This is a genomic window from Pseudomonas sp. NPDC089996 (assembly GCF_044748405.1).
Lineage (GTDB): Bacteria > Pseudomonadota > Gammaproteobacteria > Pseudomonadales > Pseudomonadaceae > Aquipseudomonas.
The window spans coordinates 227,353-340,145 of the sequence record NZ_JBIVGA010000006.1 but is presented as its reverse complement, the minus strand read 5'-3'; the positions used below and the strand labels follow the sequence as shown (position 1 = coordinate 340,145).

106 protein-coding genes and 4 pseudogenes (2 of these 110 only partly in view) are annotated in these 112,793 nt (G+C 59.9%); 48 read left to right on the top strand and 62 right to left on the bottom strand.

The features are described 5' to 3' along the window. The 3 genes from ACIPW4_RS13465 to ACIPW4_RS13455 all read right to left on the bottom strand — a co-directional run. A protein-coding gene (locus ACIPW4_RS13465; RefSeq protein WP_400658528.1) for an NEL-type E3 ubiquitin ligase domain-containing protein crosses the window boundary here: on the bottom strand, positions 1-4,417 show its 5' portion. 128 nt of this gene lie to the left of the window's left edge; only the first 4,417 of its 4,545 coding nucleotides appear in the window; it begins with the start codon at positions 4,415-4,417; its stop codon lies beyond the left edge, outside the window. Between the two features lie 78 nt (positions 4,418-4,495). Further along, positions 4,496-6,853 carry a DNA polymerase II gene (locus ACIPW4_RS13460; RefSeq protein WP_400658526.1) on the bottom strand — a complete coding sequence of 786 codons (2,358 nt, stop codon included), beginning with the start codon at positions 6,851-6,853 and terminating at the stop codon, positions 4,496-4,498. Then, positions 6,846-7,766, bottom strand: coding sequence for a LysR substrate-binding domain-containing protein (locus ACIPW4_RS13455; RefSeq protein WP_400658524.1), 921 nt, complete (start codon positions 7,764-7,766; stop codon positions 6,846-6,848). The genes ACIPW4_RS13460 and ACIPW4_RS13455 overlap by 8 nt, the downstream gene beginning before the upstream one ends. A 161-nt stretch (positions 7,767-7,927) precedes the next feature. Between ACIPW4_RS13455 and ACIPW4_RS13450 the strand changes: the two genes are divergently transcribed. The 8 genes from ACIPW4_RS13450 (at position 7,928) to ACIPW4_RS13415 (ending at position 13,561) form a co-directional block, all read left to right on the top strand. Next, positions 7,928-8,710, top strand: a complete 783-nt coding sequence (locus ACIPW4_RS13450) for a YqcI/YcgG family protein (RefSeq protein ID WP_400658522.1) — start codon at positions 7,928-7,930, stop codon at positions 8,708-8,710. 2 nt (positions 8,711-8,712) lie between these two features. Further along, the gene (locus ACIPW4_RS13445) at positions 8,713-9,342 is read left to right on the top strand and encodes a LysE family translocator (protein WP_400658520.1); all 630 of its coding nucleotides are present in this window, start codon (positions 8,713-8,715) and stop codon (positions 9,340-9,342) included. Positions 9,343-9,383: 41 nt separating this feature from the next. Next, complete coding sequence (locus tag ACIPW4_RS13440) at positions 9,384-10,478, top strand: hypothetical protein (RefSeq protein WP_400658518.1); 1,095 nt, start codon at positions 9,384-9,386, stop codon at positions 10,476-10,478. A gap of 156 nt (positions 10,479-10,634) precedes the next feature. After that, positions 10,635-11,327 (top strand): sel1 repeat family protein, encoded by a 693-nt coding sequence (locus ACIPW4_RS13435; RefSeq protein ID WP_400658516.1) that lies wholly within the window; start codon positions 10,635-10,637, stop codon positions 11,325-11,327. A gap of 89 nt (positions 11,328-11,416) precedes the next feature. Further along, a complete protein-coding gene (locus ACIPW4_RS13430; RefSeq protein WP_400658514.1) occupies positions 11,417-12,118 on the top strand; it encodes an AzlC family ABC transporter permease in 702 nt (233 codons plus the stop codon). Further along, on the top strand, positions 12,115-12,429 hold the full coding sequence (locus tag ACIPW4_RS13425; RefSeq protein ID WP_400658512.1) for an AzlD domain-containing protein: 315 nt from the start codon (positions 12,115-12,117) through the stop codon (positions 12,427-12,429). The genes ACIPW4_RS13430 and ACIPW4_RS13425 overlap by 4 nt, the downstream gene beginning before the upstream one ends. Continuing rightward, on the top strand, positions 12,426-13,259 hold the full coding sequence (locus ACIPW4_RS13420; RefSeq protein WP_400658510.1) for an AraC family ligand binding domain-containing protein: 834 nt from the start codon (positions 12,426-12,428) through the stop codon (positions 13,257-13,259). Before ACIPW4_RS13425 ends, ACIPW4_RS13420 begins: the two co-directional genes overlap by 4 nt. 74 nt (positions 13,260-13,333) lie before the next feature. Beyond that, a complete protein-coding gene (locus tag ACIPW4_RS13415; RefSeq protein ID WP_012313790.1) occupies positions 13,334-13,561 on the top strand; it encodes a hypothetical protein in 228 nt (75 codons plus the stop codon). Between the two features lie 49 nt (positions 13,562-13,610). On the opposite strand, the gene ACIPW4_RS13410 is transcribed toward ACIPW4_RS13415, so the two are convergent. The 5 genes from ACIPW4_RS13410 to ACIPW4_RS13390 form a co-directional block, all read right to left on the bottom strand. After that, entirely contained in the window at positions 13,611-14,093 is a 483-nt protein-coding gene (locus tag ACIPW4_RS13410) for a copper chaperone PCu(A)C (RefSeq protein ID WP_400658508.1), read from the bottom strand. Continuing rightward, complete coding sequence (locus ACIPW4_RS13405; protein ID WP_400658506.1) at positions 14,094-14,702, bottom strand: SCO family protein; 609 nt, start codon at positions 14,700-14,702, stop codon at positions 14,094-14,096. Positions 14,703-15,076: 374 nt separating this feature from the next. After that, a complete protein-coding gene (gene nfuA, locus ACIPW4_RS13400) occupies positions 15,077-15,661 on the bottom strand; it encodes a Fe-S biogenesis protein NfuA (RefSeq protein ID WP_027919855.1) in 585 nt (194 codons plus the stop codon). A gap of 58 nt (positions 15,662-15,719) precedes the next feature. Then, the gene (locus tag ACIPW4_RS13395) at positions 15,720-16,754 is read right to left on the bottom strand and encodes an acyltransferase family protein (RefSeq protein ID WP_400658504.1); all 1,035 of its coding nucleotides are present in this window, start codon (positions 16,752-16,754) and stop codon (positions 15,720-15,722) included. 107 nt (positions 16,755-16,861) lie between these two features. Next, entirely contained in the window at positions 16,862-19,162 is a 2,301-nt protein-coding gene (locus ACIPW4_RS13390; RefSeq protein ID WP_400658636.1) for a fatty acid cis/trans isomerase, read from the bottom strand. A gap of 180 nt (positions 19,163-19,342) precedes the next feature. Here ACIPW4_RS13390 and metH point away from each other — a divergent pair, with 180 nt between their 5' ends. After that, entirely contained in the window at positions 19,343-23,050 is a 3,708-nt protein-coding gene (gene metH, locus ACIPW4_RS13385; protein WP_400658502.1) for a methionine synthase, read from the top strand. A gap of 160 nt (positions 23,051-23,210) precedes the next feature. Beyond that, positions 23,211-23,429, top strand: coding sequence for a DUF2970 domain-containing protein (locus ACIPW4_RS13380; RefSeq protein ID WP_400658500.1), 219 nt, complete (start codon positions 23,211-23,213; stop codon positions 23,427-23,429). 267 nt (positions 23,430-23,696) lie between these two features. On the opposite strand, the gene ACIPW4_RS13375 is transcribed toward ACIPW4_RS13380, so the two are convergent. Beyond that, positions 23,697-24,773: an ABC transporter substrate-binding protein gene (locus tag ACIPW4_RS13375; protein WP_400658498.1), complete on the bottom strand. Its 1,077-nt coding sequence runs from the start codon at positions 24,771-24,773 to the stop codon at positions 23,697-23,699. 214 nt (positions 24,774-24,987) lie between these two features. Between ACIPW4_RS13375 and ACIPW4_RS13370 the strand changes: the two genes are divergently transcribed. Further along, entirely contained in the window at positions 24,988-26,640 is a 1,653-nt protein-coding gene (locus tag ACIPW4_RS13370) for a nitrite/sulfite reductase (protein ID WP_400658496.1), read from the top strand. Next, entirely contained in the window at positions 26,624-27,118 is a 495-nt protein-coding gene (locus ACIPW4_RS13365; protein ID WP_400658494.1) for a DUF934 domain-containing protein, read from the top strand. The genes ACIPW4_RS13370 and ACIPW4_RS13365 overlap by 17 nt, the downstream gene beginning before the upstream one ends. 59 nt (positions 27,119-27,177) lie before the next feature. Here ACIPW4_RS13365 and ACIPW4_RS13360 read toward each other — a convergent pair whose 3' ends face one another. Further along, complete coding sequence (locus tag ACIPW4_RS13360) at positions 27,178-31,491, bottom strand: NEL-type E3 ubiquitin ligase domain-containing protein (RefSeq protein ID WP_400658492.1); 4,314 nt, start codon at positions 31,489-31,491, stop codon at positions 27,178-27,180. 315 nt (positions 31,492-31,806) lie between these two features. Between ACIPW4_RS13360 and dkgB the strand changes: the two genes are divergently transcribed. Continuing rightward, positions 31,807-32,610, top strand: coding sequence for a 2,5-didehydrogluconate reductase DkgB (dkgB, locus tag ACIPW4_RS13355; protein WP_400658490.1), 804 nt, complete (start codon positions 31,807-31,809; stop codon positions 32,608-32,610). 41 nt (positions 32,611-32,651) lie between these two features. On the opposite strand, the gene ACIPW4_RS13350 is transcribed toward dkgB, so the two are convergent. Further along, positions 32,652-33,125: a sn-glycerol-3-phosphate transporter gene (locus ACIPW4_RS13350; RefSeq protein ID WP_400658488.1), complete on the bottom strand. Its 474-nt coding sequence runs from the start codon at positions 33,123-33,125 to the stop codon at positions 32,652-32,654. An 80-nt stretch (positions 33,126-33,205) separates the two neighbouring features. Between ACIPW4_RS13350 and ACIPW4_RS13345 the strand changes: the two genes are divergently transcribed. The 3 genes from ACIPW4_RS13345 to ACIPW4_RS13335 all read left to right on the top strand — a co-directional run bounded on the left by ACIPW4_RS13345 (position 33,206) and on the right by ACIPW4_RS13335 (position 34,122). Then, positions 33,206-33,355, top strand: coding sequence for a hypothetical protein (locus tag ACIPW4_RS13345; RefSeq protein WP_400658486.1), 150 nt, complete (start codon positions 33,206-33,208; stop codon positions 33,353-33,355). 26 nt (positions 33,356-33,381) lie between these two features. Then, positions 33,382-33,549, top strand: a complete 168-nt coding sequence (locus ACIPW4_RS13340) for a hypothetical protein (protein ID WP_400658484.1) — start codon at positions 33,382-33,384, stop codon at positions 33,547-33,549. Between the two features lie 108 nt (positions 33,550-33,657). After that, entirely contained in the window at positions 33,658-34,122 is a 465-nt protein-coding gene (locus ACIPW4_RS13335; protein WP_400658482.1) for a DUF1348 family protein, read from the top strand. On the opposite strand, the gene ACIPW4_RS13330 is transcribed toward ACIPW4_RS13335, so the two are convergent. Both ACIPW4_RS13330 and ACIPW4_RS13325 read right to left on the bottom strand, forming a co-directional pair. Then, positions 34,123-35,478, bottom strand: a complete 1,356-nt coding sequence (locus tag ACIPW4_RS13330; RefSeq protein ID WP_400658480.1) for an ATP-binding protein — start codon at positions 35,476-35,478, stop codon at positions 34,123-34,125. Beyond that, positions 35,475-36,185, bottom strand: coding sequence for a response regulator (locus ACIPW4_RS13325; protein ID WP_400658478.1), 711 nt, complete (start codon positions 36,183-36,185; stop codon positions 35,475-35,477). Before ACIPW4_RS13325 ends, ACIPW4_RS13330 begins: the two co-directional genes overlap by 4 nt. 169 nt (positions 36,186-36,354) lie before the next feature. Between ACIPW4_RS13325 and ACIPW4_RS13320 the strand changes: the two genes are divergently transcribed. From ACIPW4_RS13320 to ACIPW4_RS13300, 5 genes are all read left to right on the top strand, one after another. Beyond that, positions 36,355-37,134, top strand: a complete 780-nt coding sequence (locus ACIPW4_RS13320) for a VacJ family lipoprotein (protein ID WP_400658476.1) — start codon at positions 36,355-36,357, stop codon at positions 37,132-37,134. Further along, positions 37,127-37,363, top strand: a complete 237-nt coding sequence (locus ACIPW4_RS13315) for a hypothetical protein (protein WP_400658474.1) — start codon at positions 37,127-37,129, stop codon at positions 37,361-37,363. The genes ACIPW4_RS13320 and ACIPW4_RS13315 overlap by 8 nt, the downstream gene beginning before the upstream one ends. A gap of 265 nt (positions 37,364-37,628) precedes the next feature. After that, positions 37,629-38,864 (top strand): MFS transporter, encoded by a 1,236-nt coding sequence (locus ACIPW4_RS13310; protein ID WP_400658472.1) that lies wholly within the window; start codon positions 37,629-37,631, stop codon positions 38,862-38,864. Positions 38,865-38,898: 34 nt separating this feature from the next. After that, positions 38,899-39,672 carry an AraC family transcriptional regulator gene (locus tag ACIPW4_RS13305; RefSeq protein WP_400658470.1) on the top strand — a complete coding sequence of 258 codons (774 nt, stop codon included), beginning with the start codon at positions 38,899-38,901 and terminating at the stop codon, positions 39,670-39,672. 306 nt (positions 39,673-39,978) lie between these two features. After that, complete coding sequence (locus ACIPW4_RS13300) at positions 39,979-40,164, top strand: hypothetical protein (protein ID WP_400658468.1); 186 nt, start codon at positions 39,979-39,981, stop codon at positions 40,162-40,164. A gap of 42 nt (positions 40,165-40,206) precedes the next feature. Here the strand turns inward: ACIPW4_RS13300 and ACIPW4_RS13295 are convergent, their stop codons facing one another. Next, positions 40,207-40,596, bottom strand: coding sequence for an NUDIX domain-containing protein (locus tag ACIPW4_RS13295; RefSeq protein WP_400658466.1), 390 nt, complete (start codon positions 40,594-40,596; stop codon positions 40,207-40,209). Positions 40,597-40,702: 106 nt separating this feature from the next. Then, positions 40,703-41,857 (bottom strand): MFS transporter, encoded by a 1,155-nt coding sequence (locus ACIPW4_RS13290; protein ID WP_400658464.1) that lies wholly within the window; start codon positions 41,855-41,857, stop codon positions 40,703-40,705. A gap of 285 nt (positions 41,858-42,142) precedes the next feature. Between ACIPW4_RS13290 and ACIPW4_RS13285 the strand changes: the two genes are divergently transcribed. Together ACIPW4_RS13285 and ACIPW4_RS13280 are read left to right on the top strand one after the other, a co-directional pair. Continuing rightward, a complete protein-coding gene (locus ACIPW4_RS13285; RefSeq protein ID WP_400658462.1) occupies positions 42,143-43,360 on the top strand; it encodes an amidohydrolase family protein in 1,218 nt (405 codons plus the stop codon). Positions 43,361-43,564: 204 nt separating this feature from the next. Continuing rightward, positions 43,565-44,020: an REP-associated tyrosine transposase gene (locus ACIPW4_RS13280; protein WP_400658460.1), complete on the top strand. Its 456-nt coding sequence runs from the start codon at positions 43,565-43,567 to the stop codon at positions 44,018-44,020. Between the two features lie 87 nt (positions 44,021-44,107). Here the strand turns inward: ACIPW4_RS13280 and ACIPW4_RS13275 are convergent, their stop codons facing one another. From ACIPW4_RS13275 to ACIPW4_RS13245, 7 genes are all read right to left on the bottom strand, one after another. Continuing rightward, positions 44,108-44,986, bottom strand: a complete 879-nt coding sequence (locus tag ACIPW4_RS13275) for a LysR substrate-binding domain-containing protein (protein WP_400658458.1) — start codon at positions 44,984-44,986, stop codon at positions 44,108-44,110. Between the two features lie 66 nt (positions 44,987-45,052). After that, positions 45,053-45,481, bottom strand: a complete 429-nt coding sequence (locus ACIPW4_RS13270) for a hypothetical protein (protein ID WP_400658456.1) — start codon at positions 45,479-45,481, stop codon at positions 45,053-45,055. Positions 45,482-45,644: 163 nt separating this feature from the next. After that, entirely contained in the window at positions 45,645-47,162 is a 1,518-nt protein-coding gene (locus tag ACIPW4_RS13265) for a PucR family transcriptional regulator (RefSeq protein ID WP_400658454.1), read from the bottom strand. 105 nt (positions 47,163-47,267) lie between these two features. Further along, a complete protein-coding gene (locus ACIPW4_RS13260; RefSeq protein WP_400658452.1) occupies positions 47,268-48,629 on the bottom strand; it encodes an MFS transporter in 1,362 nt (453 codons plus the stop codon). A 44-nt stretch (positions 48,630-48,673) separates the two neighbouring features. Beyond that, a complete protein-coding gene (locus ACIPW4_RS13255; protein ID WP_400658450.1) occupies positions 48,674-49,021 on the bottom strand; it encodes a cupin domain-containing protein in 348 nt (115 codons plus the stop codon). Between the two features lie 19 nt (positions 49,022-49,040). Beyond that, positions 49,041-50,447: an NAD(P)/FAD-dependent oxidoreductase gene (locus ACIPW4_RS13250; protein WP_400658448.1), complete on the bottom strand. Its 1,407-nt coding sequence runs from the start codon at positions 50,445-50,447 to the stop codon at positions 49,041-49,043. A gap of 124 nt (positions 50,448-50,571) precedes the next feature. After that, positions 50,572-51,081, bottom strand: coding sequence for a hypothetical protein (locus ACIPW4_RS13245; RefSeq protein WP_400658446.1), 510 nt, complete (start codon positions 51,079-51,081; stop codon positions 50,572-50,574). 379 nt (positions 51,082-51,460) lie between these two features. On the opposite strand from ACIPW4_RS13245, the gene ACIPW4_RS13240 reads away from it, so the two are divergent. Then, a complete protein-coding gene (locus ACIPW4_RS13240) occupies positions 51,461-51,703 on the top strand; it encodes a hypothetical protein (RefSeq protein WP_400658444.1) in 243 nt (80 codons plus the stop codon). A gap of 126 nt (positions 51,704-51,829) precedes the next feature. Beyond that, positions 51,830-52,093, top strand: coding sequence for a DUF3077 domain-containing protein (locus ACIPW4_RS13235; protein ID WP_400658442.1), 264 nt, complete (start codon positions 51,830-51,832; stop codon positions 52,091-52,093). 92 nt (positions 52,094-52,185) lie between these two features. Here ACIPW4_RS13235 and ACIPW4_RS13230 read toward each other — a convergent pair whose 3' ends face one another. Then, a complete protein-coding gene (locus ACIPW4_RS13230) occupies positions 52,186-52,470 on the bottom strand; it encodes a type II toxin-antitoxin system RelE/ParE family toxin (RefSeq protein WP_400658440.1) in 285 nt (94 codons plus the stop codon). Positions 52,471-52,478: 8 nt separating this feature from the next. Beyond that, a complete protein-coding gene (locus ACIPW4_RS13225; RefSeq protein WP_400658634.1) occupies positions 52,479-52,712 on the bottom strand; it encodes a type II toxin-antitoxin system Phd/YefM family antitoxin in 234 nt (77 codons plus the stop codon). A 330-nt stretch (positions 52,713-53,042) separates the two neighbouring features. Here ACIPW4_RS13225 and arfB point away from each other — a divergent pair, with 330 nt between their 5' ends. Beyond that, complete coding sequence (gene arfB, locus ACIPW4_RS13220; protein WP_400658438.1) at positions 53,043-53,456, top strand: alternative ribosome rescue aminoacyl-tRNA hydrolase ArfB; 414 nt, start codon at positions 53,043-53,045, stop codon at positions 53,454-53,456. Between the two features lie 109 nt (positions 53,457-53,565). On the opposite strand, the gene ACIPW4_RS13215 is transcribed toward arfB, so the two are convergent. From ACIPW4_RS13215 to ACIPW4_RS13185, 7 genes are all read right to left on the bottom strand, one after another. Next, on the bottom strand, positions 53,566-54,264 hold the full coding sequence (locus ACIPW4_RS13215; RefSeq protein WP_400658436.1) for an anti-sigma factor domain-containing protein: 699 nt from the start codon (positions 54,262-54,264) through the stop codon (positions 53,566-53,568). Beyond that, the gene (locus ACIPW4_RS13210; RefSeq protein WP_400658434.1) at positions 54,261-54,809 is read right to left on the bottom strand and encodes a sigma-70 family RNA polymerase sigma factor; all 549 of its coding nucleotides are present in this window, start codon (positions 54,807-54,809) and stop codon (positions 54,261-54,263) included. The genes ACIPW4_RS13215 and ACIPW4_RS13210 overlap by 4 nt, the downstream gene beginning before the upstream one ends. A 103-nt stretch (positions 54,810-54,912) precedes the next feature. Further along, entirely contained in the window at positions 54,913-55,440 is a 528-nt protein-coding gene (locus tag ACIPW4_RS13205) for a DUF3455 domain-containing protein (protein ID WP_400658432.1), read from the bottom strand. A gap of 109 nt (positions 55,441-55,549) precedes the next feature. Beyond that, complete coding sequence (locus ACIPW4_RS13200; protein WP_400658430.1) at positions 55,550-56,800, bottom strand: OprD family porin; 1,251 nt, start codon at positions 56,798-56,800, stop codon at positions 55,550-55,552. Positions 56,801-56,849: 49 nt separating this feature from the next. Then, complete coding sequence (locus ACIPW4_RS13195) at positions 56,850-58,052, bottom strand: 3-oxoadipyl-CoA thiolase (protein ID WP_400658428.1); 1,203 nt, start codon at positions 58,050-58,052, stop codon at positions 56,850-56,852. Between the two features lie 68 nt (positions 58,053-58,120). Next, entirely contained in the window at positions 58,121-59,308 is a 1,188-nt protein-coding gene (locus ACIPW4_RS13190; RefSeq protein ID WP_400658426.1) for a CaiB/BaiF CoA transferase family protein, read from the bottom strand. A 17-nt stretch (positions 59,309-59,325) separates the two neighbouring features. Continuing rightward, the gene (locus ACIPW4_RS13185) at positions 59,326-61,050 is read right to left on the bottom strand and encodes an acyl-CoA dehydrogenase family protein (protein WP_400658424.1); all 1,725 of its coding nucleotides are present in this window, start codon (positions 61,048-61,050) and stop codon (positions 59,326-59,328) included. A gap of 112 nt (positions 61,051-61,162) precedes the next feature. Between ACIPW4_RS13185 and ACIPW4_RS13180 the strand changes: the two genes are divergently transcribed. The 3 genes from ACIPW4_RS13180 (at position 61,163) to ACIPW4_RS13170 (ending at position 65,810) form a co-directional block, all read left to right on the top strand. Next, complete coding sequence (locus ACIPW4_RS13180) at positions 61,163-62,050, top strand: LysR family transcriptional regulator (protein ID WP_400658422.1); 888 nt, start codon at positions 61,163-61,165, stop codon at positions 62,048-62,050. Between the two features lie 172 nt (positions 62,051-62,222). Next, on the top strand, positions 62,223-63,632 hold the full coding sequence (locus ACIPW4_RS13175; RefSeq protein WP_400658420.1) for an MFS transporter: 1,410 nt from the start codon (positions 62,223-62,225) through the stop codon (positions 63,630-63,632). A gap of 30 nt (positions 63,633-63,662) precedes the next feature. Then, positions 63,663-65,810 (top strand): 3-hydroxyacyl-CoA dehydrogenase NAD-binding domain-containing protein, encoded by a 2,148-nt coding sequence (locus tag ACIPW4_RS13170; RefSeq protein ID WP_400658418.1) that lies wholly within the window; start codon positions 63,663-63,665, stop codon positions 65,808-65,810. 140 nt (positions 65,811-65,950) lie between these two features. Here the strand turns inward: ACIPW4_RS13170 and ACIPW4_RS13165 are convergent. Further along, positions 65,951-66,559: pseudogene (locus ACIPW4_RS13165) on the bottom strand (OprD family outer membrane porin); the annotation flags it as partial. Between the two features lie 56 nt (positions 66,560-66,615). Next, complete coding sequence (locus ACIPW4_RS13160) at positions 66,616-67,665, bottom strand: GlxA family transcriptional regulator (protein WP_400658416.1); 1,050 nt, start codon at positions 67,663-67,665, stop codon at positions 66,616-66,618. Positions 67,666-68,017: 352 nt separating this feature from the next. On the opposite strand from ACIPW4_RS13160, the gene ACIPW4_RS13155 reads away from it, so the two are divergent. The 4 genes from ACIPW4_RS13155 (at position 68,018) to ACIPW4_RS13140 (ending at position 72,049) form a co-directional block, all read left to right on the top strand. Beyond that, positions 68,018-69,352, top strand: coding sequence for an MFS transporter (locus tag ACIPW4_RS13155; RefSeq protein ID WP_400658414.1), 1,335 nt, complete (start codon positions 68,018-68,020; stop codon positions 69,350-69,352). 75 nt (positions 69,353-69,427) lie between these two features. Then, the gene (locus ACIPW4_RS13150; protein WP_400658412.1) at positions 69,428-70,357 is read left to right on the top strand and encodes a sugar phosphate isomerase/epimerase family protein; all 930 of its coding nucleotides are present in this window, start codon (positions 69,428-69,430) and stop codon (positions 70,355-70,357) included. A 304-nt stretch (positions 70,358-70,661) separates the two neighbouring features. Next, positions 70,662-70,967, top strand: a complete 306-nt coding sequence (locus tag ACIPW4_RS13145; protein ID WP_400658411.1) for a DUF1330 domain-containing protein — start codon at positions 70,662-70,664, stop codon at positions 70,965-70,967. A gap of 50 nt (positions 70,968-71,017) precedes the next feature. Continuing rightward, positions 71,018-72,049: an ABC transporter substrate-binding protein gene (locus ACIPW4_RS13140; RefSeq protein WP_400658410.1), complete on the top strand. Its 1,032-nt coding sequence runs from the start codon at positions 71,018-71,020 to the stop codon at positions 72,047-72,049. Positions 72,050-72,183: 134 nt separating this feature from the next. Here the strand turns inward: ACIPW4_RS13140 and cynS are convergent, their stop codons facing one another. Together cynS and ACIPW4_RS13130 are read right to left on the bottom strand one after the other, a co-directional pair. After that, positions 72,184-72,654 carry a cyanase gene (gene cynS / locus ACIPW4_RS13135; protein ID WP_019471981.1) on the bottom strand — a complete coding sequence of 157 codons (471 nt, stop codon included), beginning with the start codon at positions 72,652-72,654 and terminating at the stop codon, positions 72,184-72,186. 39 nt (positions 72,655-72,693) lie between these two features. Then, positions 72,694-73,353 carry a carbonic anhydrase gene (locus ACIPW4_RS13130; RefSeq protein ID WP_400658408.1) on the bottom strand — a complete coding sequence of 220 codons (660 nt, stop codon included), beginning with the start codon at positions 73,351-73,353 and terminating at the stop codon, positions 72,694-72,696. Positions 73,354-73,463: 110 nt separating this feature from the next. Here ACIPW4_RS13130 and cynR point away from each other — a divergent pair, with 110 nt between their 5' ends. Then, on the top strand, positions 73,464-74,381 hold the full coding sequence (gene cynR / locus ACIPW4_RS13125; RefSeq protein ID WP_400658406.1) for a transcriptional regulator CynR: 918 nt from the start codon (positions 73,464-73,466) through the stop codon (positions 74,379-74,381). Between the two features lie 34 nt (positions 74,382-74,415). On the opposite strand, the gene ACIPW4_RS13120 is transcribed toward cynR, so the two are convergent. From ACIPW4_RS13120 to ACIPW4_RS13110, 3 genes and pseudogenes are all read right to left on the bottom strand, one after another. Beyond that, complete coding sequence (locus ACIPW4_RS13120; protein WP_132841731.1) at positions 74,416-74,892, bottom strand: nuclear transport factor 2 family protein; 477 nt, start codon at positions 74,890-74,892, stop codon at positions 74,416-74,418. A 102-nt stretch (positions 74,893-74,994) separates the two neighbouring features. Then, a pseudogene (locus ACIPW4_RS13115) lies at positions 74,995-75,123 on the bottom strand (DUF1348 family protein); the annotation flags it as partial. Between the two features lie 70 nt (positions 75,124-75,193). Further along, the gene (locus ACIPW4_RS13110) at positions 75,194-75,760 is read right to left on the bottom strand and encodes a TetR/AcrR family transcriptional regulator (protein ID WP_400658404.1); all 567 of its coding nucleotides are present in this window, start codon (positions 75,758-75,760) and stop codon (positions 75,194-75,196) included. A gap of 252 nt (positions 75,761-76,012) precedes the next feature. On the opposite strand from ACIPW4_RS13110, the gene ACIPW4_RS13105 reads away from it, so the two are divergent. Further along, a complete protein-coding gene (locus ACIPW4_RS13105; RefSeq protein ID WP_400658639.1) occupies positions 76,013-76,435 on the top strand; it encodes a hypothetical protein in 423 nt (140 codons plus the stop codon). Positions 76,436-76,495: 60 nt separating this feature from the next. Here the strand turns inward: ACIPW4_RS13105 and ACIPW4_RS13100 are convergent. Then, positions 76,496-76,621 (bottom strand): annotated as a pseudogene (locus ACIPW4_RS13100) (DUF6538 domain-containing protein); the annotation flags it as partial. A 937-nt stretch (positions 76,622-77,558) separates the two neighbouring features. Between ACIPW4_RS13100 and ACIPW4_RS13095 the strand changes: the two are divergent. Together ACIPW4_RS13095 and ACIPW4_RS13090 are read left to right on the top strand one after the other, a co-directional pair. Further along, positions 77,559-77,735: pseudogene (locus ACIPW4_RS13095) on the top strand (IS5/IS1182 family transposase); the annotation flags it as partial. 222 nt (positions 77,736-77,957) lie between these two features. Continuing rightward, positions 77,958-78,665, top strand: a complete 708-nt coding sequence (locus ACIPW4_RS13090) for a TetR/AcrR family transcriptional regulator (RefSeq protein WP_400658402.1) — start codon at positions 77,958-77,960, stop codon at positions 78,663-78,665. A gap of 288 nt (positions 78,666-78,953) precedes the next feature. Here the strand turns inward: ACIPW4_RS13090 and ACIPW4_RS13085 are convergent, their stop codons facing one another. The 8 genes from ACIPW4_RS13085 to ACIPW4_RS13050 all read right to left on the bottom strand — a co-directional run bounded on the left by ACIPW4_RS13085 (position 78,954) and on the right by ACIPW4_RS13050 (position 85,244). After that, a complete protein-coding gene (locus tag ACIPW4_RS13085; RefSeq protein WP_400658400.1) occupies positions 78,954-79,244 on the bottom strand; it encodes a hypothetical protein in 291 nt (96 codons plus the stop codon). Positions 79,245-79,386: 142 nt separating this feature from the next. Beyond that, positions 79,387-79,788, bottom strand: a complete 402-nt coding sequence (locus tag ACIPW4_RS13080) for a hypothetical protein (RefSeq protein ID WP_400658398.1) — start codon at positions 79,786-79,788, stop codon at positions 79,387-79,389. Between the two features lie 338 nt (positions 79,789-80,126). Beyond that, on the bottom strand, positions 80,127-80,555 hold the full coding sequence (locus tag ACIPW4_RS13075) for a DNA methylase (RefSeq protein WP_400658397.1): 429 nt from the start codon (positions 80,553-80,555) through the stop codon (positions 80,127-80,129). Beyond that, positions 80,552-80,776 carry a DUF2188 domain-containing protein gene (locus tag ACIPW4_RS13070; RefSeq protein WP_400658395.1) on the bottom strand — a complete coding sequence of 75 codons (225 nt, stop codon included), beginning with the start codon at positions 80,774-80,776 and terminating at the stop codon, positions 80,552-80,554. Before ACIPW4_RS13070 ends, ACIPW4_RS13075 begins: the two co-directional genes overlap by 4 nt. Positions 80,777-80,793: 17 nt before the next feature. Next, positions 80,794-80,952, bottom strand: a complete 159-nt coding sequence (locus tag ACIPW4_RS13065) for a hypothetical protein (protein ID WP_400658393.1) — start codon at positions 80,950-80,952, stop codon at positions 80,794-80,796. A gap of 49 nt (positions 80,953-81,001) precedes the next feature. Beyond that, on the bottom strand, positions 81,002-81,313 hold the full coding sequence (locus ACIPW4_RS13060; protein ID WP_400658392.1) for a winged helix-turn-helix domain-containing protein: 312 nt from the start codon (positions 81,311-81,313) through the stop codon (positions 81,002-81,004). Between the two features lie 148 nt (positions 81,314-81,461). Next, positions 81,462-83,870: a membrane-bound PQQ-dependent dehydrogenase, glucose/quinate/shikimate family gene (locus ACIPW4_RS13055; RefSeq protein WP_400658390.1), complete on the bottom strand. Its 2,409-nt coding sequence runs from the start codon at positions 83,868-83,870 to the stop codon at positions 81,462-81,464. Between the two features lie 366 nt (positions 83,871-84,236). Next, entirely contained in the window at positions 84,237-85,244 is a 1,008-nt protein-coding gene (locus tag ACIPW4_RS13050) for a LacI family DNA-binding transcriptional regulator (RefSeq protein ID WP_400658388.1), read from the bottom strand. A 236-nt stretch (positions 85,245-85,480) separates the two neighbouring features. On the opposite strand from ACIPW4_RS13050, the gene ACIPW4_RS13045 reads away from it, so the two are divergent. Further along, entirely contained in the window at positions 85,481-86,350 is an 870-nt protein-coding gene (locus ACIPW4_RS13045) for a sugar phosphate isomerase/epimerase family protein (protein WP_400658386.1), read from the top strand. Positions 86,351-86,445: 95 nt separating this feature from the next. On the opposite strand, the gene mmsB is transcribed toward ACIPW4_RS13045, so the two are convergent. The 6 genes from mmsB to ACIPW4_RS13015 all read right to left on the bottom strand — a co-directional run bounded on the left by mmsB (position 86,446) and on the right by ACIPW4_RS13015 (position 93,430). Then, positions 86,446-87,636, bottom strand: a complete 1,191-nt coding sequence (gene mmsB / locus ACIPW4_RS13040; RefSeq protein ID WP_400658384.1) for a multiple monosaccharide ABC transporter permease — start codon at positions 87,634-87,636, stop codon at positions 86,446-86,448. After that, complete coding sequence (gene mmsA, locus ACIPW4_RS13035; protein WP_400658382.1) at positions 87,633-89,168, bottom strand: multiple monosaccharide ABC transporter ATP-binding protein; 1,536 nt, start codon at positions 89,166-89,168, stop codon at positions 87,633-87,635. Before mmsA ends, mmsB begins: the two co-directional genes overlap by 4 nt. Positions 89,169-89,223: 55 nt before the next feature. Beyond that, complete coding sequence (gene chvE / locus ACIPW4_RS13030) at positions 89,224-90,291, bottom strand: multiple monosaccharide ABC transporter substrate-binding protein (RefSeq protein WP_400658380.1); 1,068 nt, start codon at positions 90,289-90,291, stop codon at positions 89,224-89,226. Positions 90,292-90,384: 93 nt separating this feature from the next. Beyond that, positions 90,385-91,470, bottom strand: a complete 1,086-nt coding sequence (locus ACIPW4_RS13025) for a Gfo/Idh/MocA family protein (protein WP_400658378.1) — start codon at positions 91,468-91,470, stop codon at positions 90,385-90,387. Positions 91,471-91,521: 51 nt separating this feature from the next. Next, complete coding sequence (gene iolG, locus ACIPW4_RS13020) at positions 91,522-92,517, bottom strand: inositol 2-dehydrogenase (RefSeq protein WP_004576112.1); 996 nt, start codon at positions 92,515-92,517, stop codon at positions 91,522-91,524. A 46-nt stretch (positions 92,518-92,563) separates the two neighbouring features. After that, positions 92,564-93,430: a sugar phosphate isomerase/epimerase gene (locus tag ACIPW4_RS13015; RefSeq protein ID WP_086975070.1), complete on the bottom strand. Its 867-nt coding sequence runs from the start codon at positions 93,428-93,430 to the stop codon at positions 92,564-92,566. A 318-nt stretch (positions 93,431-93,748) separates the two neighbouring features. Between ACIPW4_RS13015 and ACIPW4_RS13010 the strand changes: the two genes are divergently transcribed. The 3 genes from ACIPW4_RS13010 to ACIPW4_RS13000 all read left to right on the top strand — a co-directional run bounded on the left by ACIPW4_RS13010 (position 93,749) and on the right by ACIPW4_RS13000 (position 96,293). After that, positions 93,749-94,663, top strand: a complete 915-nt coding sequence (locus tag ACIPW4_RS13010; protein ID WP_400658376.1) for a LysR family transcriptional regulator — start codon at positions 93,749-93,751, stop codon at positions 94,661-94,663. 105 nt (positions 94,664-94,768) lie between these two features. Then, entirely contained in the window at positions 94,769-95,152 is a 384-nt protein-coding gene (locus ACIPW4_RS13005; protein WP_400658374.1) for a nuclear transport factor 2 family protein, read from the top strand. 76 nt (positions 95,153-95,228) lie between these two features. Beyond that, positions 95,229-96,293: a maleylacetate reductase gene (locus ACIPW4_RS13000; RefSeq protein ID WP_400658632.1), complete on the top strand. Its 1,065-nt coding sequence runs from the start codon at positions 95,229-95,231 to the stop codon at positions 96,291-96,293. 58 nt (positions 96,294-96,351) lie between these two features. On the opposite strand, the gene ACIPW4_RS12995 is transcribed toward ACIPW4_RS13000, so the two are convergent. After that, entirely contained in the window at positions 96,352-97,266 is a 915-nt protein-coding gene (locus ACIPW4_RS12995) for a LysR family transcriptional regulator (protein WP_004576106.1), read from the bottom strand. 157 nt (positions 97,267-97,423) lie between these two features. Between ACIPW4_RS12995 and ACIPW4_RS12990 the strand changes: the two genes are divergently transcribed. Then, a complete protein-coding gene (locus tag ACIPW4_RS12990; protein ID WP_400658372.1) occupies positions 97,424-98,296 on the top strand; it encodes an intradiol ring-cleavage dioxygenase in 873 nt (290 codons plus the stop codon). Between the two features lie 60 nt (positions 98,297-98,356). Further along, a complete protein-coding gene (locus ACIPW4_RS12985; protein WP_400658370.1) occupies positions 98,357-98,662 on the top strand; it encodes a Dabb family protein in 306 nt (101 codons plus the stop codon). A gap of 424 nt (positions 98,663-99,086) precedes the next feature. Here ACIPW4_RS12985 and ACIPW4_RS12980 read toward each other — a convergent pair whose 3' ends face one another. From ACIPW4_RS12980 to ACIPW4_RS12960, 5 genes are all read right to left on the bottom strand, one after another. After that, complete coding sequence (locus tag ACIPW4_RS12980) at positions 99,087-100,445, bottom strand: carbohydrate porin (RefSeq protein ID WP_400658368.1); 1,359 nt, start codon at positions 100,443-100,445, stop codon at positions 99,087-99,089. Positions 100,446-100,670: 225 nt separating this feature from the next. Next, on the bottom strand, positions 100,671-102,134 hold the full coding sequence (locus tag ACIPW4_RS12975; RefSeq protein WP_400658367.1) for a sugar porter family MFS transporter: 1,464 nt from the start codon (positions 102,132-102,134) through the stop codon (positions 100,671-100,673). 244 nt (positions 102,135-102,378) lie between these two features. Continuing rightward, entirely contained in the window at positions 102,379-102,783 is a 405-nt protein-coding gene (locus ACIPW4_RS12970) for an NUDIX hydrolase (RefSeq protein WP_400658365.1), read from the bottom strand. Between the two features lie 182 nt (positions 102,784-102,965). Next, on the bottom strand, positions 102,966-104,414 hold the full coding sequence (locus tag ACIPW4_RS12965; RefSeq protein ID WP_400658363.1) for an aldehyde dehydrogenase family protein: 1,449 nt from the start codon (positions 104,412-104,414) through the stop codon (positions 102,966-102,968). Between the two features lie 25 nt (positions 104,415-104,439). Then, positions 104,440-105,264, bottom strand: a complete 825-nt coding sequence (locus ACIPW4_RS12960; RefSeq protein WP_400658361.1) for an SDR family NAD(P)-dependent oxidoreductase — start codon at positions 105,262-105,264, stop codon at positions 104,440-104,442. Here ACIPW4_RS12960 and ACIPW4_RS12955 point away from each other — a divergent pair. The 3 genes from ACIPW4_RS12955 to ACIPW4_RS12945 all read left to right on the top strand — a co-directional run bounded on the left by ACIPW4_RS12955 (position 105,241) and on the right by ACIPW4_RS12945 (position 108,079). Beyond that, positions 105,241-105,534: a hypothetical protein gene (locus ACIPW4_RS12955; RefSeq protein ID WP_400658359.1), complete on the top strand. Its 294-nt coding sequence runs from the start codon at positions 105,241-105,243 to the stop codon at positions 105,532-105,534. The two genes, ACIPW4_RS12960 and ACIPW4_RS12955, sit on opposite strands and share 24 nt — an antisense overlap. A 145-nt stretch (positions 105,535-105,679) precedes the next feature. Continuing rightward, positions 105,680-106,519, top strand: a complete 840-nt coding sequence (locus tag ACIPW4_RS12950) for a hypothetical protein (protein ID WP_400658357.1) — start codon at positions 105,680-105,682, stop codon at positions 106,517-106,519. Between the two features lie 108 nt (positions 106,520-106,627). Further along, on the top strand, positions 106,628-108,079 hold the full coding sequence (locus ACIPW4_RS12945) for an NAD-dependent succinate-semialdehyde dehydrogenase (RefSeq protein WP_400658630.1): 1,452 nt from the start codon (positions 106,628-106,630) through the stop codon (positions 108,077-108,079). 143 nt (positions 108,080-108,222) lie between these two features. Here the strand turns inward: ACIPW4_RS12945 and ACIPW4_RS12940 are convergent, their stop codons facing one another. After that, positions 108,223-109,401 carry an MFS transporter gene (locus ACIPW4_RS12940; protein ID WP_400658355.1) on the bottom strand — a complete coding sequence of 393 codons (1,179 nt, stop codon included), beginning with the start codon at positions 109,399-109,401 and terminating at the stop codon, positions 108,223-108,225. Positions 109,402-109,489: 88 nt separating this feature from the next. Further along, the gene (locus ACIPW4_RS12935; RefSeq protein ID WP_400658353.1) at positions 109,490-110,518 is read right to left on the bottom strand and encodes an alpha/beta hydrolase; all 1,029 of its coding nucleotides are present in this window, start codon (positions 110,516-110,518) and stop codon (positions 109,490-109,492) included. A gap of 221 nt (positions 110,519-110,739) precedes the next feature. Between ACIPW4_RS12935 and ACIPW4_RS12930 the strand changes: the two genes are divergently transcribed. Next, positions 110,740-111,678, top strand: a complete 939-nt coding sequence (locus ACIPW4_RS12930) for an AraC family transcriptional regulator N-terminal domain-containing protein (protein WP_400658351.1) — start codon at positions 110,740-110,742, stop codon at positions 111,676-111,678. A 41-nt stretch (positions 111,679-111,719) separates the two neighbouring features. Beyond that, entirely contained in the window at positions 111,720-112,277 is a 558-nt protein-coding gene (locus ACIPW4_RS12925; protein WP_400658349.1) for a cyclophilin-like fold protein, read from the top strand. On the opposite strand, the gene ACIPW4_RS12920 is transcribed toward ACIPW4_RS12925, so the two are convergent. Next, on the bottom strand, positions 112,233-112,793 hold the 3' portion of the coding sequence (locus ACIPW4_RS12920) for a LysR family transcriptional regulator (protein ID WP_400658347.1). Its footprint extends 351 nt past the window's final position; 561 of the gene's 912 nt are visible here — the last part of the coding sequence; the start codon falls outside the window, past its right edge — the gene reads right to left on this strand; its stop codon occupies positions 112,233-112,235. The genes ACIPW4_RS12925 and ACIPW4_RS12920 overlap by 45 nt on opposite strands.

Sequence of the window (112,793 nt, the reverse complement as noted above, 5' to 3'; positions counted from 1 at the left end):
GCCCTTCGGGCATGCCCTCGACGGCATTCATCAACGCCTCGACCCGGGAATGGAAGGCGCTATCAAGCGACTCGAAGCGAGCCGCATTGGCCTGCAGCAGGTGCTCGCACCAGAAGTCACGGCCGACCAGGGCCTGGCTGAGGCGCTCAGGCGTCTCGTGAGCCAGCACGTCGTCTCGTGCCTCGTCGATACGCGCCTGATCCAGCCCGGCAACCTCGGCAAACAACATGTCGCTGGGTTGGGCAGGCAAGGCCAGCGGTACCCGCAGGCCAACCCGGTACGCCAGCACCACCTCGATCTGGTCCGGGTCGGCCCCTTCAGCTCGTCGGGCTTCATAGTCGCGTTGGGCGATCCGGTCGACTTCATCCAGACGCCACAACTGACGAGCAAGACGCATGAATGCCGCCTGCTCTCCCCCGATTGCGGCGTCGACCCGCGCACGCCAAACCAGCATGCGCAACTCCAGGCCGCTGAATGCCAGCGAGGCGCTGTCCTGGCAAGTCACCGGCAGGCTGGCCTGAGCGAACAGCTCCTGGCGCAGGGTATCGTGCTCGCACATTGCCCTGAGCATGGTGAAAACCCGGGTGGCCAAGGCCTGACCACGCTGCTGATATTCAGCGGTTTGCAAGAGGCGGCCGAGCAGACTGATGAAATCCTGGCAGCCTTCGTGGATCTCGATCTCGTCCCACATCGACGACTGATCGGTACGTTCGAGGCTGTCCGCAGCGTCCAGCCAACGCTGACGGACGCCGCTCGAGTCGCTGGGCTGCTCTTCGTCGACAATCCAGCCATGCTCCTGCATGAACGCGCGCAACCTTGCCGTATTGGCGTCATCCAGCGGGTTGCCGTCCAGGCGTATGTTACGGCTGACCCAGGCCGGAGCCCGATAGAAGTCACCCGGTAGGCTGGCGATGCGGTTATCCCGAAGATCGGCCAGCACCAACTGGAAGTTGGCCAGCACCCCCCTGGGCAGCGATTCCAGACCGGTGGCACGCAGGTGCAGACGCCGCAGCCGTGACAGGCCTTGCACCGACAAAGCGCGCCCCAGTGGATTGAAAGACAGATTCAAGTATTGAAGGTGCGTACACCGTGCCAATTGGCGGGCTTGCGCATCATCGAGCACGATCTGGTTGCCGAACAGGTCCATTTCCCGCAGCAGGCTGAGGTGCCCAAGGCCAGACGGCAACCGGGCCAGGCGATTACCGGCAAGTTCCAGGATGCGTACGGCCGGGAAGGCATGCAAGAACCCGTTCGGCACATCGCTGATGCCCACGGCCACCATCGAAAGCTCGCGCACATGGGCGAAACTCACGCTCTCGGGAAGGTCCGGCAAGCTGGACAAGGCAAGATCGCGGATGGTCAGCCGATAGGCAATCGGCAGCCCACCGCGGACCCTGGGCGAAATGCGCTGCCAGCAATCAAGCAAGCCCTCGGCTAAGCTGCGCCTGTCAACCCGTTCCTGGCGCGACCCGGCCAATGCACACCAGTTGTTCAGGTTGCTGTGCAACGCTGCCAGCTGCGCCTGAAGGCGCGATACCTCGTCCTCGACCTGCCGCCCTATCTGGCGAACCTGTGCCAGCCAGGCTTCGATCTGCGCCTCATCGAAGCTTGGGTAAACCGAGCGAACCATGGCGTAAAGTGCCTGAGCCCGTCCATGCCCGCGGCCACTGAGCGGATAGCCCAGACGCCCGCCATCGAGGCGCTGTGGCAGCCGGAACCAACCCTGTGCAGGGGCTTGGCCCAGCAGATGACCCAGCTGCGACCTGCGCGCCCCTGCCAGGGTGGCCAACCGCACTCGCAGGTTGGCCGCGAAAGGCTGGCCCACATCCATGATGCCCCGCTGCGCCTCGTCATAGGCGAAGGCCATGACCTCGAACAGTTCGCCAGGCCCCGCCAACAAGTGCCCCTGCGCGTCAAACAACTGGAACTGCCCATCAGCATGCACGAGGTCGACGACCTTGCCGGCCTCTTGCGTCCCGGCCTGCGCAAGCAGCGGCCCTTGCCTCGAGCCCTCGAACAGGCGCCAGCTCGCCCCTTGCGACGCACCCGGCAAGCCTTCGCTCAAGCCCAGAGCAAGCCGCGCCAGGTCGGCAGTCTGCGGGGCGTCCAGGTATAGACCTTCGAGCGCCCTGACCAGGCGAATCTGGCCAACCCTGGCACGGGCGGCCAAGGCCAGGCGCAGCGGTACGCGCTGTTGTGCGTCCAGGGCGGTGCGTTCGGCAAGCGTGGCATCATGCAACAGCGCGCGTGCCGCCAACTCGTGCAAACCCGGAAACTGCCGACGCAGCAACAACGAGGCCGGGGTCGGTTCCGGCTGTGCGGCTTCGTACAGCCCTTGGAACAGCGCCCGCCGGCGCAGCGTCGCCAGTTCGGCGAGCCCGGCGTCATCCAGGGTCGAACCTGCCGCCATGTCCAGCAGCTTCATCAGCGCTTCGCGATCGCCGGTGTTGCGCCCCTCGCGCAGCCCTTCGCTCAGCACCTGCAGGCGACGGTCGATGGCAAAGCGCGTCACACTGTCGAGCAACTGGGCATCGGGGGCTTGCCCATAAACATGCAACGCACGCAACTGGCTGGCGTCCAGGTCGTGGGTGAGCATCGCCGAGTCAATCTGCTGGTCGTCGAGTTGGCCGAAAACACCCCCCAGGCGCCGGAACAGCCGTGGCGTGCTCGCCCACTGCGCCGGCTGCTCGCTCCACAGCCGCCAGGCACCCGCGCCGTTATGGCAGAGCCTGGGACCGTAACCGGAGCGCGCGCGCAGGTACCAATGGCCATCGTCCGTGTGTTGTTCGACCGAGTAATGATGCCCCTCCATCTCGACCCAGGCATGGTCCCCATGACGATAAATGCCCGCCTCGTCACGCACCGCCTGCACCCCAGGCGCGGCGCTACGATACGGCGCGGGGTCGTCGTGCCACAGGCATTGCCTGCCATCGCCGAGCCGTGCCGGCACCAAACTGTCGACCCACTTCGAACGCGCCCAGAGCGTGCGTACGCCTTGAACGCCCGCCGCAGTGGCGGCTACCAAGGCGACATCGGTGGCGACATTGACCAGTTGCTCGAGCGCCTCGGCACTGTCCCCCTCGTGCCAAGCCTCGATACCGTGGAACACTTCGCCCAGGATCTGCCAGGCGGTCAGCGCCAGCATTCCCAGGCCCAGCGCCGGCACGAACAGCCCAGCCAGGGTCAGTAACGTCCAGCCTTCGGCGGTCAGCCGCTGCGCGTGGGCCTGGCGTACCTCATGATCGACGGCCGCGGTGGCCATCGCGATCATGCCGGCATCGTCCTTGATTTGCCTGACCCTGGCCTGCGCCAGTGCATCGAACAGCGGCGTCGGGCAGGTGTGCAGGCGTTCTTCGAGGTCAGCGTTGGCCAGGTCCGAAAGCCCGTCGTAGCATGCCGCGACGGCGCTGAAGAACGCCTGGCTGTCGCGACGGCGAACGAACCGCGCGAAAAAGCGCTGGTAGGCTGGCGTGCGTAACCGCTTGCCCAAGGCGTTGGCGAAACGGCGCAGGTCGGCGAACGCCTGCCACGGTGCGTACGGGTCGCCCGGGATGTGCACCAGCACCCGGCTGCTGGAGGTGTACACGGGGCTGTAGGTTTCGTCGCGAACATCGAGCACGAGTATCTGCTGCATCTGGCAGCCCAACAGGTTCAAGTACTTGGCCTGCACCGGTCGCCCCTCCAGGGTGAGCGGCTGATGCAACCCGCAAAGGTTTACCAGCAACTGGTGCTCCACTTCGTTCAATGCCCCTTTGATCAAGCCGACATGGGCATCGGCGAGCATGCTGTAACGGTGAGCGCGAGCGAACAGCGAGAGCACCTGCAAACGCTGTTCACCGGTGCCGTTCTCGGTAGGCCCAGGCGGCTGCAAGCAGGCATCCAGATGCCTTTGGTACTGACCGCCAATGTCCAGTTCCCGGCAGATCGCGGCAAAGCGCGCGGCACTGGGCAGCTTGCGTGTAGGGTCATCCGGATCGATCAGGCGGTTGCCTGCCAGTTCCCCGTCACTGCTGGCCTCGAGTTGGGTGAAGTTGCCAAGCGCCGCCTCCAGCAAAGGAATCTGCCGGTAGACCGCCTCGGTGACTGGATAGCCGATTGGCTGGGACGTCACCACCGGTTCACGGTGCCCCCAGCGCAGTTGCAGGCGCGTGACGTCATGACCGGCACCGCAGGCCTGATCCATCGCCAGTTGTAATCTTGGCTGGGCGAATGCCTCCAGGCTGCTGATAGTGGCAAGCACCGCCTTGGCCCGCTGGGTGAAATACAGGCTCAGGCTCATGGCGTCGCCAAGCCAGCGCAGTTGCTGCAGACTGGCGCCATGCAGCCAGCTGGGCAAACGGTCGGCCAGCAGCCGGTCCTGCAAGGCCTGGTCCGCGGTTTCAGTGTGGCCGTCAGGGTTATCGTTAAAGCTGTGCATTGCCGCCTCTCCCGCCTATGAAAAACGGCAGGCTAGCGTCAGCGCTTCGGGCGGCTGTGGTGACCGCTTAACACCCGGTCAGAACAGTGGCAGTTGTTGGTCGATCAAGCTGGCAAAATCATCACCGACCATCGGCAGGATGCCGTCGGCCACGGGCTGCAACTGGCGGCTGAGGTAGTGCTCGTAGTCGATCGGCGCCTGCAGGTTCTCAAGGGGCTCCGGGCCGCAGGTGGTGATCAGGTAGCTGATCCAGCCGCCCCGCTGATACTGCCGTGGGCGGCCGATACGGCTGTTATAGTCGTCGGCGAGGCGCGCGGCACGCACGTGTGGCGGCACGTTGCGCTGGTAGTCGGCCAGCGGCCGGCGCAGGCGCTTGCGGTAGACCAGCAGCTCATCGAGCTCGCCCGCCAGGGTCTGGCGCACGTACTCGCGCAGGTAATCGCGATAGGGCTGGCCACGGAAGATCCGCCCGTACAGCTCCTGCTGAAAACGCCGGGCCAATGGCGACCAGTCGGTGCGCACCGACTCCAGGCCCTTGTAGACCACCTCCTCGCTGCCATCGGCGCGCTGCACCAGGCCGGCATAACGCTTCTTGCTGCCCTCGTCGGTCCCGCGGATGGTCGGCATCAGGAAACGCCGATAATGGACTTCGTACTGCAGCTCCATCGCGCATTTCAGGTTCAGAGTGATGCGCAGGTGCTCGCGCCACCAGTGGTTGACCTGCGCCACCAGCTCATGGCCAATCCGGGCAGCGTCCTCTTCGCCATGGGCGCCCTTGAGCCAGACGAAGGTCGAGTCGGTGTCGCCATAGATCACCTCGTAGCCCTGCGCCTCGATCAGTGCGCGGGTCTGGCGCATGATCTGATGGCCGCGCAGGGTGATCGACGAGGCCAGGCGCGGGTCGAAAAAACGGCAGCCACTGGAGCCAAGCACGCCGTAGAAGGCATTCATGATGATCTTCAGCGCTTGCGACAGCGGTGCGTTGCCCTCACGCTTGGCCGCCTCCCGGCCCTGCCATACGCGCTCGACGATGGCCGGCAGGCAATGCTCGGTGCGCGAAAAACGCCCGCCGCGAAAGCCTTCCACCGAATGCGCGTCATCGGGCAGCCGCAGGCCTTCGACCAGGCCCACCGGGTCGATCAGGAAGGTGCGGATGATCGACGGGTACAGGCTCTTGTAGTCCAGCACCAGTACCGAGTCGTACAGCCCCGGGCGTGAATCCATGACAAAGCCACCGGGGCTGGCCTCGTCGGGGCGGCTGCCGAGGCTGGGCGCGACAAAACCCAAGCGGTGCATGTGCGGGATATAGAGGTGGCAGAATGCAGCCACCGAGCCGCCACTGCGGTCCACCGCCAGGCCGGTGACCGACGAGCGCTCCAACAGGAAGTCGAGCAGCCGGGTGTGGGCAAAGATACGGGTGACCAGCTCGCAATCCTTGAGGTTGTAGCGGGCGAGCGCGGGTTTGTCTTCGGCGAAGCGACGGTTGATCTCGTCCATGCGCTGATAGGGCGTATCGATGGCCTTGCCTTCGCCGAGCAGGGTCTGGGCGACGTTCTCCAGACTGAACGATGGGAAGCTCCAGGTCGCCGAGCGCAGCGCCTCGATGCCATCGATCAGCAGCCGCCCCGGGGCATCGGCGAAAACATGGCCACCGCCGGCATGGCTGCGCAAGGTCATCGGTGCACCGTTGCGCCCCAGTGCCAGCGGCACTTGCAGCGCCTTGGCGTGTTCGTGCAGCAGGCGCAGGTCGAACTGGATCAGGTTCCAGCCGATGATCGCATCCGGGTCATGCTCGGCCATCCACTGGTTGAGGCAGGTCAGCAGCTCGGCGCGATCAGCGCAGTAGCGCAGGTCGAAATCCACACCAGCGCCATCGCCATTGGCCGGTCCGAGCATGTACACCTGACGCTGGCCGCAGCCTTCCAGGGCGATGCTGTACAGCTCACCGCGCTCGCTGGTCTCGATGTCCAGCGATGCCAGGCGCAACGTCGGGCGGTAGCCCGGCAACGGCTTTAGCTGGGCCTCGCAGTACACGCCCTGCTCGTCCAGCTGGCCACTGAATTGCACCGGCGCGGTGATGAAGCGCTCCATCAGGTAGCGCTCCGGCGGGCGGATATCGGCCTCGAAGACGTCGATACCGGCCGTGCGCAGGCGCTGTTCCATCTGCATCAGCTGACGGTGCTGGCGGGTATAGAGGCCAAGCATCGGGCGCTGGTCGAAGTCTTTCAGGCGCAGCGGCTTGAGTTGCACGCCTTGCTCCTTGGCCAGCAAGACCTGCGCGTGCTCGGCCTGGGCCTGGGGGATGAATGCCACTGACTTCTGGGGAGCCAGGCGCAACAACCGAGGCCCGGCGTCGGTCGCCAGCCAGAACTCCACGCAGGTGCCTTCGGACGTGTCGTACCAATGCCGGGTCAGGACAAAGCCTTCTTCAGCCATACAGGTAGTCGATGTCCTTGTAGCCCAATGGGGGGACCCGGCTGAGCAGGAAGTCACGCAGCTTGTGCATCTGCCGTGCCTTGGGGCTGCTCTTGAGCCAGGTCATGTAGTAGCCGTCGCCGGTCGACACTGCATGCTTGAACGGCGTCACCAGGCGCCCGGCCGTGAGGTCGGCGCTGGCCAGCACCAGGTCGACCACGGAAATGCCCAGGCCCTGTTGTGCTGCCGAGATGCCCTGGTCGAGGGTATCGAACACCTGCCCCTGGTCGATGCTGATGTCCAGGGCATCCATGCGCGCCAGCCAGCGCCGCCAGTCACGGCGGTCCGGCGACGGGTGGAGGAATTCACACTGGCGCAGGTCGGCCAGCTCCGGCTGTGCTGGCGCCATGTAGTCCGGGTGGCATACCGGAATCAACCATTCATCGAACAGCTTGACGCTCTCGACATCGGCCGGGAAGCGGCCGTTGGCCAGGAGAATGGCGCAATCGTAGGGCTCGGAGTAGAAGTCCACCGAGTCGATGTCCATCCACACGCTCGACAGCTGCACGCTGCAGTTGTCTTCAAGCTTCTTGAAGCCGTCCAGCGCCCTCAGCAACCAGCGCACGGTCAGCGTCGAGGGGGCTTTCAAGCGCAGGCCATAGCGGTCCTGGCGCAGCAGCGCGCAGGCGTTCTCGATGATCTTGAAACCGACCTTCAGCTCCTGGGCCAGCAGCCGCCCATGCTCGGTAAGGCTCAACTTGGGGCCGCGCCGCTCGAACAGGTCGCAGCCGAACATGGATTCGAGGGTCTTGATGTGATGGCTGACCGCGCCCTGGGTCAGCGCCAGTTCTTCGGCGGCGCGGGTGAACGAGCCGTAGCGCGAGGCCACCTCGAAGGCACGCAGGGCGTGCAAAGCTTGAATCCGTTCCGACATGGCGCCCCCAGAGCATGAGTAAGACTAATAGTAGGTCATAGTTCCACGCGTTTTACAACGTGAAGAGCGTCTCAGAAAATGCAGGTAAATAACAAAGATAAGTCAACAACCTGCCTGCATATGACTGGAACGCTCTCTTACTTGAATCTCCTGGGGAAATCATGTTTACGGTTTATGGAAACTGCTATCGCCTGGATGCGCTAGAGCTGGCCGATGAACATGTACGGAACACTCAGCACTGGACGCACCGAACCATACAGCATTTTCGCAGCGTGCTCGCCAATCCCGACTTTCCGTGCCTGTTCGGGCGCAAGGCGGTAGCGGGCGCCTCCTGCCACATCCTCTTCGCCCGTGCCGAGCAACTGGCCGATGATATCGCCCAGGGCCTGGCCGAATATGTCCGCACCATTACCCCCGTACCGATCAAGCAACGCATCGGCAGCCCACTGGTGGTGTTTCTCGAAACCGCCGCCGACAGCAGCCTGGCCGAGCAACAGGCGCTGGCCTGGAAGGTACTGCGCGGGGTTCATGCCCGTGATCCCCATCCGTGGCCGCAGGCCATCCCCACCGACCCGCACGATAACGCCTGGTCGTTCTGCTACGCGGGCATGCCGCTGTTCATCAACATGAACTTCCCCGGCCACCAGCAGATGAAAAGCCGCAACCTGGGCCCGCACATCACGTTCGTCATCAACCCAAGGGAAAACTTCGACGAAGTGGCCAACGCCAGTACCGAAAGCGGGCAACGCATCCGCGCCCGCATCCGTGATCGTGTGCGCCATTACAACGACGGGGTCATGCCCGAAACCCTGGGCTTCTTCGGCCAGGATGACAACTTCGAATGGAAGCAGTACCAACTGCAGGAAGCAGGCTCGCTCAATCCGTCGCGCTGCCCCTTTCATGCCCACGCCCATGCGACACCCGACACTCTGATCGAGAACTGACCGTGAATACCGCACTGACACTGACTTACGCACTCACCGTCCTGCTGTTGATCGCCACCCCCGGCCCGGTGGTAGCCCTCATCGTCAACACGGCCGCAGCCTCCGGCTCGCGCAAGGCCATGTTCACCGCCGTCGGCACCAATTGGGCCTCGCTGGTGCTGATCGGCGCCGCCGCCTGGGTCATCCTCACCAGCGCGGCCATCGACAAGGCCTGGCTCAGCGCCATGAGCCTGCTGGGATGCCTGTTCATCGGCTACATCGCCGTGGGCACCTTGCGCGAGTGCCTGCAGGCGCCGGCCGTCGACGAGGCCGAGATGCAACCGGCCAAGGCCGGGCGCGGCGGCCTGTGGCAAGGCTTCATGGTGGGCATTTCCAACCCGAAGGACATTATCTTCTTCATCGCCTTCTTCCCGCAGTTCATCCAGATCACCGAATCGTTCGGCAAGAGCATGGTGGTGCTGTCGCTGTTGTGGGTGCTGATCGATTTCGCCGTGCTCAGCCTGTACATCTTCGCCATCGGCAAGATCACCTCGCAGCGCAGCAACCGCATGATTTCCCTGGCCTCGGGGGTGGTTCTGCTGCTGATCGCCGCTGGTGGCCTGGCCTATAACCTCAAAGAGCTGGTGGGCTGAAGGCCCTGCGCCACCGCAACGCCAGCCGCCAAGGAGCGCCCATGACGCCGTCCGTAACCGCCACGCACGTTCCGGGCCTCGCTTCGCCACTGCACCAGGACTACCAGCGCTTTCTGCTGCTGGGTAACCGCCGCGCACCACACACCCTGCATGTGCACGAGAGCGGCTACCGCTCCGGCACCATCAACACCGATGCCCTTGGCCTGCGCTACAGCCATTGCGCCGGCAAGCGCTTCTCGGCCGCCGAACGCGGCGGCGCACCCCGTGTCAACCTGCTGGTCGGCGGCTCGACCGCCCTGGGCATCGGCGCCAGCTCCGATGAGCATACGGTGGCCTCGCACCTGTCGATGCTCACCGGTGAGGTCTGGCTGAGCCTGGCAGGCTGTGGGCTCAATGCCAGCCAGGAACTTCTGCTGTTCCTGACCCACCAGCACCGTTTCGGCGAAGTCGGCCACGTGGTGCTGCTCAGCGGCCTGAACACCTTGGCCCACGAGGCCCTCGGCGAAGTCCTGGCCGGCCCCCATGACCCACAACAGGCCAAGGCTCACCTGGCATACCTGAACAGCTTCAACGAGGGCATGCCGCCACTGGGCCCGGCCCGCCGGGCGTCGCTGTGGCAGCGACTGGGCCAGGCACTGGCACCGCGGCGCAACGACCCAGCGCCCAACTGGCAGCTGTGCGCCCCGGAAAAGCGCCTGGCGCGAGCGGCCGACAGCATCGGCCGCACGTTGCGCCAATGGGAGCGGATGCTGGCTGACAGCCATGCGACCCTGACGTTCATCCTCCAGCCCCTGCTGCCCTGGTGCCGGGAAACCCTGCCAGCAGGTGAACAGGCGATGCTGGCCGCCCTGGAGCAGCAGCCGGGCAATTTCGATCGCCTGCTCGACGGCGCTTTCGACAGCCAACTGCACATGGCCTTCTTCCGCCGCATCAAGAGCCAGGCCGACCCTGTGCCCTGCTACGACATGAACAGCATGCTCAGCAGTTCGCCGGTCTTTGGTGCCGATCTATTCGTCGACCGCCTGCACTTGAATGACCTGGGCAACAATGCCCTGGCCAAGGTGATCACCGCTAAACTGGGGCTGGCCCAGGAACGACGCGCGCAGCGCAAGGTCACACCCCTCAAGCTCGTCTGAGAGTCGACCGCCGGGGTTTCGGTTTCAGCCCGCGCTTGGCTAGAATACCCCGTCGTTCCGATTCGCCCGAGGCGTATGCGCAGTTGTGATCAATCATCAAGTCGCCCACCCTTACCTGCCCGCCAGCCGGCCCGGTCCATTGCACGGGGCGCGCCTGTGAGCCGCATCGCATTGGCATCGGCACTCTTCATCGCGCTGGCTCCGGTTGCGGCAAACGCGCTTGAAATACGCATCGACCCACACGCCGACCTGCTGTATCGCCAGGCACTGCCGCTGCTGGAGCAGGCCGACAATCAAGACGACGACAGCACTCTGCGCACCGCCATGGGCGGCGATCCTGAGCTCTATCGCCAAGGCCAGGCCATGGCGCGCACGCTGCCGACGGCCGTGGCATTGCTGAAAAAGTCGGTGGAACTCGGCCACCCCGTGGCCCAATATCGCCTGGCGCTGTACTACACGACCTACCTGCCCGCAGCACAGATTCCCGATGCCGCTTGCCCGTTGCTGGAGGCCAGCCTCAAGCAAGGTTTTGCACCGCCGGCGACGGCGATTGCCACCTGGTGCCACCCCTACAATGCCAGCCCGGCCTACCGCGAGGCCCTCGAAGCGATCCCCAGCATGGCCACCCTTTATGCGCCGTACTACCCACAGCCGGCCGCACAACTGGCCTGCAGCCGCAGCCACGCGCAGGGGTTGCAGATGCAGTGGGGGCGTCAGCGCGACTACCAGGCAGAGGTCTACCGGCTGCTGGCTGGCCTTGATCCGCAGCAGCGCCAGGCACTGTTGCAGAAGGCCGTAGACATCAATGGCTGCGTGGCTGCCCAGCGCCGGTTGACCAGCCAGCGCTAGGTTTTTTCCTGCACCAGCAAGATCGTTCAAGCCACCCGCCCCACGGCTCTGTCATGCTGCCCTACCCCGCAAAATGTGTCGCAGCCATCATGTCCAGCAGTCCCGCCGTCGCCCGCCAAGCTTTCCTGCACGGCGCCATCGCCATCCTGCCGCTGTCTCTGGCAGTCGCCCCCTGGGGCCTGCTCGCCGGCTCCATGGCCATTGAGGCCAACCTCAGCGCCTGGCAAGGCCAGGGCCTGTCAGCGATCGTATTCGCCGGTGCCGCACAACTGGTGGCCATCGGCATGCTCAAGGGCGGTGCCAACCTGCTGTCGATCCTGCTCACCACCCTGCTGCTGACCTCCCAGCACCTGCTCTATGGCCTTTCGATGCGCCCGGTGCTGTCGAACCAACCCCTGCGCTGGAGGCTGGGCCTGGGCTTTTTACTGACCGACGAGTTCTTCGCCCTCACCAGCCATTACGACCAGCAGCAATTCAACCGCTGGTACGCACTTGGGGTGGGCTTGACCTTCTACGTCGCCTGGAACCTGTTCACCCTGGCCGGCATCGTGCTGGGCCAGAACATCCCGCACCTCGACCAGCTCGGCCTGGACTTCTCCATCGTCGCCACCTTCGTCGCGCTGATCGCACCCCTGGTGCGCAACCTCGCCACCGTGGTGTGCGTGGCGGTGTCGTTGTTCTGCTCGGTGCTGTTCAGTTACTGGCACTGGGAAACCGCCCTGGTCGCCGCCGGCCTGCTGGGCATGGCCGCTGGTTTTGTCTGTCAGAAATTCACCGGAGGCCGCCCATGACCTGGCTGCTGATCTTCGCCATGGGCGCCGTGGTATTCCTCAACCGCTATGCCTTCCTTGAGCCGCGCCTGCCCCTGCGCCTGAGTTCCAACGCCCGGCAGTTTCTCGGCTTTGCCGTGCCCGGCATGCTCACCGCGATCTGCGGGCCGATCATTTTCCTGCCCGGCCACCAGCTCGACCTGAGCCCGCTTAACCCCTACCTGCTTGGCGCATTGGTGGCCGTTGCGCTGGTGCTGTTGACCCGCAGCGTGTTGCTGAGCATGCTGGTGAGCATGTTGATCTTCTTCCTGCTGCTCAGCTGGCTGGCATGAGCACGCCCCTGCGCGAACAGACCCACCTCTGGCAGGCGCCGGCCCTCGGCGACGTCGAGATGCTACATGCGCGCTACTTCCAGCAGCGCTTCGCCCCACATGTGCATGAGGGTTATGTATTCACTGTGATCGAGTCGGGCGCACAACGCTTCTGGCACCGCGGCAGCGAGCACCTGGCGCCGGTCGGCAGCATGGTGCTGATCAACCCGGACGAACTGCACACCGGCGCCACCGCCCACGAAGCCGGCTGGCGCTACCGCGGCTTCTATCCGGAGCATGAACGGGTCACCGGGGTGCTGGACGAACTGGAACTGGGCAGGCATGGCATGCCGCGCTTCAAGGACAGCGTGATCCAGGACCAGGCCCTGGCCCAGGGCTTCAGCCAGCTGCACCAGCTGTCGGAAGCCGGCGCCAGCGCCCTGGAGCAGCAGACCGCCTGGCGCCAGGCGGTGCTGGCGCTGGTGCAGCGCCACGGTCACTGCCCCGAACCCACCTCTCCCGGCAACGAACCGCTGGCGGTAGCGCGTGCGAGAGAGCTGCTGGAAAGCCAATTGGCAGACCCGCCGTCACTCGAGGCCTTGGCCGCAGCGGTCAATCTTTCGCCGTTCCACTTTGCACGGGTGTTCCGCCAGGCCACCGGCCTGCCGCCGCATGCCTGGCTGAAGCAGCGGCGGTTGGCGAGGGCCAGGGAGTTTCTGAAAAGCGGATTGGCTGCCTCTGACGTGGCGTTCGCCTTGGGGTTTGCTGACCAGAGTCATTTGAGTCGGCAGTTCAAGCAGGCTTATGGCGTGACGCCGGGAGCCTATCGCAGCGCCTGTCTGCATGGCTGACATCTGCGACGCCAGGTCTCAGGCAAGCCTCCCAGCCACTGCTACACTGACAGGGCTGAATGGAGGAATCCACCATGTCCGAAAGAGAGCTCACCACCCTGATATCGCTGATGAACCAGCGCCAAGCCTGCCTGAGCAGTGCCTGCAAGGAAATTGCCGACTGGATCGACCGCCAGGGCGATGTGCCCGCTGCGGGCAAGATCCGCGCCAGCCTCAAAGCGCTGGAGGCCGATGAGGCACAGGTCCGCAAGACCTTGACCTCACTGACCCTCGAAAGGCCGCTGCCACGCTTCCGTAGCTGAAGCGCGCAGCACAATGAAGAAGGGCCGCTTATGCGGCCCTTTTTGTCTGTCAGTGGTCCATGTGCATGTGGTCATGCCCACCGCCAGCCTCGGCGTTGAGCGGGCGCACTGCGGCCTGCACCTGGACGGTTTCCTTGGTGCCCTTGGCATCTTCGATGGTCAGGGTCAGCGGTACCTCGTCGCCTTCCTTCACCTGTTGAGTCAGGCCCATCAGCATCACATGGTAGCCGTTAGGGTCCAGGCTCACCGCTTTGCCCGCTGGCAGTTCTACGGCCTTCACTTCCTTCATGCCCATCACGTCGCCGTTCATGGTCATCTCGTGCACCTGCACGGTCTTGGCCACTGGCGAAGCCACGCCGACCAGCTTGCTGTCGGTGCTGGCAGTCAGGGTCATGAAGGCGCCGGTCGACGGCTGGTGCGGCACGCTGGCGCGTACCCAGGCCTCGCTCACGGTGGTCTGCGCCAGGGCTGGCAGAGCCAGGCCCATCAGTACCAGGGCGGCCAGGCCGCGCTTGATCGGTTGCATCGACATTCAGCAGATCTCCATCAGGGTAGCCAGGTCTTCAGCGCATTCCTTGGCATTCAGCGAATGGCCCAGGCTCAGGCGCAGGGTGCCACGTGTATCGTAGACGTAACTGGTGGACGAGTGAGAGATGGTGTAGGTGTCACCGGCCGGGACCTTCTCGTAGAACACCTTGAATTCCTTGGCCACCGCGGCGATTTCTTCCGGAGTACCGGTCAGGGCGGTGAACGACGGGTCGAAGGCCTTGACGTAGGCATCGAGCACTTCCGGGGTGTCGCGCTCCGGGTCCAGGGTGATGAACACCACCTCGAAGATCTCGCGATCACGGCCCCTGAGCAGCTTCTTGATCTGTGCTGCACGCGCCAGCGTGGTGGGGCAGACGGCCGGACACTGGGTGAAACCGAAGAAGATCATCGGCATGCTGCCGTAGAAGCTCGACAGGGTGCGGACGTTGCCTTGAGGGTCCTTGAGGCTGAACTTGCGGCCAAGGATTTCGTTGCTCATGTTCTTGCCGTACTTGAACTCGAGCCCCCGGGCCGGGTTGCAGCCTGCCAGCAGGCCGAGCCCGAGAACGCCCATCCCGGCGACAACCGCGCGCCGGGTAAACTGATCATTCATTGAACCATCCTTTACAGGGAAGGTGCCGGCCCTCGGGATGGGCCAGCCGAAAACCGGGGCATTCTGGCATGACACCCCATGGGCTTCTACCCGATCAAGGCGGTGATGGCCCGCAGCCCTTTAAACACGGGCTGCGGCCTGTTGTCGCAGGGGTTGAAACCGTAACACTTTGTTGCTATGCCTTGACCCTAAAGAACAACTGCCTCTAACAACTCTGGTAGTACTACGCGATCAATGTGGGAGCGGCCTTGTGTCGCGAAAGGGCCGCAAAGCGGCCCCAGCGATATCAGCTTCGACGCTGAAATCCTGGGGCCTTGCGCAGCCCTTTCGCGACGCAAGGCCGCTCCCACAACAAAGCCGCACCAATAGCTGGATCAGTAGTAGGCGTTTTCTTTCTGGGTGTGGTCAGTCACGTCGCGCACGCCCTTGAGCTCGGGAATACGCTCGAGCAGAGTCCGCTCGATGCCTTCCTTGAGGGTCACGTCGGCCTGGCCACAGCCCTGGCAACCACCGCCAAACTGCAGCACGGCGATGCCGTCGTCCACCACATCCACCAGGCTCACTTGGCCGCCGTGGCTGGCCAGACCCGGGTTGATCTCGGTCTGCAGGTAGTAGTTGATACGCTCGTTGATCGGGCTGTCCTCGTTGACCATCGGCACCTTGGCGTTCGGCGCCTTGATGGTCAGCTGGCCGCCCATGCGGTCGGTGGCATAGTCGACCAGCGCGTCTTCCAGGAACGGCACGCTGACCGCATCGAGGTAGGCGGTGAAACTCTTCAGCCCGACCGGTTCGTCGTCGGGCTTCTCTTCACCCGGCTTGCAGTAGGCAATGCACGTCTCTGCGTACTGGGTGCCCGGCTGGGTGATGAAAATACGGATGCCAATGCCAGGCGTGTTCTGCTTGGACAGCAGATCGGCCAGGTAATCATGGGCGGCGTCAGTAATGGTTATAGCGCTCATGGAAGTTCCTCACAGACTTGCGGCCAAGTGTACGCCAACCTGGCCTTTGTACAAAGTCCTAGTATTTGACTCGGGAAAGCGCGAAATCGTGAGTTTGCTCCCGTGGCACCGCCAGCCAGGCCTGCATCCGCTGGTACAGACCGCGCTCCAGCCATTGGTAGCTGAACCACGACATTAGTCCAATGGACGGTACGCACAGGGCGAACACCAGGTACGGGTTCAGGTGCAGGCGCTGGCTGACGAACCAGCCGGCGTAGAGTACCAGCACATGGACCAGGTACACCGAGTAGGAACAGTCGCCCAGCGCCTTGAGCAGGCGGTTGCCCTTGAAGTACGGCTCCAGGGCGATGAACGCCAGCACGATCATGGCGCTTGGTACGCCCCAGTGCAGCAGGCGCTGCGAAGCGTCCAGGTGATAGATCGCATAGGCGGCCACGCCCAGTACGGCCAGGGGCAGCCACAGGCCCTCGCGGATCAGGCCACGGCGATGGATCACGCCCAGACCGATACCCAACAGGAACTCGTAGATGATGTCGTTGTTGTAGAAGCGGCTGAGCACACCCATGCGGCCCAGCACTTCACCGACCAGCAACAGCGCGGCAGTCACCAGCAGCAGCTGATGGCGCTGGCGGACCAGGAAAGTCAGGCCAAACAGCAGATAGAAGAACATCTCGAAATTCAGCGTCCAGCCCACGTTGAGGGTCGGGTACAGCCCGTAGCCCCCGGGGTTCTCCGCAGGGATGAACAGCAGCGACAGCAACAGGTGATGCCAGTTGAACGCCTGGTGCGGCATCCATTGGCTGAACGCCAGCAGCAGCGCCGCCATCAGCGCGGTGTAGAACCAGTAGGCAGGGACGATACGCAGGGCCCGGTTGAGCAGGAACTGGCGCGGTTCGATGGGTTTGTCGCGGGTCGACAGGTAGATGACCAGCCCACTGATCACGAAGAAAATGTCGACGCCCACGGCGCCACGGTCAGTGAGCAGTTGGCCAATGGGGCCGGTGGCATGGAAGTCGAAGAAGATCTGCATGAAATGGTGACAGACCACCACCCAGGCGGCGAACGCCCGCAGTGCCTGAAGCGAATACAGCATGGAATACCCTGCGATTGCCGGTGCATTGAGGCCCGGGGCTGCGCAGCAGCGCCCGGACCACCCATGAATTCCGACCGTAACGTATTCGCAAAGGTCAACCGACCCGATCAGAGGTTCTCGTAGCGGTTCATGTCCAGCACCCCCGCCTCGACCGGCTGGGTCTCCTTGATAAAGCTGCTGAGGTCGTGGAAGTAGCGCCAGAACTCCGGGTGACTACGACGCACGCCCCAGCGCATGACAATGCGCTCGAACTTCGCCGGGTCATCCTTGGCGTACTCCATGTCCTCGACGAACTCCGGCACATCCTTGGCCGGGATGTTGAAGATGAAGTTCGGGTAGCTGCTGAGCACGCCCGGGTACAGAGTGAGGGTGTCCAGCCCCGGCTGGTAGCGGTGCGCCTCACCGAGCAGGAACGCCACGTTGCTGTGCGCGCGGTTGCGCAGCAGGCTGTAGACCTGGCGCTGGCCGCCCTCGCCTTCGATGCGCAGCATGGTCGCCTCCGGCAGCTGGCCGATCACTTTCAGGCCCGCAGCCGGGCGCGACACCAGGCGGCTGAGCGACTGCTCGACATCGCGGAACTCCTCGGTCATCTGCGGCCGCGAGCAGTACGCGCCCGTACACCGGTTGATCGGATCGGGCGCGGCGTTCAGGCTGCCGGTGCGCTGCAACAGCTTCAGGCCGAAGTCGCGCTTGGGGTCGCGCGGGTCGAGCTTGATACCGCTGGGCGTGTCGGTGTCGATGTCCTCGTAGTCCAACCACATCTTCACCTTGCCGCTGTTCTGGTACCAGCTGCCGAGGATCTCGCCGCGCTGGTCGGCCGGCATCAGGCGCAGGAAGTTGACCTCGGCGCCGTTGCGGATCAGGTCGAAGTACAGCCGCGTCTGCAACTGGTGCGAGACATTGCCGTACACATCGAAGTTGACCGCCAGCTGGTAATAGGTGCGCTCCAGCAACGGGTAGTCGAAAAGCCACACGGTCAGCGGCACATCGCCGACCAGGCCCTTGGTCACCGCAGCACTGTCGAAGTGGCGGAAGATACTCAGCAGCGCGTTGTCATTCCCTGCCCAAAGGGTCGACCAGCCCGGCGCGGGCATTTCGGCATAGGCTTCACGGCGCAGATTTTCGTACTCGTTGCGCTTGTCGCGGTAGGCATGCCACAGGTTCAGCACGCTGCCGACATCGTCTATCTGGCCCGGCATGGCCAACAGCGGCGTGGCTTCGCCGCGGTACTTGGCATCGGTGACGTAGCGGTCGAAGGCCGGCTCCTGGAACAGCGCCCAGAAGTTGTCGCGGATCACGTCGGTGGCGATCTGCCCGCGGCACACCGGGCCACGGATGAACGTGCGCACGAAGTATTCGGCGTTATCCAGCATGAACTGGTAGCGCGCCACCGCAGGGATCGCCTCGAAGGTTTCGAACGGGTTGGCCCGGTGGCGCGGGCCATAGCCAGGCAACGCGGTGGCATGCCAGTCGCCGGCGTAGAACAGTTGCTTCACGCGCTTGAGCTTCTGCGGCCCCATCGGGTAGGTGATGTGGGTCTTGTGCACGATCACGCCCTGCACCGGGATCAGCCGGTAATAGAAGTCGGTGCCCGGCGGGTCGTTGGGGCGGCGCGTGGCGATGATGTCGGCCGGTTTGCCGCTTGGCGTGCGCGAACGTACCCACTGGAAGAAGTGGCCCGGCTCGCCACCGACGAAGTAGATGTGCGCCAGGAACAGGTGCTCGTAGAGCCAGCGGCCGACCAGTGCCTCGGTGGAACCCGGACGGTTGAGCAGCTCTTCCCAGTCGGCAATCTGCCTGGCCTCCGCCGCGCTCGGCTGGATCGGCTGGTACTCGACCGGCGCGCCGGCATCCAGCCAGCGGCGCATCGTGTCGTATTCCTTGTCGGTCAGGCCCGTGACCGCCAGCGGCATGCCCTCCTTGGGGTGGGCGCCGGCATAGGCGTCGAACTCATGGGGCAACGGGCACATGTTGTTGCGGTCGAGCCCCAGCACGATCTCGTCGGGCAGCTTGGCGTTTGGCGTGAGCGGGGTCTTGTGCCCCAATTCGAGCATGCGCGCCATCAGCGCCGCCTGGCTGCCCTGGTTGTCGAGCACCGAGTAGAAGCCCTTCCTGCGCCAATCGTCTTCACTGTGGGCGTCGTAGAACAACCGCGTGGGGGGCACGGCCTTGCTGCGTTCGCCCTGGTACACCGGGACCTTGGTGGCACCGCGCACCGCGCCTTCGGGGCTTTCCAGCTTGAGCTGGCAGGCGGCGTCGTTGCAGGCGTGGCAGGCCACGCATTTCTCGGTGAAGATCGGCTGGATATCCCGGGTGTAGGAAATGACCGGGCTCGACTGGGGGGCTTGTCCGAACGCCACGCTGCTGATGAGCAAGGCGAAGACGCTGACAAGAATACGCTGCACCATGTGCGGAAAGTCCTGGGTATTGAAAGCCATCACGATTTGCCTGGTCGTCCTTGGGTGCTCTGTTTGCGTAACGCCCGCCCAACATGAGCGAAATTCATGCAAATGGGCAATGCGCCTAAAAACCGCGCAGCTTTGTTATGATTCGGCACCTTCTGATATTTGCCCGACCAGGTAGTTCCTATGTCCGACCGCAGCGCTCGTCTCCAAGCACTCCAGCACGCACTCAAAGAGCGCATTCTGATCCTCGACGGCGGCATGGGTACTATGATCCAAAGCTACCGCCTCGAGGAACACGACTATCGTGGCACGCGCTTCGCCGATTGGCCAAGCGACGTGAAAGGCAACAACGACCTGCTGCTGCTCAGCCGCCCGGACGTGATCGCCGCAATCGAGAAAGCCTACCTGGATGCCGGCGCCGATATCCTCGAAACCAACACCTTCAACGCCACGCAGATTTCCCAGGCCGACTACGGCATGGAATCGTTGGTGTACGAGCTGAACGTCGAAGGCGCGCGCATCGCCCGCCAGGTAGCCGATGCCAAGACCCTGGAAACCCCGCACAAGCCGCGCTTCGTTGCCGGCGTGCTCGGCCCCACCAGCCGCACCTGTTCGATCTCCCCGGACGTCAACGACCCTGGCTACCGTAACGTCACCTTCGACGCGTTGGTGGAGAATTACATCGAGGCCACCCGTGGCCTGATCGAGGGCGGCGCCGACCTGATCCTGATCGAGACCATTTTCGACACCCTCAACGCAAAGGCGGCGATCTTCGCCGTGCAGCAAGTGTTCGAGGAAGACGCCATCGAGCTGCCGATCATGATCTCCGGCACCATCACCGACGCCTCCGGCCGTACCCTGTCGGGCCAGACCACCGAAGCATTCTGGAACTCGGTGCGCCACGCCAAGCCGATTTCCGTGGGCCTGAACTGCGCTCTCGGCGCCAAGGACCTGCGCCCGTACCTGGAAGAGCTGGCGACCAAGGCCGACACCCACGTGTCCGCCCACCCCAACGCCGGCCTGCCGAACGCCTTCGGCGAGTATGACGAGACTCCGGCCGAGATGGCCGCAGTGGTCGAAGAGTTCGCCGCCAGCGGCTTCCTCAACATCATCGGCGGTTGCTGCGGCACCACCCCAGGCCACATTCAGGCCATCGCCGAGGCCGTGGCCAAGTACAAGCCACGCGAAATTCCGGAGATCGCCAAGGCCTGCCGCCTTTCGGGCCTTGAGCCGTTCACCATCGACCGCCAGTCGCTGTTCGTCAACGTCGGTGAGCGCACCAACATCACCGGTTCCGCCAAATTCGCCCGGCTGATCCGCGAAGAGAACTACACCGAAGCCCTGGAAGTCGCCCTGCAGCAGGTCGAGGCCGGCGCCCAGGTGATCGACATCAACATGGACGAAGGGATGCTCGACTCCCAGGCTGCCATGGTCCGCTTCCTCAACCTGATCGCCGGCGAGCCGGACATCTCCCGCGTGCCGATCATGATCGACTCGTCGAAGTGGGAAGTGATCGAGGCGGGCCTCAAGTGCATCCAGGGCAAGGGCATCGTCAACTCGATCTCCATGAAGGAAGGTGTCGAGCAGTTCAAGCACCATGCCCGCCTGTGCAAACGCTATGGCGCTGCCGTGGTGGTGATGGCGTTCGACGAGGTCGGCCAGGCCGACACCGCCGCGCGCAAGAAGGAAATCTGCCAGCGCAGCTACGACATTCTGGTCAACGAGGTCGGCTTCCCGCCGGAAGACATCATATTCGACCCGAACATCTTCGCCGTTGCCACCGGCATCGAAGAGCACAACAACTACGCCGTCGACTTCATCGAGGCCTGCGCCTACATCCGCGATCACCTGCCTCATGCACTGAGCTCCGGCGGCGTGTCCAACGTGTCGTTCTCGTTCCGCGGCAACAACCCGGTGCGCGAGGCAATCCACTCGGTATTCCTTTACCACGCGATCCAGAACGGCCTGACCATGGGTATCGTCAACGCCGGCCAGCTGGAGATCTACGACGAGATCCCGGCCGCCCTGCGCGAAAAGGTCGAGGACGTGGTGCTCAACCGCACACCGCACGGCACCGACGCCCTGCTGGCGATTGCCGACGACTACAAGGGCGGTGGCGCGACCAGGGAAGTGGAAAACGAAGAGTGGCGTTCGCTGCCGGTTGAAAAACGCCTGGAGCACGCGCTGGTCAAGGGCATCACCGCGTTCATCGTCGAAGACACCGAAGAATGCCGCCAGCAGTGCGCACGCCCCATCGAGGTCATCGAAGGCCCGCTGATGAACGGCATGAACGTGGTGGGTGACCTGTTCGGCGCCGGCAAGATGTTCCTGCCGCAGGTGGTCAAGTCGGCCCGGGTGATGAAGCAGGCCGTGGCCCACCTCATCCCGTTCATCGAAGCCGAGAAAGGCGACAAGCCAGAAGCCAAGGGCAAGATCCTCATGGCCACGGTCAAGGGCGACGTGCACGACATCGGCAAGAACATCGTGGGCGTGGTGCTGGGCTGCAATGGTTACGACATCGTCGACCTTGGCGTGATGGTGCCGGCCGAGAAGATCCTGCAGACCGCCCGTGAACAGAAGTGCGACATCATCGGCCTGTCCGGCCTGATTACGCCGTCGCTGGACGAGATGGTCCACGTCGCCCGCGAAATGCAGCGCCAGGACTTCCACCTGCCGCTGATGATCGGTGGCGCCACCACCTCCAAGGCGCACACCGCAGTCAAGATCGAACCGAAGTACAGCAACGATGCGGTCATCTACGTGACCGACGCCTCACGTGCGGTCGGCGTGGCCACCCAGTTACTGTCGAAGGAACTCAAGCCTGGCTTCGTCGAGAAAACCCGCCTGGATTACGTGGAAGTACGCGAGCGCACCGCCAACCGCAGCGCCCGCACCGAGCGCCTGAGCTACGACAAGGCCATCGCTGCCAAACCTCAATATGACTGGGCCGGCTACCAGCCCGCGGTGCCGTCATTCACTGGTGTCAAGGTGCTGGAAGACATCGACCTGCGAACCTTGGCCGAGTACATCGACTGGACCCCGTTCTTCATCTCCTGGGACCTGGCTGGCAAGTTCCCGCGCATCCTCACCGACGAAGTGGTCGGCGAAGCCGCCACCGCGCTGTACAAGGATGCCCGCGAGATGCTCGACAAGCTGATCGACGAGAAGCTGATCAGCGCCCGCGCGGTGTTCGGCTTCTGGCCAGCCAACCAGGTTGCCGATGACGACATCGAGGTCTACGGCGAGAACGGCCAGGCGCTGGCCACCCTGCACCACCTGCGCCAGCAGACCATCAAGCCCGACGGCAAACCGAACCTGTCGCTGGCCGACTTCGTCGCGCCGAAAGACAGCGGCGTCACTGACTACGTCGGCGGCTTCATCACCACCGCCGGCATCGGTGCCGAAGAAGTGGCCAAGGCGTATCAAGACAAAGGCGACGACTACAGCTCGATCATGGTCAAGGCCCTGGCAGACCGCCTGGCCGAGGCCTGTGCCGAGTGGCTGCACGAGCAGGTGCGCAAGGAGCACTGGGGCTATGCCCGCGACGAGCACCTGGACAACGAGGCGCTGATCAAGGAGCAGTACAGCGGTATTCGCCCTGCCCCGGGCTACCCGGCCTGCCCGGACCACACCGAGAAGGAAACCCTGTTCCGCCTGCTCGATGGCAGTGCCATCGGCGAAACCGGGCCGAGCGGCGTGTTCCTCACCGAGCACTTCGCGATGTTCCCGGCGGCGGCGGTCAGCGGCTGGTACTTCGCCCACCCGCAGGCGCAGTACTTTGCCGTGGGCAAGGTCGACAAGGATCAGATCGAGCGTTACAGCGCGCGCAAAGGCCAGGACATCAGCGTCAGCGAGCGCTGGTTGGCGCCGAACCTGGGTTACGACAGCTAAGACCGCCGAGGCCGCTTTGCGGCCCTTTCGCGACACAAGGCCGCTCCTACAGAAATCGCATTCCTCTGTAGGAGCGGCCTTGTGTCGCGAAAGGGCTGCACAGCAGCCCCAAAGGCCACCTACACTGTCCCTGATTGCCTCTGAATCCTCAGGAGCCACCATGGACGATCCCCGCCAGGGCAAGCCTCCGACCTTCTGGCAGATGCTGCACAGCGTCCTCGCCGCCGCCTTCGGTGTGCAGAGCGGCAAGAACCGCGCCCGCGACTTCACCCACGGCAAGGCCAGCCACTTCATCGTGCTGGGTACGCTGTTCACGCTGGTATTCATTGCCGTGCTGATCGGCCTGGTACAACTGGCCCTGCACCTCACCGCCCACTAAAAAACGAAAACGCCTGCGGGATTCCCTCCCGCAGGCGTACTGGCTGCATCACGGTCTTGAGTTTCAAGTCACTGGTGGCTGACCCAATACACGGCAGTGACCACCACCAGCACGATCAGGCAGAGGATCGCCCAGGCATCGACACTGCTGTCAGCTTTGCGGACTTTGGTAGAGTTTCCCATTGCATTGCCTCTTGTAGTGGTTATGGGAATGCACTTCACCACCAGCAGTTAAGACGAGCAATGCCCTTCTCTCAAGCAGGGTCTTTCAATAATCGACAGGTGACGCAAGAAAGGGATACTGATAGCTCGACGGCCGCCCTTCGGCGCTGTAATGCTGAAAATCGACGCCGTAATCATCGCGTTCCATCAGTTTCAGCCAACGCCGTGCCTTGGCCTGGTCGATCGACTGCAGCACCGGCAGAATGTGCTCGCGCTTGCCGTCGCGATTCACCTCCAACCCTTGGGCATCGTCGTGCAGCAGCACCATGGCCCAGCCGCCAAGCGTGGTGTGCCCGCCCATCAGCACGCCAAGGCGCCCGTCGATGCGGGCGCGCAGGGCGTCAGGCGAGCTGTTGACGGCACTGAACACCACATCGCGCCCAGGCTTGCGCCCGGCTTCGTCGAACGCCTGCATCGCACCCAGGGCCATCTGGTCGTTAGCCGCCCACACCAGCCGGGTCTTCGGGTAGCGCTGCAGCAATTGCTGCGCCTGCTGATAGGCGCGCTCACGATTCCAGGCGCCATACACGACCTGGCGCAGGCGTACCTGGGGGAAGTCGGCCAATGCCTGGCGCATGCCATCTTCGCGTAGCTGCGAAGCCGGGGTGGTCTTGACCCCGGCGAAGGCCACCAGGTCGATCGGCTCATTGCCGCGTGGCAGCAAGGCGACCATCTCGTGCAGCATGCGAAAGCCCGCCTGCTTGTCATTCGCAGTCAGGGTGCCGAGTACCTGCCCGTACCTGTCGGGCTGGGCCTGGATGCTTCTGGCCTGGTTGGCCGTGAGGCCGTTGTTGACCAGGAACAGCTTGACCCCGGTGCCCTGGGACAGGCGGATGATCTCCGGCGCCACGTACTGTTCATTGACCAGCACCAGGTAGTCCGGCCGTTGCGAGCCCTTGAGAATTGACCGGGCCTGGCTCATCGCCAGTGCAGCATCACGCTCGCTGTATTCCACGCGCAAGGTCATGCCGAGCTCATCGGCGGCGGCTTGCATGAACCGCGAATAGCTGGCCCAGAATGTTTCGTTGGACTGACCAGGATTGAGAAAGACCACCGAAGCGGCCTGAGCGGACGCTGCCAGCGGCAGGCTCAGGCACAGGCTTTGGCAAAGCGCCTTGAGCATGCGGAAACACCTTATGAAACAATCCATCGAGTATAAACCCGTGGCACTCCCGGGTAACAAATGCCAGTCAGTCTCACTTAGTTCGTTTGGTTCTTTTCATATGCAAAAACATCACTTTAGCGCATAAACCCAACCTGCTATCGTTCCCCCGCTCCGAACCGGAGTGCGCGGCCGTGCGCGCGAATAGCTGCATGCAGCCTGAGACAGGACTTTTATGTACGTATACGACGAGTACGATCAGCGGATCATCGAGGACCGCGTCAAGCAGTTCCGTGATCAGACCCGCCGCTACCTGGCCGGTGAGCTGAGCGAAGAAGAATTCCGCCCTCTGCGCCTGCAGAACGGCCTCTATATCCAACGTTTCGCGCCGATGCTGCGTGTCGCCGTGCCGTACGGCCAGCTGAACGCCACCCAGGTTCGCACCCTGGCCAAGATCGCCCGCGACTACGACAAGGGCTACGCCCACATTTCCACCCGCCAGAACGTGCAGTACAACTGGCCGGCGCTGGAAGACATCCCGGACATCCTCGCCGAGCTGGCCACCGTGCAGATGCACGCGATCCAGACCAGCGGCAACTGCCTGCGCAACACCACCACCGACCAGTTCGCCGGCGTTGCCGCGGATGAAGTCGTCGACCCGCGTCCATGGTGTGAAATCGTTCGTCAGTGGACCACCTTCCACCCGGAATTCGCCTACCTGCCGCGCAAATTCAAGATTGCCATCAACGGCTCGAAAGAAGACCGCGCCGCCATCGAAGTGCACGACATCGGCCTGGAGCCGGTGCGCAATGCTGCTGGCGAACTGGGCTTCCGCGTGCTGGTCGGCGGTGGCCTGGGCCGTACCCCGGTGGTCGGTTCGTTCATCAACGAGTTCCTGCCATGGCAGGACCTGATCAGCTACCTCGACGCCATCCTGCGCGTGTACAACCGTTACGGTCGCCGTGACAACAAGTACAAGGCTCGGATCAAGATCCTGGTGAAGGCGCTAACCCCGGAAGTGTTCGCCGAGAAGGTCGAAGCCGAAATGGCCCACCTGCGTGGCGGCAGCACCACCCTGACCGAAGAAGAAGTACAACGCGTCTCGCGCCACTTCGTCGACCCGCAGTACCTGGCCCTCGACAATGTCGACTACAGCGCCCAGGACGCCGAATTCCCAGGTTTCGCCCGCTGGCGCTCGCGCAACACCCGCGCCCACAAGCGCCCTGGCTATGTCTCGGTCACCCTGTCGCTCAAACCGACCGGCGTTGCCCCTGGCGACCTGACCGACAAGCAGCTGGACGCCGTGGCAGACCTTGCCGAGCGTTACAGCTTCGGCTTCCTGCGTACCTCCCACGAGCAGAACATCATCCTGGCCGACGTCGAGCAGCGCCAGCTGCACGCGCTGTGGATGGAACTGCGCGAGGGCGGCTTTGCCACGCCGAACATCGGCCTGCTGACCGACATCATCTGCTGCCCGGGCGGTGACTACTGCTCGCTGGCCAACGCCAAGTCGATCCCGATCGCCGAATCCATCCAGCGCCGTTTCGACGACCTGGACTACCTGTTCGACATAGGCGAGATCGACCTGAACATCTCTGGCTGCATGAACGCCTGCGGCCACCACCACGTCGGCCACATCGGCATCCTCGGGGTGGACAAGAAGGGCGAGGAGTTCTACCAGGTATCGCTGGGCGGCAATGCCGCACGCGACGCAAGCCTGGGCAAGATCCTCGGCCCGTCCTTCGCCCAGGATGCCATGGCCGATGTGATCGAGAAGCTGATCGCCGTGTACGTCGAACAACGTACCGAGGAAGAGCGTTTCATCGACACCTACCAGCGTATCGGCATCGACCCCTTCAAGGAACGCGTCTATGCAGCGAATCATTAAGAACAACCAGATCGTCGACGAAACCTGGCACCTGTTGCCCAAGGACTTCTCGTTCGACGAGCTGAGCAACTGCGACGACTATATCGTCCCGCTGCAGATGTGGCGCGACCATGCCCACGTGCTCAAGGCCCGCGACGGCGGCCTGGGCGTGTGGCTGGACAGCGACCAGGAAGCGGAAGAGATCGGCGACGACGTGCAGCACTTCCAGGTCATCGCCCTGAACTTCCCGGCCTTCACTGACGGGCGCAGCTATTCCAATGCGCGCCTGCTGCGTGACCGCTACGGCTACAAGGGCGAGCTGCGCGCCATCGGCGACGTGCTGCGCGACCAGCTGTTCTTCATGGCCCGCTGCGGCTTCGATGCGTTTGCCATCCGTGCCGACAAGGACCCGGAAGACGCGCTGCAGAGCTTGAATGACTTCTCGGTGACCTACCAGGGCGCCACCGACGAGCCACTGCCGCTATTCCGCCGCCGCTGATCGTCATTGTTTCATCGACAAGGCCCACCCTATGGTGGGCCTTGTGCATTCTGCGGCGTTTACGGGTTGCGTCGTATGGCCTGGTCGGTCAGGCGTCGAATCAACGCTTGCTCGGCTGCCGTACGAGCCTGCGCCACCGCGTCTACCTGATCGCGATAGGTTTGGTCTGGCAGGGTGGCGGCCTGCTCCAGCAATCCCTCCAGACGCTCATGAAATGGCGCATCACTGGCCTCGAACTGCCCTGGATAACGCTCATGCAGGTAGTCGACCCAGATATCCCGCTGGGCCAACGAAGCACTGACTGCCGCAGGCGTCTGCGCCGCTTCGACCTGCCTGGCGGCTTGGCCCAGGTGGAAAATCTCCACGCCGCTGAAGCGCGCGTGATACATGTGTGACGGTTGCCCCGGCAGATGCAGTTGCCTGGCCAGGCCCACACGATACGCCAGCAGGACTTCGACATCATCGACCAGGGCATGGGGGTCGCGCCTGCGCACGGTATCGATATGCGCCAAAGCGATCCGGTCGACCTGGTCCAATCGGAACAGCTCACGCCCCAATCGCACCAAGGGCGCCTCGGCCTCGGCCAGAGACAAGCCAGCCGTGCGTTGAACCGATAACAAGCGCACCTCCAGCGTGCTGAGCAACAGCAACAGCTGATCGGCACAGCCCCGTTCGGCGTTGGCTTGTTGCAACAGTGCCTGGCGTATCTCGCCATGCCGTTCGCAGGCTTCGACGATGCGCCATACCCGGCGCCGAAGTTCTCCGGGCTGGCGGTCGTACTCCGCAGACGCGGCGAGGTCGCGCAGGAAACGTATCAGCCCATCGGCGCCAGGCTCTTCGGCCAGGTTGTTCCACTGCGCCAGGCGCTGCTCGCGCTCGAACACCGACAAGCCCTCAAGCCATCGCCCCGGTTGCCGTTGCTGTTGTTGGGCATGCTGACGGCGTGGCAGCACCCGCTCGGCCAGGTTCGGCAGCCATCGCCGCAAACGCAGGCGGGCAGCTTCGGAGAGCGGGTTGTCGTGCAGCACGACGCGCTCGGGCCGCATGGCGATCAAGCGGGCCGCCTCCTCACTCAGCTCGCCGATACGATTGCCCCGCAAGTCCAGGTGTTCGAGCAATGGATGCTCGAGCAACGCCATGGGTACCTCGGCCAACGCGGTGCCGCGCAACGATACCTGGCGCAACGGCAACAGGGTTTGCAGTGCGGGCGCGCTGCCAAGCGGGTTTTGCGCCAGATCCAGCACCCTTAGGTCGGCAAGACTGGCCAGGCGTCGCACACCAGCACTGCCTATCACGATACGATTGTTGCCCAGGAGCAACTCGGTAAGGCGCGGCAAGTGTTCCAAGGCTTCAGGAATGCCCAACAGGCGATTGTCACGCAGGTCAAGGTGCCTGACGTTGGTGAAGCCACGCAGAAAGCCCGGATTGACCTCGGCCAAGTCCATGCCGCGCAAGCTCAGGCGGCTGACATGGCTGAAATCGGCTTGGGCGGGCAATGTCGGCAATTCACCGATCCGCTCGTTTTCCAGGATCAGTTGATGACTGCCGTTGGGGTCACGCAGCTGGCGCCGCCAACTGGCACGGATGCGCTCGCACACCCGTTGGCGGCGTTCACCCCGGAACAGCCCGCCTACGCCATGGCGCCAGGTATCCAGTGTATCGGCAAGTTCGCCCCACTGCCCCTGCAGGTTGTTGTAGTGCTCCCAAGGGTCTACGCCCATCGCCCGTAGTTCCTCCAACTGGTTGTGCAGCTGGGACGGGGTGATCGTGGGGAACAGTTGGCGATAACCGCCGATGAGCCCGCGCTGGGCGCCGGCGCCACGGCCACTGAGCGGATAGCCCAACCGGCCATCGCCCAGGCGAGCCGGTGGCCGCACCCACTGCCCGGTATCTGCCAGGCCGATGCAGGCGCCGGCATGCTCACGGTGGGTCGCCGCCCTGGCAGCCAGGCCTTTGGCCAGTTGCGACACCGACAGGCCGGCATCGCCGAGTACACGCCGCTGCTGTTCATCCAGCAAACCATAGAGGGTGTGCAGCAAGCCATTGTTGGCCGTCGCGACCGGCGTGCCGTCGTTGTAGCCCTGGAAACCTGTGTTCGTGCTGACCAGCGTTCGCGTATGCGTGCCGCCGCCCGCACCGTAACTGGCCAGCAGCGCGCCTTGGGCATCGCCCTCGCGCAACTCGACGCGTGTGTGTTCAGGCCAGGGCGCCCAGTCAACGAGCATGCCCAATGCCAGCAGTGAGGTGTCGGCGTTGCCGGCCTGGGGTTGCAGCAGCCCGGCACAAGCACGGTCTATTCGGCTTTCGCGCAAGCTCCAGCGAGCATCCTCGGCCACACTCAAGGGTACGCGGCGGCCCTCGCGCAGCACGCCCAGGGCCACGCCATCGGCACGCTCGGTCAGTTCCTTGGCGGCGCGCCGGGTCAGCCCCGGAAAGTCACGCAGCAACACCGATGCTTCCGGCGGCAATGCCGCCTGGCTGTCGGCGAACACCGATTCGAAAGCAGCACCTCGCAGCCTTGGGTAACGCTCGTGCAGCTCATGGCGCTGCCAGGCGTCGAGCAAGCGGGCGGGCGGTGGCATGTCCTCCAGGTGCAGACGACGCAGACGATCGGCATCCAGGCCAGTTATCGTCAACAGGTCGTTGACCATGCTTTGCGGGGCATCCTGCAGGGGAATGCCCAAGCGGCGAAACAGCGTTGCACTGTCTGGCCATTCCTGTGGCAACTCCAGCTCATGGCGCCACATCCCGGCACCGTTGTGGCTCATCCGTGGCGCATAACCTTGCGGGCGTTGCGGGTGACGGATACGCAACCCTCCGCCGCCGGGCGGCTGTTCAATCAGGAACGTGCCGGCATGGGTACCGAGCCGCTCCCCCTCAGGGTGCCGGGTGCGCTGGCCGATACCCGTCTCGCTGCTCTCGATCTGATACCCAGGCAACTGGGCGCTGCACAGTTTCAACTGCCCGGTTTTGGTACGCACAGGCAACAGGTCGTCGACCGCTGCAAAGCGCTCGATGCCATGGCCCACGCCCACCGGCACGCCGGTGAGCGCCAGGTTGCCGGCGACACTGAACAGGTGCTGCAACGCCGCCTCCCGGTCACCCACGCGCCAGTCGGCGTAGCCTTCGTAGATGTCGTCGACCAGTTGCAAAGCACCTATCGCTGCCATTGGCCAAGCCAGGGCACTGACATAAAAGCTGGCCATTCCCAGCAGATCGACACCGACCGATAGGTAGAACATCAGGCGCCGGGTTCGCTCGGCGCTGTCCACTTGCGCAGTTGGCACCGCCAGCACGCGGGCGTCTTCGATGCAGTTGTCCAGCTGGGCTTGCGCCAGGAATTCGAACAAGGAGCCCGGCACCAACTGGGTACGGCCGTCCAGTAGCAACGGCTCGCTGCCCTCGGTGGCCTGCTGTAGCGCGCTCAGACGTTGCTGAAACGCAGCACGGTCAGCCTGGCGAATGAAGCGATCGAAGAAGGCTGCGTATTCGTTGCCTCGCAGGCGCCGGCCAAGCGCTTCGAACAACTGCGCCCAGGAAGCATGCCAGCGCAGCGGCCCATCCGGGTCACCGGGGACCCAACACAACACGCCCTCAACAACGTCGCCCGTGCTACTCGAATGACTGATTTCGAATGCCACCACGCCTTGAACCTGCCGCCCAAGCAGACGCAAGCTGTGGGGCTGCAGCGCAGGCGAGTCGAGACCCGCACCACCGATGGCCAGAAACTGCTCATAGCAACGTCGGTCGAGCTGCCCCTGCAGCCCCGCCAGGTGAACAGCAACCAGCAGGCTGGCCTGGTGGTACTCCGCCAGCTCCTTGCGGATCGTCACGCCCGCCTCGCCCGCGGGCTCGAGTATCGCCTTGAGCTCTGCCTGGTATTGCCCACCCAGGTCGAGATTACGGCACAGCGTGGCAAACTGCCGAAGGTCCATGGCCATCGGCAGACCCTGCGGGTCCAGCAGGATGTTGCCTGGCAGCGGGCTGGCGCGGGTCGCTTCGGTTTCGGTGAAATTGTGCAGCGCTGCGACCAGTAGCGGATGCTCGAAGGTTTTGATGGCTGTGCCGCCGGGCACTCCCGGCATGAAGGGGTACAGCTGTACCGATGTGACCATGCGCACTTTGGCCAGGCGGCAATCGACCAGCAGGGAATGCTGCTCTTGCAATGCGCGGTCCAGGCGCACGCCTGCGAAGTCGTCCAGGGCAGGAATGCTGCCAAACAAGGCACTGACCTGGGCCTGGCGATTCTGTTGCAGGCGCAGGCTTTGCAACAGCGCCTGGCGCTCATGAGGCTGACAGGCGCCGAGCCAAGCGGGTACACGGCTGGCGATCAGGGCATCGATACTGTCGTCAGGGAAGGCAGAAGTCGCCATGATGTGTTCCTTGTGAAGAGAGGAACACCATCCCAGCAACTCTGCCTGATGCATGGCGGTAGTTATCGCTCACGCAGACCACGGTGCTCCGCCATCAGCCCGGCGCGGAGGGGATGAACAAGGGATTGCGATTGCCCTGTGTGCCTGGCTTTGCGGGTTGCATCGCCATTCGTGACTCCATGGCAAATGACCTTGGCCTCGCCTCACCTTAATCAATCGCCCGCAAACCCGCACACTGCTCCGCATTCAACGACCAGCCTACACTGAGGGATCCGGCTCGGTCCGGTTCACCTTGCACCTACCAGGAGCAGCCCCATGAGCATTCCACCCTTTGGCATCGGTACCTTCCGCCTTACCGGTCAGACCGTCATCGATTCGGTCAAGTCGGCCCTGGAACTGGGCTACCGGGCCATCGACACTGCACAGATCTACAAGAACGAAGCCGACGTCGGCCAGGCCATCGCCGAGAGCGGCGTGCCGCGCAGCGAGCTGTTCATCACCACCAAGATCTGGGTCGACAACTATGCTGCCGACAAGCTGATCCCAAGCCTGCACGACAGCCTGAAAAAACTGCGCACCGACTACGTCGACCTGCTGCTGATCCATTGGCCGGCCCCAGGCAACGGCGTCGAGCTGGCCGAATACATGCAAGCCCTGGCCGAAGCCAAGCAACAGGGCCTGACTCGCGAGATTGGCGTATCCAACTTCAACATCGAGCTGACCAGGCAAGCCATCGGCGTGGTCGGCAAGGGCGGGATCGCCACCAACCAGATCGAGCTCAGCCCGTACCTGCAGAACAGCAAATTGACGGCGTTTCTCAAGGAACAGGGGATCACGGTCACCTCCTACATGACCCTGGCCTACGGCAAGGTGCTGACAGACCCGGTACTGACGGAGATCGCCGCCAAACATAAAGCCACCGTCGCTCAGGTCGCTCTGGCCTGGGCCCTGCAACTGGGTTACGCAGTGATCCCGTCCTCCACGAAACGCGAGAACCTGGCCAGCAACCTGCTCGCCCAGAACCTGCGCCTGGATGACGATGACATGGCGCGCATTGCCACGCTTGAACGCAATGGCCGCGAAGTCAGCCCGGCAAACCTGGCTCCGGCCTGGGACTGAGACACCCACGCGGGGCTGCCTTGCAGCCCCCATGGCCTTGATCAGAACCTCAGCCCCACGTTGATCATCCCCGCCGCCCCGCCCAGCACCACGAATTCGGCCGCTAGCGGCCCCCAGTGCACACCGAACGACGGAATGATCACCGGCGCCACGCCGAGGTGGTTGAGCGGGATCTTGTCGTCATAATCGCCCTTGTAGCCTTCGATCAAGCCCGCGCTCAGCTTGGCGTACACGGGATAGCGCTCATGCTCCCAGACCTTGCCCAGGTAGGCATAGTAAGAGCGCTGGTAGAAGGAGTTCTTGAAGGTCGCCACGCCCCATAGCAGGCTGTCGGTGTAAATGCGCTCGATGCCGAGCAGTTCCTGGTGGTTGTTGTGCTCCGGGTCGTGGGTCCAGTGCTTGGTATAGGCGCTGGTCTGCACGTACCAATAATCCCCCTCGCGCTCGCCTTCTTCGGCATTCGCGGCCAGACTCAGTGCCAGCAGCCCGATCGCTGCAATCGACGTCCTGTTCATGCTCGATGTCTCGCGGGACAATCCAGTGACACTAGCCGCGCCAGGTCAATCGCGCCATAGGGAACGCCCAAGGAGGAGTGATGCCGATTCGCCGTCTGCTGTTGTATGGGCAGCAGCCTGGCGGGCAGGAAGACTATGGCGTGAACCTGGGCAGCTTGAACCTGCGCGGTTCAACCGGGTCCATATCCGAGTTCAGGCGGGCGGTCACCCGGTCAGACCAGACCTTGTAAAAAAGCGCTATGCGCGAGCATTGGACTTGCTGCCAGATGCCATCGCCGTCAGTAACCGCGCCTATGTGTTCGATAACTCGGGCGAGAGCGCTACATGGCTGGCAGAAATCACAGAGGGTAGCGAGCTCGAGTACCGTGCCGAAGAAGTCCCTGACTGGTTCTTCGATGCCTATGTAGACGAAGTAGAGACCTGAGGGTTTGTTCCACTTCACGCAACAATGAAATGCCAACCCCACTGATTCTCGGGAACCCCGGCGAGTACTACGCTACTCCCTGTCAACCACTCCCGAGGAGCCACCCCGATGTCCCGCCCCCCGCTGCCTCCCTTTACCCGCGAAACCGCCATCCAGAAGGTCCGCCTCGCCGAAGACGGCTGGAACAGCCGCGATGCTGCCAAAGTAGCACTGGCCTATACCGTCGATACCGCCTGGCGTAACCGGGTCGAATTCCCCCGTGGCCGCGCCGAGGTCGAGGCGTTCCTGACCCGCAAGTGGAACCACGAACTCGAATACCGCCTGATCAAGGAACTGTGGGCCTTCAGCGGCAATCGTATCGCCGTGCGCTATGCCTACGAATACCACGACGACAGCGGCCAGTGGTTCCGCGCCTATGGCAACGAGAACTGGGAATTCGCCGAGGATGGCCTGATGCAAAACCGTTTTTCCAGCATCAACGAACACCCTATCGCCGAAGCAGAGCGCAAGTTCCACTGGCCGCTCGGCCGGCGGCCGGACGATCACCCGGGCCTGAGCGATCTGGGCCTCTGATCAGCCCACAGGCAAGCTGACCTTGACCTCCAGCCCGCCGCCCGGGCGATTGGCCAAGGTCACGCTGCCACCCTGCTCCAGCACGATAGCGCGCACCGCCGGCAACCCAAGCCCAACGCCACCGGTGTCGCGGTTACGCGAACCTTCGATGCGGAAATAGGGCACAAAGACGTGCTCGTGCAATTCAGGCGCGATGCCCGGCCCGCGATCCAGCACGGTGATCTGCAGTTGCTCGGCAGTGACCGCCAGCCGCATCTCGGGCGCCAGGCCATACTTGATCGCGTTGTCTACCAAGTTCACCAGCACCCGCTTGATACCTATCGGCCGCCCGACGTAGACGCAGCGCCGCGGCGCGTCGAGCGCAACCTTGATACCCGCATCCTTGAAGTCTTCCACCACCGTTTGCAGCATCTCTGCCAGGTCGAACGCAGTGGTCTGCTCAAGCCTCGCATCGTCGCGAAAGAACGCCAGCGCGGCGTCGACCATGGCCTGCATTTCGTCGACATCCTTGAATAGTCGGGCCTGCAGTTCGCCGGCCTCGATGAACTCGCCGCGCAGGCGCATGCGCGTCAATGGCGCGCGCAGGTCGTGGGAGATCGCCGCCAGCATCTGGGTGCGGTCATTCACGAAGTGCTTGAGCTGCGCCTGGGTGCCATTGAAGGCGATGATGGCCTGGCGCAGGTCGTGGGGGCCGACCACCGGGATCGGCGGGGCATTGAAGTCCTTGCCAAAGCGCCGCGCGCCCTCGGCGAACCGTTCGAGCGGGCGGGCCAGATAGCGCGTGGCGAACAGCGCGACCAGCAGGCTCGACACCAGCATCAAGGCGAGGATGATCAGGTTGCGCGGCAGTTCGTCCAGGCCCCAGCTGCGATCCGTGGCGCGGTACAGCACCCAGCTCTGGTCACTCAGCTCGATCATCAGGGCGTAGCCGCGCGCCGGTGCGTACTCCGGCAGATCGGACGGTTCGAACGCCTGAATGCGTGCACCCGGCCGTTTCAGCAAGGCACGCAAGGTTGGCGTACCCTTGCGAAATTCGGCATCGACCAGCACCGGCACACCGGCTTCGTCGTGGCTGCGCAACCATTGCACGGTGTAAGAACCGTCCCCCGCCACGCTGGCGAGGCTGGCGCGCTGGGGGACCGGTGCGGCATCCAGGATGCGGGTCACGGCGGCGACCTTCTCGATCACCCCGCTTTCCAACAACGGCGGCTGCGCCCACACACTCAGCAACAGACTGAACAGCCCTTTGAGCAACAGCAGGATGAGCATCGCCGTGAGGGTGGTCAGGGCGATCCAGCGGGCGATGGTGATACGGGGCCGCGGCAGGGCCTTGCGCAGCGTGGCAAACAGGCTCATCGCCTGACCACGGTGGCGGTGAATTGATAGCCGGCATTGCGCAGGGTGCGGATCAGCGGCTCGGCGCCTGCCTCACCCTCCAGCTTGCGCCGCAGCCGGCTGACTTGCACATCGATGCTGCGGTCATAGGCCTCATAGGATTCGCCCCGGGCCAGGTCGAGCAATTGCTGGCGGCTGAGCACCCGCCGCGGATGCTCGGCAAATACCAGCAGCAGCTCGAATTCACCGTTGGACAGCGGAATCATGACCTGCTCTGGCGAGCGCAGCTCACGCCGCAGCACATCCAGTTGCCAGCCGGAAAACGTCAGCACCGTGCACGGGTTACTGGTCACATCGCCTGCCGCTTCGCTGACCCGGCGCAACACCGCCCGCACCCGCGCCAGCAGCTCGCGGGCGGCAAATGGCTTGGTCAGGTAATCGTCGGCCCCCAACTCCAGGCCGACCACGCGATCGCTCAGCTCGGCCATGGCCGTGAGCATGATCACCGCCACCTTGTGCTCGGCGCGCAAGCGCTGGCACAGCACCAGGCCGCTGTCGCCCGGCAGCATCACATCGAGAATCACCAGGTCAGGTACGCGCCTCTCCAGGGCTTGCCAAAGCCCTTTGCCATCGCGGGCTACATCGACCTCATAGCCGTGCTGACGGAGAAACTTCTGCAGCAGGTCGAGTACTTCAACATCATCGTCAACAATCAACAAATGGCTCACACAAAGGTACCGCGAACAAAGGCAATTACGGCCTACTGTAAGGCCATCCCCGGGCTGCCGTCATATATTTCAACCCGGAAACAAAGTGTCAGAGACGAGATAATCCGGACATTCCCAGGTAATTAATCCCCCGCAGCATCGGCGCCACTTCTTCACAGGAATGTGCCCCATGCCCACCCCTTCTGCTGCCTGGTTATCCGCCCGCAACACGGTCCTGGCGCTGTCACTGCTCACCGCCAGCGGCTGCAGCCAGCGCCCGCCGGCGAGCGCCTGCGGCCCTGTCGCCCATCAGCTCAGCGACCCGGCCGAACCTGCCAACCGCGCCGTGTTCGCCTTCAACCGCAGCGTCGACGACTACCTGCTGGCGCCGGTCGCCCGCGGCTATACCGCGTTGCCGAGCTTCGCCCAGCAAGGCGTGCACAACTTCGCCGCCAACTTCGCTGAGCCCAAGGTGTTCGTCAACGACCTGCTGCAAGGCAACGGTGAACGGGCGATGACCAGCCTGAGCCGCTTCATCTTCAACACCACCCTCGGTGTAGCAGGCCTGATCGATGTCTCCGGCAAGATGGGGCTTGCTCGCCATCAGTCGGACTTCGGCCAGACCTTCGGCGTGTGGAACATCGCCGATGGCCCGATCGTCGAACTGCCGCTGCTGGGCTCGCACAACCTGCGCGATGCGACTGGCCGGGTACTGAGCATGGCGCTGGACCCGTTCGGCGACAACAGCGATACCGTCCAGACCCTGAGCACCGTGGCCATGGCCGGTGGCGTGGTGGATGGCCGGGCACAGGCGTTGCCGCTGACCGACAAGCTGCGTACTCAGCCGGATTACTACCTGGCATTGCGCGATTACACCGCGCAAGAGCGTGCCAACCGGGTTGCCGAGGGCAAGCTCGGCGCGCCCGGCAAGCGCCCGGACCAATGCCAGGGAGGCAATACCGGTGAATGATGCCGTTTCACTGTTCCGCCGTGTTGTATGCGGGGCCGAGCAGTCTGTGCTGCTGCACGAACTCGAAGCCCGCGTCTCGGCGGATGGGCGCGAACTGATTGTCAGCCGTTATCGGGAACGCTATGGCAACGGTGGCGAGGCCCAGCGTCACGAAGTGCATCGCCGCGTACCGATCGCCGCATTGCTCAAATGGATGGCCAAGGAAGACACGACGCTCCAGCCATTCTGATGACGTTGCTCAGTGCGTCATCTTGCCCATTGCGGCCACACGTGGGCGCCGGGGCCTGGAGCGGGTGAATGCGCCATGATCAGGCATAACAGGCACAACCGCTGACTGCATGGCGGATCGTCGGGTTCTGCCGCTTGTGCCCGAGCGGGGCGATGAATGTCCGAATCGCGACAGTGAGTGCCTGTTCAGCGCGAGACAGGCATTGCCCGGCTGGATAACCTCCTTCGGGCAATGCCTTGCCATCACTCGAAAAAGAGCCTCGCTTATGACCACTCCTGCCGCCACCTTGGCCCCGCCCGCCACCGCTGCCGACCAACCCCAGGGCTTTCTGGTCCGCATCGTCGGCGCCGCCGCCTTTGCCCACTTGCTCAACGACCTCATCCAGGCCGTGCTGCCATCGATCTACCCGATGCTCAAGAGCGACTTTTCGTTAAGCTTTGCCCAGATTGGCTGGATCGCCCTGATCTACCAGGTAACCGCCTCGCTGCTGCAGCCCTGGGTCGGCATGTACACCGACAAGCGCCCGATGCCTTACCTGCTGCCGACCGGCATGCTGTTCACCCTGGTCGGCATCGCCCTGCTCGCCTTTGCCAACAGCTACGAGATGCTGCTGTTCGCTGCTGCCGTGGTGGGTATCGGTTCGGCGACCTTCCACCCGGAAGCCTCACGGGTGGCACGTATGGCCTCCGGCGGACGCTTCGGCACCGCGCAGTCGACCTTCCAGGTCGGCGGCAACACCGGCTCTGCGATCGGCCCCCTGCTGACCGCCGCGATCGTCATCCCCCACGGTCAGCCGGCCATCGCCTGGTTCATGCTGGCAGCAGCCCTGGCCATTTTCGTGTTGCTGCGCGTCACCGGCTGGACCATCCGCCACGGCCAGACGCAGCTCAAAGGCCTGGCCGGGCAACAGGCGCCTGGGCTTTCCAAAGGCGCCATGTGGCGCGCCGTGGGCGTGATCGCCGTGCTGATGTTTGCCAAGTTCGTCTACATCGCGTCGTTCACCAACTATTTCACCTTCTACCTGATCGAACACTTCGGCCTGAGCGTGCAGCAAAGCCAGCTGTACCTGTTCATATTCCTCGCCGCCGTGGCCTTGGGCACCTTTGCCGGCGGGCCGGTGGGTGACCGCATCGGGCGCAAGGCGGTGATCTGGATCTCCTTCCTCGGTGTGGCCCCCTTCGCCCTCGCGCTGCCCTACGCCAACCTGGCCTGGACCGCCGTGCTGGCAGTGGCCATCGGCCTGGTGATGTCGTCGGCCTTCGCCGCGCTGGTGGTGTACGCCCAGGAGGCAGTGCCTGGCCGCGTCGGCATGGTCTCGGGGGTGATGTTCGGCCTGATGTTCGGCATCAGCGGCATCGGCGCCGCCGGCCTTGGCAAACTGGCCGACCTGCATGGCATCGAGTGGGTGTACCAGGTGATCTCGTTCCTGCCGCTGCTGGGCCTGGCCACCGCGCTGCTGCCGGCGACTCGCTCGAAAGCACGGCCCACCCGCTGCTGCTAAGATGGCCGAGCTTGTCGGACTGCACGAGATCACCATGGTCAAACCCCAGCATGAGTTGCTGTTGGAAGTCGATGAATGGACCTGGGAGGTGGGCAGCCGGGCAACCGACTACCCGCCCGACTGGTACATCGCCCCCCATTCGCATGCAAAGCATCAGCTGATCTACGCCATCAAGGGGCTGATGCTGGTCGAGTCGCAAGCCGAGCGCTGGACCGTGCCGCCCAGCCGCGGCATCTGGATGCCCAGCGGCCAGGTGCATGCCATCCGCTGCGTCGGTGACGTGAAGATGCGCAGCGTGTTCGTGCGCACCGATGCGGCGGCTGAACTGCCACAACAGAGCAAGGCCATTAGCATATCGCCGCTGCTCAGCGAACTGATCAAGGCTTCGGTCGACTTCCTCGGGCCCTTTGTCGAGGACTCGCGCGAGGCGCGGATCATGCGCCTGATCCTCGACGAGATCTGCGTGTTGCCAACCCTGCCGCTGAAGCTGCTGCACCCCAGCGACAAACGCCTGCGGACCATCTGCACGGCCCTGCACGAGCGGCCGCACGACACCTCGACCGTGGCCGACTGGGGCGCGCACTTGGGTGTCGACGAGAAGACCATCCAGCGCCTGTTCCGCAAGGAAACCGGCATGACCTTCGGCCAGTGGCGACAGCAGGCGCGGCTGATGCAGGCGCTCGAGCGCATCGCCCTGGGCCAGCGCATCATCGATGTGGCGGGCACGCTGGGCTACGACAGCCCCAGTGCGTTCGCCAGCATGTTCAAGCGCCAGTTCGGCATCACGCCGAGCCAGTTCTTCAAGTGAGTTGTGCCCCGAACATTGCTACATAACGTTTCAGCGACGGGTGATTTCAATGTGACTGCCCCGCGCCTGCGCTTGAACCGCAGTTACCCGGCAAACCTCAGCAAAACCGGGCATCCAACGGGTATTTGATGTACATGAGTTGAAACAGCTAGCGGGCGGAATTGTAGGAAGTTTCTTCCAGTGCCTGTAGGTGGAATCGTATTAACAGCATTTTCCTGTATGAAACCTCAGTTTCCGTAGGATTTTGTGGCTGTTACGGTCCATTTTTCCTACAACGGCACGGATGCCCCATGGCACGAGAGAAACATGGATCAATACAATAAATCTGGCCTGGCCTTGCAGAAGAATTTACTGAATCTGCGCCGGGAGCGGGACAGCCTGAAGGCCCAGGGCAAGCATGAAGAGGCAGAGCGAATGGCGCGGGACATTGCACGGATAGAGGCCGTGGTGGCTGCGCTACCAGAGGGGGCGAAACCGCCGACGCTGCAGTAGGCATGCAAACGCCCCGGCGGTGCGGGGCATTTTTGCTCAACGTCAGGCGCAGCGCTTGAGTATGGTTCTGATCGGGCGCCGCACCCGCCGCTTCGATACAGCCTTTGGCTTGATCCAGCGGCAGGCGTCTATTTCGTTGCATGGGCGCGGTTTGGAAGCTGTCTTGCGAGCTTCGAACAGGTAATGGATCACCTTGTCCTCGCGGAATTCGGCGATATAGTGCAGCTCGTCGAACGCCAGGCCGGTTTCCTCGACCATCTCACGATGCGCAGCCTGCAAAGGCGTTTCATCACGCTCTACGGTACCGCCAGGCAGGTTCCACTTGGCGTTGCGCTTGCGCACGAACAGTACCTCGCCATCCTTGCGGTAGATCACCGTGGCGCGAAGCTTTATACCCTTGCGTCTGGCGGTAGCGGTGTCCATTGCCTTCATGCGCGCGATCCCATTCGGTGGGCGGGACAGGCGCCGTGCAAGGCGCCTGTCCCAACTCTAGGGTGGTAATGTTTCGATTGAATGACCATTACCGGCGCGTGATGGTTCAGATCGCCGCCTTGCGACGCGGTGCCCTGGCCCCTGCCCCCAGACAGGTCACGGCAAAGGCGATCACCAGCGCCGCCGTGCCCAGCAGGAAGATCAGTTGTTGGTTGGAGCCGTCTACAAGCAGGGCGATCAGCGCCGGGGTCACCGCCGCCGCGCCCATCAGGGTAATGCTGACCAGCGGCGTGAGCTTGCCGGTCGGGTCGTTGGTGGTGATCAGCGCCATGTAGTACGACAACGACAGCACCCAGCCAAAGTTGATCAACAGCAGCGCAACGAACAGCTGCACAGGCGTGCGGGTATGACCGGTGAGCATGGCAATGGAGATGAACACCGCCGCCAGTCCCACCGCGATCATCAGTTGGCGATTGACCCGCGCACCCAGCAGGCTTGGCAGCCCTGCCCCGGGCAGGCCACCGATGGCCGACAGGCCGAACGCCCAGCCGATGTCGACCCCGTCAATGCCCTGATCGCGCGCCAGCTGGTCGATGAAGCCCCACACGCAATAGATGGCGACCTGCATGAACAGCATGCCCAGCAGCGCCGTGCGCCCGGTACGCGCCGAGCCACCCTGGGCGGGCGAACCTTCGCCGTTTGCCAGCGACAGCATCGGGCGGTGTGGCAGCACCAGGCTGGCGCCGCAGATCAGCAAATACCACAGGCCGAATGCGCACAAGGCGGTCAGCGTTCCGCTCTGCGCGGCGAGCAGTGGCAACGCTGCCGAAAACAGCGAGTACTCCGGCGTCTGCAGCAGCAGCATCAAGCCGAACGAACGGTCCTGGTTGGGCAAACGGCCCAGCGTCGACACGGCATAGGCGTAAACCAGCCCCGCACAGGTGCCGGCCGCCAGGCGCACGGCCAGCAGCAACGTGTTGCTGCCGGCGAAGGCCGTGGCGATGCTCAAGGCCACGCACAGCGCGCCGCCCCACAGGCACAGGCTGCGCCCACCGTGGCGCTTCATCAGTATCGGGCACAGCAAGGTACCCAAGGTCATGCCGATCATTTCTACCGACACCACCCAGCCCTGCTGGTCGAGTGACAGGCTCAATTGCTCGGTGACCAAGCCCATGAAAATGGGTTGCACACCACAGACAATGAATGCAGTACAGGCAATGAAAATCAAGGCGGCACGCAGCAGCTTGGAATCATTGTTCATGAGAGGACTCCGACACGGCATTTGTTTTTATTGTGGTTGTCGACCTGCCCTGGAAAGCGCCGTGGCAGGCGCCATGGCGGGTCACGCGCTCATCCTGGGCGGTGTTCACAGGGTTTGAAAGTTAATTATCGGAATCGACTTCAGTGCACTTTTTAATGCCGGCCAACTTCCCATGCCTGTATCAAGAAACGCACTGTGGTCGATCCTGATAATTAATTTGTGAGGGCCGTGGATCCTCCCTACCGTATGACGCTGACCAAGCCTCGGAAAAAAAGGGCCCCAATCATGAACGACCGTGAGTTCATCAATGCCATCGATGCCGATGGCCAACCCCTGAACATTGCCGTGAACAACGGCCGCATCAGCCACATCGGCCCACAACGCGCCAGCATCGCCGCCCTTGAGACCATCGACCTCGAAGGCTTGCTGGTGCTGCCCGGCTTCGTCGACGGCCACATCCACCTGGACAAGAGCTTCGTCGGCGACCGCTGGCGCCCGCACCAGCCGGTCGCCAGCCTGCGCGAACGGCTGGCCGTGGAGAAGCGCGAGCTTGCCAGCGCCCCGCCGATCGTCGAGCGCGCCGACGCGCTGATTCGCCAGGCCGCCTCGTTCGGCACCCTGGCCATGCGCTGCCATGTCGACGTCGACGCCACCACCGGCCTGACCAACCTGCGCGCCATCCTTGAAGCCCGCGACAAGTGGAAGGACCTGATCGACATCGAGCTGGTGGCTTTCCCGCAGGCGGGCGTGGTGACCTGCCCCGGCACTGCCGAAGTGATGGAAGCCGCGGTGCGTGAAGGCGTGCAGGTGGTCGGCGGCATCGACCCGACTACCCTGGATGGCGACGCTGAAGCGCAGCTCGATATCGTTTTCGGCATTGCCGATCGGCATGGCGTGAAAGTCGACATCCACCTGCACGAACCGGGCGACATCTGCATCGCCCAGCTCAAGCGCATTGCCGCACGTACCGAAGCGCTGGGCATGCAAGGGCTGGTGGCGGTCAGCCACGCTTATGGACTGGGCGACGTCAGCGACGCGGTAGTCGACAGCACCGCTGAAGTACTGGCCCGTGCCGGCGTCTCGATCATGACCAATGCCCCCGGTGACCACGCCTTCCCGCCCGTGCTGCGCCTGCGTGCAGGTGGGGTGCGGGTGTTCACCGGCAACGACAACATCCAGGATGCCTGGTGGCCCTACGGCAACGGCGACATGCTGCAACGGGCGATGCTGGTCAGCTACCGCTCGGGCTTCAACACCGACGACGAACTGCGGGTGGCGCTGGAGATGGCGACCGAGGCCAGTGCCGGGGTGATGGGCAAGCGGGATTACGGGTTGATGGTGGGCAACGAAGCCAGCTTCGTGCTGTTCAAGGCGCCCAATGCGGCGGCGGCGGTGGCAGCGGCCATTCATGAACGGGTGATCGTGCGCCATGGGGCGTTCTGGGGCGGGCCTGCGCAGTTGCAGTTGAAGGCTGCGCAGTTTGCTGCAGAACTGCGTCGCTAGGGAGCTCCCCGGGGCCGCTTTGCGGCCCATCGCCGGCAAGCGCGGCTCCCACCTGGCCAGCGTACAACGTTCAAGGTGGGAGCCGCGCTTGCCGGCGATGGGCTGCAAAGCAGCCCCCTACAGACACATCAGGTGTCAGTTGTCCTGCCTGCAACGAACACCTAGCCACTAGCCTGATGAGCACAACATCAGGAGGCAGGGAACATGGATCGTCCCCATTCAGATCAATTGAGGCTTGGCCGATTTTCAGAAACCAGCCGCCTGTATCTGCTCACCAGCTCGACGTTGGGCAGGGCACATATCTTCAGTGAATTTCATTCGGCCCGACTGCTGGTGGAGCAGTTCCGTCTGGCGCAAGAGGAAGGCACAGCCCGGTCTTTAGCCTGGGTAGTGATGCCCGACCATTTTCACTGGCTCATCGAGCTCGGGCCACTGAGCTTGAGGCAACTGATGCGGAGAGTGAAGTCGCGAAGCACCATGATGATCAATCGGCACAAAGGGCGCAGCGGGCAGCTGTGGCAGAAGGGCTTTCATGACCGGGCGCTGCGCCGTGAAGAAGATGTTCAGGCAGTGGCGCGATACATTGTCATGAACCCGAAGCGAGCAGGCTTGGTCGAGAAGGTTGGCGACTATCCACACTGGGATGCAATCTGGCTCTAACTATCTTGATCAGGCAATGCGATACCCTGTGGGAGCCGCGCTTGTCGTGGCGACGAACCGCGGCGGTGGGCTGCGAAGCAGCCCCCATCACTCAGCCTCTGCCCGCAAGATGCCAATCAGAATCTCGGCCAGCTCCTGGACCATAGGATCCGCCGTAGGCCGATGAAATATCGCCGCCTCGAACACCCGGATCGGTTTGAACCCCTCCTCCGCCCCCAGCACCCGATGCCCGGCCGTCACCACCCGCGCCGGCAGCAGGCTGACACCCAGCCCATTGGCCACCGCTGCCTGGATACCCGCCAGGCTCGAACTGGTAAAACCGATGCGCCAGCTGCGGCCCATGGCCTCGACTGCACTGATCATGTCATCGCGGTACAAGCCCCGCGGCGGAAAGGTCACCAGCGGGATCGGGTCCTGGGCGAAGCTTGGGTACTGCGCGCTGTCGATCCACTCGATGCGCTCTGGCTGGCAGGCATTGGCCTCGCGGCTGTGACGCCGTTGCTTGACCAGCACCAGGTCCAGCTCGCCACGGTCGTAGGTGCTCATCAGGTCGCGGCTCAGGCCACCGGTGATCTCCAGCTTGACCGTCGGATTGAGCCGGTTGAACGCCGCCAGCGCCTGCATCGTCTTGCCCGCGACAAAATCGTCCGGCAGGCCGATACGCACCGTGACCGAAACCCCGCCCGACATCGCTTCGGTCAGCTGGCTGCTGACCGCCAGCAAGTGCCGCGCATAACGCAACAGGGTTTCACCGGCGTCGGTCGGGTGCACCTCGCGGTTGCTGCGGTCAAGCAGCTGGTGGCCGACCATTTCCTCCAGCCGGCGCACCTTCTGGCTGACCGTGGACTGGGTGGAATGCAGGCGCGCAGCAGCGGTAGTGAAGCTGCCGCAGTCGGCGACCATGACCACGGCGCGGAGCATGTCCAGATCGTAGATGGCGCGGTTGGGGTTGGTGCTGTCGGTCATGGGCTGAGGTCGGCTTTCGAATGGGGCTGCGTACATGATGCCTGAAGCTGAGCCAAGGGTAGGCGCTTATTGGCCGCGCAACCGATCCCATTGCTGCACAACCAAGGCTGCCGCACTCGCCAACCATAACAGCCAGGCGCAAGCCACCTGCCAATGGCTGAACACGGCCTGGGGCTGCCCCATGAAGAATGCGCTCGCCACCAGCGAGAGCAGCAGCGCCACACTGGCCACAGGCACTCGCACCAAAGCGGTCAGCCAGCGCGGCGCGCCCCACTTGCCCAGCGCGGTCATGCTGCCCAGCAGCAATGAGCCGACGATCAACAGAAACGGAATGCCGATCATGGCCATTGCCGGTTCGACTTCGCCGCCATCCTCACCTGGCACGTAGTAGCTTGCGTACCAGAGTTCCCGGCAGAGCATGTGGGTCAGAAAGATCACGGCGATGGGCGCGATCGGGAAGATCAGCACGCTGATGACGGGGTTGCGGGTGTTCAAGATGCTCATCCTTGGGCTTGGGTAACGATAGAGGGCATTCATTCGGCTGCGACACAGAATACACCCCTAACCACGCTCGAGTGCCGAAGCTGCTCGGGTATGCCCCGTATGGAAGACCTGATGAACAAACTGATCCTACCGGTAGCCATCTTCGTGAGCGTGATCATTGCGGGGAAAATGGCCGAGCATTTTTCATGGGTGTGGATGGCATCCCGTCAGCTGCAATATCCATCGCGCGCAGGGCAATCCAGAGCGCAACCACACCTTCGGTGTCATCCAGCGAACGCCCGGTAATCGCTTCGATCCTGCGCACTCTATAGACCAGGGTCTGCTTGTGCACGTTGAGTATCTGCGCCGATTTTTGCCACGACCTGTTCTGCTCGAGAAAGACCCGCAGCGTTTGGATAAGCTGGCTGCCATTGTCTGCGTCGTAGTCGACCAGGCTGCCAATCACCCGTCGGTACATCCTGCGCGCCTGCGCCAGATCGCTGGGCAGCCAGAAGGCTTCATCCAGTGCATGGGCATAGTCGACGACCGGCCGCGCGGGTGTCGTGTGCGCCAGGGCCAGGCGCGCCTCGCGCAGCGCTTCAGCCGCCCTGAGGCCCGTCTCCAGCGGGGCGCTGACACCCAGGCCAGTGCCCAATAGGTCCTGCAAGGGCTTGCAGGCTGCCGGGTCGGCCAACAGGATCACCAGCTCATCACCTGCCTGCCGCGCGAGCACTCTCAGGCCTTGCCGACTCAGCTCAAGCTGCCAGCTATCGGGAGCCGCTGCATCGAGCCGGGCCAACGCCAGGCGCGCGCCGGCCGGTGGACATTCAAGCTGTTCCAGGCGCTCAGCCGCAGCGCGTTCGCTCAACCTCGTGTTGACCAGGTCATCCACGAGCTCGGAGCCCAGGCGAAGCATTCGCTCATGCTCGCTCTGCACGCGCTCCAACTCGATCGCGAGCACCGATGCGATATGGTGCAGAATGCCGTAGTCGAGCAACTCGCCGCCCGTGGCAAGAATCGCGCACTCGGGGAGCGCCGGCAGTGCCATTACCAGCGCTTCGCGATCCCCGTCATGGCAACGGGTCAGGTCGTAGGTAAGGCGAGCGCGCATGGCGATCACCTTGCACCACTGCTCTGGCAGCTGCGGCAGCCCCTGTTCCCATGGCAGCAGGCTGCGCGTGTCGAACAGATAGAGCTCGGCCGCCACATCTGCGCAAAGCCTCGACAACAAGCCGTTCAGGCCCAAGTGCCGCAGCCCGATCCTTGCGCTTTCATACAGCCGCACCACAGCACGCCGGCGCTGGTCCTCTGTCTGCTGCCGTGCATCCAGAATGGCCTTGGTCACTGCCGAGAACGGCACCGAATAGTGAGTGGTCAGTACCGGGAAGCCGAGCAGCGATGCCTGGTCACAGAGTGCCGAGAGGTTGTCCGGCGCCTGCATGTTCTCGCCGATCATCACCCCGGCCACCTTGGCATCGGCAAGCCGCGTCACGTAAACCCGCTGCTGATCGGCATCACGGGGGATACCGATACCCGTGGTCATCAGCAAGTCGCCCTCCCCCAGCCATTCGCTGGGGTCGGACAACTCGCATACATGGGCCCATCGCAACGCTCGCTGCACGCCTTCTGCCCCCGTGAGCAACCGGGTACGCAGCGATGCATTGTCGATGATGCCCTGGATGCTGAAAGACATGGTAATGGACTGCCACACAGCGGATGCCGAAGCGCTCGGCGAGGCATCCACCCTAGCAGCGACGCCCATCGACCGTCGAGCCAGATAAGCGCCAGGGGCAGACAATTACGTCGCCATGCTCAGCGAGGCCGATTGCTGTAGCGAACGCCCTTTGGTTTCCGGTGCCCAAGCCAGGCAGACGAAGAACGCAAGGAGTGTTATGCCGGCACCAATCAGCAATGTGCCTTGCAGGCCAATGGACTCGATACCGATAGGCGTCAGGTACGTACCGGTGGCCGCACCGATACGGCTTATACCTACCGCTACGCCAACTGCGGTGGCGCGCACGGAGGTCGGGAACAATTCGTTGGGGTAGATCCACTCCAGGATGCTCGGCCCGCCAGAGACAAACGCATAGAACGCGAACGCAGCGATGATGAACCAGGCCGGGGCATCAGCCCACAGCGCAAGCGCGAACAGCGGAATTGCCATCAACGCGAACGGCACCAGCACCATGGGGCGGCGCCCCCAGGTCTCTACCAGCTTCAACGCCGGTATCACGCCAATAGCGAATAGAACGGCGATGAGCAACTCACCCAATGTGGACGCGTTAACCCCTTTGATACCTGCGGAAATCAAGATCATTCCACCGAAGGTATACAGCACGTACTGCGGAGTGATCTGGGCAAAGTAGAGCACGCCGCACATGATCGTGCGCTTGAGGTAGCCGCCTGACGAAATCATCTTCAAGTCTGCCAGCATGGAACGTGGACGCCCGCCATCATTGAGCTGATCAATGTCGTGCTGGGTGATTTTCACCGTTTTGCCATAGACCTGCTGAATGACCGCTTCTGCTTCCTTCACCCGCCCTTTGCTCGCCAGCCAGCGCGGTGACTCGGGAATGCCGCGACGCATGATCACCACGATCAGGCCGACAACGGCACCGCTGAACAGCATCCAGCGCCACAAGGAGTGGTCACCGCTGAATTTGACCACCAGATAGCCCACGACAAACGCCGTCATCGCACCCACCGACCAGGCCAGCCCAGACAGGCCAATCATGAAACCACGGCGCTTGGAAGGCGTGAACTCGGTAAGCAGAGAAGTAGCAATCGGGTAATCCGCGCCGACCGCGAGGCCAATGACGAATCGCAGCAGGATCAACTGCCAGGCATCAGTGACAAATGCACTCAGGCCACAGGCAATGATGAGAACCGTCAGATCCAGCGCGTACATGGTTTCGCGGCCGATCCGGTCGGTGACTGCACCGAACACTGTCGCGCCAAAGAAGATACCCAGCAACGAAGCGGCACCGATGAGCCCCGTCTCGACGGGCGTTGCCGGAATGTCCTGGGCGAAGCCAATGAGGGCAATGCCAATCAGGCTGAGGATGTAACCGTCCAGGAATGGGCCACCGCAGCACGCCAGCAGCAACTTGCGATGGAACTTGGAGACGGGCGAATTTTCGATGATATCGAACACGCTCATATAGCGACCTTTCTTATTGAAATTATGGGAGGTGCGAGGGCCGATCAGCCAACGATGAAATAGTGCTTGGTGACGGTTTTCTCGATCACCCAGACACCGGTTGTGTTCGGCGGGAAGTAAACCGCGTCACCCGCCTGGAAGTGGATGACCTCGCCTTCGTCAGGCGTGAAGCTGCCCTTGCCGCTGATGAAATAGCTGTACTCGGCCTGCAGCACCTGACGGCGCCAGCTACCTGGCGTGCACTCCCACACGCCCAGTGAGAAATGCGGGCTTTGCACGCCCTCATCCAGGGCAAGACGGGTCTGCGAAACCAGGTCACCCAAGGGTTGGGCGACCGGCCTCGGGGCTGAGAATGCAGTATCGGCAGTCAGGCGTTTGATGATTGGGGTCATGGTGTTGGCTCCTGTAGGGTCAGGCTTTGTCTTCAAGGCCGGCCGGGGCGAGCCCGGCCAGCAGGCGGTCAATGGCAGAGGGCCGCGCGCCGCTCATTTCCGCGCGCTCCTTGCGGAGCACGGCATTGCGCACGAGCGCGCCACCGAGGAAGCGGAACGGCTCTGGCGGGAAGGTCTTGCATCTGCGGCCGACCAGCGAGCAGGTGCTCCACTCGTCCTCGCTGCCGAGCACCAGGCTGGCGAGAATGCGGCCACCGAGGCGGCTGGGGCCGACGCCGTTGCCGCTCCAGCCGATGCCGTAATGAATGTTCTGGCTTTCAGCCAACGTGCCGAACACCGGCAGGCTGTCGTAGGTGCGATCGATCGGCCCTGACCAGGCACTGGCAATCCGGGTCGAGGCAAGGCTCGGGTAGGTGCGTCGAAAGTCAGCTTCCGTCAGCTCGATACTCTGCGGGTGCTTGCTGAAGGTGTTGTCTATGCGCGAGCCATAGGCCAGCGCGCCGGTACCCTTGCCAAAGGCAATGCGCCCGTCCTGGGTGGTGCGGTAGTAGTCCACCATCAGCTGCGAGTCGGTGATCGACTGCTGACCCGTCCAGCCCATCTGCTGCAGTTTCTCGGGAATCGGCTCGGTCACCACGATGGAGCTGTTGACGGGGACGATCAGCTTGGCGAGCTCTGCAATCGAAGCCGCCCAGGCATTGCTGGCCAATACCACGGAACTGGCGTTGACATGGCCTTTGCTGGCGCTCAGCCGTACCGTTTTCCCCGGCTCGATCCGGTTGACCGGGGTTTGTTCGAAAATGCGAACCCCCGCCGCCCTGGCCACCTTGCGCATGCCGCGCACCAGAGCACCTGGCTGCACGGTTGCGTTGCTGCGTTCAAATATGCCTGCAAGGTGAACATCGGAACCCGTGGCCGCCACCACGTCTTCCCTTGATACACGCTCGAAAGGCTGAACGCCAAGCCGTGCGCACAGGTCGAGTGTGCCGTTCCAGCTGTCGATGTGGGCGGGGGTTGTCGCCGTCCAGAGCCAGCCTTTGTTGGCAAAGTGCGCATCGATTGCATGCTGCTCGCAAAACTCGCCCAACTCGGCGATCGCCCGCTCGGCGGCATTGGCCAGGAACAGCGCTTGCTCCTCGCTGCAGAAGCTCAACAGCGAACCGATCTTCGGCCACCATGACATGACAAAGCCGCCATTGCGCCCCGATGCACCGCCGCCGCAGATGTCCTGCTCCAGCACGACGATGTCGAGGTGCGGGGTGCGTTCCTTGAGCGTGAGCGCCGTCCACAGGCCGACAAAGCCACCGCCGACGATAGCGACGTCGGCGTTGCATTCACCCTCAAGGGGCAGGGTGGGCTGCAGGTTTTCCTCCAGACTCTGCAGCCAGTGGCTGCGCGTCAGAGGGTGTGAGGGGTGCAGGCGCATGGGAGTGGTTCCACTGTGTTGTTTTTCACAGTTTCACCAGCGCTGAATCGCCCAACAATTGAGCGTTGCTAGGAATCGTGGCCTACACGTTCATACCATCGAACAAAGGCGTGGGGGCAGGCACCTACTGGATGTGCTTGAGCTTCTCAAGCATGGCGGCGCTGCCCTTGAGGTAGCTGGTAACCTCGCCGTCTTCCCGTTTGAACTTGATGCCCATCACTTTGTTATCCAGCCTTACCAGTTCGACCGATGCACGAATCACTTCATGCGGATGAGTGACCGTCGCCGGAGCCTTGCCTTTCTGGATGGAGACTTCGCTGATCGTCTGCTCGAAGACATTACGGTTGCCGTCATACGACCAGGCCGACTGCTGTACGACTTTTTGCATCGAGCTTTTATCGCTGACGATCAGGAAGTCGGTTGCTGAACCGTCTGCCTTGAGCAGCAACAGCGACAGCACTTGGGAGGTGCCGTCGTCGGCGTTGAAGTACCAGAGGCCGTACAGGTCGCTTTTCTGGTAGTTGGCAGTTGCGATCGCCGTTTCGCTGGGTGGTTTTCCGGCGCCCGTTGTGGAGCAGGCCGTCAGCACCAGCGGGGCCAGCAGTGCGATTGCTAGGGTGAGGTACTTTTTCATTTAATTCCTGGCGGCTTTTCCGAGGTGTGGGCATAGCGTTCTGACCACGACATAGTTGAAAGACTATCCAAATGTGTCGAAAAGTCAGAATTTTTACCTTCCTCGTAGTCTGATTCTGAAAGATACTGCTACCGCCTATTTTCCGTTGCGGCTGCCCTGCTGGCGCTCTAGTCTCGGCCTGTCACTGCACATCAGTGACTCGGCTTTGACAGGCCGTAACGGTATTAAGCATGCAGCTAACCCTTCATGGTGGCTGTGCGTGGGGCACGCTCGCGTGCGCCGGAACTTGCTTATTCCGCCGGTCTGTCAACCCATGTACAGCTGCCACCCTTCTGTTTGACAGCAGGCAGGTGGCGGCATCATTTAGAGGTAATAAGCGATGTTGAAGATGGTTCCCGAACCACCCCGCACTCCCCACTCCCTCGAAGACACCCTTATTCAAGCTGCGGACTACGCACTCTGTGCGCTGGCCATATCGCAGCAAGCCATGATGCTACAGCCAATGTCGTCCGCGGCGACATTGATGATGGCATCGACCCATGAACTTGAGTCGCTACGTGTGCTGCTTGAGGCGGCACTGATTCAGGTACAGATGCCAACCGAGCCGCGAACGCTGCACTGAGGCGAAACCATCTGCTGCCTGAGTTGGGCCTGAAACCAGAATGCCTGCGCCTTGCGCAGTACCTGTGGGAGCTGGCTTGCCTGCGATGAGGCCAGCCCGGGCAGCGGAGATTCAGAGTGGAAACCAATGACTACAGACGACTCCAAGTTCACCGTTGGCAAGACCATTTTTTTTCAGGGTGAAAACCAGACACATCCACTGTTTCGCATCGAAGCAGGTATCCCCTGCCGAAGTGCTCGGGAACAGTCCTCGGAACTGATGGGCTATGTGCGGGAACTGACCGTTATCGGGTTGATGGAAGAGAAACCGATGATGATCTGGGCGGCGCATTACCTGAGTGCATTGGCCAAGGCATTGATGGATGATGCTGAGCTGGGGATGGCAAACTGATTATCTTTTTGATGGGCGACATGAAAATGATCCAGTGTCGCCTACAGCCATTTTCAGTTGAAAAAGAAACCCCGCACGGGCGGGGTTTCAATTCAAATTCGCTTTACGGCCGCCTGATAAGCCTCATTATCCCGTCGCGCCCCGACACATAGGACTACAACGATTTCACTGCCTTGAATCCGATAGACGATGCGCACATCGCCTGTGCGTATCCGACGGCAGCCCGCGAGTGACCCACGAAGGGTTTTCCCCAGTTTCTCGGGTTCTCCTTCAGCCATACGCTCGCGCACTACTTTCAGGATTCTTCGAGCCTCCGCAGTACCGAGCTGCCTGAGGTCATCTTCTACTTGCGGGTGAAACTTGACACTCCAGACCATTGTGTTGGCTACCTGAAGCGAGCCTCCATGTCTTCGAGGCTCACTGTATTTTCGTCATTCAGGCTGAGCAAACGCTCAGATGCCAGACGATCGGCGCGCAAATCTTCGAGCTCATCTTGCATTGCTTGAAAGGCATCAACGCCGATAAGCACAGCGGCGGGCTCATTGTCCTTGAAAATCACCAGGTGGATAGCCTCTCCACTGGTGACTTCCTTCAATCGGGCGCCGAATGTTCTGGCCATCGTCGTAGCAGACACTGCCTGCTCAGCTCTGGCTAATAGGGATGTCATATGACTTTCCTCGTGACCTGCTTTCTTACTGGTTACTGGCTTAAAAAACGATCTGACACAGCACATAATACACAACATATTACGCACAACAACCCGCATCATCGCCTGACTGACAAAGGGTCTGGCTCTGCCGACCTACGCCTCGTCATCACCTGGAATCTGCCACGCACACCGCGCGTGGTGCGCTTTTCGGGCAGCGTCGACTTTTAGTGCCAGTCAGTTGCCTATCTTTCATGAACGGGCGATTGATCTGATAATGGGGCCAATTACAAGGGCCTCGCCATGCTGACCATCTCCAACACCGTGCATCTCCCGGATGCCGACATCGAACTGACCTACATCCGCGCGCAAGGCGCGGGTGGGCAGAACGTCAACAAGGTGTCCAGCGCCGTGCACCTGCGCTTCGACATCCCGGCCTCATCGCTGCCGGAGTTCTACAAGGAGCGGCTGCTGGCCCTGCGTGACAGCCGCATCACCGGCAACGGCGTGTTGATCATCAAGGCCCAGCAGTACCGCACCCAGGAGCAGAACCGTGCTGATGCACTGGCGCGCCTTGCCGAGTTGATCATCGCGGCAGGCAAGACCGAAAAGAAGCGCCGCCCCACCAAGCCGACCCTGGGCTCGAAAACCCGCCGCCTCGAAGGAAAAGCCAGGCGGGGGACTGTCAAGGCGGGCCGGGGCAAGGTGGATTTCTAGTACGGGTGATAGAACGTTGCTGACAGGTCAGCGACGCGTTGAACCGCGCGAGGGCCGCATCCCGCCTGCCCTTGCAGTGTTCCAGCATCAATCCCGGTAGCGTACCGGGTCATATCACTTTTACCGCCCGGCCAATGAACTTCACCGGACCGGTCGGCAGCCCGGTTGGCGAGCCACCTGCTTTCTCCAGCGTCAGCTCGAACAGCTGGTTGACCTCCAGCGGTGGCAGGCTCTGCAATGGCACGCGATAGGGTTCGCCTGGCTTGACCAGGCCCAGCGAAACCGGGGCGCGCCACTGCTCGCCCTTGGTCCAGAACTGCAAGGCCATCCCCTCGGGAACCGCATCCTGACCAAGCGGAATCAGCTCGATCATGCGATTGTCACTGGCCTGCACCACCCACCCAGGTGCCTGGCTGCTCGGCGCCACCAGCACCACCAGGTATCGCGTAGTGGGCGCAGGCGTGGTCAGCACGATAAACGCCAACAACAAGCTTGCAGCAAGCCCCGCGACACTCAACCCTTGCCAAAGGCCGAGGCGCTTCCACCAGTGGGTTCGCTGTTGAGTGACGGGCGCGGCCGCGTCGTCAAGGCTGCGCTGGATGCGGCCCCACAGGCGGCCGCTCGGTGGCTGCAGATCAGCCAGCGCAGTCAGCTCCAGCAGCCGGGCCTCCCAGGCATCCACGGCGGCACGTAATGCGGGGTCGGTACGCAGACGGTCGGCCAGCGCGGCGTGCTCCTCGAGCGACAAGGTGCCCAGCACATATTCCCCGGCGAGGCTGTCCAGTGCTTCGGATGAGTCCGGCTTCATTCCAGGCACTCCCGCAGCGCCTTGAGGCTGCGTTTGATCCAGGCCTTGACGGTGCCCAGTGGTGCGCCCAGCAAAACGGCGATCTCGGCATGGCTGCAGCCGTCCACATAGGCATGCAGGATGCAGCGCTGCGGTGCGGGCTGCAGTTGTTCAAGGCAACGGTAGATTTTCGCCGAGCCTGACCAGAGGTCAATGTCATCGAGCCCCCCCTGCATTGCAGGCGCCGCGTCGATATCGGCTGCGTCCAGCACGGTTTCACGGCGGGTATCGCGTATCGAGTTCAGCGCCAGGTGGCGGGTGATGCTGTAGATCCAGCCGCGTGCCGAGCCGCGCGCCGGATCGAAGCTGGCGGCGCGGGTCCAGATGCGGATGAACGCATCGTGGACGATGTCTTCTGCGGTGGCGTCGTCGCGGGCTATGCGCCGGGCAACGCCCAGCAGGCGCGCGCCTTCGTGATCGTAAAGTGCCTGCAAGGCTCGCCGGTCGCCCTGTGCACAGGCCTCCAGGCAGCGGTGGAAGTCGAATGGGGCGGCAGGTGAGTTCAACGTGTACGGCTTCCTTGAGTCAGGCAAGGGACCCCGGCGATCCAGCCGGGGGCTTGCCAACGAGCGTAGATCATCACGAGCAACGTGAACGCTCACGTACGCTTTACTTGGCTGTCCAGAACACATAGTCAGCCTGGTACTGGACGACCTGCCTGGCACCTTTGTTCTGCGCTGTGCAGTCGCCGGCCGGGGCCACGCCGCCGCGGGTGGCCAGGCGTTGGATATAGCTGACCCCCTGCATGGCGCCTTTGCCTTCGGCCGGGTTGGCCTTGACCAGTTGATAAGGTATGGAACCTTTGTCTGCCGGTGCCACGGCCAACTGCGTACCGGTCACTTTCGAACCATCCTGGGCCTGCCAGGTGGCGGGGGGGCCGAAGTAGTCGCCCACCTGTTTGCCGGCACGGTCCTTGAGCACTGCCTTGGGGCCAACGAAGGTCCATTCGGTCTGGCCTGGTGTGTTGGCGTTGTCGCGGCACTCGTAGGTGATCTCGCCGATGCCGACCGTTTCGAGCATGACGCGGTGGCCATCGGGGACCTTGACTGCATCTGGCAGCGCGGACCGGGCCTGGGTTGGCTGCAGCGCCAGGGTGAGGCAGCAGGCGAGCAGGCAGGCGGAGGGTTTGAGGTTCATGGGCAGTGCTCCTGACAGGTCAATTGGCTGGGCAGTCACAGACCACCCATTAGCACTACCCGCCAACGGCCACAATGGATGCACTGAATGCATCTCGCGCAAAACAAGGTTACAAAAGCGGCACTTCATAGCTCAGATAAAAGCGGTTTTCATCCACGTCACGCGTGAATGAGGACCGGTAGGTCGCATTGCGCCAGGTGATCCCCACGCCCGCTAACGGGCCGCCCTGGATCACGTACTTGATATCGGTATCGCGCTCCCATTCCTTGCCCGAGTCATGCCCCAGCACCTTGGCATTCTGGCCGTGGAAGTAGCGCGACATGAAACTCAACCCCGGTAGTCCGCTGGCGGCAAAGTCATAGTCGTAGCGCAGCTGCCAGGACCTCTCGTTCTGCTCCGAGAAATCGCCATACTGGGCGAAGTTGATCAGGTACGGGTCGGTGCCATCGAGGTACGGGAAGGCGCTGCCCCCGCTCATTTTCTGCAACCCCAGGCCAAAGGCATGGCCGGCGTGCTGGCGATAGGTGAGCATGCCGTTCAAGGCGCGGTTGTCGATCTTGCCGCCCGCCGCGCCGCCGGTGTCGTCGCTGATCGACAGCCGCAGGTCCAGCTCCAGCGCATCGCTGCCCACGGCCGTGCGCCCTTTCATGCCGATGAAGTGCTGCGCATAGACGTCGTCGAGCTTGCCGTAGTGGTAGCTGGTGGACCAGTGCTTGTTCCATTGGTAGTCCACCCCGCCCAGATAGAAATGATCGGCAGGTGCCGCCGTGCGGAAGCGACCGTTGCGGTTGTACAGCGCGATGCTGCCCTGGCCTGACTCGTTGCGCTGGCTGACTTCATCGAGCCGGCCAAGGGTCAGCGTGGTGTTGGCGAGATCGTTGGAAGTCAGTACCCCACCCTGGAACATCTGCGGGAACAGCCGCCCGTAGTTGGGCTGCACCGTCGGTAGTTTGGGCACCAAAGTGCCGACCTTCAACTCGCTCCTGGCCACCCGCACCTTCGCCGCGGCGCCCAGCCGCGAATAACTGTCGGCAGCCTGCCCATCTTCCTGCACCGGCAGCAGCCCGGTGCCGGCGCGGTCGCTGCTGGAGTCAAGCTTGATACCCAGCTTGCCCAGCATGTCCACGCCGAAGCCCACAGTGCCAGGGGTGTACCCCGAGCGATAGTCGAGCAGAAACCCCTGGGCCCACTCCTCGCTTTTCGAGCGCCCTGCCCCGTCGCGAAAATCGCGGTTCATGTAGAAGTTGCGCATCGACAAGGTGGCCTTGCCATCCTCGACGAATCCTTCGGCCACTGCCAGGCCACTGCAGCCGGCCAGCGTGGTGAAGAGGAAAACAGTGGTCTTATTGTTGTTGTACATGTGTTCTCCAGACGAACAATGCGGGCGCGAACGTGCTCCCGCTCGAGGGTCAGCAGCGCTCCAGAACCACGGCCACGCCCTGGCCGACACCCACGCAAAGGCTGACCACCGCGTAGCGTTGGTTGCGCTGGTGCAAGCTGCGCGCTGCGGTGAGCGCCAGGCGCGCGCCGGAAGCACCCAGGGGATGGCCCACGGCGATGGCCCCGCCGTGAGGGTTCACGCGTGGGTCGTCGAACGGCAGGCCCAAGGCTTTCAGGCAGGCCAGCACCTGGGCGGCGAAGGCTTCGTTGATTTCGATGAGATCGACCTGGTCGAGGGTCAGCTGGGCGCGTTGCAGGGCAGTGAGGATGGCCTGGTGCGGGCCGATACCCATGATCCTGGGCTCCACGCCAATGCTTGCGGAAGACAGGATTCTTGCCAGCGGCTTCACCCCGTGCCGCTCGCCCACCTGCCGGCTGCCGATCACCAGTGCGGCGGCGCCGTCATTGATACCGGACGCGTTGCCCGCCGTGACCACGCCACCCGGGAACAAGGCGGGCAAACGCGCCAGCGCCGCCACATCCGACTCTGGCCGTGGATGCTCGTCGGCATCGACCTCCAGCATCTCGCCCCTGCGCCCTGCTGGCACGGCAATGGGCATGACCTCGCCGGCGAAGAAACCGTCCCGCAACGCCGCCTGGTAGCGCGCCTGGGAGGCCGCGGCGTAGGCGTCGGCCTCCTCGCGGCTGATCTGCATCTGCGCGGCCAGGTTGTCGGCCGTCTCCGGCATGCTGTGATTGCCGTACTGGGCAATCAGCCGGCCATTGGGAAAGCGTACGCCGATGGTGCTGTCGAACAGCTCGACCGAACGGCTGAACGGCGTCGCCGACTTGTTCATCACGAACGGCGCCCTGGACATGCTCTCGACGCCGCCCGCCAGGTACAGGTCGCCCTCCCCGCAGGTGATCGCCCGGGCCGCGTCGATCACCGCCGACAGCCCGCTGGCGCACAGGCGGTTGACGGTAATGCCCGGGACCGAGCAAGGCAGTTTGGCCAGCAGCGCGGCATGGCGGGCGACGTTGCGGCTGTCCTCGCCGCTTTGGTTGGTGCAGCCGAGAATGACTTCATCGAGTGCGGAAAGTGGAAACCCGGAGGTTTCCATCACCTGCGCCAGCACCGCAGCAGCAAGGTCGTCGGGCCGCAACGGGGCAAGGCCGCCAGCATGGCGGCCGAACGGGCTGCGCAGCCCGGAATAGAGGTAGGCATCGAGCATGGTGGTTCTCTGGAAAAAGCCGTGCGCGGCGCCCATCCCAGGCGCCACGGCACGGAAAAAGGGTTGGGTTATCGGGCCGGGATCACGCCGTTGGCCTCAAGGCTGGCAATCGCCTCGGCATCGAAGCCGTGGCTCGCCAGCACCGTGCGGGTGTGTTCGCCCAGCTGTGGTGGCGAGTGGCGCAACGCAGGCGGTGTGCGCGACAACTTGATCGGCGAACCCAGGCCCTGGTAATCACCCTGGCGCCAGATCATCTGTCGATGCTGGGTATGCGGGTGATCGACCACGGCCTGGACATTGGCGATGGCGCCGCACGGCACGCCGCGCGCCATCAGCTGCTCGGCGAGCAGCAGGCCGTCGTGGTCGGCCAGCCTCTCCTCCAGCAACGCTTTGAGTGCATCGCGGTGGCGCAGACGCTGAGCGTTGTTGGCGAAGCGCGGGTCATCGGGCAACGTGCCGGCTTCGATGAACGCGCAGAGCTTGCGGAATTGTCCGTCGTTGCCGATGGCCAGGAACACCGGGACGCTCCCCGACTGGTAGCTGTCGTAAGGGCAGATGTTCGGGTGGGCATTTCCGGTGAGCCTGGGCAGCTTGCCCGAAGCCAGGTAGTTGGGCACATGCGGGTGCAACAGCGACATGCCGCAATCGTAGAGCGAGATATCGACGTGCTGCCCTTGGCCGCTATGGGTGCGTTCGGCCAGGGCTAGCAGCACGCCGGTCAGGGCGTTGAGACCGGTCACCAGGTCGACAACCGGCAAGCCGACGCGGGTCGGGCCGCTTTGCTCGTCGCCGTTCACGCTCATCAGGCCGGCCATGGCCTGGATCACCGCGTCGTAGCCTGGCAGCCCACCCAACGGCCCATCGGCGCCAAAGCCGGTGATGGAACAGTGGATCAGCCCTGGGAAGCGGGTTTTCAAGGTGTCGTAGCCCAGCCCCCAGCGCTCCAGGGTGCCAGGCTTGAAGTTCTCGACCAGGACGTCGGCATCTTCCAGCAGGCGAATCAGCACATCCTTGCCCTGGGCCACCGAGAGGTCCACGGCCAGGCTCAGCTTGTTGCGGTTGACGCCCTTGAAGTAGGCTGCCAGGTCGCCATCGAAGGGCGGGCCCCAGCCGCGGGTTTCGTCGCCGCTCAGCGGTTCCAGCTTGATCACCTCGGCGCCGTGGTCGGCCAGGGCCTGGGTGCAGTAGGGGCCGCCCAGCACGCGGCTGAGGTCGACGACCTTGATGCCGCCAAGGGCGCCAGTCTTGTTGTTCATGGTTCTGCGCTCCCGGATCAGCGACGTGGCAGCAACGACAGCGCCGCAGCGAGGTCGATGGCTTGTTCGGATGCAACCTGGGCCAGCACCTGAGCCTGCTCGGGCGTGTGCAGCGGTTGCAGCGGATCACTGGGCAGCAACTTGTGCTGGAGCACCAGATGGGCCAGGGCCAGGCGGCGGAAGTCGCCGATGCGCATCGCCTCCCAGGCCATGAAGATGGCCGTGGTGATGTGGTAAAGCGCGCTGCCGCTGTGGCGGACTTCTTCAGTACGATCGTGCGCTGCGACGTTGCGCATGCCTTGGCTGGCAGTGTGCAGAACCCGCTCGAACAAGGCCTTGGACGCGTCGGGCAATCCGGCTTCGGCCAACAAGCCTTGCAGATACTCGGTCAATGGCCCCAGGGCGCCCTCACGCACCGTGGCGCGGGCGATGTCCAGCGCCACGATGTTGCTGGTGCCTTCCCAGATCGAACCCAGGTGCGAATCGCGCACCAGCCTGGCGTCACTCCATTCCTCGATGTAGCCCACGCCGCCGCGCACCTCCATGGCATCGCCGGTGACCCTGCGGGCATCGCGGCAGGCGCGGAACTTCACCAGTGGCGTGAGGATGCGCACGCACTTCTGCGCCGCTTGCTCGCCGGCATCGGCCTTGGGCAGCAAGGTGGCGATCTGCATGAACATCGAACGGGCCTGCTCGGTCGGCAGCATGATCTTCAGCAACTGGCGCTGCATCAGTGGCATTTCGATCAGCGCCTTGCCAAACGCCCGGCGATGGCGGGCGATGTACAGGGCTTCGGTCAAGGCGCGTCGCATCATGCCGGCCGAACGCACGCCATTGGACAGCCGCGACATGTTGATCATGTCGGCCATCTGCTGGAAGCCGCGACCCTCCTGGCCCACCAGGTACGCGGTGGCGCCTTGCAGCTCGATCTCGCCGCTGGCCATGGAGCGGGTGCCGAGCTTGTCCTTCAGGCGAATGATCCGATAGGCATTGCGCGAGCCGTCGTCGAGCACCTTGGGCAGCAGGAACAGGCTGACGCCCTTGAGGCCCGGTTGATCGTTGGAGCGGGCAAGGACCATGGCCAGGTCGGCGTCGGCGTTGGAGCAGAACCACTTGTCGCCGTAGAGCTTCCAGGCCCCGTCATGCTTGCGCGCCTCGGTCACCGTGCCGGAGACGTCGGAGCCCGCCGCCTGCTCGGTCATGAACATGGCACCCTGGAACAGCGTTTCGAAGTTGGGGTCGGTCAGCGCCGGCAGGTAGCGCTGCACCAGGGCGTCATCGCCGAACTTGCGCAGGGTGCGGGTCAGCGAGTCGGTCATGCTCACCGGGCAGCACAGGCCGAATTCCGCCTGGACGAACAGGTAGGTGAGCGCGTACTTGATCAAGGGCGAGGAACGGTCCTCGACATGGCTCATGCGCGACAGGCCCAGCTCGCCGAAGGCCACACGCTCCAGGGCCACGTAGTCGGGATGCTTGAGGATGCTCTGCAGCGCTTCGCCTCGGCGGGTGCGCTGCTGCAGGGCAGGCGCGTTCTTGTCGGCGGACAGCGCCAGCTGGTCCAGCTCGCCACCGGCGCGGGCACCCAGGCGCTCCAGCGTCGGCCTCCAGCGGGCCAGCTCGGCCGCCGGGATGTACAGCTCGAGCAGCCGGCCCAGGCTGGCATCGGCATCGAACAGGTTGATGCCTGCGCTGTCGGGGATATTGCTCTCGGTGGTCGAGAGGCTTGGGTGTGCGGCGGTCATCGGGGACGTCCTGGTTGTTTTTGTTGTCCCCGATCCTAGGAATCGCTTCGATAACTATCCAATACAAAAAAAAGACCCTACGATAAAAAAAACAGATCGTAGGAGCTGGCGGATGGACCTCAAACACTTGCGCTACTTCATCGCCGTGGCCGAAGAGCTGCATTTCGGCCGCGCCGCCGCCCGCCTGTTCATCTCGCAACCGGCGCTGAGCTTCGACATCAAGAAACTCGAGGAACAGCTCGACACGCAGCTGTTCGTGCGCACCAACAAGTTCGTCAAACTGACCGGCGCTGGCGAAACCCTGCTGGCCGAAGCGCGCAACCTGCTGGTGCAGGTGGAACAGATGAAAGCCCTGACCAAGCGCTCGGCGGCCGGCTTCATCGGCCGTGTGCGCATCGGCTTCGTCAACTCGATGCTGCACCGTGGCCTGCCCCAGGCAGTCGAGCGTTTCCAGCAGAGCAACCCCGGCGTGGAAGTGGTGCTTATCGAGATGAACAGCGCCGAGCAGATGACTGCCATCCAGCGCGGGCAGATCGACCTGGGCTTCGTGCATGGCGGCATGACCTCGCCTGGCGTGGCGTCGGAGCTGGTCATCGCCGACCCGTTCGTCTGCTGCGTACCGGCCAGCCACCCGGCGGCCGGGCGCCGGAAAATCGACCTGGCAGACCTGCGCGACGAAGGCTTCATCCTCTTCCCTCGAGCAGTATCCCCGCATTACCACGACCTGATCGTGGCCCGCTGCGTGGGCGCGGGATTCAGCCCGATCATCCGCCACGAGGCACGGTTGTGGCAGACCATCGTGACCATGGTGAGCATGGGCATGGGCGTAGCGCTGGTCCCCAAGACCCTGTCCCAGGCCTGGCCGGACAACCTCTACTACGCCGAGATCGACCAAGCCGGGGCCCTATCGGAAACGCACGCCATCTACCCCGAGGCGGCACCGGCGGTGTCGCGGCAGGCCTTCCTCAAGACACTGCGGGAATACCTGCCGACCGTATGAAAGCTGGCACCGCTACGATAAGCAAATACATATGACACGATAATAATAAAAGAATATTTATTTCCAGTCTGGCTCCCTACACTCGCCGCTCAGCACTCGATCTTGAATTCATGCCTGCCTGATGGTCTGCCGTCATGTATTCACACCCAAACAACAATAATGAGATGAGTCCATGAGCATTACGACTGCCCCCGACCTGAAGACTCAGACAGCCAAGGCAAGGCGCGCTGGGCTTGCCTCTTTTATTGGCACTACCATCGAATGGTATGACTTCTATATCTACGGTTTTGCCGCTGCCCTGGTCTTTGGCAACGTATTCTTTCCTTCCGACCTCGATCCCGGCGTCGCCACGTTGCTGGCCTTCGTCACGTTGTGGTCAGGCTTCATTGCCCGCCCGATCGGCGGCCTGATATTCGGTCACATGGGTGACAAGATCGGCCGCAAGACCACCCTGGTCATCACGCTGGTGATGATGGGGATCGCCACCACCGGCATCGGCCTGCTGCCGTCGTATGAGTCCATCGGCATCTGGGCGCCGATAGGCCTGGTACTGTTGCGGGTCATCCAGGGCATTGCCGTGGGTGGCGAGTGGGGGGGTGCCATCCTCATCGCCAGCGAACATGCGCCCAAGGGCAAGGGCATCCTCTACGCCTCGTTCGCCCAGCAGGGCTCACCGACCGGGAACCTGCTGGCAACCTTGGTGTTTTTCGCCCTCAGCGCCATGCCCACGCCGGAGTTCATTTCCTATGGCTGGCGCATTCCATTCCTGCTCTCGGCCATGCTGGTGATAGTCGGCATGGTGATCCGGCTGAAGCTGGAAGAATCCGACGACATGAAGAAGCTCATCGCGCAGAAGAAGACCGTCAAGCTGCCAGTCGCCGAAGTGCTGCAGAAGCACTGGCGCCTGGTTCTGCTGGGCGCGCTGGTGCTGCCGGTGATCCACGTTACCTACTTCAAGACCACCTTCGCGCTGTCCTGGGCCAGCAAGACGCTTGGTTACACGCAGGATACCTTTCTCAGCATCATTGTCCTGGCGCTGATCGTGCAGTTCATCTTCCAGCCAGTTGGCGCACTGCTCGCCTCTCGCATCGACATGCGCAAGGCGGTGGCGATCATGCTCATCCCCGAACTGCTGTTCATGCCGATGATGTTCTACGCCGTTGAATCCAAGGTGTACTGGCTGGCTGCGGCCGGGATGTGCCTGGCGACCATTCCCCATGCGATGTTCTACGGTGCGGTCGGCGGCATGCTGGCCCGAGCGTTCCCCGCGCGCATCCGCTACACCGGGCTTTCGCTGGCTTACCAGCTATGCTCGCTGCTGATCGGTGGTGGCACGCCGGTGCTGGCGCAGTGGGTTCTCAACTCCACGGGTGGGATCTTCTGGGTGGCCGTGGCCTCTGCGCTGTACGCGGTGGTCTCGCTGGTGGCCTCGATCATGCTGATCAACCGCACCGGCATCCACGCCAAGGATCACTCGATGGCGGAGCAGGCCGACTCGCTGAATCTGGCAGGTGATGAACCGGCTCATGCGCCAGCCAACCAACCCGCCGGGCTGGGCGCACGCGCACCTGGCGCCATCTGACCGCTGCGCAAGTAGATATCAGGAAACACTATGGTTATGGATCATTCGACGGTAGGCAGGTCTGCACCTGTAACTTTGTCCGATGCCTATCGGGGTATTGGCATCGAAGTTATTGAACTCAATAATCCTCCGGTCAATGCGCTGAGTTCAGTTGTTAAAACCGCATTGAAACTGGCTTTTGATAAAGCACAACAAGATGCACAAACTTCAGCCATTGTCATCGTGGGTGACGGTAAGCACTTCTGTGGTGGCGCCGATATCAACGAGTTTGGCCAAGTTACCCGGCCGAGCCTTTCCGACCTGTGCCTGCATATCGAACGCAGCCACAAACCCGTGGTGGCCGCGATCAATGGCACCTGCCTGGGAGGCGGGCTGGAACTGGCCATGGCCTGCCATTACCGAGTTGCCGCGAACATTGCCAGGCTAGGCTTGCCGGAAGTGGAACTTGGTTTGATTCCAGGGGCCGGAGGCACCCAGCGAGCACCTCGGCTGATGGGCTGCGCTGCAGCATTGGAGTTGATCCTCGGGGCCAAGCCGATCACTGCCCAGGCGGCATTGGCCAGCCAACTGGTAGATCAGTTGGCTGATCAAGCCGACGTGCTCAAGGCTGCACTGCATGTCGCGCAGCGTCTGGCCGAGCAAAACGGCCTACCCCGCCGCAGCTGCGCCATGCCGGGGCTTGTCGACCCGGCGCCGGCCCGAGAGGCAATCGAGAAAGCGCGCACTGGGATGGCACGATCAAAGGGCCTGTTTGCGCCGCACCGGGCCCTGGATGCCATGGAGGCCGCTATCGAGTTGCCGTTCGAGGAAGGCCTGGCCGTGGAAAAAAGCCTGTTCGAGCAGTGCCGCCAAAGCCCCCAACGGGCTGGGCTGGTTCATATGTTCCTGGCCGAGCGCAAGGCCGCGAAAGGCCCCGAGCTGTCTCAGGCCCAAGCGTTGCCGATCAAGGTAGTGGGTGTGATCGGCGCAGGCACCATGGGTGCCGGTATCAGCCTGGCACTGCTCGATGCAGGCTATGAGGTGATCCTGGTCGAGCGTGAGCAAGCGTCCTTGAGGCGTGGCGTCGAGCGGATCCGCGACACCTACGACAAGCAGGTATTCAAGGGCAGAATCAGTGAGGCCAGCAAACAGGAACGTCTCTCCCGCCTGACCAGCACCGTCGAACTCAGCCACCTCAAGCCAACGCAGCTGGTGATCGAGGCCGTGTTCGAAGACCTTGCAGTCAAGCAGCAGTTGTTCCGCCAGCTCGGTGAGATCTGCAGCGCAAACACGATTCTCGCCACCAATACCTCGTACCTGAACGTCAACGAGATCGCGCGCGTGGCCGTCAATCCGACGCGTGTCATCGGCCTCCACTTCTTCTCGCCGGCCAACATCATGAAGCTGGTGGAGATCATCGTTGCCGAGCAGACCCATGCCTCGACCACCGCCACGGCCTTCGCCCTCGCAGCCAAGCTACGCAAGACACCGGTACGCGCCGGGGTGTGCGATGGCTTCATCGGCAACCGCATGCTTGCGGTGTACCGCGAGGCCGCCGACCTGACGGTGCTCGACGGTGCTTCGCCGTACCAGGTGGACCAGGCAATCAAGGCATTCGGCTTCGCCATGGGGCCGTTTGAAGTGATGGACCTGGCTGGCGGTGACATTGCCTGGGCAACTCGCCAGCGCCGGGCAGCGCTGCGCGACCCACGGCTGCGCCTGTCGGGGGTGTCGGACGCGCTGTGCGAGCAGGGTTGGTTCGGGCAAAAGACCGGCAAAGGTTACTACCTGCATGAGCCTGGCTCCCCGGCGCGCCCCAATCCGCAGGTCGAGCGCATCGTCGAACAGATGCGCCAGGCTTCAGGCATAACGCCCATGGCGTTTTCCGACACAGACATCACCGAACGCTACCTGATGGCGATGATCAACGAAGGGGCCAACGTTCTCAAAGACCACATCGCCCTGCGCCCATCGGATATCGATGTGGTGCTGGTCAATGGCTACGGTTTCCCTCGGCATCTCGGCGGGCCCATGTATCACGCCGACCAGCTAGGGCTCCCGGCCGTGCTGAGCAAGCTCGAACACTACGCCGAGCGTGATCCGCTTTTCTGGCAGCCTTCGCCGCTGATTGCCAAGTTGGTCCTTGAGGGGCGTACGTTTCAGGAACTGAACGACCAGCTCATTGATCCAGGTAATTGAATGCCTTTGATGGAACGCCCTGAGCCCCCTCTGCGAGTTTGATCCAGGGCCCGCACACATGCACTCGACCCGATTCGCAATGCGTGCTTCAGCGGACAGGGAGGAGCCAGTGAAATCAGGCTCCTTCACTGTGCTGATCATCAGAAGATCGAAACAGGGTACTCAGTGGTGACCACGATCTCGTTGATGTCACCGCCCCGGTCCGAACTGCGGTACATCGCATTTCGCACGCGGAAACTCAAATCCTTGGCGGGGCCTGACTGCACCACGTATCGCACGTCGATGTCGCGTTCCCAGGCTTTGCCATCACGGCCGGTGGCGGTCGTGAAATCAGTGCCGCGCAGGTAGCGCGTCATGAACGTCAGGCCTGGCACACCATAAGGTGCAGCATCCAGGGTGTAACGCACCTGCCAGGATTTTTCACCTTCGTAGTTGAAGTCCGAATACTGGCTGGAGTTGGCCACGTAGATCGCACTGTTGCCCTCCACGCCATAGCGGAAATCCCCGGTACCGTGCACCTGCTGATGCGCCAGCATGAAGGTGTGCGCGCCAGTCTTGTAGGACGCGGCAAGGCTCCAGATCCGGTTGTCCAACTCCCCTCCCAGTTCATCACCCTGACTTCGGGTGGCGTAGAGGTTGGCGTCGAACTTGAGCGCCTGTGCTCCGTTCAATGGCAAGGTCCAGATCAGCCCGCCGTAGTTCTTGCGCCAGTAGTCCTGCACATCCGAGTGGTAAAGACTCGCCTGGACGTTGGAACTGAAATCCTAGACCATGCCCCCGGTCCATTCACCCATCGTAAAATCGTTTAAATGCAGCCCATTGCCTTGTGCTGCTTGCGAAGTTGCGCAGGGGAGATCGAAAAGCGCTTTTTGAAACTTTTGCAAAAGTGAGTGCTGTCGGAAAAGCCACACTCGTAAGCGATCTGGGCCACTGATCGATCGGTGTTCTGCACGAGCCAGTGGGTATGGTCGAGCCTGAGCTCACGCCAAAAGGCCGAAGGGGAAACCTTGAGGTGCTGGTCGAATGCCTTGGTGAGTTGCTTCTCGGTAGCACCGATCAAACGCGCCAGAGCGCTGATGCTGAGGTGCTCGTACATACGCTCACGCATCACCGTAACGGCCTGGACGATACGGCGGTCCGTGCAGTTGAGTGCCAGCTCTTCCAGAGGGTGTAACTGGGTCGTGGTGATCTTCAGCTGAGTACTGTTCGCGACCAGATACTGGATGGCTTTTTGCGCCCGAGACTGCCCACAGTGGCGCAACACGATTTCGCGGGCTGCCTCCACGGCAGCGATTCCACCCGGGCAGGTCAACACATCGCCATCGCGGACCAGGGGCAGCCCCTCGATAGGGCGAACGTTGGGGTAACGCTTCTGCAGTACCTGTTCGAGGGAAAAATGTACCGCGCAGCGTTTGCCATCCAACAGCCCCGCCTCGGCCAGCACGAAAGATCCCGTGCATAGCCCGATCAGTTTCACGCCGTGGGAATGGGCCAGACGAAGGTAATCCAGGAGCTCCACAGGAACCCCTTTCTTCGAATGGATCGGTCCCCCGACCACCGCGAGGTAGTCATAGGCGCGAGGGTCGCACAGCAACGACTGCGGCTCTACCCGATATCCACAGCTTGAAGGGATGGCGTCCCAGGAATGGGACAGCAGCGTCCACTGGCAATAAATCTGCCTGCCGAAGTCGGCTTCGTCGGCGGCATGACGAAGGCAGTCGGTAAACAGAGCCAGCGGTGAGAGGGTGAAATCCGGTGTGACCATGATCCCTACCTTGAGGGCCGGGTCGACCTGGGGCACCTCTTTGCGCGGGCTGATGAGGGCCTCCAGAGATTCCGTGTGTGCAAGTGACATGGCCACCTCGAAAGGGAGAAAAATACCGATATTCTTCCTTTTTTCACTATAACCGCGGTGACTGTCAAGTCTAATCTGAGCGCCATCCACACGGCAGACGAGCAGACAAGATGAACAATAAAGCCTCTGCAAACAATGATGATGTGATCAACCTGCGTTTATACCCGGACGTTCCGCTAAAGCTTGAAAGAATGGACTCACATCACAGCATCCAAACAAAAGTGTTGCACCTCAAGTCGGCCAATACCTAGCCCCTACTGAGTTACATCTTTTGCACCGACCAGGCTGCAGCGCTATCTGCTGCTGGACAAGAACTGCCTTCAACAAAATAAATAACTCACGAGGTGGCGTAATGGGTGCTGATTCATTGCATCTGGAAGACAATGTCTTCGATTCCAGATTTGAGCGCTTTCAAAGAAAAGTTACAACGTGCGCTGCGGGTGGCAAGCTCTGTGATGGATGGATTCTTGCGGTCATCGGCATTGCACTTCCCCTGAGCACGACCGGCCTTGGCGTTTCTGCAACCCTGGAGGCCCTGATTGGCTCAGCCTCCTTGATCGGCCTGTTCATCGGCGGCCTGTTGTTTGGTTGGGTGACGGACAAGATTGGCCGGAAGAAAATGTTCCTCGCCACCCTCGCCACCTTCCTGATTTGCTCGGTGCTGCAGTTCGTCGTCACTGATCCTCTACAGTTGTTTTTGCTTCGCGTACTACTCGGGCTGGCGGTGGGTGCCGATTACGCAGTGGCGGGCGCATTCGTCGCTGAGTTCAACAGCAAAGAGCGCCGTGGACCCGGCCTCGCAGGGCTATTGATCTGGTGGTATATCGGGTTCACGGTTGCCGCGACCCTGTCGATCCTGGCAATCAATGCTATGCCTGACCAGCCGGATCTGTGGCGCTACATACTGGCCAGCAGCTTCCTGCCGGCAGCCGTGATGCTTGTTCTGCGCGTCGGCCTTCCCGAGTCCCCGCGCTGGCTGCTGAGCAAAGGTAGAGAAGCCGAAGCGCGTGAAGTTGCGGAGCATTACCTGGATCCTGTAACTCGTGCGGATCTATTCAAAGAGAAGATAAATTCCCTGAGCTATGGCGCGCTGTTTTCCTCGCGTTATATCAAGAAGACGATCCTCACCAGCGTGTTCTGGATGGCACAGATCACGCCGTTCTTTGCGATCTACATCTTCATGCCGAAGATCCTTCAGGCGATCAATTTCGGTTCGAACTCGAAGCTGGGAGAAATTCTTCTGTATGTTTTCCTGCTGATCGGCTGCCTGGTCGGTGTCTCACTGATCAACCGCCTGGGCCGTCGGAAGCTGCTCATCACCACCTTCGTTGGCCAGGTGATTCCACTGCTGATTCTGGGTATCTGGCCCGACAGTCACTCTGTCGTGTTGATCGTTCTGTGCTTTGGGATCTTCGCCTTCTTCCATGCGGCGGGCAGCACGCTGCAGATGCTCTACCCGAGCGAGATCTTCCCTACTGAGATCCGGGCAACTGGCGTCGGCTTTGCTGCAGGGATGAGCCGGCTTGGCGCAGCAGTGGGCACCTTCTTGTTGCCCATCGGCCTGGCCAACTGGGGATCAGGAAGCGTGATGCTCATCGGTGCGGCAGTCAGCGCCGTTGGGCTGCTCGTGGCCTTCGCCTGGGCTCCCGAGACCAAAGGCCTGGAGCTTTCACAGACCACCAAATAATCCCTGCACCGCGTCATTGCTCAATGGCGCGGAGGCTTCAACTACCAAAAACAATTCTCCAAGTGGAGTCAGGTCATGGCTATCGTCAAAAACAATGATCGCACGTTCAAACTGGGCATGCATTCGTACTCGCTGCACCTTAGCGGCTGCGGCGAAAGCTGGGGCTTCGAAGGCAATTACGCCTTCGAGAGAACCATCGACATCTTCAAGTTGATGGAACTCGCTGCGCAATGGCGGCTGGATGTGCTGCACATCACCCTCGTCGACCTGGATAACAATGTCAGTGACGAAAACCTGCGCAAAGTCAAAGCAGCAGCCCTGCAACACAACCTTGAACTTGAGCTGAATGTTTCCTTCAACGCCCCAAGCGATCCACGTGTCAATGCGTCGGTCGAGCAAGCCTTGAACATCGCCAATGCCATTGGCGCCAAGCTGGTGAAGTTCAGCCTGGACATCAGACGCGCCTCTCCCATTTACGGCTCAACCCTTCGCTCGGATGTGGTTCTACAACTTGCTGAACGCATCCGCGAGTTCCAAAAGAATATCCCGCTGATCGAGCAGTACGGCCTGAAGATCGCCCTCGAAAACCACTGCGACCTGTTTGCCGACGAGGTCATCTGGATCGTGGAACAACTGCACCACCCACTGATTGGCGCCTGCCTGGACACCATGAACTCCCTGGTGCTCGGGGAAGGTGTGGAGGAATGTGTTCGCAAGCTGGCCCCCTATGCCTACTGCGTACACTTCTGCGATCTGAAAATCGTCGTCGACCCCAACGGTACCCATTCGATTGGCACTGCCGTCGGGCAGGGCGACAACGACTGCGTGAAGATCATGCAGGCGCTGAGGGCAAATGCCCCTGAGGCACTGGATACCATCATTTTCGAGGTCGAACTGCCCCTGTCTGGCTATTCCATCGAAGAGGGCCGCGAGCTGGAACTGAAGGCCGCCAGAGACAGCATCGACTACCTGCACAACACGCTCAATGTCGGACTGAAGCGCTGATCGCACCCTCGCCCACGAAGTGAGTTGGTTCCTTCACGGCCTCTTGCTTCGTGGCATAACCGTCGCTATGTACGCTTTTATATCGAAAAGCCAGCGTTTTTAACCCAATGATGATCTGGGTTGCGCATTACCTGAGTGCGTTGGCCAAGTCACTGATGGATGATGCACCAGGCGCAACAGCCAGAGAAACTGCTCGCAGTGATGCATTCCCACACGTTCCGAAATACGTCCTTCCCGTTATATCGATTGCTTGAGTGCCAAGCGAACAATCGAGTGCAACCCTCTTCGGTTGAGGGGGCACAACTTGGGGGGCACGATCGTGAAGGGTTATTGGCTGATCTTGGGTGAAGAGATCACGAGCACTGAGGCTCAAGAGCAATACGCACGTCTGTGGCGACCCATCGCCGAACAATACAGGGCCGTCCTGAAACCACTGGATGTTTCCGCGCTGAAAGAGGCCGGTAACGCTCGTCGCCTACTCGCAGTCGAGTTCGACTCACTCGCCACAGCGCATGCCTGCTACAACGACCCAGCCTACGCTGAAGCCCTGGTTTACGCCGTACGCGCATCCAGCCGGCAGCTTCTGATCATCGAGGGCAACCTCGCCTGACAGCCTTCTCCACCTACCGCATTCACAATCAATAACAAGGAAGAACGCGTATGGAAAAGCAACTGACTGCTCTCGCTCTCGCCTTGGCGCTCAGCTCGACAGCCAACGCCACGGAGCTGACAGTGATCTCGTATGGCGGGGTCAGCAAGACCGTCCAGACCGAGGTTTTCTACCAGCCATTTGAAGCCGCCCACCAAGCCAAGCTCATCGCGGGTGAATACAACGGTGAAATGGCCCGGATCAAGGCGATGGTCGACACCAACAGCGTCAACTGGGATGTCGTCCAGGTCGAATCTGACAAACTTGTGCGTGGGTGTGATGAAGGGCTGTTCGAACCGCTGGATACGCAACGGATCGGCAAGGCTGCTGATTTCGTTCCCGGGACACTCTTGGAATGCGGTGCCGGATTGCTGGTCTGGTCGATGACCATGGCCTACAACGCCGACACGCTCAAGGACGCACCACAAGGATGGGCGGATTTCTGGAACGTCACCAAGTACCCAGGAAAGCGCGCCTTGCAGCGAGGCGCCAAATTCACCCTCGAAGCAGCACTGCTTGCCGATGGCGTACCTCAAGACCAGGTGTACCAGATTTTGGCTACCCCGGAAGGCGTTGACCGGGCGTTCAGCAAGCTGGATGAACTCAAACCCAATATTCAATGGTGGGAAGCCGGGGCGCAGCCGATGCAATACCTGGCCGCGAAAGATGTAGTCATGACCACTGCGTTCAATGGACGCATCTTCGCCGCAGAGCAGTCTGGCGCTCACATCAAACCGGTTTGGGGAGGGAGCATTCATGCGATTGATTACTGGGCCATTCCTCGCGGCAGCAAGAACAAGGCACTTGCTGAAGCATTCATTGCCTCGACCCTCACGCCAGAGGCGCAGAAGCTCCACTCGACGAAACTTGGGTATGGATCGGTCAACGTGCACACTGCCGCGTTGCTCGACAAAGGCATCGCTGCTCAGTTGAACACTGCGCCTCAGAACATCAAGCAGTCGCTGGCCTTCGATAACGAGTTCTGGATCAACCATGGCGAAGAGCTGGAGGCGCGCTTCAACGCTTGGATAGCAAGAGGCTGAGCTCGGGGCAACCGCGATCGACAGGCAATCACCTCGATTGGAGGCCAAAGAAGGCCAGCCCAGTCATACGGCACTCGGTCGCAACAAACGGTTGGGGGGGAGCCCGGCGCAGTCTGACGCCGGGCTGAGTGACATCAGAAAGGCTTGGTAGGCAGGTATTTGCCGTCCAGGGTGATCACAGCGCGATGGCCACCGTCCGGGTCTTCGACTTTCTTGATATCCAGCTTGAAGTTGATGGCGCTGATGATGCCGTCACCGAACTTCTCGTGAACCAGTGCTTTGAGGGTAGTGCCGTACACCGACATCATCTCGTAGAAGCGGTAGATGGTCGGGTCGCTCGGCACACCGTCGAAGAAGCTGCCCCGAATTGGCATCGACTGCAGCAGAGTGACTTGATCAGCATCAAGGTCAAGCTTTTCGCCTACCACCTTGGCGGCGCTTTCAGGCAGCGGGTGCTGACCAAGCAAGGCTGCAGTGACGAAGGCTTCGGACAGGCCGGTGCCATCAACGATTTCTGCGAAGGAAAGATCCTTGCGAGCCTTGGCCAGGATGATGATTTCGGTCAGTTCCTGGCGAGCGGTGCGAGTAGCTTGAGTCTGGATCATGGTGAATCTCCTGGGTAGATAAAGGTGCAGGTACAGGTTTCAGGCAACGTGCCTGGCTTGTTGGGAAACGGCGTGAACTTCAGGGTTTTCGGCGAGAGACACGAAGGTGCCGGTGCTGCCATCAAAGGCATCGATACGCCCGGTTTCGATGTCATAGATCCAGCAATGCAACGTGACGCGCCCTTCTTCGAGCGCCAGGCGAACGGATGGGTGGGTCTGGATGTTGGCCAGTTGCGCGATGACGTTTTCGCGCACCATGGAAGCGACTTTGCTGGGTTTATCGAGGTGTTGACGGGCTTCGTTAACCACCTTGGCCGAGTCGGCGTAACGCAACCAACCGGCTACAGCAGGCATGTGATCCAGGCAGTTGCAGGTTGCGATAGCGGTCATCGCCCCGCAGTCCGAGTGACCGCAGATCACGATGTCTGCGACGTTGAGTCCGGCCACCGCGTATTCGACCGAGGCCGAAACGCCCCCAGGCTCCGGGCCATACGACGGCACGATGTTGCCGGCGTTGCGAATTACAAACAGATCGCCTGGCTCGCGCTGAGTCACCAGTTCAGGCACCAGTCGGCTGTCTGAACAGGAGATGAACAGCGCCTTCGGGCTCTGCTGATTGGCCAGGTCCTTGAACAGTTTGACCCGCTCAGGAAAGGCGTTTTGCTGGAATTTCAGAAAACCGTCGATGATCGCTTTCATGGTTGCTGTCTCAATGTCGCTGGGTGTGAGACAAAGATTAAGTAACACATGGCATAAGGTAAAAGTCTCATTTATTATGAGTTGGATCAGATAATCTTATGAGTCAACTTATGCTCGCTCGACACATCCAGTATTTCCTGGCGGTTGCGGAACATCTCAGTTTCACGAAGGCTGCAGCGGCTCTGCATGTCTCTCAGCCGGCCCTTTCGCAGCAAGTAAGGCAGCTGGAAGAGAGTCTTGGAGCCCAATTATTCGACCGCTCAGGGCGCACGACGCGGCTGACAGACGCAGGCGATGTCTACCTTCGCTATGCACGCCGGGCGTATCAGGCGTTGCGGGAAGCTAAAAGCGCTATTCATGACGTGAGCGACCTCAGCCGTGGCTCATTGCGCATTGCCGTAACGCCGACATTCACCACCTATCTGGTGGGGCCGCTGATCGAGGCATTTCACTCCAGGCATCCCAACATCACCGTCAACCTGAAAGAGATCTCCCAGGAGCGCATCGAGGAATTGCTTTTGGCAGGAGAACTGGACGTAGGAATCGCGTTCGATGAAATAAATACACCGGACATTGAAGCCGTCCCCTTGCTGAACGAAACGCTCGCGCTAGTGGTGAACCGAAAACACCGCTTGGCCGAGGAGCGGGCAATAACATCGCAAGGCCTGAGTGTTGAGTCTCTGGTTCTACTCAGTACAGAGTTTGCCACGCGTGAACAAATCGACCGCTACTGCCGCAAGCACGAGATTCGCCCCCAGGTGCAGATGGAGGCCAATGCCCTTGGGGCAGTGATTGAGATCGTTCGACGAACGCATCTTTCGACGTTACTGCCTGCCAGAATTGCGTTGGCCCATGACGACCTGGTGGCCATCACCCTGGAGCCAGAACGCTTGCAGCGAACTGCCGTTCTTTTACGGCGAAAGGAAGCGTATCTGAGTGCAGCGGTGGGGGTTTTCATCGAGCTGGCTAAAGAAGTGTCCAGCGGTCTTGATGGGTCAGACAGCCCATGGGGAAAGCAAAAAACCTGATCCTTCAGTTGTGAAGGATCAGGTTCAGCATGGCTCAGAGACCCAGTTCAGTCAGGCCTGGGTGATCATCCGGACGTCGCCCAAGGGGCCAGTGGAACTTGCGCTCGCTTTCCTTGATGGGCATATCGTTGATGCAGGCGAAGCGGCGGTGCATCAGGCCATCCGCCTCAAACTCCCAGTTTTCGTTGCCGTAGGAGCGAAACCAGTTGCCCGAATCGTCGTGCCACTCGTAGGCGTAACGGACGGCGATACGGTTGTCGGTGAATGCCCAGAGCTCTTTGATCAGACGGTAGTCCAGCTCTTTCTTCCATTTGCGAGTGAGGAAACCCTGGGCTTCTTCACGATTGTTCGCAAACTCGGCCCGGTTACGCCATTTTGTGTCCAGGGTATAGGCGAGCGCAATTTTTTCAGGCTCGCGGGTATTCCAACCATCTTCAGCGAGCCGAACTTTTTCAATCGCCGATTCGCGAGTAAAAGGAGGAAGTGGCGGGCGAACTTGTGCGTTGGACATGGTAATGCCTCCAAATCAAGTGGATAAACAACGTTACTTGCAGATCGTCAAGTCAGGCCAGCACAGTGGACCTGATCGAAGCGATATTCAAAGACTTGAAACGAAGCGGCGATGCATCAAGCCATCTGCCTCTAACTCCCGGTTTTCATTGCCGTAGGAGCGGAACCCGTTGCCGAAATCGTCATACCACTTGTAGCCGTACCTTACGGCGATGCGGTTATCGGTGAAGGCCCTTGTTCGTTGGGCATGAAGGTGCCTCCAATCATTTGGATCGTTCACTGAAAATAGCGTATCTGGAACGTCAAGCGCTTGTGCGCGGTACTTCTTTTAGCAAAATGCCAGCGATTTCTTTTGCGCTATCGAGAGCAGTATGGTCGCCCATGACGCGGGCCACGGTTATCGTGCCCTCAATAAGCACAAATAATTGCCTGGCCAAGACAATCGGCTCTTTTACGTCTAACTCATTGGCCAATTCAAGTGTGTAGTCGAGTAACTTTTGCTTATGCAGCCTTGCGATTTGCCGAATAGGGTCATCTGCATCACCCACTTCTCCGGCGGTGTTGATAAAAGCACAACCGCGAAATCCTTCAGACTCAAACCAGGTCTGTAATACATCAAAAATGCCAAGGATGCGTCCCTGTGGAGTTTGCGCCTTTTCGCATTCACTCCTGAACCACTGCATCCAGCGTACATCACGCGCATTCAGTGCCGCTGCGGCGACATCATCTTTATTGGCAAAATAGCGATAAATACTTTTACGGGCTACGCCAGAAGTCTTTACCAGAAGATCCATGCCAGTGGCGTGAATCCCATTTTCGTAAATCAGCTTTTCGGCAGTAGCCAGAATTTTTTCACGTGTATCGGTCATTGGCTTATCCATGTAGCCAGAGTAGAACGATCGTTCTCCCTGATCAAGCGTCTCTTCTGAATTTTTTGGATTGTACGTGTGGGAGGGGGCCTATGGCCGCGATGCCATTGGCATGGTTACTGACGGAAAAATCCCCGTACCTGCGGGGTTGTCTGATGCCATTCCTCCACGCTTTGCATATCGTTGACGCAACCTCATCGTCAAATATACATTCTGTATACATACCGATAATACAAACAAGGAAGCACTGCAATGCGAGTAAAACTCTTCGTCGCTCTGGTGACCAGCACTCTCGGGTCATTAGCATTCGCGGATACGCAAAACATCACCTACGCAATCGACAATCCGTTGCGCCCAGGCGCCAAGGCTGCCCATTGCCCCGAACTGGCGCAGGTCATCGATGGCTGCACTTTCCACAGCGTCGCCGGCGACGCTTACTCCGCCCGGCTTGAGGTGGCACCTGGAGAAACCTGGGTTGCCAGCACCCCGGACGACAGTACCGTTGAACTTGAGCCCCAAGCCCGAGAAAACCAGGCCTATCAGGTCATACGAGTCGTACCAAACCCAGCAGTCAACGCCGATACCACGGTCACGTTCGACAAGCTCACTGGAGCGCCCGGAAATCAAAAGGTCATTGAGCGCCGCCGCATCAGTGTGATGATTCATCCAGCGTGAGTTCTTTTGCCTGCTCACTCGGCAAATCTCCATCCTTGCAGATGGCCATTCGGACGCGAAGTGTCGCTTAGCCAAGCTCAAGCCCTTGGTCTTGAAGCTCTTCTTGTAGAGCTTACCAAAGACCTGAACGAGTTCTTTAGGGGCGCGCTGCCGGATGTAGTAAAGGCCGTGCGCAGGCCTTTCCATGGAGTAGACATGCGAGCGATTGGGTACCCTAATCAATAGGATTCAGTGGCCCTGGAACGAGAAAACCCCCGGAACTCAAGGTTCACAGGGGTTTCAGAATATGGCGGAAGCGTAGAGATTCGAACCCTTAACTAAGGTACCCCCTCAATTCCGGGGAACCGCTCCAGTAGGAAGAATACTACACCAACCCATCCAGCCCAGCAATACCGGGGCCTCCCCGTCCGGGACAGCTCGGTGGGCAAGCATGCACCTGACTGCATACTTATAATTTCTCAAAAAATCATGCACTTGCTGTTGTCTGACACCGTCCACTCTTTCTGGCTTATACCGGCGGGCTAATCCAACTGATTCTGGTCGTCGCGTAGCATGTCAAACCTGACTGCAAGAGGGGCTGCTTCCCCTGCATTTCACCCATCATAGGCGACTAGTAGCCGACTGAAAGCTGACGTACTGAGCGCAAGCGGACTCATCTGGCTAGCCGCCTTTGTAGCACTGGCATCTAGTTGAGAAGCTTAGGCTCACCCATAAACTCAAGCCAATCCGTGTTGAACGCCGACGAGGAAGTGACCATGCCCAGGCTAGATAGCGTTGATTCATCAATCCGGTTGGGCGTCGAAGATTTCGAAGCCATTGCGACTGACGAGACTCGTGCACTGTCAGTCAATCTCGCGACAGAGATGCTTTGAGGTTCAAGGTCAATCTCCAAGAGCTGAGCCCAGCGGGCTCTCAGGAGCGTTGCTCAAGCAGAATGTGCCCCCCTCCCTAAATGCCTGCGGCAACCCTGCTGGATGGGCATGGGTGGAAAAACGGTGGATGTTGCAATCATCAGCCAACGCCTTGATAGTCAGGGTTACCGGCATCGACTGGAAGCTCTTGAGAATGTTGACGATGATGTGCAACGGCGTTGAGCACTATTTTCACGCTGCCTGCATCAGACCTGTTTGATGGGCCCAAGTACCGGCAGCAAAGCAATATTGAGCGCATGTTTGGCTGGCTGAAGGAGAGCCGTCGGATCGTAACGCGGTTTGACAAGCTTGCGAAAAGCTACGCGGCCATGGCCTCACTGGCTTGTTCCATGTGGTGCTTGCGGCATCTCTTTTCGTATAGAGCCTAGGCCCAGCGGGGATCGCCCGCTGAGACTGTAAGCTGCTATTCGCGACAATGGTGCTACTCCACCTGGTCATCGGACGATGCCTGCGCACACATTGACCGCCAGGGCTATCGGGTCATTCCCTCTTAGCGAGACGAATAGGACAACGCCTATCAGCGTTTGCCCACATCTGCGTCGAAACGTATCATCTGCCGTCCCGCGCTCAGCCACATCAGCACCACGACTATGTCCCAATCCCATATTCACTCCCATCCCCTTGCAGTCGCAATTATCGAAGCGACAGCGAAGCTGATTGCCGAGGTTGGGATAGGCGGTGCAACAGTAAGAAATATCGCGAAGCACGCGGATGTTTTGCCTCCTCAAATCTACGAGCACATTGGGAACATCGATCAGCTGATGAATGCCGCAGCTTTTCATCTGTGGCGAAATCATCCACACAAGGAAACCTGCACGCGTGACTCGATCGACAGACTCTACATGGCGATCGAGAGATTTATCGACTTCGGCCTGACCTATCCAGACCTATATCTACATGTCAGCAAGCCTCGTGAAGTCAAGGGTTCAAGCTTTTGGAGCGCTCAGGTTGATGAACTAAGAGGATGCATCAGAGAGGTAGCCAAGGCGGGACTATTGCACGTCAGCGAGAAACAAGCTTTGGAGCTTATCCAACCTTTCAGTGTCGGAATGATCTTCACTTGTCTGCACCATACCAGTCGTACTTCAGACATCTGCTGGCTAGCGCGTCAAGCAGTCAAGCCCTTGCTAAAAAAGGGAACGCAGCGCTCATCCTCTAACGAGGACGCCCCCGATCCCATCAGGAAGGCTCCCACGCTTGCCGCAGAGCTAAAAGCCAATCTAGGCGTTGTAAAAACGCTGACCCTCGGAGAGCGCGCCCTGATGCGCGAATGGCTTGACCGAATCGCGTCAACATAAAGCCTACCCTCACTTCCTAACTGCAATCACCCCCGAAAAAACATCCTAGTGCGGTTTCAGCGATCCCAAGCATCGTACGAATCGAGCAATCACGTATCCAGCTGCAGGCCATAGGTTTGCGGCTCTCCTTGCCTTGTAGGCCTAGGCCGGATTCGAAGTCCTGAAGCATTGAGCGAAATCAAACGTGAGCTTCCTCGCCTCCCACATGTGCTAAAGTCGGCGTATAGCGACTGGAATAATCTGGGTGGCAGCCATTAAGTTGCCGCCACCACCTCTTCTACACGAGCCTTACGCAACCTGCCGTTCAGCAGGTTGCTGATTGGTTGCAAGGCATCGTGCTCGTCCCACACCCCACGCCAGAGCCCGAGTCATCGACTCACCTGGACGTGAGAGAAATGCCTCCTCATGCAGCACCATCCCCGTACCGGCATACACACCGATAAACAATTGGGTGGCGCCTGTACGCGACAGTCGCACCTGGACATCCATGCTGGTGCCATCGTCGAGTGTCTCGTCGTGAGTCCTATGATGCAGCGTTGGGTCTGCCCAGTTCCAGAAAACGTCACCGCGAATCCGCATGCCGACCTCCTACGACTTTAGTCTTATTTGTGGGGTGCTCTCACCATAGCGCAGCGAGGCGGCTGCGCTATCACCGGCGAGCGGATTATCAATTTCTAATGTGACGGAATATGACGCGTGATGAAAATTTAAGGCAGAGATCTCAGCGGAGCTCGGGCTGGCCAAGTATTTTGAAGGCCTGCAGCAGGTTGCTTCGGAGAGCGGACTTACACCAATTGTCCACGTTCATGAGGGCCCCATACGAACGGAGGCGAGCAAGGTCTAGCACCACCTGCCGCCCACGCCTTTTCATCACTACCTTTCGAGCTGCCAGAGTGCTGGAGCGCTGTTGCGCTGCGCTCGGCAACTGAACCTCACTGATTGCATCTGCTTGGCTGTGCACAGAGATTTTCTGCGCGCGCAGCGCTTCTGCTGTACTTTGCAGGACACGACGGACAAGGCTTCGATCTTTTGCAGAGCCACCACCGCTTTCAATCACCAGACAGGCCGCCACTAACTCCTCGGCTATTATTTGCTCAGCTTGATCTCTGTTTTGATTTGGCATGGAGCCTCTACCTTGATTCGGCGTGCGTTATCGCTTCACATGGACAAGCTGCAAGCCGTCGTGAGCTGTGCGTGGGTATGTGCCACCTAGGGAAATTGAGAGGATGACAGTGGCCGATTTTCAGGCCGCGAGCGAAATAGGAAGCAGTGGCTTAGCTCTAGCTCTGATGCGACCTCCCAGCAAGGTCAACGTGCCGGACAGTGCAAAAGTGAACAGACCTACCATAAGCTGTTGACCTGAATTGTTGAGATTACCCATCAAAGCCATGGCCACCAAAGTCATAGCCACCAGAATTCCTGCGCAGCCAAGCGCAAATAGAAGCCATCCGACTACACGCATTACTTTTCTCCCAGAACAGCTTCACGATTGAAGATTTCCAATGTCTTCGGCCCTATGCCCTTGAAGCTGAGTAGCCACTGGTCAAACTCAGCTGGTTTCATTGACCCGCTCTCCAGAGCATTCGTTCGAGATTTCAGCTCTGCAGCTAAGCCTTGACCCAGCTCGTGCAACCGCGTGGCAGTAGATTCGTCGTACCTTGCATAGCCGGCCTGCCCCAAGATCCTGACAAGATCTCGATGGGAGCAGCGGGCTAACTTCTCCGGCGTATCCAGGCCATGCCGAACAACCAGATTTCGATAGACCTCCACTGCGACTGTGGAACGGATCCTCTTCCCAATCAGAAAGCTCGCGAGCAGCCACTTGTACAATCCGTGGCCGCTCGGATCGCTGAATTCGATACCAAGGTCAGCAGCGGTAACCAATATCACCCCTTCGAACGCCTCGGGTCGGCGGAACGTGGGTAAGTGCGCTCTTCCTCGATGGTGCCATCGGCCTTGTGGATCTTCACCGACGCAATTTTTCCCTCAAAGAAGTCGGCCAGCGAACCAACCAACTCCTGCTTTGTGGCGGCACGCTTGGAGGCTCGCTCCGCACCGGCTTTCTTGAGCTCCCAGCCATCAGCAGTTGGGCTCAGGTGGTAGTTGTCCATGGCGCTGTTCCTCCTATTCAAATCGACTCTGCGTCGTCCTGAATGTCTTCTTCGGCCTCAGCGGCATCTGTGGCATCGGCATCATTCAATGGCGGTGAGGTGGGCTTTTCAGGATCGTTGATGTAGGGAACGCCACTGGGGCCCTGCTCTTCAGTTCCTTCGGTTTTTGGCTGCATGACGAATCCTCCAATGTCTATAACTTGGATTGCATGCATCAGACCGTGTTCAGTCTGCTTGAGCTCGCTCGCGCCGCGAATTCATTGAGGCGGAGCAGATTCTGCCCGATCGGTAATCTCTGCTGTTCTCTATCATCGCGTACAGCCTGAGGCCAACACCGCGGTGTGTATGGATTCGGACATTACAACCGAGGGAGAGGAGAACTTTGCGCAGATAGGTTAGCTGCACTTCCAAGACCTTCGTACCAGGGTCGAAGTGAATGCCCCACACAACGGCAAACAGAGTGGTGCGGGACACAACCTGCTCGGCGCTTTCCATCAAAGAAGCCAGGAGTCTGCAGGAGGTCGCCTTAATGATCATCTGCCGGTCTCTGCATCTGACCTCACGTCGTGTCCGATCCAAGTCCAGATCAGCGAACGTGAGATGACTGTTGGCGGGGGCAATTCTGTCCAAGATTGATCATGTTCCGAAGGGCTGCAGGTCAGTGACCTGCAGCCAGGAGAAGATGTTACTTAGCAGCGCTTGGCAGAGCGTAAGCAATCACATAATCGCCACGGTTTTCGTTCGAACCAGTACGTGTAGCGCCGCCCACGGTAATGACGATGTATTGCTTACCGTCACTCCCCACGTAGGTCATCGGGGCGCCCTGCCCGCCAACGGGCAAGCGGCCACGCCACAGCTCTTCACCCGTATCGTTATCCAGGGCTCGGATGTAGTAATCCAAAGTTCCATGGAAGAAGGTCAAACCGCCCTTGGTAACCAGCGGCCCGCCCATGGTGGGCATACCCAGTGGCATATATACGCCTGGAACGATGCCGTGCACGGGAGCATCCTGAATGCTGCCCATCGGAACCTGCCACTTGGTTTCACCGGAGGTGAGGTCTATGGCTGTCATAGTGCCAAATGGAGGCTTGAAGCACGGCACGCCCAGGTGGGACACGAACATCGAACGCTCTACGCCCCACGGAGTGCCAAGCTGCTCGGAATACTCGCCCTCAGTTGTCGGTACCAGGCCAATGCGCTTGGCCTCATCCTGCTTAATGAAACGAGCCCACTGAGCCATGCGGATGTCGTTGACGATCAAGGTACCGGTCGAAGCATCAACTGCACCGCCGCCCCAGTTGAAGCCGCCGTAGTAGCCTGGGTAAATCAGCGTGGCTTGGCCTTCAACAAGCGGAGTGAACTCGCCTTCCCAGCGCATGCCTTTGAAGTCGATTCGGCACATCAGCTGATCGAAGATCGTACCGCCCCACATGTCCGACTCTTTGAGTCGATCAGCACCTACGGACAGCTTAGAGTACGGTTGAGTCGGCGAGATGCGCATACCAGGAACGCCATCAGTCGCAACCTTGCGCTGCTCCACCGGGAAGACAGGGGTACCATCGCGCCGATCCAGAACGAAGATTTGTCCACGTTTGGTCATCGCAATCACAACCGGAGTTGTACCACCCTGTTTATTCGGTAGATCGTACAGGATCGGTTGAGCGGATACGTCGTAGTCGAACATGTCGTTGTTGGCAGTTCGGAAATGCCATTTATCGACACCCGTTTTCACATCAATCGCGACAATCGAATCGTTGTACTCGTCCGAACCCGGATGGCGATCACCATTCCAAAAGTCTGGAGTCTGGTTCCCGGTTGGGATGTAGGCCAGCCCCAACTTCGGATCATATGAAGCAGTACCCCAGAAGTTTGGGGACTCGGCTGGGTAGTTTTCACCTGCTGCCAACGGTACGCCGCGCTTGGGATTCAACGCTTCCCAGGCCCAAAGCACCTCGCCAGTACCAACATCGAAGCCACGCGTCACGCCTGACGGCTCACCGGTTTTCAGGTTGTCATTGATCTTGCCGCCGACAATGATCACATCCCCGGCCACAAGTGGAGCCGAGGTCAAGGAATAGGAACCATCGGTATTCGGGCCAATGCCTTTGAGCAGATCAACCGTACCGTGCTCACCGAAGCTGTCGCAAGTTTTGCCGGTATCAGCATCGAGCTCGATCAGTCGAGCATCCACTGTCGTCATGACGATGCGGCGACGGCATTCAGCAGGCTGAGCAGCTACTGACGGATCGACTACCTCATCTCCGTTTGTCACGGCAGCCTGAGCTTTGTCTACGTCGTAGTAGCCAAGTCCACGACACCGTTTCCAGGTTCGGTTAGACGGTGTTTCCTGAATGACCGGGTCGTACTTCCACTTTTCAGCACCAGTGACAGGATCAAGTGCAAAGACCTTGTTGAGAGGCGTGCATAGGTAAACCGTGTCATTAACCTTGAGCGGTGTGCCCTGGTACTCGGCGCCGTTGATTGCCATGTCGCCAGTACGGAAAGTCCAAGCAACCTGCAGATCTTTGACGTTGGCCTTATTGATCTGGTCGAACTGGGCGAAACGCTCACCGTGAGTGTTGCGACCATAGGCTGTCCAGTCAGTACCATCCGACTCGCCAGCGTTGGGCATGATTACCGGTGAAGAGCTGCCTTTCTTCGCGACTACAGTCGGGTGCGGGCGGAACATGCCATAACCGAAGCCAACCAGGCTGATGATCAATGCCGAGCTGATAACAACACGGGCCGGGTTCCCCATCAAACGACGGTTCCCTTCCAACAGCGGGACAATCAGCACCATCACCAGAGCGATAACGATGAAGGTGATCAGTCGAGGTACTAGCTGCCAGAAATCAAACCCTACCTCCCAGAAGGCCCAGATAGAAGTGGCGACCAGCAGAGCTAAGGAAATCCATGCCGCTGCGATTTTCTTTTTGATGAGGGTGATGCCGCTTGCTGCCATAACAAGACCGGCCAGCAGGTAGTACCAGCTACCACCCAGCGATATCAGCTTGGCTCCCCCAAAGGCGAGTCCTGCTCCAAGCAACGTCAGCACGGCACCGATGACTATCGGTAGGACGCTCTTAAATCTCATGCACTTTCCTAACATTCACGCGAGAGGCTGCGGCCACTCAACCAAAAACTGTCCAAAGCGCAGCCATGGATCCCTTCCAGAGAATTTGTCCAAGGGGCTCCAAACGGGGCTTGTGAGCGTCCATGCTCAATGAGAGCGCTCTCATACCCGAACATATTCGTCTGGGTAGATGAGCAAAAGATCACAAAATGAGAGCGCTCTCATCTGGTGGTCAGAAAACGGCGCTCTCCGAGCGCCGCTTACGAAACGGGCGCATGGTATGTGCTGCTCCGGAGTGAGTCAATGTGACGCACACCTTAAGATGGGAATTATTTGCGATTGCGATGAGATGGAGGACGCGCCAGCACGTACCTAAACACCCAGAGATCAGAGTGCCGAGTTCGGGCCGGTAGATTTCCGCGTGATCAACGTCACGGGCATATCAACACGCCGAGGATATCTCGTATCGCCTGCCAGCATGGCCTGAAGTGCATTGACCGCAGCCTGGGCCTGCACATCAGTGTCCTGTCGAAGAGTGGTCAACGAGAAGAGGGAGTTCTCTGCATCTGGAATGTCGTCGAATCCAACTACTGAGATATCAGCGGGGACATTCAAGCCCATCCCCTTCAGCCGGTCGAGCACGCCTAAAGCAATGAAATCGTTGGAGGCAAAAATGGCAGTCGGGCGCTCATCGCGAGCGAACAGGGCATCAACCCCTCTTCTGCCGAATGCGGCGTTGTGCTCACCTCTGATTAGCATCGGTTCCAGCCCAGCAGCTTTCATGATGTCGCAGTAGAACCTCGCCCTGTCTTTCGACGAAGGCTCGCGACCGCCGGCAAGGTGAGCAATGCGCTGGTGGCCAAGTGCGAACAGATGCTCCATGGCAAGACGCACTCCTGTTTGGTCATCAACCGCGACAGAAATCACTTTCTTGTGGGGCACGCGTTTACTGCCGATGAAGACGCAAGGGAGTCTGTCGGCAATTTCTCCAATCACATTCGGATGATGCGGGGTACCCAACAAGATGACACCAGCAGCCCTGAGGGTGAGCAATCGCTCCAGCTCAAACGCCGCCGAATGACCTTCAACTGGTCGCAGCGAAGTTACCGGCTCGAAACCCGCTGCGAGCAGTCTCTTGTCTACCGACTGGGCAAGCTGGATGTGGAATGCGTTATTCGGATCGCCGATCACCAATCCTACAATCGAGGATGTCGCCGAGACGAGGCTACGAGCTGCAAGGTTGGGACGATACTGCAACTCGGCGGCAATCGCATCGATCCGCTCCCGGGTTTCTGGCCTGACACCAGGATCTCCCCGTAGCGCTCTAGACACCTGAGCACGAGACATCCCAGCGGCCTTGGCTACGTCGTCAAGCGTGGTGAAAGCTTTCGCCATGATCTTCAAACTGCTCCCAGCATGTGCCCATAGGCCTCGCCAATGGGAGCTCAAGCCAAGATCTGCAGGCATAACGGTGTTCGGGCGAAGGATACCATGGCACGGAAGCCGACTGCACAGCCACACTCTTCAGTTCGGCTCGTTCAGGGCATCACTGAAAAATAGTTTTCCAGTTTCAGCGCTGACAAAACTGCGAGCAACCGTCATAAATTGGCGTTTTATGTCGAGAGGCACGTATGACCACAGAACAAAATCTAAAGTCCGGCCTGACGTTCACCATGCCGTTTTCGAACGTTCTCCACCTACCTTTTGCGGATAAGGTGAAAGCCACTCGACTGGCAGGTTTTCAAGAGCTTTCCATCCAGCCTCAGGAGGTTCTCAGACTCGTGGCCTCAGGTCTCTCAATCCGAGACATGCGAGCCATTGCTGAAGAAAATGGCATCAGGGTCAGCCGCCTGGATCCCCTCTGCAGTTGGAACCCGAACTGGCACCCAAACAACATGGATGACGGCTTCATCGCAGATCACTCGACGACCGCGAGTGAGTTCTTCGGTATTGCCCTCGCCCTCGGCTGCACGCAGATGAGCTTGAATGCGACCTTCACAGCAGATGCCTACGCCGTGGATGACTTGGTGACGCATTACACCGAGATATGCCGGCTTGCTCACGAGCACGGCCTGATCTGTGATCTCGAGCCCATTCCTATGTGGGGAGTGAAGTCGCTTGAGCAGGGCTGGGAGATCGTCGAGCGTGCCGGAGCACCCAACGGCGGCCTGGTGCTCGATACGCTCCACTTCGTTCGCAGCGAGTCCAAGCTCGAAACGCTCGCATCGATTCCAGGCGACTCCATCCACTGCGTTCAAATCTGCGACGGGATTCACCCCCTCAAGGCAGGCGTGACCCTGGAAGCTGATTGCTTTGAACGCATGTGGCCTGGCACGGGCAACTTCCCACTGCAAAGGATCGTGTCCGCGCTGCATGCCATCGGCGGACTCAACGGTGTTGGGCCGGAGGTGTTCTCGGTCATGAACCAGAACATGAGCGCAGAGGATGTGGCGCAGTTGTGCAAACAGTCGCTATTGGCATATCCAGAACTGCGAGCCTGAGCATTCACATCAGTCCTGACTGCGACGATCACAACAAAAAATCCCGGCTCATGAGCCGGGATTTTTCTATGCACGCGATGCCTCGAGTGAAGCCTTTACACCCTGTTCTTCTGGTACACATCCACGAACACGGCGGCCAGCAACACTGCCCCCTTGATCATTTGCTGGTAGTCAACGCCGATGCCCATGATGGACATACCGTTGTTCAACACGCCCATGATGAAGGCACCGATCACCACGCCGATTACCTTCCCTACCCCACCGGATGCCGAGGCTCCCCCAATAAATACGGCGGCGATGACGTCCAACTCGAAACCACTGCCGGCGCGTGGCGTTGCGCTGTTCAGGCGAGCCGCAAAGATCAGGCCTGCCACAGCAGCCAGTACACCCATGTTCACAAAGGTGAAGAAGGTGACCCGGGCGGTGTTGATACCGGAAAGCTTTGCAGCCTTCAGGTTCCCGCCCACTGCGTAGATCCAACGCCCAATCACCGTCCGATTCATGATGAACGTATACAGGCCGATGAGTGCACACATGATGACCAGTACCGTAGGAAGTCCTCGGTAAGTCGCCAACATGAAGCAGAAGGCGATGATGGCGCCACCCAGGATGCCATGCTTGAGCGCAAACAAAGAAAGGGGCATAACCTCCCCACCAGCTTTGCTGACCCTCCTACGAGCACGCCATTCAATCCAAAGGAAGCACGCAACTACCAATACACCAAGCACCAGGGAGGTGACTTTGAGACCTTGGCCTTGGAAGGGGTCAGGCAGGAAGCCCGCGCTCAGGGCGACGAACTCTGCCGGGAATGGCCCAATCGACTGCCCTTCACCAATGGCGATGGTGGCCCCACGGAAGATCAGCATGCCGCCCAGGGTCACGATAAATGAGGGCATTCCCCAGAACGCCACCCAGTAGCCTTGCGCAGCACCTATGAGGCCGCCGATGAACAAGCACAGCAGCGATACCGTGATGAAGTCGAACTGGTACTGCACCATCAACACTGCTGCTATAGAGCCGATTACCCCAACGATGGAGCCGACCGACAAGTCGATGTGACCGCAGACGATGACCATGAGCATGCCCAAGGCCATAACCACGATGTAGCTGTTCTGCAAGATCAGGTTGGTCAGGTTGAGAGGCTGGAGCAATGCGCCGCCCGTGGCGATTTGGAAGAACACGATGATGACGAGCAAAGAGCTCAACAACCCGTACTCGCGGGCGCCTCGTTTGATAGCAGGAAACAAGCTCGGTTTTGCCGCCACTGGGGCGATGACATCAGTCATTGGATCACCTCATTTTTCATGATGGCGTGCATGATTCGCTCTTGAGACGCCTCTTTGATTGGGAACTCCCCGACGAACCGTCCCTCGTTCATCACATAGATCCGGTCGCAGGTGCCGAGCAATTCGGGCATCTCCGAAGAGATCATGATCACGGTCTTGCCCTTCGCCACTACCTGGTTAACCACCCCATAGATCTCGTACTTGGCACCCACGTCGATACCCCTGGTGGGTTCATCCAGGATCAGGACTTCGGGGTCGGAGAACAGCCATTTCGCGAGCACCACCTTCTGTTGGTTGCCGCCAGAGAGACGCTCTACAGGTTGGCGAAGATCGGGGCTTCGAATGCGTAGGGTTTTCTTGTAACCATCACCAACACCAAGCTCCTCGGTCTCGTTGATGATCCACCGGCGTGCCAGGGATTTCAGGCTGGCCAGACTTACGTTCCGACCAATACCATCGGCCAGCAATAGTCCGGCGCCCTTGCGATCTTCAGTGGCGTAGGCGACGCCGTTATCAATAGCTTCACGCACGCTGCGCACGCGAAGCTCTTGCCCATTCAGGCGGACGGTTCCTCGAATGTTCTTGCCGAAAGAACCACCAAAAATGCTCATTGCGAGTTCTGTGCGACCAGAGCCCATGAGGCCTGCGATACCCACCACCTCACCTTTGCGAGCATAGAAACTCACGTTGCGGATGAAGTCCTCGCCCGGGCGCTCCGGATGCTCCACCGACCAGTTCTCCACCTCAAGCTGCTTCTCGCCGAGGTTTGGCTCTCTGCTCGGGTAACGGTCAGCCAGCTCACGGCCAACCATTGCCTGGACGACCCGGTTTTCGCTCAACGGCGATTCACGACAGTCAATGACGTCGACCGTCGTCCCATCCCGGATGACCGTAACCCCGTCCGCCACACGTGATATTTCGTTGAGCTTGTGGGAGATGATGATCGACGTGATGTCCTTCGCTTTCAGCTCGAGCATGAGCTCCAGAAGCCGCTCGCTATCCTTCTCATTGAGGCTGGCAGTAGGCTCATCAAGGATCAAAAGGCGAACGTCCTTGCCGAGCGCTTTTGCAATCTCGACGAGTTGCTGCTGACCAATGCCCAGTTGGTTTACACGGGTCTGGGGCGAAACCTCCAGGCCTACTTTCTCCAGCAAAACCTTCGCTTTGCGATGTGCAAGCGACCAGTCGATAACTCCCCTGGTAGCAACTTCGTGCCCAAGGAAAAGGTTTTCAGTGATCGAGAGCATCGGCACAAGCGCAAGCTCCTGGTGGATGATGCAGATCCCCAAGGCCTCGCTGTCACGCAGGTCGCTGAACTGGCGTACCTCACCGTCAAACCTTATCGACCCTTCGTAACTTCCGGCAGGATAAACACCACTCAAGATCTTCATCAGGGTGGATTTCCCAGCGCCGTTCTCACCACAAATGGCGTGGATTTCACCCTTGCCCACCTGAAGATTCACACTGGTGAGGGCTTTAACCTGGCCAAAACATTTTTGAATGCCGCGCATGTCAAGAAGATGAGGTGACATGGCTCTCCTCCTATCTCAAAAGCGGCGCGGGAACCGAGCCGCTGACATTGGGCAGTTACTGCAGACGGTCTTTGGTGTAGTAACCGGAATCGACCAGAACCTTTTGCACATCCTTGGCTTCTACGGAAACTGGAGAGAGGAGCTGGGTAGGAACGACCATGGAGCCGTTGTTGTACGAGGTGGTGTCGTTTACCAGCACATCCTTGCCTTGAAGAGAGCTGTCCATCATCACGGCTGCAGCTTCAGCCAAGGCGCGAGTGTCCTTGAATACGGTCGAATGCTGGTCACCCCGGATGATCGCCTTCACGCTGGGGATTTCCGCATCCTGGCCTGTCACGACAGGCATCGGGTTGCCGCCGCTACCGTAACCGACACCCCTCAGCGAAGAGACCACACCTACCGCGAGCTGGTCGTTCATCGCAAGCACGGCATCGAGATGAGCTTTTCCGTAGAAGGCGCTGAGAATGTTGTCCATCCGGGACTGAGCAAGTGCCCCATCCCAGTTCAGCGTGGCAACCTGGTCGAGCTTGACCTGCCCGCTACGGATCACGAGCTTGCCGCTATCGATGTAAGGCTGCAGAACGGACATCACCCCGGCGTAGACGACATGAGCATTGTTGTCGTCAGTGGAGCCCGCGAAGATTTCGAAATTGAATGGCCCGGTACCTTCATTCAACTTCAAGGCACTGACAATGGACTCCCCCTGGAGCACGCCAGTTTTATAGTTGTCGAAAGTAGCGTAGTAATCGAAGTCTTTGGAGTTTCGGATAAGACGGTCATAGGAAATAACTGTGATGCCCTTTTCCTTAGCCTGACGAAGCAAGTCCGTCATCGTGGTGCCATCGATAGGAGCAATGATCAATCCCTTGACGCCTTTTACCAGCAGGTTTTCCAGCTGGGACAACTGAGTGGAAACCTCGTACTGGGCATACTGAATATCAGTTTTGTAGCCAAGCTTGGTAAGCGCGTCCACCATACTTTGACCATCGGAAGTCCAGCGCGCCTCAGCTTTAGAAGGCATTGAAATACCGATCAGCCCTTTAGTGCTTTCTTCTTTCTTCGAGCAGCCGACAACCGCAATCACCACGCACAGAGACGCAGCAAGCTTCATGAGCTTATTCATAACTTTCACCTATTACTGTAGCAATTATTTTTCTTTTTACTCAGAACCGCCCCCATTGCGGGGGCGGTACAGCAAGGTGGAGCGTGTAATTACTTAGCCGAGCTTAACTTCCTGACCTGCTTTATCGGAGGACTCGAAAATTGCCTCCAGCAAGATGTTGATGTTGTGAGCCTGGCTAGCTGGCACTTGCGACGGTGTACCGTTCTGCAAGGCCTGTACGAACGCCGCAGCTTCACGGTCGAAGTACACCGGGTTACCGATTTCAGCGATCTCGGGGGAGTACACGGTTTTGCGTACTGCCCAGATTTCGGGGAAGCTGGTTTCATTCCAGTGAGTCCAACCTTGCGGATGGCCGTTTTTGCCGTCGTGGTACAGCTTGTAGGACGCCGGCATTGGAGTGGAATGCATCACACCATGGGTACCGTAGGCCGTGATGTCCCAGGTTTCAGTCCACGGCATCGGATCCCACGACATGAAGTCGATGGTGACCATCTTGTCGTCATAGTTCAGAACAGCGGCAGCCGCATCTTCACGAGCAGAATCGCTCATCTGGCCAGCGAACTTGCTGATGCGGGCGTTAACGGAGCGTGGCATGCCGAAGTGCAGGAGGATCCGGTCGATGGTGTGGCAACCAATCACATAGAACGCACCGCCACGGTCACCTGGCTGCTTCATATGGTTGGTATCAGCTTCATCGTGGGAGCAGCCGGCGTGGGCACGTACTTGAAGTACCTTGCCGATCTCTCCGCTCTCGAGAACCTGCTGCATTTTTTCTACCGAAGGCGCGAACCTCCAGCAGTAGCCGACCTGGAACAGACCACCGGTACGCTCAACGGCCTCGACGATGCGCTGCGTGTCATGCGGCCCACGACCGGCTGGTTTCTCACACAGCACCGCCTTACCTGCTTCCAGGGCTTCAATTGCCCAGTCGGCCATCAGGTAGCTCTTCGGGTGAACCAGCACTACGTGAACATCAGGGTCGGCCAGGATTTCGTCCTTGGTGCGAGCCTCGAGCTCAAGCGCATCAACGAACGGCTGCAGCAGCGGGCTGTCGTCATAGGCGCCGAGGAAGCGAACGCCAGGGATACGCTTGAAGGCTTTGACGCGGCCCGAAGTATGCGGGTGAGTGATGCCCAGGCAAGCGACACCCAGTGGTTTGCCATTCAGATTCAGCGACATTGTTGTTCTCCTATCTCACGAAATCGGGCGCCCGAAGGCGCCCGTCGTCAATCAAAGCTTTACAGCGCGACCAGTGCTTACGGACTCGACACAAGCATCAGCCAGACGCAGGGCCTGGAGGCCGTCAAACGGGGTAACCGGCAGCGGCTTCTCTTGCACCAGAGCTGCAACAAAGGCGTCCAGTTCGGACTTGTAGGCCTGCTGGTAGCGCTCCAGGAAGAAGTTCAGCAGCGGCTCACGCGAGTCCGTTGCTTCCTGAGTCCAGCGGCGCATGGTAGTTGGGCGCAGGTTGTCTTGGAGCAGCATGCCTTTGGAGCCGAAGACCTCGATACGCTGGTCGTACCCGTAGACGGCCTGACGGCAATTGTTGATGTGGCACTGCTTACCGCTAGCGGTCTTCATGTGCACCATCGCGGTGTCGTAGTCGTCGTACTTTTCCATCAGGGGGGAGTCGACCAAACGGCTACCCATGGCAGTGATTTCCACTGGCTCTTCACCCAGCAACCAGCGACCGATATCCAAGTCATGGATGGTCATGTCGCGGAAGATACCGCCGCTGTGCTGAATGTAATCTTCTGGAGCAAGGCCAGGGTCGCGGCTGGAGATGATGACCTGGCGAACTTCACCGATTTCACCGGCGATGATCGCTTCACGCATCGCTGCGAAGGTGGTTTCGAAACGGCGGTTGAAGGCCAGCATGACGCGACCGTTCAGGCCTTCGATTTCTTCGACGGCTGCTTGGCTTTTCAGCAGATCCAGATCAATCGGCTTTTCGCACAGAACAGCTTTACCCTGGCGAACCGCACGCATCATCAGCTGGATGTGGGTATTGGTTGGGGTACCGATGACGATGGCGTCAACGTCATTGCGGTCGATTGCGGCTTCGCAATCGGTCATCGCGTCAGCACCCAGAGCACCGGCCAGGGACTGGGCAGCGGAAGCATACGGATCGGCCACAGCGATCAGGCGAGCATTTGGGTTTGCGGCTACGTTGGCTGCGTGAATTTTACCAATACGGCCTGCGCCCAGAACTGCAATTCCAACCATGATGAATTCCTCGTTGTTCTTAACGTGATGTGGGTAAACCGCGTGCTCAGAAGCGCGCGTTGACGAATTGAGCCATCGTCGAATCGAAGGCACGCTTGGCCACTACATCCAGGGGAAGCTTGCGCAGCTCAGCCGAGATGAGCTCCACACCCCATGGGCCGCGATAGCCAGTGTCGAGAATTGCCTGAACGAAATGTGGGAGATCCAGCTGCCCCTCACCACAGCATTTGCGGTAATGGGTGGAGTCGTTGAACACGTCACCGACCAAGGCCAAATCAGCGTCATCGATCTCGACGCCTTTGATCAGCTCAAGAGGAATCTTACTGATCTCATCGAAGCCCATACCACCACGAGCGATGTGCCAGCTATCAACCATCAGGCCACCGTTAGGGCGAACGCCTTCGGATACAGCCAGCGCCTTATCGATGGTGTTAACGCTGGAGAACGGCAGGAACTCGATGGCTACGTTGACCTTGTACTCCGCAGCTTTGTCACAGAGGATCGCGAACGACTCACGCATCAGCGGGACGTTTACATCGCCCTCTTCAAACAGGCCTGCAGCACATTTGAGGCGAGTGGCTCCGACATCTGCAGCGATGTCGAGCAGCTCTTTGCACATACGATCCGACACCGAACGACGCTCGCAAGCCAGGTGCCAGTCGATCAGGAACTCGACCTCCAGGTGCTTCATGCCGTTGTCCTGAAAAATCTGGCGAACGGTTGGCAGCCCAAGTTTTTCGATGGAGTGAACGATGTCGGAGTACACCAACCCCATGCCTCGCCAGCCGGCTTTGGAAGCTGCTTCGGCGCGTTCCTGCAAGGTGTAAGGACTGATTTCGCTCTGCGCACCTGGGTAGGTGTCACCTGCGATAGTCCAGTAGGAGGCGATCAGATCAACTTGATTACTAGGCATGTCGAATCACTCAAATTACGAGGGAAAAGCGAACTGTGTTCGCGAAGCACGAAGCTCCATCCACATGAATACCGCCCACGGGAAGCTGGGTAAGGCGTTCAGGAAGATGAGCGTTGTTGAGATCGAGCAACAAGAAAGGCGAGCGGATGCCTCGGCATGGCTGACCGCGAAAATATGGAGTGCACGAAGCTTGGGCTTGGCGTCTCATGGTTTGTACCAATTCTTGTTTTTGTGACGTTGAGGTGAGTCTAATTTCTCCCATGAGTGGAAAAAACCCGTAAGATCGGGATACAGCTTCCCACCTAGCGGGAGAATCGCGTGGATCCGTTCAAAGAGGTCGAATTTTTTCTGCAAGTGGCCGAGGCAGGCAGCATTAGCAAGGCAGCCGAGCGACTTGGGCTGTCTGTCTCTGCAGCAAGCCGACACCTCATCGCGTTGGAAACCAGATTGGGTGTTCGCCTTGTGCAGCGCACAACAAGGCAACTGTCACTCACTGAGGTAGGAGAGGAGTTCTACAGGCGCACCAGATCTGTTATGGCAGACCTGAAAGAAGCCGAGAGCGTGGCCAGGGACGCGGTAGTGAAGCCACGCGGTGTGCTCCGGGTTACCGCCTCACTTTCATTCTGTCTGCTTCACATCGAACCGCTCCTTCCTGAGTTCACTCGGCGCTACCCGGAGATCAGTGTCGACGTGATCTCTGCAAACCGATACCTGGATGTGATGGAAAATAACGTTGACGTAGCTATCCGCACCAGGCAGTTCGAGGCAGATAACAACCTCACCATCAGGCGCCTGGCAGAAACACGGAGGATCCTCGCCGCCTCCCCCGAGTATCTGGAGAAGAACGGCGTCCCCAAGCATCCTATGGATCTCATCCGCCACAAGATGCTGGTGTACGACTATGCGATTAACCCAACCGAGCTGCCCTTCAAGCGCCGGGATGAAACCGCGACTGTCAACGTGAGATCCTTCATTTCTGCCAACGATGGCCAGGTTGTGCTGAAAGCCGCCCTGGATGACCTCGGGATTCTCATCCAGCCGAAATACATCGTTCAGGATCACCTTGAGCGTGGGGAGCTGGTTCCCGTATTGGACGACTGGGATCTACCTCGCCTAACGATGAACATCGCTTTTCAGACTCGCAGGCACATGCCCGCAAAGGTTCGACTCTTCATTGAAGCGCTAGCAGAACGCTTCCGAAAAAACGATTACGAGCGGCTCTGGACAAAGTGATCGGTTTTTCACAGGTGAAATAAAGATTTCCCAAAAATCGGTTTTTTACCGATAGCGGTAAATATACGCTGACTCGACCAAATACAAGATTCAGGTCAGCCCAGCATGATCCACATCACCGAAGAGATCAGATCTCACATTCATGATCTGGAAGGTCGTCGATATCGCGCCATGCTTGAGGGCGATATCGACACCTTTATCACCCTCTCCCACCCGGGCCTCACCTATACCCACTCCACAGGTATCGTCGACTCGCTATCGAGTTACGTGGCCAAGTGTAAGGACGGCTACTACCAGTATCTCAACCTCGACGTCCCCATCGACAACATTCAAGTCCTCGGCAACGTTGCGATTGTACATGGTCGAATGGCCGGTGAGATCGTAGCCGGCGGTACTCACAAAACGCTGAATAACCGCACCCTTTCCGTATGGACTTCACTGGGTGGCGAGTGGAAGTTTCTGGCCTATCAGCCCACCCCAATCAAATAGCGCACCCCAAATTCATCTGCAGCGCTCAGCCTGCTGCCATTTGTAGTCAACAACAACAGGACTAGAACCCGTGGCTATCGCGAATTTCACCTACACCGGTCTTCCTTCCCGCGTCATTTTCGGAAAAGGCTCACTTCAGCAACTCGAAGCTGAAATTGATCACCTGGGGTCGCGTCGTGCGTTGGTACTCTCGACTCCAGAACAGCGCAGCCAGGCAGAACGCATTGCTGACATCTTGGGCTCTCGTGCTGCCGGCATCTTCGACAAAGCCGTCATGCACGTGCCAATTGAAACTGCTCGTGAGGCTCGTCAGGTTGCTCAAGAACTGGGGGCTGACTGTGCTGTGGCTATCGGCGGCGGCTCTACCACCGGCCTGGGTAAAGCGATTGCCTTGGAATCCGGCCTGCCAATTCTTGCTATCCCGACCACCTACGCCGGCTCGGAGATGACCTCGGTTTATGGCCTGACTGAAAACGGCATCAAGCGGACGGGCAAAGATGTGCGCGTTCTGCCGAAGACCGTCATCTATGACCCTGAGCTGTCGGCGACGTTGCCAGTCGAACTGTCCGTAACCAGTGGTATGAACGCCATTGCGCACGCAGCAGAAGGCCTGTACGCACAGGACGGTAACCCTGTGATGTCGCTGATCGCTGAAGAAGGCATCCGCGCAATGGCCGAAGGCCTGAAGCTGATTCTCGAGAATCCGGAAGATTTGGATGCTCGCTCGGACTGCCTGTACGGCGCCTGGCTGTGCAGCACCGTCCTGGGCAACGTCGGTATGGCGCTTCACCACAAGCTCTGCCACACGCTGGGCGGCAGCTTCAACCTGCCTCACGCACCAACGCACACTATCGTGCTGCCGCACGCTATTTCCTACAACTCAGAAGCAGCACCTGATGCGGCTGCCCGCATCGTTCGGGCCCTGGGTGGGAAATCTGCCTCGGCAGGCCAAGCGCTGTACGACCTGTCCAAGTCCTTGGGTGCGCCCCTGGCGTTGAAATCCTTGGGCGTCAACGAAGCCGACATGGATCGCGCTACTGAAATTGCGCTGGCCAACCCTTACTGGAACCCTCGCCCAATCGAACGTGATGCGATCCGCGAGCTGCTTCAGAACGCTTATGAAGGTAACCGCCCAGTTTAAGCTGCGGATTTGCCTTAACCCACTCAATCCTCGTGCGGGGGGTTGAGTGGGTCTTTTTTTACCTCGTCCAATACCGCTCGTAGCCTTCCTTCTTGAAATGCTCCAGCAGGAAATCGATGAACAGTCTGGTCTTTGCAGGCATGTAGCGACGATCCTGGAAGGCAAGATTGATCGTCAATCGGGGCAAATCCCAGTCATCAAGAACAGGGAGCAATCTGCCGGCAACCAAGTCGTCGTAGATGATGTACTTGGGCTGAACCAAAATCCCTGCACCGGCAAGCGCCGCGGCTCTAACTATCTGCCCGTCGTTCGACTCCATCGAAGGCTGAATCTTGACCGAAGCCCTCTCCTCCCCTCTGGTGAACTCCATCGAGTTGGGATGGTTCGCGTGGCTATAGATAAGCAGGTCGTGATTCTCGAGGTCGGCCACTGTTTTTGGATACCCACGCTGGGCTAGGTATGACGGGGATGCTGCAAGCACTCTCCGCGTTTCCGCCAAGCGCCGAATCGTGATGTTGGAGTCAGCCTCAAATTCTCGGGTACGAATCGCGAGGTCAATTTCCGTATCCATGATGTCGTAGTAGCGGTTGGCACCGATGATCTTCACCTTGATGCCTGGATACAGACGCTTAAATGCAGGCACTAGAGGCGCTAGGTGCAGCATAGAGAAGGAAATCGTCGCCGTGATGGTCAGGGTACCGGTGGGCTCGACCAACGCCGCATTCACCGATGCTTCAGCCTCCGCCCATTCAGCAAGCAAGGCCTTACAACGACCGTAAAAATCATGACCCGCGTTGGTCAACGCTAAGCGCCGAGTATTCCGGTCGACCAGACGCACACGAAGCCGACTCTCGAGCGCTGCCAGGTGTCGGCTCGCTGCAGCATTGGAAATATCCAATTTTTCAGCAGCCTTGCTCAGCGTTCCCAGCTCTGCTGTCTGAACGAAGAGCTCTATCTCGGTGTAGCGATCCACGGGATGCCTCTCAGTTTTTCACGGGTGAAACAAAGAATTTCATTGTCAGTATTTTATTCCACTGGGAAGCACTTTAGCGTAGTTACACCAATTCGAAAATGCCGGGGAAGCCCCCCGACATCGCCGATTACAAGAAAGAAGGAACCAGGGGCAACCAATGAGAAATCTGGACGAACACACTATTACCCAGGCCGTTTTGACTCGAAACGCCAACGCTGATGACGCGCGCCTGCGCGAGATCATGACCAGCCTGGTTCAGCACCTTCACGCTTTCGCTCGTGAGACAAAACTCACCGAGCCAGAGTGGGAGAAAGGCATCGAATTCCTGACCGCAGTGGGCCAGATCTGTTCTCCGACGCGCCAGGAGTTCATTCTTCTCTCGGACACGCTGGGATTGTCCACCCTCGTGACTGCACAGAACCACAAGAAGCCAGACGGCTGTACTGAAGCCACCGTGTTCGGCCCATTCCACGTGCAGAATGCCCCGCAGTACGACCTCGGCGCCGACATCAGCGATGGTTTGCCGGGCGTGCCGTGGTATGTGCGTGGCTCTATTAAAGACATCGATGGCAACCCAGTGCCTCACGCTGTCATCGAGGTATGGCAGGCTGACGACGCCGGCTTCTACGACGTCCAGAAACCCGAGCTCGGGCAAGAGACTTATCAGGGCCGCGCGGTGCTGCAGGCCGACAGCGAAGGCCTCTACCACTTCAAGACCATCGTTCCTGAGTGCTATCCGATTCCCCACGATGGCCCGGTAGGCAAAATGCTGCAGGCGCTAGACCGCCACCCCTGGAGGCCTGCGCACCTGCACTTCATGATCATCTCGCCGAACCATGAGCGTCTGGTAACCCACGTCTTCCGGGAGCATGGTGAGTACCTGGACTCTGACGCCGTATTCGGTGTGCGCTCTTCGCTCATCGCGGATTGGGTGGAGCATCAGCCCGGCCTCGACCCCTATGGCAATCAAGTAGACTCTCCGTACTACACCCTCGACTTTGACTTCGTTCTGAACCCAGTCACCCGATAAGAAATTCCACTACAGCCCGAGCACGACTGGTCGGGCTTTGCCCTTCCCTGGAGCACCAACATGCAACCTGTAAAACACATTGTCATGTGGAATTTACGCGGTGACAGCGAACAAGAACGCACCGACAACATTCACAAAGTGAAGCGAGAGTTCGAAGCGATACGGAACGAGATTCCCGGCCTCAAGCTTCTCGAGATAGGTGTCGACTTCAGCAAAATCGACTACGCATGCCATGTCGTCCTGTATTCGGAATTTGAGTCGGCTCAGGCGCTCCAGGACTACGCAACCCACCCTGCCCACATCCGCGTGAAAGAGGCTCTGGGCAACCTGCGTACCCATCGGTACCAGGTCGACTACGTAGGCTAAACCCACGACAGGAGCCCGTTCAATCAACGGGCTTTTTATTGCCTGTTGGTTTTCTACATGCACTCTCATGAGACGCGGCTCACAACTTAGGCGGACTCGCACACGCCGTACTCCCACACCACCGTACATACGGTTCCGTATACGACGTCGCCTGCGGTGGCTATCCCGCTACGCCGTCTAATCCGCTTCCTGTTCGTCAGGCCAGCATTTTGACTCGGGCTTCCTTCAGATCCGCAGTCGCCCTCGACGCCCTTGCCTCGGGCTAACACTTCCCCTTGCCGGGCGAGTAGAGGACTTTCAGCTCCAAGTCACCCGCTCGACCACCCACAGCCAAACGGGTTGCGCTAACGCGCAACGCGCCATGTATGGCGCACGCAAAAAAAAAGCCCGACATTAATGTCGGGCTTGGCACTCTAGAGTCAGCTTAGAACTTAACCGCCATTTTCAAGCCTGCAACCACTGCACTGTCGACCTCCTCCACACCACCCGGGTGACGGATGTACTGAAGGTTCGGCCTCAGGGTGAGCCAGGGAGTTACGGCAAACCCGTAGTAGATCTCCGCATCGTATTCGGTATCGCGAATGGGCATGAACGCTGGATTGTCGTAGTCGTTGATGCCGGCGAGCTGGTTGGTGAGACTGGCTTGTTTAGCTACTGCTGGGTTGACGTGGATACGTGCAACGCCAAATCCGAAATCATCCTTCGGACGGGAGTCGAACGGGCCCTTATAAGACACACCGACCTGAACGAAGTTGTCGACCAGGTTGGTTTCCTTATCGTGCATGGTGGCATTGAAAAACACAGACAGACCGCGATCAATGCTGCCACCGCGAGACGTCAACTGCTGCTGGATGACAACCCAGGAGCCGTGCTTGCTGCCATGACTCTGAAACGCCCCGCCCGATACAGGTTGAGGTTGGCCATCCGCCCCATCGTAAACGTCATCAGCCTTAGCATTACTGTAGTAATACCCAGCTCGATATTCGCCTGGCAGGCCATTTACCTTCGGTGTCCAGACCAGCTCTACAGGGAACAAGGCCCCCTCAGCACCACTGCCGCTGAGCTTGAAACCATTGCCAGTTTCAAGATAGGAAGAGTTAACCTCAAAGGCCCCAACCTGCGCGTAGACCTCAGGCGTGAGCTTGTACTTCACACGCGCCGCCCACTGGCTGACTGGCCAGTTGTACCAGACCGAACCAGCCCAGTTCGCCACCTGGGCGCCGCAGAAGGCGTTGTTCTGAAAGTCGCAAGGGAAGGTGTTGAAGTCCTCACCTTCACCGAAGCGCCCGAATTTCACATCCAGATCACCATGTAGAAACTCCTGACTCAGCCACATCTGCGTTAGGCGCCATGTCTGCCCACGCCCATAAACCTCCTGGGTCGAGCTGAGCATGCCTGCGCGTGGATCACCAATCCGGTCACCCGCTAGGTTGCGACCACTGCGTTCGGTAATCATCAGCTGGAACTTCGCCCCCTGCCATCCTGCGAGCTTGTTCATGTCCAGCGAAGTCCCCAGGGCGAGCTGGTCGGTATAGCGCGCAGTCTTGTCCTGATTGTAACCACCGTGCAAATTTGCAGCAGCCTCCCCCACATACTCGACTATGATATCAGCCCCCTTCTCATGGAGCTCAGATCTCAAACCACCCCAGTCGCCAGTCAAGTAATTTGAAGCTTCAAACTTTTCATCAGCCCTAACATGGTCTGAAATCAAACCAATCAGACCCAATACAGTAACGCCAAGCAGAACGCGGGGGTTAACAGGGTGAAGATAGACGACTGGCATATACTCTCCTACTGTACTTTTATTATTTTACGAAGTGCGAGCTTATGAGCAGAAGCTCTACTGCTGGAGCGACACGCAAAAAGGCTCACTTTCATGTGCCAAACACTGAAAGCGAGCAATCGATCAAGAGGGTTTGAGCGTAAGAATTTAAAGCTGCCTGGAGGTTATATGCAGTGGCACCACCACTTAGGCAGTGCCACTGCAGGCACAACTATTTAAGCAGGATCACCAAGAAATACTTGTTTTGGCTTTAATGCTTGATTCTTGAAGCGAGTCATTTTTTCCACCAAAGCGATGTTCCATGAGCCGCTCGATTTCTTCCAGCGAAAGCCCTTTGGTCTCTGGTACACAGCGCAGGCAGAAAATAATCGAGAATACGTTAACCACAGCGAACAGGAAGAAGGTCATGCCGCCGAAATAGCTCAAGGCAATTGGGAAAGCAAAGGCTACGATGGCATTGAAGATCCAGAACAGACCCACCGCGATCCCGTTCATGACACCGCGAGAGTGGGTCGGGAAGATTTCAGACATCAGCACCCAGTAGACAGGGCCGATGCACATTTGCATGAAGAAGAGGAACACCAGAATACCGGACAGTGCCAGGTAGCTCTGCGTGAGCGAACTAGGCATGAAGTTGATTACAACACCCAGGAAGATCTGGGTCAGGACAACAACTGCGAGCCCCAAGATCAGCATTGGTCGACGACCCATGCGACTGATGGCCCACATGCCGATCATGCAAGCAATTACCGAAATCACACCATTACCAATGGTAGCTACCAGGGCAGCACTGGTTCCCATACCGGTGGATTTAAGGATGCTCGGCGTGTAGTACATGAAAGCATTCACGCCGGTCGCTTGGATAACAAACCCAAGACCAATCCCCACCAACAGCAGCTTCATCAGCCATGGCTCACTGAGCTTGCTGACCATCGTGGTATGAGTGCGCTCGTAACTGCACTGCTCGACGATTTCCTTCACTTCCTCATCAGTTTCCTTCTCGGTATCGCGCAGGCCCAGCAATATCTTGCGAGCCTCATCAACGCGCCCTTTGGTCACCAACCAACGAGGGGAAGTCGGGACGAAATTCGTACCGATGTACAACAGGGCAGCTGGGATCAAAGCAATCGCCAGCATGTATCGCCAAATAGCTGGATTCTCAAACAGATGAGCCAGGAGAGCGCTCGAGATGTAGGCCAGGCATTGGCCGGAGACGATCATCAATTCACTCTGACAGACCAGCCTCCCCCGGTGTTTGGGCCCGGCAAGCTCGGCGATGAATACCGGAACGATAGAGGAAGCGCCGCCGACAGCGATGCCCAAGGCAAAGCGAATCATGATCATGGCCCAAATACTTGGGGCCAGTGCGCTCCCGATGGCGCCGAAGGCGAACAGCAGAGCTAGCAGCTTGAGAACTAGGAGACGACCGTAACGGTCAGCCAAATGTCCGGCAGCAAACGCACCCACCGCGCCACCAAAAATCAGAGAGGATGCAACCGCTCCTTCAGTCACGGGGGTAAGACCGAGTCCACCTTCACTCGGATCAAGCGTCATGAATGGGAGGGCACCCGAGATCACACCGGTGTCGTAACCGAAGGCGAGCGAACCCATGGTTGCGATGGCCGCTACGCGCCATAGGATCTTGGATTTTTGGCTAGGCAAGGCATGGTCGCCAGGTTGCATGAGCATCTACCTTTTTTAGATTTATGTAGTTGGTAGTGAAAGGCTATCCCCGCTACATTCAAAAAAAAACAGGCGTTGGGGAAATGTGTTTTTCCCCCATGAAAAGCTGACGTGCGATAGAGGCGATTTTCTTCCAGAATAGTGATACGCGGCCATCTCACGATGAGTAACCGTTCAGGAGCAGAGGATGATTGATTGCAATCGCGGATGGTCGACTCTTGCGGTGTTTCGAGTTCCCCGCTCCGTAGAATTACGCTGATGGGTACAGCGCCGGCAACTGTCTTGATAGCAGCCCAGCCGCTGTTGGGTTCAGCATCTCTGAACTGAGATTGTCTCTGAGCACCCATTTACAGGCCACGATCTCATTGCGAGCCTTGGGCCTTTCTTCATCATCGAAATGAGTGGTGAAAACGTGGTGTACGGTCAATCCCACCTGAACGGTGCACAGTGGAAGCAGGCTGTGGCCTGCGATGGCGGTTTCTTCCTGGAGCTCCCTGGTAGCGGCTGCGATTGGGGACTCCCCCGGCTCGATAACACCGCCAGGGAAATTCCACTTTCCACTTTTTTTACGAACCAGAAGAACTCTGCCGCTTCGAAGACAGATGATCGTTGCTCTAGCCTTGATCTTGGCATTTCGCGCTTTCTTGTCCCGCATGCACACGCTCAGCTCGTCATTAGGTTCATATCCGTCTCGTTGTAGCGAGTAGAGACTTATTCTCTGAAGACTCACCTATATGACGACTCGTTCAACCCTGATGGGCACAGCCCCATCTTCAGATCCCTCAATGAAAAAGCCAGCGACATCCATGTTGCTGGCGCCCTTACAGGCGAAAACCTTTAACGTCGCTCAACCAGGAGATCTGCTTTGGCCTCAAAGCCATAAACGGACTTGGCTTCCAGATACTCCTCCAAGCCCAGCACCCCCATCGAGCGTCCGACACCAGATTGCTTGTAACCACCCATCGGCGTGACTGAGTTGGTTTCCGCACCGTTGAATGAAATACGGCCCGCGCGCAGGCCTTTGGCGAATTTGTAACCCCGGTCGCTGTCCCTGCTGAACACGTAACCACCCAGGCCATAAGGCGAGTCGTTGGCAATTTCCAGGGCTTCGGTTTCAGTGGAATAAGGGATGACAGCAAGGACTGGGCCGAAGATTTCCTCACGAGCAATGGTCATGTCGGGCGATACATCTACAAAGACTGTCGGCTTGGTATAGAAGCCTGCGTCGAAGCCTTCTGGTCGCCCTACCCCGCCTGCAACAAGGCGAGCACCTTCATCAATACCCGATTGGATGTGACGCTGGATGCTATCGAATTGAGCTCTGCTCACGATTGGCCCCATGGTCGTCTCAGGATTTTGAGGGTCACCGATGCGGTACTTGCTTACTTCGTCTTGAAGGAATGGAATGACCTGATCAATCTGCGACTCATGCACCAACATACGGCTCGGAGCGTGGCACGATTGCCCAGTATTGAAGAAGCAGCGCTGGATGTTCCAGCGAGCTGCTTTCTCCAAGTCTGCGTCTTTGAGGACAATATTGGCAGACTTCCCGCCCAGCTCCAGACACACGCGCTTGATGGTACGTGCTGCTGCTTGCCCTACCTGACTGCCAGCACCTGTAGACCCAGTAAACGAAACCATGTCGATATCAGGATGGCTGGACATGGCCTCACCAATCACGCGTCCAGGCCCGTTGAGCAGGTTGAAAACGCCCTTCGGCACCCCGGCTTCATGGAGGACTTCTGCGAGAAGGATGGCGCTGATTGGCGAATTCACGCTAGGTTTGGAGACAACAGTACATCCAGCCGCCAGGGCATAAATCACCTTGATGACTTTCGTCTGGATCGGCCAGTTCCATGGCGATATCAGTGCGCAAACACCGATAGGCTCGCGGCGAACGATAGTTGCACCAACCCTCGATTCAAAGGCATAGCTTTTCAGCAGGTCGCGGGCAACCTTCATGTGACCGACCGGCCCCATGACTTGAGCGCGCGAACTGACAGGTATCCCAACCTCTTGAGCGATCGCAGCTGCGAACTCATCAATACGCGATTCGTAGGCTTCGATGATCCTGTCGATCAACGCGATACGCTCATCTGCGCTGGTTAGCGAAAAGGTTTCAAAAGCCTTACGCGCAGCAGCTACCGCCTTGTTAACGTCGTCAACTCCCCCCATCGCGATGCTCGCGAAGGGAGCCTCGGTCGCTGGGTTGATGAGATCGATGTAGCTCGGGTTAAGCGGGGTCACCCACTCTCCGTCAATGTAAAACTTCTCGTAACGCTGCATTGCACTGACCTCTCTCTGCTCGCTATCAGCTGCTGTGGGTGTAGCCACCATCGCACGCGATGGTTTGGCCAGTGATAAAGGCCGCAGCCGGAGTAGCCAGGAACATCAGAATCCCTACAAGGTCAGTTGGCATCATGCCGCGCGGAATGCATTGCATATTGGCGGTACGCTCACGCAGCTCAAGGGTCGGGTTGACGGTGCGCTCGACTTCAGTAGCCACCATGCCCGGCCGGATGCAGTTAACGGTGATGCCGTAGCTCCCAAGCTCACGCGCCAGAGAGTTGGTCATCCCAATGATGGCGGACTTCGAGGTGACGTAGTGCAGGTAGTTAACAGTGCCCCGCGGCACCGCATCCGAGGAGATGTTGATGATGCGACCGAAGCCCGCTTCCTTCATCGATTTGGCTACTGCGCGAACACAGAGGAACGTGCCAGTTACGTTAACGCGCATGACCAGTTCCCATTGCTCGAGAGGGATCTGATCGAATGGGCGCTTTTCGATAGCGGCGAAAACCGATGCGTTGTTGATGAGCACATCGACACGACCATATGCCTCAACCACGCGGGCAACCATTGCATCCACTGAGGCCTGGTCACCTACGTCGACACGAACGGCCAATGCTTGCCCGCCTGCTTCCTGAATTTCGCCCGCTACAGATTCGGCCTTTTCAGCATTCAAATCCGCGACCACGGCGATAGCACCCGCCGCGCCGTATTGACGAGCCAACTCACGACCAATGCCCTGGCCGGCACCGGTAATGAGGACGACACGCCCGTCGACGCTGAAGCAACGCGCAGAAGCCGGGACACCGGAATCATGAGGAGCATGGGTTACGGTTTGATCAGTCATTTTGGTTCCTGGATTTTGTTATTGGAGGATCACAAACCTGCCGAGCGAGCTTCGGCTGCTTGGGCAAATTATTATCACCGCAACAACACAGTGTCAATTGGCGGGATTTTTGTAATTTCTGATCAATCAAGTGATATCGAGGCTCATGCCTCTCCCATATCGGCATACCTCCACCCCAACAGAATGGCTGAAAATCTAGCCATGAAGGCTATCAATCCGTTCGTCTATGACGCTCAGCGACAACCCTCAACCAGCCTCTCATCGGATTGACAATATCCCACTATGCGAGATAACGTTGATTTATGCAGCATAGTACGCCGTCTGGGCGAGGACGAGCTGGGTTGGCAGCAGTCATGCCGAGCCACTGGCCACTGCATAACTGGTATCACCCGACTAAACCGATGAGGGAATAAAAATGCGGGTTTCGAAAGCTTCAGACACCGATAGCGAACTGGTCGGCACGATGCGTGAGGGCGTGCTTGCCCAGAAACACTTGCTATTTGGTGAGGACGGATCGCCCAACAATTACGACCTGAACATGGGGCGTGCCGGTGAAGGCGGTTGGCGGACTCCAAGGCATCGCCACAATTTCGATCAGGTTCGTTACATCATCAAAGGCTCGCTGCCTTACGCCGAAGGGAAGGTTCTTCAGGAAGGCTGGGTTGGGTATTTCCCAGAGAGCGTTCATTACGGCCCCCAAGACCGTAGCGAAGGGCTCGAAACCCTGGTTCTGCAGTTCGGAGGAGCAAGCGGCTTCGGCTACCTCAGTGTTGCCCAACGCGAAGCGACTAACGCCGTTCTCAACGAGAAGGGGCGCTTCAGCAAAGGCAAGTACATCTACATCGATGCCAACGGCGAGGAGCAAACCATCGATGGTTCTGCGGCGTGCTTCGAACATGCCACTGGCCGCAAGCTGGAGTTTGCAACTCCACGTTATGAAGACGTGATCGCCATGAACCCAGCGGCCTACGACTGGGTTCATCAAGGCTCGGAAGGTGTAGCCGTCAAGTGGCTTGGATCGTTCACTGAGCGAAACGCCCGTATTGGTTTCGTCCGCCTTGATGAGAATGCGGCCTACGGTGCGGGGGAGCATCCATCGATCGAAATCCTGTTCCTTGCCAAAGGCCGTGTTGCGGTTGGCGATCAAGAATATGGCCCGGCTACCGCCTTTGAGTTCCTCGCGAACGAAGGCCCTATTGCGATCCGAGCTCTGGAGCCGACCGAGTTCCTCTGCTTTGTGCTTCCGAAATTCTGAACTGCACTGGGGCGGGATCATCACCGCCCCTTGCTGCCATCAATGCATCTGCTTTCACCATCTCGTCTTCCTGAAGGACTGAATCCAATGCCAGAACCTACAAAAACAATCGAGCTAAAAGACCCTTCTCTGTTGCGTCAACAGAACTACATCAACGGTGAGTGGGTAGGAGCAGACGATGGCGCTGTTCTGCAGGTGCGTAACCCCGCGACCGGAGCGCTGGTAGCGACAATTCCCGCCATGGGCGTGGCTGAAACGCGTCGTGCTATTGAAGCTGCCAACGCAGCACTTCCTCAATGGCGCTCGATGGTGGCTAAAGACCGCGGCGCGATCATTCGCAAAATCGGCCAATTGATGGTGGAGAATCGTGACGACCTGGCAGCGATTATGACTGCCGAACAGGGAAAGCCGTTGGCGGAATCCAAAGGTGAGATCGACTACGCGGCCGGTTTCCTTGAGTGGTTCGCTGAAGAAGGTCGTCGGGTCTATGGCGAAACCATGCCCCCTCATACAGCAGGACGCCGCGTTCTGGTGACCAAAGAACCAATCGGCGTATTTGCTGCGATCACGCCATGGAACTTCCCTTCTGCGATGATCACTCGTAAAGCAGGCCCAGGTTGGGCAGCGGGCTGCACCGGCGTGATCCGCCCTGCCAGCCAAACTCCCCTCTCCGCTTTGGCAATCGCCGTACTGGCGGAGCGTGCAGGCATGCCTAAAGGCGTGTGCAACGTAATCACTGGCCCATCGAGCGCTACCGGCAAGGAGCTGACCGACAACCCAATCGTCCGTAAGCTCTCGTTCACCGGTTCAACGGAAGTGGGTCGTACTCTGCTCGCGCAATGCGCCCAGACCATTAAGAAAACGTCCATGGAGCTAGGTGGCAACGCACCATTCATCGTCTTCGATGATGCCGACCTAGATGAAGCCGTTAAGGGTGTCCTTGCATCCAAATTCCGCAATACTGGCCAGACGTGTGTATGTGCCAACCGGATTCTGGTTCAAAACGGCGTCTACGACAGCTTCACTGAAAAGCTCAAAGCCGCAGTCAATGCTCTAAAGGTTGCAGATGGCATGACGCCTGGTGCCACCCAAGGCCCCCTGATCAACGAAGCGGCCGTTCTCAAGGTCGAAGAGCATATCGAAGATGCCGTGGGCAAAGGGGCGTTCGTCGTAACGGGCGGAGCACGCCACAGCCTGGGCGGGAATTTTTACCAACCAACAATCTTGGCCAATGTTTCCGTGGATGCGCTTATCTTCCGTGAAGAAACCTTCGGCCCGGTGGCACCACTCTTCCGCTTCAAGACTGAGCAAGAAGCGGTGCAGCTCGCCAATGACACCCCGTTCGGCCTGGCGAGTTATTTCTACACCCGAGATGTGGGTCGAATCTTCCGAGTTAGCGAGGCGCTTGAGTACGGAATCATCGGCGTCAATGAAGGCCTGATCTCGACTCCTGAAGTGCCCTTCGGCGGCGTGAAGGAGAGCGGTCTCGGTCGTGAAGGCAGCCGACACGGCATCGATGAGTATCTGGAAATGAAGTACATGGCAATCGGTGGGATTTAACCGCGAATGCCAAACAGGCGGTCGATCACGGCCGCCATGTGAGATCGAAGGTGATCGAAAGTAAAACAAAGCGCCTTGCTGCATACACATGCACCAGGGCGCTTTTTTATGAGTGAAACCTGAGCCAGAAGCTGGTGACGGACTCAGCGCCTACGGGCTACCAACATTGTCAGCAGAGCCGCGCTCAAGAGGAACACTGCGCTGGCCAAAAACGTTGCCTGATACCCAGCTCCGTCATAGAGCAATCCACCAGCAGTTGCGCCAACTGTAATCGCGAGCTGAATCACAGCCACCATCAGACCACCACCCGCCTCTGCATCCTCCGGCAGCGCTTTTGCGAGCCAGGTGAACCACCCCACTGGCGCACAGGTAGAGACCAAACCCCATCCCCCCAAAAGCACTGCAGTAGGTACAAGCCACGAACCAGCGGCAATCACCGAGAAGGCGATCACGGCCATAATCAAAGGGATGCTCAAAAGGACTCGATGAAGATGCCGGCCAACGAGTGAACCGACCGTCATCGTTCCCACCAGCCCGGCAACGCCAATGATCAGTAGAAGTATCGAGAGCGTCGGCACATCTACATGAGTTACAGCTTCCAGGAAGGGTCTAAGGTAGGTGAACAGAGTGAACTGCCCCATGAACAGGAATGCCACCGCCGCCATCCCTAGAGCAACCTTCACGTTGCCCAGGAGGCGCAATGAGCCGGCAGCGGAGCCCGAGGAACGCTCACTCGGCATACTTGGCAAAGTGAACGCTTGCCAAATCAAAGCGAGAACTGCGAGAGGCACCACGCAGAAGAATGCGCCTCTCCAGCCAATCACTCCCCCCAAAAAACTGCCGACTGGTGCAGCAACGGCGGTTGCTAAAGCCGTACCTCCTTGCATAACCGCAATCGCTTTTGGCACGAGCTCTTCGGGCGCAATTCGCATCATCACTGCAGTGGACATCGACCAGTAACCGCCAATCGCAATACCAAGCACCGCCCGGCCAACCATGAGGACTGTGTAATTAGGTGCGAAGGCCACCAGACAGCCTGAAACTAGCATCAACGCCGTCGTTGCCAGTAGGACAGGCTTTCGATCAATCCCTCGAGTCATCGACGCCAGGAGAAGGCTAGAGACTACGGCGAAAAAGCCCGAAATTGAGATCGCCTGGCCAGCCTGTCCTTCGGTCAGTGACAGGTCGGTGGCTATGGGAGTGAGCAGGCTCACTGGAAGAAACTCTGAGGCCACCAAGGCGAAAGCGCAGAGCGACATCGCGAGTACGGCACCCCATATTTCCCGAGTGATCCGCTGGGCTGGTAAAGCAGTGCTGCTCATAAAAATTCTCGAGTTGCGTGAGATCTTCAAGCGAACGCACCAGGCTCAGCTGGATGCCGAACCTGGTCAGTCGCTATCGGCAGGGGGTTTACTTGAGATTGGCCTGGAAGAACGAGGTCAGCTTGCCGAAGGGAATCAAGTCGACGCGGTCATACAGGTCGACATGTCCAGCATCTGGAACGATTACCAGCTCTTTTGGTTGACCTGCCAGACGATACGCTTCATCGCTGAATTCACGAGAGTGGGCATCCTCGCCGGCGATGAACAGCATCGGGCGCGGGGAGATGGTCTCAATGTCATTGAAGGGATAGAAGTTCATGAACCTGACATTGCTAGTCAGCGTTGGGTGGGTCGTCAGCAGAGGTGACTGACCTTCCGGCGTGAACTGACCACGGGGAGTACGATAGAAATCATAAAACTCACGCTCAATGGCATTGGAGCTTTCAGTCAACTGGTCGACCGTGCCACTGGTGTACTTAGTTTCCCCTCCTGCGAACTCGACATCTCGCTGAGCAGCAGCCTCCGCAATGGCTTGCTTCCTCTGCTCAACCGTCACGGCATGCTTAAGACCATTCCGGTTCGCGCCGCCCATGTCATACATGCTGACCGTGGCAATGGCTTTCAAGCGAGAGTCGATCTTCGCCGCGCTGATGGCAAAACTGCCGCTTCCACAGATGCCCAGAACACCAATTCGATTGCGATCAACGAAGCCTTGTGAACCTAAGTAATCAACAGCAGCACTGAAGTCCTCTGCATAAATGTCTGGTGACACCAGGTTTCGAGGTCGACCATCGCTTTCGCCCCAAAATGAGAGGTCAATCGCAAGGGTCACAAAGCCCTGCTCCGCCAGTTTCTGAGCATAGAGGTTCGAGCTCTGCTCCTTCACCGCACCCATAGGGTGTCCGACGATGATGGCGGGGTGCTTGGCGTTGACGTCCTGTTTTTTTGGAAGGAACAGGTTGCCGACGGTAGTCATCTGGAACTGATTTTTGAACGTCACCCGTTCAAAAGAAACCTGCTCGCTCCTGTAGAAATTGTTAGCCCCATGCGACATGTCAGCGGCTTCGGCACCTATTGAGCCGGCCATTAGGGTCATCGCTGTAATCAGATGCTTCATGGACGTTTACCTTTCTACTCGGAGTGATGTGAAGTGAGAGAGCGCTGGCAGCAATGTTGCTCAGAGATCTCTTCTCGAACACATCATCCTTGGGCAGGCCGGAACATCAGTAGAGCAAACGGATAGTTTCCTTGCCTAATTCTCTAGCCACTGCTGGTCATGCATGGACACCTGCGATCTGTGAGGCGTAGAGTTTTTGAAAGCTCACTGAGACCACCCTCATGACCAGCCCAATGCCAATAACTGCCCCCGCTACCGCATCTTCCTCGCTATGCAGGATCATCAGCGCCCATGCGCCCACCCCAGGAGACTTCGGAACCCCGATCGGGAATCTCAGCGTCTACAGGCGCAACGAGCCGGCCCCTCCAGTTACCTGCATCGTGGAGCCAAGCATCGTCCTGGTTGTACAAGGGGCAAAGGAATTGGTGATTGGGAGCGATGCATATCCCTATGACACGTCGCGATTTCTGGTCACCTCTCTGAACATCCCGGCCACGTCAGCTGTGACAACTGCCAGCGAAGCCGAACCGTGCCTCGGGCTCGTGTTAAAGCTCGACTTACGAATGCTCGCCGAGCTAATCGCCCAGGATGGCCGTCTGCCTGTCAGCAACCAGCCTGTAAATGGAAGCGCTGGCGTCGGCACCCTCAGCCCCAAGCTGATGGAGGGTTTCAGACGGTTGATTGAGTTACTAGAGGAGCCCGATGCGATACCAGTGCTAGGCCCGCTGATCCAGCGAGAAATTCATTATCGACTTCTGTTAAGTGATCAAGCACCGCTACTCCGGAGCATCGCTTCGGTGGGCAGCAAGGGGCACCGTATTGCAAAGGCTATCGACTGGATGAAGCTCAACTACGCCGCGCCGCTACGTGTAGAGGAATTGGCATCGCAGGTTCAGATGGGACTCTCGACCTTCCATCAACACTTCCGGCAACTCACAGCGATGAGCCCTCTGCAGTACCAAAAGTGGCTGAGATTGAACGAGGCGAAGCGATTGATGCTCAACGAAAACTTGGATGCTGCTACAGCTGGTTTTAAAGTGGGTTATGAGAGCCCATCGCAGTTCAGTCGCGAGTATGGGCGGCAGTTCGGAATCCCTCCGAAACGTGATATCGCTGAGTTAAGGCAAAGCGCTAATCGGCCGGGGAGCAACGGACGGTGATGCCGTAACCTGTTGGATAAAACCCAAATGAGTAATTGAACATGGACTCACCGATGATCATCCGAAGAATGCTAGCCCTTTCACATCCTCTTGCAGTCAGTCAGTGCAATCTTGGCCTAAAGATCCCTGCGCTAGTGTATGGGCTGGCAACTCTTGCGATGGCCATCACATTTCCAGCCGCTGCCGCGGACACCCTCCCGAGCAGCAGACCTTCCATAACTGTAGATCAAGAGAACCCTGATATATGGATGTCGGTGGGTGATAGACAATTCGCGATGATCCTGGATGATTCCAAAGCTGCTCGAGCTTTTGCCGAAATGCTGCCCCTTACACTCAACATGGCTGACCTCAACAGCAATGAAAAATATGCTGATCTTCAATCACCCTTGCCGATAAGCGTCTCTAACGTAGATACGATCAACAGAGGCGATGTCATGCTTTATGGGTCGAAGACCTTGGTTATCTTCTACAAGACATTCCAGACCAGCTACTCCTATACCCGGATTGGACGCCTTAGAGATCCAGATGAGCTTGCTAAAGTGCTGGGTCGAAGATCAGTCCAGATTGAGTTTACCCGGGCGATGCCGCAGAGCCTCTAGCACAACCTTGAACGCAGCAGTTTGCTGCCGACGCGTTGGGTAATATAGGTGATAGCCAGGGAAGCTTTCAGACCATGCCCCTAAGACCTCTCTAAGCGCTTGTTGAGTAAGGTGCGCTTGCACTAACTCATTGGGTAATTGAGCTAGTCCTATCCCGGCCAAAGAAGCATCCAGGATTTGCATCACACTGTTCATGATCAGTGGGCCCTTGACCCTAACCCGAAACTCGCTACCGTCACGGTTGAATTCCCATGGATAGAGTCCTCCATGGGTGGGCAGCCGCAGATTAATGCAACGGTGACCAGTCAGATCTTCTGGTTGCGTGGGCGCACCATACCTCTCAAGGTAATCGGGTGAGGCGACAGTCACCATTCGCATCGGAGGGCCAATCGGGACGGCAACCATATCTGCATCGATTATCCCCCCCAATCTGACGCCGGCATCGAAACGCTCGGCGACGATATCGGTCAAGCCGTAGTCAGTGATCAATTCGACCGTTATCTCGGGGAATTCATC

Coding starts and splice junctions, on each gene's coding strand:
- ACIPW4_RS13460 (WP_400658526.1), bottom strand. CDS start 6,853: ATGGCTGAAGAAGGCTTTGTCCTGACCCGGCATTGGTACGACACGTCC.
- ACIPW4_RS13455 (WP_400658524.1), bottom strand. CDS start 7,766: ATGTCGGAACGGATTCAAGCTTTGCACGCCCTGCGTGCCTTCGAGGTG.
- ACIPW4_RS13450 (WP_400658522.1), top strand. CDS start 7,928: ATGTTTACGGTTTATGGAAACTGCTATCGCCTGGATGCGCTAGAGCTG.
- ACIPW4_RS13440 (WP_400658518.1), top strand. CDS start 9,384: ATGACGCCGTCCGTAACCGCCACGCACGTTCCGGGCCTCGCTTCGCCA.
- ACIPW4_RS13430 (WP_400658514.1), top strand. CDS start 11,417: ATGTCCAGCAGTCCCGCCGTCGCCCGCCAAGCTTTCCTGCACGGCGCC.
- ACIPW4_RS13425 (WP_400658512.1), top strand. CDS start 12,115: ATGACCTGGCTGCTGATCTTCGCCATGGGCGCCGTGGTATTCCTCAAC.
- ACIPW4_RS13420 (WP_400658510.1), top strand. CDS start 12,426: ATGAGCACGCCCCTGCGCGAACAGACCCACCTCTGGCAGGCGCCGGCC.
- ACIPW4_RS13415 (WP_012313790.1), top strand. CDS start 13,334: ATGTCCGAAAGAGAGCTCACCACCCTGATATCGCTGATGAACCAGCGC.
- ACIPW4_RS13410 (WP_400658508.1), bottom strand. CDS start 14,093: ATGTCGATGCAACCGATCAAGCGCGGCCTGGCCGCCCTGGTACTGATG.
- ACIPW4_RS13405 (WP_400658506.1), bottom strand. CDS start 14,702: ATGAATGATCAGTTTACCCGGCGCGCGGTTGTCGCCGGGATGGGCGTT.
- nfuA (WP_027919855.1), bottom strand. CDS start 15,661: ATGAGCGCTATAACCATTACTGACGCCGCCCATGATTACCTGGCCGAT.
- ACIPW4_RS13395 (WP_400658504.1), bottom strand. CDS start 16,754: ATGCTGTATTCGCTTCAGGCACTGCGGGCGTTCGCCGCCTGGGTGGTG.
- ACIPW4_RS13390 (WP_400658636.1), bottom strand. CDS start 19,162: ATGGTGCAGCGTATTCTTGTCAGCGTCTTCGCCTTGCTCATCAGCAGC.
- metH (WP_400658502.1), top strand. CDS start 19,343: ATGTCCGACCGCAGCGCTCGTCTCCAAGCACTCCAGCACGCACTCAAA.
- ACIPW4_RS13380 (WP_400658500.1), top strand. CDS start 23,211: ATGGACGATCCCCGCCAGGGCAAGCCTCCGACCTTCTGGCAGATGCTG.
- ACIPW4_RS13375 (WP_400658498.1), bottom strand. CDS start 24,773: ATGCTCAAGGCGCTTTGCCAAAGCCTGTGCCTGAGCCTGCCGCTGGCA.
- ACIPW4_RS13370 (WP_400658496.1), top strand. CDS start 24,988: ATGTACGTATACGACGAGTACGATCAGCGGATCATCGAGGACCGCGTC.
- ACIPW4_RS13365 (WP_400658494.1), top strand. CDS start 26,624: ATGCAGCGAATCATTAAGAACAACCAGATCGTCGACGAAACCTGGCAC.
- ACIPW4_RS13360 (WP_400658492.1), bottom strand. CDS start 31,491: ATGGCGACTTCTGCCTTCCCTGACGACAGTATCGATGCCCTGATCGCC.
- dkgB (WP_400658490.1), top strand. CDS start 31,807: ATGAGCATTCCACCCTTTGGCATCGGTACCTTCCGCCTTACCGGTCAG.
- ACIPW4_RS13350 (WP_400658488.1), bottom strand. CDS start 33,125: ATGAACAGGACGTCGATTGCAGCGATCGGGCTGCTGGCACTGAGTCTG.
- ACIPW4_RS13345 (WP_400658486.1), top strand. CDS start 33,206: ATGCCGATTCGCCGTCTGCTGTTGTATGGGCAGCAGCCTGGCGGGCAG.
- ACIPW4_RS13335 (WP_400658482.1), top strand. CDS start 33,658: ATGTCCCGCCCCCCGCTGCCTCCCTTTACCCGCGAAACCGCCATCCAG.
- ACIPW4_RS13330 (WP_400658480.1), bottom strand. CDS start 35,478: ATGAGCCTGTTTGCCACGCTGCGCAAGGCCCTGCCGCGGCCCCGTATC.
- ACIPW4_RS13320 (WP_400658476.1), top strand. CDS start 36,355: ATGCCCACCCCTTCTGCTGCCTGGTTATCCGCCCGCAACACGGTCCTG.
- ACIPW4_RS13310 (WP_400658472.1), top strand. CDS start 37,629: ATGACCACTCCTGCCGCCACCTTGGCCCCGCCCGCCACCGCTGCCGAC.
- ACIPW4_RS13305 (WP_400658470.1), top strand. CDS start 38,899: ATGGTCAAACCCCAGCATGAGTTGCTGTTGGAAGTCGATGAATGGACC.
- ACIPW4_RS13300 (WP_400658468.1), top strand. CDS start 39,979: ATGGATCAATACAATAAATCTGGCCTGGCCTTGCAGAAGAATTTACTG.
- ACIPW4_RS13295 (WP_400658466.1), bottom strand. CDS start 40,596: ATGAAGGCAATGGACACCGCTACCGCCAGACGCAAGGGTATAAAGCTT.
- ACIPW4_RS13290 (WP_400658464.1), bottom strand. CDS start 41,857: ATGAACAATGATTCCAAGCTGCTGCGTGCCGCCTTGATTTTCATTGCC.
- ACIPW4_RS13285 (WP_400658462.1), top strand. CDS start 42,143: ATGAACGACCGTGAGTTCATCAATGCCATCGATGCCGATGGCCAACCC.
- ACIPW4_RS13280 (WP_400658460.1), top strand. CDS start 43,565: ATGGATCGTCCCCATTCAGATCAATTGAGGCTTGGCCGATTTTCAGAA.
- ACIPW4_RS13275 (WP_400658458.1), bottom strand. CDS start 44,986: ATGACCGACAGCACCAACCCCAACCGCGCCATCTACGATCTGGACATG.
- ACIPW4_RS13265 (WP_400658454.1), bottom strand. CDS start 47,162: ATGTCTTTCAGCATCCAGGGCATCATCGACAATGCATCGCTGCGTACC.
- ACIPW4_RS13260 (WP_400658452.1), bottom strand. CDS start 48,629: ATGAGCGTGTTCGATATCATCGAAAATTCGCCCGTCTCCAAGTTCCAT.
- ACIPW4_RS13255 (WP_400658450.1), bottom strand. CDS start 49,021: ATGACCCCAATCATCAAACGCCTGACTGCCGATACTGCATTCTCAGCC.
- ACIPW4_RS13250 (WP_400658448.1), bottom strand. CDS start 50,447: ATGCGCCTGCACCCCTCACACCCTCTGACGCGCAGCCACTGGCTGCAG.
- ACIPW4_RS13245 (WP_400658446.1), bottom strand. CDS start 51,081: ATGAAAAAGTACCTCACCCTAGCAATCGCACTGCTGGCCCCGCTGGTG.
- ACIPW4_RS13240 (WP_400658444.1), top strand. CDS start 51,461: ATGTTGAAGATGGTTCCCGAACCACCCCGCACTCCCCACTCCCTCGAA.
- ACIPW4_RS13235 (WP_400658442.1), top strand. CDS start 51,830: ATGACTACAGACGACTCCAAGTTCACCGTTGGCAAGACCATTTTTTTT.
- ACIPW4_RS13230 (WP_400658440.1), bottom strand. CDS start 52,470: ATGGTCTGGAGTGTCAAGTTTCACCCGCAAGTAGAAGATGACCTCAGG.
- ACIPW4_RS13225 (WP_400658634.1), bottom strand. CDS start 52,712: ATGGCCAGAACATTCGGCGCCCGATTGAAGGAAGTCACCAGTGGAGAG.
- arfB (WP_400658438.1), top strand. CDS start 53,043: ATGCTGACCATCTCCAACACCGTGCATCTCCCGGATGCCGACATCGAA.
- ACIPW4_RS13215 (WP_400658436.1), bottom strand. CDS start 54,264: ATGAAGCCGGACTCATCCGAAGCACTGGACAGCCTCGCCGGGGAATAT.
- ACIPW4_RS13205 (WP_400658432.1), bottom strand. CDS start 55,440: ATGAACCTCAAACCCTCCGCCTGCCTGCTCGCCTGCTGCCTCACCCTG.
- ACIPW4_RS13200 (WP_400658430.1), bottom strand. CDS start 56,800: ATGTACAACAACAATAAGACCACTGTTTTCCTCTTCACCACGCTGGCC.
- ACIPW4_RS13195 (WP_400658428.1), bottom strand. CDS start 58,052: ATGCTCGATGCCTACCTCTATTCCGGGCTGCGCAGCCCGTTCGGCCGC.
- ACIPW4_RS13190 (WP_400658426.1), bottom strand. CDS start 59,308: ATGAACAACAAGACTGGCGCCCTTGGCGGCATCAAGGTCGTCGACCTC.
- ACIPW4_RS13185 (WP_400658424.1), bottom strand. CDS start 61,050: ATGACCGCCGCACACCCAAGCCTCTCGACCACCGAGAGCAATATCCCC.
- ACIPW4_RS13180 (WP_400658422.1), top strand. CDS start 61,163: ATGGACCTCAAACACTTGCGCTACTTCATCGCCGTGGCCGAAGAGCTG.
- ACIPW4_RS13175 (WP_400658420.1), top strand. CDS start 62,223: ATGAGCATTACGACTGCCCCCGACCTGAAGACTCAGACAGCCAAGGCA.
- ACIPW4_RS13170 (WP_400658418.1), top strand. CDS start 63,663: ATGGTTATGGATCATTCGACGGTAGGCAGGTCTGCACCTGTAACTTTG.
- ACIPW4_RS13160 (WP_400658416.1), bottom strand. CDS start 67,665: ATGTCACTTGCACACACGGAATCTCTGGAGGCCCTCATCAGCCCGCGC.
- ACIPW4_RS13155 (WP_400658414.1), top strand. CDS start 68,018: ATGGGTGCTGATTCATTGCATCTGGAAGACAATGTCTTCGATTCCAGA.
- ACIPW4_RS13150 (WP_400658412.1), top strand. CDS start 69,428: ATGGCTATCGTCAAAAACAATGATCGCACGTTCAAACTGGGCATGCAT.
- ACIPW4_RS13140 (WP_400658410.1), top strand. CDS start 71,018: ATGGAAAAGCAACTGACTGCTCTCGCTCTCGCCTTGGCGCTCAGCTCG.
- cynS (WP_019471981.1), bottom strand. CDS start 72,654: ATGATCCAGACTCAAGCTACTCGCACCGCTCGCCAGGAACTGACCGAA.
- ACIPW4_RS13130 (WP_400658408.1), bottom strand. CDS start 73,353: ATGAAAGCGATCATCGACGGTTTTCTGAAATTCCAGCAAAACGCCTTT.
- cynR (WP_400658406.1), top strand. CDS start 73,464: ATGCTCGCTCGACACATCCAGTATTTCCTGGCGGTTGCGGAACATCTC.
- ACIPW4_RS13120 (WP_132841731.1), bottom strand. CDS start 74,892: ATGTCCAACGCACAAGTTCGCCCGCCACTTCCTCCTTTTACTCGCGAA.
- ACIPW4_RS13110 (WP_400658404.1), bottom strand. CDS start 75,760: ATGACCGATACACGTGAAAAAATTCTGGCTACTGCCGAAAAGCTGATT.
- ACIPW4_RS13105 (WP_400658639.1), top strand. CDS start 76,013: ATGCGAGTAAAACTCTTCGTCGCTCTGGTGACCAGCACTCTCGGGTCA.
- ACIPW4_RS13090 (WP_400658402.1), top strand. CDS start 77,958: ATGTCCCAATCCCATATTCACTCCCATCCCCTTGCAGTCGCAATTATC.
- ACIPW4_RS13085 (WP_400658400.1), bottom strand. CDS start 79,244: ATGCGGATTCGCGGTGACGTTTTCTGGAACTGGGCAGACCCAACGCTG.
- ACIPW4_RS13080 (WP_400658398.1), bottom strand. CDS start 79,788: ATGCCAAATCAAAACAGAGATCAAGCTGAGCAAATAATAGCCGAGGAG.
- ACIPW4_RS13070 (WP_400658395.1), bottom strand. CDS start 80,776: ATGGACAACTACCACCTGAGCCCAACTGCTGATGGCTGGGAGCTCAAG.
- ACIPW4_RS13065 (WP_400658393.1), bottom strand. CDS start 80,952: ATGCAGCCAAAAACCGAAGGAACTGAAGAGCAGGGCCCCAGTGGCGTT.
- ACIPW4_RS13060 (WP_400658392.1), bottom strand. CDS start 81,313: ATGATCATTAAGGCGACCTCCTGCAGACTCCTGGCTTCTTTGATGGAA.
- ACIPW4_RS13055 (WP_400658390.1), bottom strand. CDS start 83,870: ATGAGATTTAAGAGCGTCCTACCGATAGTCATCGGTGCCGTGCTGACG.
- ACIPW4_RS13050 (WP_400658388.1), bottom strand. CDS start 85,244: ATGGCGAAAGCTTTCACCACGCTTGACGACGTAGCCAAGGCCGCTGGG.
- ACIPW4_RS13045 (WP_400658386.1), top strand. CDS start 85,481: ATGACCACAGAACAAAATCTAAAGTCCGGCCTGACGTTCACCATGCCG.
- mmsB (WP_400658384.1), bottom strand. CDS start 87,636: ATGACTGATGTCATCGCCCCAGTGGCGGCAAAACCGAGCTTGTTTCCT.
- mmsA (WP_400658382.1), bottom strand. CDS start 89,168: ATGTCACCTCATCTTCTTGACATGCGCGGCATTCAAAAATGTTTTGGC.
- chvE (WP_400658380.1), bottom strand. CDS start 90,291: ATGAATAAGCTCATGAAGCTTGCTGCGTCTCTGTGCGTGGTGATTGCG.
- ACIPW4_RS13025 (WP_400658378.1), bottom strand. CDS start 91,470: ATGTCGCTGAATCTGAATGGCAAACCACTGGGTGTCGCTTGCCTGGGC.
- iolG (WP_004576112.1), bottom strand. CDS start 92,517: ATGGTTGGAATTGCAGTTCTGGGCGCAGGCCGTATTGGTAAAATTCAC.
- ACIPW4_RS13015 (WP_086975070.1), bottom strand. CDS start 93,430: ATGCCTAGTAATCAAGTTGATCTGATCGCCTCCTACTGGACTATCGCA.
- ACIPW4_RS13005 (WP_400658374.1), top strand. CDS start 94,769: ATGATCCACATCACCGAAGAGATCAGATCTCACATTCATGATCTGGAA.
- ACIPW4_RS12990 (WP_400658372.1), top strand. CDS start 97,424: ATGAGAAATCTGGACGAACACACTATTACCCAGGCCGTTTTGACTCGA.
- ACIPW4_RS12985 (WP_400658370.1), top strand. CDS start 98,357: ATGCAACCTGTAAAACACATTGTCATGTGGAATTTACGCGGTGACAGC.
- ACIPW4_RS12980 (WP_400658368.1), bottom strand. CDS start 100,445: ATGCCAGTCGTCTATCTTCACCCTGTTAACCCCCGCGTTCTGCTTGGC.
- ACIPW4_RS12975 (WP_400658367.1), bottom strand. CDS start 102,134: ATGCTCATGCAACCTGGCGACCATGCCTTGCCTAGCCAAAAATCCAAG.
- ACIPW4_RS12970 (WP_400658365.1), bottom strand. CDS start 102,783: ATGCGGGACAAGAAAGCGCGAAATGCCAAGATCAAGGCTAGAGCAACG.
- ACIPW4_RS12965 (WP_400658363.1), bottom strand. CDS start 104,414: ATGCAGCGTTACGAGAAGTTTTACATTGACGGAGAGTGGGTGACCCCG.
- ACIPW4_RS12955 (WP_400658359.1), top strand. CDS start 105,241: ATGGGTTACGGTTTGATCAGTCATTTTGGTTCCTGGATTTTGTTATTG.
- ACIPW4_RS12960 (WP_400658361.1), bottom strand. CDS start 105,264: ATGACTGATCAAACCGTAACCCATGCTCCTCATGATTCCGGTGTCCCG.
- ACIPW4_RS12950 (WP_400658357.1), top strand. CDS start 105,680: ATGCGGGTTTCGAAAGCTTCAGACACCGATAGCGAACTGGTCGGCACG.
- ACIPW4_RS12940 (WP_400658355.1), bottom strand. CDS start 109,401: ATGAGCAGCACTGCTTTACCAGCCCAGCGGATCACTCGGGAAATATGG.
- ACIPW4_RS12935 (WP_400658353.1), bottom strand. CDS start 110,518: ATGAAGCATCTGATTACAGCGATGACCCTAATGGCCGGCTCAATAGGT.
- ACIPW4_RS12930 (WP_400658351.1), top strand. CDS start 110,740: ATGACCAGCCCAATGCCAATAACTGCCCCCGCTACCGCATCTTCCTCG.
- ACIPW4_RS12925 (WP_400658349.1), top strand. CDS start 111,720: ATGGACTCACCGATGATCATCCGAAGAATGCTAGCCCTTTCACATCCT.